This window comes from Streptosporangium sp. NPDC051022 (genome assembly GCF_040683035.1).
Classification (GTDB): domain Bacteria; phylum Actinomycetota; class Actinomycetes; order Streptosporangiales; family Streptosporangiaceae; genus Streptosporangium.
Genome location: NZ_JBFBCF010000001.1, coordinates 597,896 through 710,930 on the forward strand (window position 1 = coordinate 597,896; position 113,035 = coordinate 710,930).

Annotated in this window: 112 protein-coding genes (1 of these 112 only partly in view); 77 read left to right on the forward strand and 35 right to left on the reverse strand. The window is 69.9% G+C overall.

The annotated features are described in order from the left end of the window. Positions 1 to 268 precede the first annotated feature (268 nt). The 36 genes from rpsJ to AB0N02_RS02990 all read left to right on the forward strand — a co-directional run bounded on the left by rpsJ (position 269) and on the right by AB0N02_RS02990 (position 20,856). Positions 269 to 577, forward strand: a complete 309-nt coding sequence (gene rpsJ / locus AB0N02_RS02815) for a 30S ribosomal protein S10 (protein WP_012887830.1) — start codon at positions 269 to 271, stop codon at positions 575 to 577. A gap of 14 nt (positions 578 to 591) precedes the next feature. Beyond that, positions 592 to 1,245 (forward strand): 50S ribosomal protein L3, encoded by a 654-nt coding sequence (gene rplC, locus AB0N02_RS02820; RefSeq protein ID WP_363941867.1) that lies wholly within the window; start codon positions 592 to 594, stop codon positions 1,243 to 1,245. Further along, entirely contained in the window at positions 1,242 to 1,889 is a 648-nt protein-coding gene (gene rplD, locus AB0N02_RS02825; RefSeq protein WP_363941869.1) for a 50S ribosomal protein L4, read from the forward strand. Before rplC ends, rplD begins: the two co-directional genes overlap by 4 nt. After that, entirely contained in the window at positions 1,889 to 2,191 is a 303-nt protein-coding gene (gene rplW / locus AB0N02_RS02830; protein ID WP_363941871.1) for a 50S ribosomal protein L23, read from the forward strand. Before rplD ends, rplW begins: the two co-directional genes overlap by 1 nt. A gap of 92 nt (positions 2,192 to 2,283) precedes the next feature. Beyond that, a complete protein-coding gene (gene rplB, locus AB0N02_RS02835; RefSeq protein WP_363941873.1) occupies positions 2,284 to 3,120 on the forward strand; it encodes a 50S ribosomal protein L2 in 837 nt (278 codons plus the stop codon). Positions 3,121 to 3,131: 11 nt separating this feature from the next. After that, entirely contained in the window at positions 3,132 to 3,410 is a 279-nt protein-coding gene (gene rpsS / locus AB0N02_RS02840; RefSeq protein WP_055506384.1) for a 30S ribosomal protein S19, read from the forward strand. 87 nt (positions 3,411 to 3,497) lie between these two features. Continuing rightward, on the forward strand, positions 3,498 to 3,851 hold the full coding sequence (gene rplV, locus AB0N02_RS02845) for a 50S ribosomal protein L22 (RefSeq protein WP_012887836.1): 354 nt from the start codon (positions 3,498 to 3,500) through the stop codon (positions 3,849 to 3,851). Beyond that, positions 3,851 to 4,711 carry a 30S ribosomal protein S3 gene (rpsC, locus tag AB0N02_RS02850; protein ID WP_363941877.1) on the forward strand — a complete coding sequence of 287 codons (861 nt, stop codon included), beginning with the start codon at positions 3,851 to 3,853 and terminating at the stop codon, positions 4,709 to 4,711. Before rplV ends, rpsC begins: the two co-directional genes overlap by 1 nt. A gap of 2 nt (positions 4,712 to 4,713) precedes the next feature. Next, positions 4,714 to 5,133 carry a 50S ribosomal protein L16 gene (gene rplP, locus AB0N02_RS02855; protein WP_363941879.1) on the forward strand — a complete coding sequence of 140 codons (420 nt, stop codon included), beginning with the start codon at positions 4,714 to 4,716 and terminating at the stop codon, positions 5,131 to 5,133. Next, entirely contained in the window at positions 5,133 to 5,369 is a 237-nt protein-coding gene (gene rpmC, locus AB0N02_RS02860; protein WP_012887839.1) for a 50S ribosomal protein L29, read from the forward strand. Before rplP ends, rpmC begins: the two co-directional genes overlap by 1 nt. After that, entirely contained in the window at positions 5,362 to 5,643 is a 282-nt protein-coding gene (gene rpsQ, locus AB0N02_RS02865) for a 30S ribosomal protein S17 (protein ID WP_363941882.1), read from the forward strand. The genes rpmC and rpsQ overlap by 8 nt, the downstream gene beginning before the upstream one ends. 190 nt (positions 5,644 to 5,833) lie before the next feature. Further along, positions 5,834 to 6,202: a 50S ribosomal protein L14 gene (gene rplN / locus AB0N02_RS02870; protein WP_068896541.1), complete on the forward strand. Its 369-nt coding sequence runs from the start codon at positions 5,834 to 5,836 to the stop codon at positions 6,200 to 6,202. A gap of 8 nt (positions 6,203 to 6,210) precedes the next feature. Further along, the gene (gene rplX / locus AB0N02_RS02875; protein ID WP_363942502.1) at positions 6,211 to 6,507 is read left to right on the forward strand and encodes a 50S ribosomal protein L24; all 297 of its coding nucleotides are present in this window, start codon (positions 6,211 to 6,213) and stop codon (positions 6,505 to 6,507) included. Beyond that, positions 6,507 to 7,088 carry a 50S ribosomal protein L5 gene (gene rplE / locus AB0N02_RS02880; protein WP_363941885.1) on the forward strand — a complete coding sequence of 194 codons (582 nt, stop codon included), beginning with the start codon at positions 6,507 to 6,509 and terminating at the stop codon, positions 7,086 to 7,088. The genes rplX and rplE overlap by 1 nt, the downstream gene beginning before the upstream one ends. A 2-nt stretch (positions 7,089 to 7,090) precedes the next feature. Further along, entirely contained in the window at positions 7,091 to 7,276 is a 186-nt protein-coding gene (locus AB0N02_RS02885) for a type Z 30S ribosomal protein S14 (RefSeq protein ID WP_012887844.1), read from the forward strand. 154 nt (positions 7,277 to 7,430) lie between these two features. Next, a complete protein-coding gene (gene rpsH / locus AB0N02_RS02890; protein WP_355594192.1) occupies positions 7,431 to 7,829 on the forward strand; it encodes a 30S ribosomal protein S8 in 399 nt (132 codons plus the stop codon). Between the two features lie 17 nt (positions 7,830 to 7,846). Beyond that, entirely contained in the window at positions 7,847 to 8,389 is a 543-nt protein-coding gene (rplF, locus tag AB0N02_RS02895) for a 50S ribosomal protein L6 (RefSeq protein ID WP_363941888.1), read from the forward strand. A gap of 2 nt (positions 8,390 to 8,391) precedes the next feature. Then, a complete protein-coding gene (gene rplR / locus AB0N02_RS02900; protein WP_363941890.1) occupies positions 8,392 to 8,775 on the forward strand; it encodes a 50S ribosomal protein L18 in 384 nt (127 codons plus the stop codon). Positions 8,776 to 8,815: 40 nt separating this feature from the next. Further along, the gene (rpsE, locus tag AB0N02_RS02905; RefSeq protein WP_271220150.1) at positions 8,816 to 9,448 is read left to right on the forward strand and encodes a 30S ribosomal protein S5; all 633 of its coding nucleotides are present in this window, start codon (positions 8,816 to 8,818) and stop codon (positions 9,446 to 9,448) included. Between the two features lie 3 nt (positions 9,449 to 9,451). Then, on the forward strand, positions 9,452 to 9,634 hold the full coding sequence (rpmD, locus tag AB0N02_RS02910; protein WP_068896549.1) for a 50S ribosomal protein L30: 183 nt from the start codon (positions 9,452 to 9,454) through the stop codon (positions 9,632 to 9,634). Positions 9,635 to 9,636: 2 nt separating this feature from the next. Then, positions 9,637 to 10,092, forward strand: a complete 456-nt coding sequence (rplO, locus tag AB0N02_RS02915) for a 50S ribosomal protein L15 (RefSeq protein WP_363941894.1) — start codon at positions 9,637 to 9,639, stop codon at positions 10,090 to 10,092. Between the two features lie 190 nt (positions 10,093 to 10,282). After that, positions 10,283 to 11,599: a preprotein translocase subunit SecY gene (gene secY, locus AB0N02_RS02920; RefSeq protein ID WP_363941896.1), complete on the forward strand. Its 1,317-nt coding sequence runs from the start codon at positions 10,283 to 10,285 to the stop codon at positions 11,597 to 11,599. Beyond that, positions 11,599 to 12,249, forward strand: a complete 651-nt coding sequence (locus tag AB0N02_RS02925; protein WP_363941899.1) for an adenylate kinase — start codon at positions 11,599 to 11,601, stop codon at positions 12,247 to 12,249. Before secY ends, AB0N02_RS02925 begins: the two co-directional genes overlap by 1 nt. Positions 12,250 to 12,427: 178 nt before the next feature. Next, positions 12,428 to 13,243, forward strand: coding sequence for a type I methionyl aminopeptidase (gene map, locus AB0N02_RS02930; RefSeq protein WP_363941901.1), 816 nt, complete (start codon positions 12,428 to 12,430; stop codon positions 13,241 to 13,243). A gap of 36 nt (positions 13,244 to 13,279) precedes the next feature. Further along, positions 13,280 to 13,723 (forward strand): DUF1707 domain-containing protein, encoded by a 444-nt coding sequence (locus tag AB0N02_RS02935; RefSeq protein ID WP_363941904.1) that lies wholly within the window; start codon positions 13,280 to 13,282, stop codon positions 13,721 to 13,723. A gap of 104 nt (positions 13,724 to 13,827) precedes the next feature. Continuing rightward, positions 13,828 to 14,304, forward strand: a complete 477-nt coding sequence (locus AB0N02_RS02940; RefSeq protein WP_363941905.1) for a hypothetical protein — start codon at positions 13,828 to 13,830, stop codon at positions 14,302 to 14,304. Positions 14,305 to 14,533: 229 nt separating this feature from the next. Further along, positions 14,534 to 15,022 (forward strand): hypothetical protein, encoded by a 489-nt coding sequence (locus AB0N02_RS02945; protein ID WP_363941907.1) that lies wholly within the window; start codon positions 14,534 to 14,536, stop codon positions 15,020 to 15,022. 151 nt (positions 15,023 to 15,173) lie between these two features. Beyond that, a complete protein-coding gene (locus tag AB0N02_RS02950; protein ID WP_363941909.1) occupies positions 15,174 to 15,740 on the forward strand; it encodes a class F sortase in 567 nt (188 codons plus the stop codon). 185 nt (positions 15,741 to 15,925) lie between these two features. After that, the gene (gene infA / locus AB0N02_RS02955) at positions 15,926 to 16,147 is read left to right on the forward strand and encodes a translation initiation factor IF-1 (protein WP_012887858.1); all 222 of its coding nucleotides are present in this window, start codon (positions 15,926 to 15,928) and stop codon (positions 16,145 to 16,147) included. A 25-nt stretch (positions 16,148 to 16,172) separates the two neighbouring features. Then, on the forward strand, positions 16,173 to 16,286 hold the full coding sequence (rpmJ, locus tag AB0N02_RS02960; protein WP_003956441.1) for a 50S ribosomal protein L36: 114 nt from the start codon (positions 16,173 to 16,175) through the stop codon (positions 16,284 to 16,286). Positions 16,287 to 16,499: 213 nt separating this feature from the next. Further along, positions 16,500 to 16,880 (forward strand): 30S ribosomal protein S13, encoded by a 381-nt coding sequence (gene rpsM / locus AB0N02_RS02965; RefSeq protein ID WP_271220159.1) that lies wholly within the window; start codon positions 16,500 to 16,502, stop codon positions 16,878 to 16,880. A gap of 45 nt (positions 16,881 to 16,925) precedes the next feature. Continuing rightward, positions 16,926 to 17,330 carry a 30S ribosomal protein S11 gene (rpsK, locus tag AB0N02_RS02970; RefSeq protein ID WP_020542285.1) on the forward strand — a complete coding sequence of 135 codons (405 nt, stop codon included), beginning with the start codon at positions 16,926 to 16,928 and terminating at the stop codon, positions 17,328 to 17,330. Positions 17,331 to 17,350: 20 nt separating this feature from the next. Then, positions 17,351 to 17,977 carry a 30S ribosomal protein S4 gene (rpsD, locus tag AB0N02_RS02975; RefSeq protein WP_363941914.1) on the forward strand — a complete coding sequence of 209 codons (627 nt, stop codon included), beginning with the start codon at positions 17,351 to 17,353 and terminating at the stop codon, positions 17,975 to 17,977. Between the two features lie 99 nt (positions 17,978 to 18,076). Continuing rightward, positions 18,077 to 19,093 (forward strand): DNA-directed RNA polymerase subunit alpha, encoded by a 1,017-nt coding sequence (locus AB0N02_RS02980; protein ID WP_271220160.1) that lies wholly within the window; start codon positions 18,077 to 18,079, stop codon positions 19,091 to 19,093. 88 nt (positions 19,094 to 19,181) lie between these two features. After that, positions 19,182 to 19,691 (forward strand): 50S ribosomal protein L17, encoded by a 510-nt coding sequence (rplQ, locus tag AB0N02_RS02985; RefSeq protein WP_363941917.1) that lies wholly within the window; start codon positions 19,182 to 19,184, stop codon positions 19,689 to 19,691. A gap of 82 nt (positions 19,692 to 19,773) precedes the next feature. Beyond that, a complete protein-coding gene (locus AB0N02_RS02990; RefSeq protein WP_363941919.1) occupies positions 19,774 to 20,856 on the forward strand; it encodes a tRNA pseudouridine synthase A in 1,083 nt (360 codons plus the stop codon). Between the two features lie 262 nt (positions 20,857 to 21,118). Here AB0N02_RS02990 and AB0N02_RS02995 read toward each other — a convergent pair whose 3' ends face one another. Further along, positions 21,119 to 22,870: a hypothetical protein gene (locus AB0N02_RS02995; protein ID WP_363941921.1), complete on the reverse strand. Its 1,752-nt coding sequence runs from the start codon at positions 22,868 to 22,870 to the stop codon at positions 21,119 to 21,121. Here AB0N02_RS02995 and AB0N02_RS03000 point away from each other — a divergent pair. After that, positions 22,869 to 23,423 (forward strand): hypothetical protein, encoded by a 555-nt coding sequence (locus AB0N02_RS03000; RefSeq protein WP_363941923.1) that lies wholly within the window; start codon positions 22,869 to 22,871, stop codon positions 23,421 to 23,423. The two genes, AB0N02_RS02995 and AB0N02_RS03000, sit on opposite strands and share 2 nt — an antisense overlap. Before the next feature lie 1,129 nt (positions 23,424 to 24,552). Here the strand turns inward: AB0N02_RS03000 and AB0N02_RS03005 are convergent. Together AB0N02_RS03005 and AB0N02_RS03010 are read right to left on the reverse strand one after the other, a co-directional pair. Continuing rightward, the gene (locus AB0N02_RS03005; protein WP_363941925.1) at positions 24,553 to 25,563 is read right to left on the reverse strand and encodes a hypothetical protein; all 1,011 of its coding nucleotides are present in this window, start codon (positions 25,561 to 25,563) and stop codon (positions 24,553 to 24,555) included. 44 nt (positions 25,564 to 25,607) lie between these two features. Then, positions 25,608 to 26,399 carry a CAP domain-containing protein gene (locus AB0N02_RS03010; RefSeq protein WP_363941926.1) on the reverse strand — a complete coding sequence of 264 codons (792 nt, stop codon included), beginning with the start codon at positions 26,397 to 26,399 and terminating at the stop codon, positions 25,608 to 25,610. A gap of 507 nt (positions 26,400 to 26,906) precedes the next feature. On the opposite strand from AB0N02_RS03010, the gene rplM reads away from it, so the two are divergent. The 5 genes from rplM (at position 26,907) to AB0N02_RS03035 (ending at position 42,261) form a co-directional block, all read left to right on the forward strand. Beyond that, positions 26,907 to 27,350: a 50S ribosomal protein L13 gene (gene rplM, locus AB0N02_RS03015; protein ID WP_363941929.1), complete on the forward strand. Its 444-nt coding sequence runs from the start codon at positions 26,907 to 26,909 to the stop codon at positions 27,348 to 27,350. Positions 27,351 to 27,419: 69 nt separating this feature from the next. After that, on the forward strand, positions 27,420 to 27,941 hold the full coding sequence (gene rpsI / locus AB0N02_RS03020) for a 30S ribosomal protein S9 (RefSeq protein ID WP_363941932.1): 522 nt from the start codon (positions 27,420 to 27,422) through the stop codon (positions 27,939 to 27,941). A gap of 1 nt (position 27,942) precedes the next feature. Next, entirely contained in the window at positions 27,943 to 29,298 is a 1,356-nt protein-coding gene (gene glmM / locus AB0N02_RS03025; RefSeq protein ID WP_363941935.1) for a phosphoglucosamine mutase, read from the forward strand. Positions 29,299 to 29,673: 375 nt separating this feature from the next. Continuing rightward, positions 29,674 to 41,358: a putative Ig domain-containing protein gene (locus tag AB0N02_RS03030; RefSeq protein WP_363941938.1), complete on the forward strand. Its 11,685-nt coding sequence runs from the start codon at positions 29,674 to 29,676 to the stop codon at positions 41,356 to 41,358. A gap of 81 nt (positions 41,359 to 41,439) precedes the next feature. Then, positions 41,440 to 42,261, forward strand: coding sequence for a hypothetical protein (locus AB0N02_RS03035; RefSeq protein ID WP_363941940.1), 822 nt, complete (start codon positions 41,440 to 41,442; stop codon positions 42,259 to 42,261). Between the two features lie 176 nt (positions 42,262 to 42,437). On the opposite strand, the gene AB0N02_RS03040 is transcribed toward AB0N02_RS03035, so the two are convergent. From AB0N02_RS03040 to AB0N02_RS03070, 7 genes are all read right to left on the reverse strand, one after another. After that, the gene (locus AB0N02_RS03040) at positions 42,438 to 43,154 is read right to left on the reverse strand and encodes an ABC transporter permease subunit (RefSeq protein WP_363941942.1); all 717 of its coding nucleotides are present in this window, start codon (positions 43,152 to 43,154) and stop codon (positions 42,438 to 42,440) included. A 2-nt stretch (positions 43,155 to 43,156) separates the two neighbouring features. Further along, positions 43,157 to 44,071 carry an ABC transporter ATP-binding protein gene (locus AB0N02_RS03045; RefSeq protein WP_363941944.1) on the reverse strand — a complete coding sequence of 305 codons (915 nt, stop codon included), beginning with the start codon at positions 44,069 to 44,071 and terminating at the stop codon, positions 43,157 to 43,159. Next, on the reverse strand, positions 44,068 to 44,946 hold the full coding sequence (locus tag AB0N02_RS03050) for an ABC transporter permease (RefSeq protein WP_363941946.1): 879 nt from the start codon (positions 44,944 to 44,946) through the stop codon (positions 44,068 to 44,070). Before AB0N02_RS03050 ends, AB0N02_RS03045 begins: the two co-directional genes overlap by 4 nt. Next, positions 44,939 to 45,859, reverse strand: coding sequence for an ABC transporter ATP-binding protein (locus AB0N02_RS03055; RefSeq protein WP_363941948.1), 921 nt, complete (start codon positions 45,857 to 45,859; stop codon positions 44,939 to 44,941). Before AB0N02_RS03055 ends, AB0N02_RS03050 begins: the two co-directional genes overlap by 8 nt. 528 nt (positions 45,860 to 46,387) lie before the next feature. After that, a complete protein-coding gene (locus AB0N02_RS03060) occupies positions 46,388 to 46,882 on the reverse strand; it encodes a ricin-type beta-trefoil lectin domain protein (protein ID WP_363941950.1) in 495 nt (164 codons plus the stop codon). A gap of 275 nt (positions 46,883 to 47,157) precedes the next feature. Beyond that, the gene (locus AB0N02_RS03065; RefSeq protein WP_363941953.1) at positions 47,158 to 48,141 is read right to left on the reverse strand and encodes a helix-turn-helix domain-containing protein; all 984 of its coding nucleotides are present in this window, start codon (positions 48,139 to 48,141) and stop codon (positions 47,158 to 47,160) included. Positions 48,142 to 48,403: 262 nt separating this feature from the next. After that, on the reverse strand, positions 48,404 to 49,393 hold the full coding sequence (locus tag AB0N02_RS03070) for a DUF389 domain-containing protein (RefSeq protein WP_363941956.1): 990 nt from the start codon (positions 49,391 to 49,393) through the stop codon (positions 48,404 to 48,406). Between the two features lie 250 nt (positions 49,394 to 49,643). Here AB0N02_RS03070 and AB0N02_RS03075 point away from each other — a divergent pair, with 250 nt between their 5' ends. Beyond that, positions 49,644 to 50,552, forward strand: coding sequence for a MerR family transcriptional regulator (locus AB0N02_RS03075; RefSeq protein ID WP_363941959.1), 909 nt, complete (start codon positions 49,644 to 49,646; stop codon positions 50,550 to 50,552). A 60-nt stretch (positions 50,553 to 50,612) separates the two neighbouring features. On the opposite strand, the gene AB0N02_RS03080 is transcribed toward AB0N02_RS03075, so the two are convergent. The 7 genes from AB0N02_RS03080 to AB0N02_RS03110 form a co-directional block, all read right to left on the reverse strand. Continuing rightward, positions 50,613 to 51,347, reverse strand: a complete 735-nt coding sequence (locus tag AB0N02_RS03080) for a class I SAM-dependent methyltransferase (protein WP_363941962.1) — start codon at positions 51,345 to 51,347, stop codon at positions 50,613 to 50,615. Positions 51,348 to 51,518: 171 nt separating this feature from the next. Next, on the reverse strand, positions 51,519 to 52,697 hold the full coding sequence (tgmC, locus tag AB0N02_RS03085; RefSeq protein ID WP_363941963.1) for an ATP-grasp peptide maturase system methyltransferase: 1,179 nt from the start codon (positions 52,695 to 52,697) through the stop codon (positions 51,519 to 51,521). Next, positions 52,694 to 53,650 carry an ATP-grasp ribosomal peptide maturase gene (tgmB, locus tag AB0N02_RS03090; RefSeq protein WP_363941965.1) on the reverse strand — a complete coding sequence of 319 codons (957 nt, stop codon included), beginning with the start codon at positions 53,648 to 53,650 and terminating at the stop codon, positions 52,694 to 52,696. The genes tgmC and tgmB overlap by 4 nt, the downstream gene beginning before the upstream one ends. Continuing rightward, on the reverse strand, positions 53,650 to 54,111 hold the full coding sequence (tgmA, locus tag AB0N02_RS03095; protein ID WP_363941967.1) for a putative ATP-grasp-modified RiPP: 462 nt from the start codon (positions 54,109 to 54,111) through the stop codon (positions 53,650 to 53,652). The genes tgmB and tgmA overlap by 1 nt, the downstream gene beginning before the upstream one ends. A 192-nt stretch (positions 54,112 to 54,303) precedes the next feature. Further along, the gene (locus AB0N02_RS03100; protein WP_363941970.1) at positions 54,304 to 54,621 is read right to left on the reverse strand and encodes a hypothetical protein; all 318 of its coding nucleotides are present in this window, start codon (positions 54,619 to 54,621) and stop codon (positions 54,304 to 54,306) included. Continuing rightward, a complete protein-coding gene (locus AB0N02_RS03105; RefSeq protein WP_363941973.1) occupies positions 54,621 to 54,839 on the reverse strand; it encodes a hypothetical protein in 219 nt (72 codons plus the stop codon). Before AB0N02_RS03105 ends, AB0N02_RS03100 begins: the two co-directional genes overlap by 1 nt. Positions 54,840 to 54,966: 127 nt before the next feature. Next, positions 54,967 to 56,205, reverse strand: coding sequence for a helix-turn-helix transcriptional regulator (locus tag AB0N02_RS03110; RefSeq protein WP_363941975.1), 1,239 nt, complete (start codon positions 56,203 to 56,205; stop codon positions 54,967 to 54,969). Positions 56,206 to 56,392: 187 nt separating this feature from the next. Between AB0N02_RS03110 and AB0N02_RS03115 the strand changes: the two genes are divergently transcribed. Beyond that, positions 56,393 to 56,704: a hypothetical protein gene (locus AB0N02_RS03115; RefSeq protein WP_363941978.1), complete on the forward strand. Its 312-nt coding sequence runs from the start codon at positions 56,393 to 56,395 to the stop codon at positions 56,702 to 56,704. A gap of 156 nt (positions 56,705 to 56,860) precedes the next feature. Here AB0N02_RS03115 and AB0N02_RS03120 read toward each other — a convergent pair whose 3' ends face one another. Then, the gene (locus AB0N02_RS03120) at positions 56,861 to 57,775 is read right to left on the reverse strand and encodes a hypothetical protein (RefSeq protein ID WP_363941980.1); all 915 of its coding nucleotides are present in this window, start codon (positions 57,773 to 57,775) and stop codon (positions 56,861 to 56,863) included. Between the two features lie 273 nt (positions 57,776 to 58,048). Here AB0N02_RS03120 and AB0N02_RS03125 point away from each other — a divergent pair, with 273 nt between their 5' ends. Beyond that, positions 58,049 to 59,266, forward strand: coding sequence for a hypothetical protein (locus AB0N02_RS03125; RefSeq protein ID WP_363941982.1), 1,218 nt, complete (start codon positions 58,049 to 58,051; stop codon positions 59,264 to 59,266). Between the two features lie 151 nt (positions 59,267 to 59,417). Here the strand turns inward: AB0N02_RS03125 and AB0N02_RS03130 are convergent, their stop codons facing one another. Beyond that, the gene (locus AB0N02_RS03130) at positions 59,418 to 60,401 is read right to left on the reverse strand and encodes a DUF418 domain-containing protein (RefSeq protein ID WP_363941984.1); all 984 of its coding nucleotides are present in this window, start codon (positions 60,399 to 60,401) and stop codon (positions 59,418 to 59,420) included. A gap of 111 nt (positions 60,402 to 60,512) precedes the next feature. Between AB0N02_RS03130 and AB0N02_RS03135 the strand changes: the two genes are divergently transcribed. Both AB0N02_RS03135 and AB0N02_RS03140 read left to right on the forward strand, forming a co-directional pair. Then, positions 60,513 to 61,622 carry a histidine kinase gene (locus AB0N02_RS03135; RefSeq protein WP_363941987.1) on the forward strand — a complete coding sequence of 370 codons (1,110 nt, stop codon included), beginning with the start codon at positions 60,513 to 60,515 and terminating at the stop codon, positions 61,620 to 61,622. A 28-nt stretch (positions 61,623 to 61,650) separates the two neighbouring features. Further along, positions 61,651 to 62,301 carry a response regulator transcription factor gene (locus AB0N02_RS03140; RefSeq protein ID WP_363941988.1) on the forward strand — a complete coding sequence of 217 codons (651 nt, stop codon included), beginning with the start codon at positions 61,651 to 61,653 and terminating at the stop codon, positions 62,299 to 62,301. A 73-nt stretch (positions 62,302 to 62,374) separates the two neighbouring features. Here AB0N02_RS03140 and AB0N02_RS03145 read toward each other — a convergent pair whose 3' ends face one another. After that, positions 62,375 to 63,154: a L,D-transpeptidase gene (locus AB0N02_RS03145; protein WP_363941991.1), complete on the reverse strand. Its 780-nt coding sequence runs from the start codon at positions 63,152 to 63,154 to the stop codon at positions 62,375 to 62,377. 218 nt (positions 63,155 to 63,372) lie between these two features. Between AB0N02_RS03145 and AB0N02_RS03150 the strand changes: the two genes are divergently transcribed. Continuing rightward, on the forward strand, positions 63,373 to 64,176 hold the full coding sequence (locus AB0N02_RS03150; RefSeq protein ID WP_363941993.1) for a hypothetical protein: 804 nt from the start codon (positions 63,373 to 63,375) through the stop codon (positions 64,174 to 64,176). A 257-nt stretch (positions 64,177 to 64,433) separates the two neighbouring features. Here AB0N02_RS03150 and coaA read toward each other — a convergent pair whose 3' ends face one another. Then, positions 64,434 to 65,366 (reverse strand): type I pantothenate kinase, encoded by a 933-nt coding sequence (coaA, locus tag AB0N02_RS03155; protein WP_363941996.1) that lies wholly within the window; start codon positions 65,364 to 65,366, stop codon positions 64,434 to 64,436. A 140-nt stretch (positions 65,367 to 65,506) separates the two neighbouring features. Here coaA and glmS point away from each other — a divergent pair, with 140 nt between their 5' ends. Continuing rightward, on the forward strand, positions 65,507 to 67,351 hold the full coding sequence (gene glmS / locus AB0N02_RS03160) for a glutamine--fructose-6-phosphate transaminase (isomerizing) (RefSeq protein WP_363941998.1): 1,845 nt from the start codon (positions 65,507 to 65,509) through the stop codon (positions 67,349 to 67,351). Here glmS and AB0N02_RS03165 read toward each other — a convergent pair. Continuing rightward, positions 67,338 to 68,366 carry a hypothetical protein gene (locus AB0N02_RS03165; RefSeq protein WP_363942001.1) on the reverse strand — a complete coding sequence of 343 codons (1,029 nt, stop codon included), beginning with the start codon at positions 68,364 to 68,366 and terminating at the stop codon, positions 67,338 to 67,340. The two genes, glmS and AB0N02_RS03165, sit on opposite strands and share 14 nt — an antisense overlap. A gap of 370 nt (positions 68,367 to 68,736) precedes the next feature. Here AB0N02_RS03165 and AB0N02_RS03170 point away from each other — a divergent pair, with 370 nt between their 5' ends. The 10 genes from AB0N02_RS03170 to tsaD all read left to right on the forward strand — a co-directional run bounded on the left by AB0N02_RS03170 (position 68,737) and on the right by tsaD (position 78,679). Beyond that, the gene (locus AB0N02_RS03170; RefSeq protein WP_363942003.1) at positions 68,737 to 69,087 is read left to right on the forward strand and encodes a holo-ACP synthase; all 351 of its coding nucleotides are present in this window, start codon (positions 68,737 to 68,739) and stop codon (positions 69,085 to 69,087) included. Between the two features lie 681 nt (positions 69,088 to 69,768). Further along, on the forward strand, positions 69,769 to 71,475 hold the full coding sequence (locus AB0N02_RS03175; protein WP_363942006.1) for an NAD(P)H-hydrate dehydratase: 1,707 nt from the start codon (positions 69,769 to 69,771) through the stop codon (positions 71,473 to 71,475). Positions 71,476 to 72,160: 685 nt separating this feature from the next. Beyond that, complete coding sequence (alr, locus tag AB0N02_RS03180) at positions 72,161 to 73,276, forward strand: alanine racemase (RefSeq protein WP_363942009.1); 1,116 nt, start codon at positions 72,161 to 72,163, stop codon at positions 73,274 to 73,276. A 22-nt stretch (positions 73,277 to 73,298) separates the two neighbouring features. Continuing rightward, positions 73,299 to 74,384, forward strand: coding sequence for an alpha/beta hydrolase (locus AB0N02_RS03185; RefSeq protein ID WP_363942012.1), 1,086 nt, complete (start codon positions 73,299 to 73,301; stop codon positions 74,382 to 74,384). Positions 74,385 to 74,406: 22 nt separating this feature from the next. Then, positions 74,407 to 74,859, forward strand: coding sequence for a tRNA (adenosine(37)-N6)-threonylcarbamoyltransferase complex ATPase subunit type 1 TsaE (gene tsaE / locus AB0N02_RS03190; RefSeq protein WP_363942015.1), 453 nt, complete (start codon positions 74,407 to 74,409; stop codon positions 74,857 to 74,859). A 220-nt stretch (positions 74,860 to 75,079) separates the two neighbouring features. Continuing rightward, the gene (locus AB0N02_RS03195) at positions 75,080 to 75,706 is read left to right on the forward strand and encodes a hypothetical protein (protein WP_363942017.1); all 627 of its coding nucleotides are present in this window, start codon (positions 75,080 to 75,082) and stop codon (positions 75,704 to 75,706) included. A gap of 6 nt (positions 75,707 to 75,712) precedes the next feature. Beyond that, entirely contained in the window at positions 75,713 to 76,261 is a 549-nt protein-coding gene (locus AB0N02_RS03200) for a class F sortase (RefSeq protein ID WP_363942020.1), read from the forward strand. A gap of 234 nt (positions 76,262 to 76,495) precedes the next feature. Beyond that, positions 76,496 to 77,206: a tRNA (adenosine(37)-N6)-threonylcarbamoyltransferase complex dimerization subunit type 1 TsaB gene (gene tsaB / locus AB0N02_RS03205; RefSeq protein ID WP_363942504.1), complete on the forward strand. Its 711-nt coding sequence runs from the start codon at positions 76,496 to 76,498 to the stop codon at positions 77,204 to 77,206. Further along, positions 77,203 to 77,655: a ribosomal protein S18-alanine N-acetyltransferase gene (gene rimI / locus AB0N02_RS03210; RefSeq protein ID WP_363942023.1), complete on the forward strand. Its 453-nt coding sequence runs from the start codon at positions 77,203 to 77,205 to the stop codon at positions 77,653 to 77,655. The genes tsaB and rimI overlap by 4 nt, the downstream gene beginning before the upstream one ends. Then, positions 77,648 to 78,679: a tRNA (adenosine(37)-N6)-threonylcarbamoyltransferase complex transferase subunit TsaD gene (tsaD, locus tag AB0N02_RS03215; RefSeq protein ID WP_363942026.1), complete on the forward strand. Its 1,032-nt coding sequence runs from the start codon at positions 77,648 to 77,650 to the stop codon at positions 78,677 to 78,679. The genes rimI and tsaD overlap by 8 nt, the downstream gene beginning before the upstream one ends. 95 nt (positions 78,680 to 78,774) lie before the next feature. Here tsaD and AB0N02_RS03220 read toward each other — a convergent pair whose 3' ends face one another. Continuing rightward, positions 78,775 to 79,869, reverse strand: coding sequence for an alkene reductase (locus AB0N02_RS03220; RefSeq protein WP_363942028.1), 1,095 nt, complete (start codon positions 79,867 to 79,869; stop codon positions 78,775 to 78,777). Between the two features lie 129 nt (positions 79,870 to 79,998). On the opposite strand from AB0N02_RS03220, the gene AB0N02_RS03225 reads away from it, so the two are divergent. Then, positions 79,999 to 80,514: a MarR family winged helix-turn-helix transcriptional regulator gene (locus AB0N02_RS03225; protein ID WP_363942031.1), complete on the forward strand. Its 516-nt coding sequence runs from the start codon at positions 79,999 to 80,001 to the stop codon at positions 80,512 to 80,514. 12 nt (positions 80,515 to 80,526) lie between these two features. Here the strand turns inward: AB0N02_RS03225 and AB0N02_RS03230 are convergent, their stop codons facing one another. The 4 genes from AB0N02_RS03230 to AB0N02_RS03245 form a co-directional block, all read right to left on the reverse strand. Further along, positions 80,527 to 81,879 (reverse strand): hypothetical protein, encoded by a 1,353-nt coding sequence (locus tag AB0N02_RS03230; RefSeq protein ID WP_363942033.1) that lies wholly within the window; start codon positions 81,877 to 81,879, stop codon positions 80,527 to 80,529. Positions 81,880 to 82,068: 189 nt separating this feature from the next. Then, entirely contained in the window at positions 82,069 to 83,235 is a 1,167-nt protein-coding gene (locus AB0N02_RS03235; RefSeq protein WP_363942035.1) for a class I SAM-dependent methyltransferase, read from the reverse strand. Positions 83,236 to 83,348: 113 nt separating this feature from the next. Next, a complete protein-coding gene (locus tag AB0N02_RS03240; RefSeq protein ID WP_363942037.1) occupies positions 83,349 to 83,987 on the reverse strand; it encodes a Uma2 family endonuclease in 639 nt (212 codons plus the stop codon). A gap of 172 nt (positions 83,988 to 84,159) precedes the next feature. Next, positions 84,160 to 85,503, reverse strand: a complete 1,344-nt coding sequence (locus AB0N02_RS03245) for an NAD(P)/FAD-dependent oxidoreductase (protein WP_363942039.1) — start codon at positions 85,501 to 85,503, stop codon at positions 84,160 to 84,162. A 107-nt stretch (positions 85,504 to 85,610) separates the two neighbouring features. On the opposite strand from AB0N02_RS03245, the gene AB0N02_RS03250 reads away from it, so the two are divergent. The 5 genes from AB0N02_RS03250 to AB0N02_RS03270 all read left to right on the forward strand — a co-directional run bounded on the left by AB0N02_RS03250 (position 85,611) and on the right by AB0N02_RS03270 (position 89,557). Continuing rightward, entirely contained in the window at positions 85,611 to 86,138 is a 528-nt protein-coding gene (locus AB0N02_RS03250; protein ID WP_363942041.1) for a MarR family transcriptional regulator, read from the forward strand. 183 nt (positions 86,139 to 86,321) lie between these two features. Continuing rightward, a complete protein-coding gene (gene groES / locus AB0N02_RS03255; protein WP_184712660.1) occupies positions 86,322 to 86,633 on the forward strand; it encodes a co-chaperone GroES in 312 nt (103 codons plus the stop codon). A 90-nt stretch (positions 86,634 to 86,723) separates the two neighbouring features. After that, complete coding sequence (gene groL, locus AB0N02_RS03260) at positions 86,724 to 88,349, forward strand: chaperonin GroEL (protein WP_363942043.1); 1,626 nt, start codon at positions 86,724 to 86,726, stop codon at positions 88,347 to 88,349. A gap of 274 nt (positions 88,350 to 88,623) precedes the next feature. Beyond that, the gene (locus AB0N02_RS03265) at positions 88,624 to 89,262 is read left to right on the forward strand and encodes a sigma-70 family RNA polymerase sigma factor (protein WP_363942046.1); all 639 of its coding nucleotides are present in this window, start codon (positions 88,624 to 88,626) and stop codon (positions 89,260 to 89,262) included. Between the two features lie 151 nt (positions 89,263 to 89,413). After that, complete coding sequence (locus tag AB0N02_RS03270) at positions 89,414 to 89,557, forward strand: hypothetical protein (RefSeq protein ID WP_363942048.1); 144 nt, start codon at positions 89,414 to 89,416, stop codon at positions 89,555 to 89,557. On the opposite strand, the gene AB0N02_RS03275 is transcribed toward AB0N02_RS03270, so the two are convergent. Both AB0N02_RS03275 and AB0N02_RS03280 read right to left on the reverse strand, forming a co-directional pair. Then, the gene (locus tag AB0N02_RS03275; RefSeq protein WP_363942050.1) at positions 89,518 to 89,895 is read right to left on the reverse strand and encodes a DUF5319 family protein; all 378 of its coding nucleotides are present in this window, start codon (positions 89,893 to 89,895) and stop codon (positions 89,518 to 89,520) included. The two genes, AB0N02_RS03270 and AB0N02_RS03275, sit on opposite strands and share 40 nt — an antisense overlap. Before the next feature lie 228 nt (positions 89,896 to 90,123). Further along, positions 90,124 to 91,125, reverse strand: coding sequence for a helix-turn-helix transcriptional regulator (locus AB0N02_RS03280; RefSeq protein WP_363942052.1), 1,002 nt, complete (start codon positions 91,123 to 91,125; stop codon positions 90,124 to 90,126). Between the two features lie 394 nt (positions 91,126 to 91,519). Between AB0N02_RS03280 and guaB the strand changes: the two genes are divergently transcribed. The 3 genes from guaB to AB0N02_RS03295 all read left to right on the forward strand — a co-directional run bounded on the left by guaB (position 91,520) and on the right by AB0N02_RS03295 (position 96,044). Continuing rightward, on the forward strand, positions 91,520 to 93,001 hold the full coding sequence (guaB, locus tag AB0N02_RS03285) for an IMP dehydrogenase (RefSeq protein ID WP_363942055.1): 1,482 nt from the start codon (positions 91,520 to 91,522) through the stop codon (positions 92,999 to 93,001). 154 nt (positions 93,002 to 93,155) lie between these two features. After that, positions 93,156 to 94,274 (forward strand): GuaB3 family IMP dehydrogenase-related protein, encoded by a 1,119-nt coding sequence (locus tag AB0N02_RS03290; RefSeq protein ID WP_363942058.1) that lies wholly within the window; start codon positions 93,156 to 93,158, stop codon positions 94,272 to 94,274. Positions 94,275 to 95,108: 834 nt separating this feature from the next. Further along, positions 95,109 to 96,044, forward strand: coding sequence for a hypothetical protein (locus tag AB0N02_RS03295; RefSeq protein ID WP_363942061.1), 936 nt, complete (start codon positions 95,109 to 95,111; stop codon positions 96,042 to 96,044). Between the two features lie 22 nt (positions 96,045 to 96,066). Here AB0N02_RS03295 and AB0N02_RS03300 read toward each other — a convergent pair whose 3' ends face one another. Genes AB0N02_RS03300 through AB0N02_RS03315 form a run of 4 tightly spaced genes read right to left on the reverse strand, consistent with a single transcriptional unit; the run spans position 96,067 to position 100,302 of the window. After that, positions 96,067 to 96,891, reverse strand: coding sequence for a class II fructose-bisphosphate aldolase (locus AB0N02_RS03300; RefSeq protein WP_363942064.1), 825 nt, complete (start codon positions 96,889 to 96,891; stop codon positions 96,067 to 96,069). A gap of 47 nt (positions 96,892 to 96,938) precedes the next feature. Beyond that, positions 96,939 to 98,261, reverse strand: coding sequence for a PfkB family carbohydrate kinase (locus tag AB0N02_RS03305; RefSeq protein ID WP_363942066.1), 1,323 nt, complete (start codon positions 98,259 to 98,261; stop codon positions 96,939 to 96,941). Further along, a complete protein-coding gene (gene nagA / locus AB0N02_RS03310; protein WP_363942069.1) occupies positions 98,258 to 99,394 on the reverse strand; it encodes an N-acetylglucosamine-6-phosphate deacetylase in 1,137 nt (378 codons plus the stop codon). The genes AB0N02_RS03305 and nagA overlap by 4 nt, the downstream gene beginning before the upstream one ends. Positions 99,395 to 99,429: 35 nt before the next feature. Continuing rightward, positions 99,430 to 100,302, reverse strand: a complete 873-nt coding sequence (locus AB0N02_RS03315) for a sugar isomerase (protein WP_363942072.1) — start codon at positions 100,300 to 100,302, stop codon at positions 99,430 to 99,432. A 104-nt stretch (positions 100,303 to 100,406) separates the two neighbouring features. Between AB0N02_RS03315 and AB0N02_RS03320 the strand changes: the two genes are divergently transcribed. From AB0N02_RS03320 to AB0N02_RS03345, 6 genes are all read left to right on the forward strand, one after another. Next, entirely contained in the window at positions 100,407 to 101,177 is a 771-nt protein-coding gene (locus tag AB0N02_RS03320; protein ID WP_363942075.1) for a DeoR/GlpR family DNA-binding transcription regulator, read from the forward strand. Positions 101,178 to 101,514: 337 nt separating this feature from the next. Then, positions 101,515 to 101,952, forward strand: coding sequence for a DUF6294 family protein (locus AB0N02_RS03325; protein WP_363942078.1), 438 nt, complete (start codon positions 101,515 to 101,517; stop codon positions 101,950 to 101,952). Between the two features lie 288 nt (positions 101,953 to 102,240). After that, the gene (locus AB0N02_RS03330) at positions 102,241 to 102,852 is read left to right on the forward strand and encodes a MarR family winged helix-turn-helix transcriptional regulator (protein WP_363942081.1); all 612 of its coding nucleotides are present in this window, start codon (positions 102,241 to 102,243) and stop codon (positions 102,850 to 102,852) included. Positions 102,853 to 103,159: 307 nt separating this feature from the next. Continuing rightward, entirely contained in the window at positions 103,160 to 103,783 is a 624-nt protein-coding gene (locus tag AB0N02_RS03335) for a hypothetical protein (protein ID WP_363942084.1), read from the forward strand. A gap of 78 nt (positions 103,784 to 103,861) precedes the next feature. After that, entirely contained in the window at positions 103,862 to 104,779 is a 918-nt protein-coding gene (locus AB0N02_RS03340) for a hypothetical protein (protein WP_363942086.1), read from the forward strand. Between the two features lie 192 nt (positions 104,780 to 104,971). Further along, positions 104,972 to 105,577, forward strand: coding sequence for a GNAT family N-acetyltransferase (locus AB0N02_RS03345; RefSeq protein WP_363942088.1), 606 nt, complete (start codon positions 104,972 to 104,974; stop codon positions 105,575 to 105,577). Here AB0N02_RS03345 and AB0N02_RS03350 read toward each other — a convergent pair. Together AB0N02_RS03350 and AB0N02_RS03355 are read right to left on the reverse strand one after the other, a co-directional pair. After that, positions 105,574 to 108,435, reverse strand: a complete 2,862-nt coding sequence (locus AB0N02_RS03350) for a M48 family metalloprotease (RefSeq protein ID WP_363942090.1) — start codon at positions 108,433 to 108,435, stop codon at positions 105,574 to 105,576. The two genes, AB0N02_RS03345 and AB0N02_RS03350, sit on opposite strands and share 4 nt — an antisense overlap. Before the next feature lie 5 nt (positions 108,436 to 108,440). Further along, positions 108,441 to 108,911, reverse strand: a complete 471-nt coding sequence (locus AB0N02_RS03355) for a hypothetical protein (protein ID WP_363942093.1) — start codon at positions 108,909 to 108,911, stop codon at positions 108,441 to 108,443. A gap of 221 nt (positions 108,912 to 109,132) precedes the next feature. Here AB0N02_RS03355 and AB0N02_RS03360 point away from each other — a divergent pair, with 221 nt between their 5' ends. The 3 genes from AB0N02_RS03360 to AB0N02_RS03370 all read left to right on the forward strand — a co-directional run. After that, on the forward strand, positions 109,133 to 110,266 hold the full coding sequence (locus AB0N02_RS03360) for a hypothetical protein (protein WP_363942096.1): 1,134 nt from the start codon (positions 109,133 to 109,135) through the stop codon (positions 110,264 to 110,266). A gap of 237 nt (positions 110,267 to 110,503) precedes the next feature. Beyond that, entirely contained in the window at positions 110,504 to 111,562 is a 1,059-nt protein-coding gene (locus AB0N02_RS03365; protein WP_363942099.1) for a hypothetical protein, read from the forward strand. Positions 111,563 to 111,654: 92 nt separating this feature from the next. Further along, positions 111,655 to 113,035: the 5' portion of a glycerol-3-phosphate dehydrogenase/oxidase gene (locus tag AB0N02_RS03370; protein ID WP_363942102.1), read on the forward strand. 362 nt of this gene lie beyond the right edge of the window; the window shows 1,381 of its 1,743 coding nt (coding positions 1-1,381); its start codon is at positions 111,655 to 111,657; its stop codon lies off the right edge, out of view.

The following is a 113,035-nucleotide window of genomic DNA, read 5'->3' on the forward strand; positions in this document are numbered from 1 at the left end:
AAAACCTTTTCTACCCTCGGCGGCGGGGGGGCGGCCCCCCCGGGGGGGCCCCCCCGCCACGCCACGAGGGGGCGGGTGCCGTACGGCACGTGCCTCCCAGAGCCCACGAACCGTGATCTCGCAGTTGGTTCGGCCACATCGTGACCGAAGTAACTGCCAGATCACGGAAGAAAGGGCAGACCGATCGCGTCTGCTCCGTGGGACACCCATAGCGGCAACAGGCCGCACGTAACTTTTTCAGACGACAGCGAAGGACACCGAGGCCATTATGGCGGGACAGAAGATCCGCATCCGGCTCAAGGCCTATGACCACGAGGTCATCGACAGCTCGGCCAAGAAGATCGTTGAGACGGTCACGCGGACTGGTGCCAAGGTCGCGGGCCCGGTGCCGCTGCCGACCGAGAAGAACGTGTACTGCGTCATCCGCTCGCCGCACAAGTACAAGGACAGCCGCGAGCACTTTGAGATGCGTACGCACAAGCGGCTGATTGACATCATCGACCCGACGCCGAAGACGGTCGACTCGCTCATGCGACTCGACCTCCCCGCCGGCGTTGACATCTCGATCAAGCTCTGAGGGAACGCACTGACATGGCTAAGCAGATCAAGGGCGTCCTGGGCAAGAAGCTCGGCATGACCCAGGTCTTCGACGCGGACAACCGGATGGTCCCGGTGACCGTCGTCGAGGCCGGTCCGTGCGTCGTGACCCGCGTCCGCACCGCTGAGAAGGACGGCTACTCCGCCGTACAGCTCGGCTTCGGGCAGGTCGACCCGCGGAAGGTCAACAAGCCGCTCGGCGACTACCTGCGCAAGCACGACATCACTCCGCGCCGTTACTTCACGGAGATCCGTACCGACGACGCGAGCGACTACACCCTCGGCCAGGAAGTCCTGGCCGACACCTTCGAGGCCGGCCAGTTCGTCGACGTGACGGGCAAGAGCAAGGGCAAGGGCTTCGCCGGTGTCATGAAGCGTCACGGCTTCGGGGGTCTGGGCGCCTCGCACGGTACCCAGCGCAAGCACCGTTCGCCGGGTTCCATCGGTGGCTGCGCCACCCCGGGCCGCGTTTTCAAGGGCCTGCGCATGGCCGGTCGGATGGGTAACGTCCGTACCACCATCCAGAGCCTCAAGGTTCACGCCGTGGACGCCGAGAAGGGCCTCATCCTGATCAAGGGTGCGATCCCCGGCGCCAACGGCAGCCTGGTTCTCGTCCGCACCGCTGCCAAGAAGGGGGCTGCCCAGTGAGCACCATTGACGTCCTCGACGTGAGCGGCGCGAAGACCGGCACGGTCGACCTGCCCGGCGACATCTTCGGCGCCAAGGTCAACGTCCCGCTGATCCACCAGGTCGTCGTGGCCCAGCTCGCCGCTCGCCGGCAGGGCACCCACAAGGCCAAGACCCGCGGTGAGGTCAGCGGTGGCGGCAAGAAGCCGTACCGCCAGAAGGGCACCGGCCGCGCCCGCCAGGGTTCGACCCGCGCTCCGCAGTTCACCGGCGGTGGCACCGTCCACGGCCCGGTTCCGCGGGACTACTCGCAGCGGACCCCCAAGAAGATGAAGACCGCCGCGCTGCGCGGCGCCCTGTCCGACCGGGCGAACGGCGGCCGCGTTCACGTGGTCAGCGGCCTGGTCGAGGGGGAGACCCCCAAGACCAAGGCGGCCATCCAGTCGCTGCGGAAGATCACGCAGGCTCGTAGCGTCCTGGTCGTCGTCGACGAGGGTGACGAGCTCACCTGGCTGAGCCTGCGTAACGCTCCCGAGGTCCACCTGCTGGACGCCGGGCAGCTGAACACCTACGACGTGCTCTGCTACGACGACGTCGTTTTCACTCAGGAGGCCTACGACCAGGTCGTGGTGCGTCTGAGCAAGAGCGGGAAGGAAGACGCCTGATGGAGAAGATCGCCGACCCGCGCGACATCATCATCAAGCCGGTTGTCTCCGAGAAGAGCTACGGCCTGATCGACGAGCACAACAAGTACACGTTCCTGGTGCGGAAGACCGCCAACAAGACGCAGGTGAAGATCGCCATCGAGCAGATCTTCGGCGTCAAGGTGGCAAGCGTCAACACGATCAACCGCCAGGGCAAGCGCAAGCGGACCAAGTTCGGTTACGGCCAGCGCCCGGCGACCAAGCGCGCGATCGTGAGCCTGGTCGAGGGTGACCGGATCGACATTTTCGGCCAGGTTGGCTGACCCGCTCGCTGAAGTAAGTACAGGGAGAACGCCCCCCGCCGTCAGGTGGGGGGCATTCGACCGGATTAACCGACGAAGGATGAACGAAAAAGATGGGCATCCGTAAATTCAAGCCGACGACCCCGGGTCGCCGCGGCGCCAGTGTCTCGGACTTCGCCGAGATCACGCGCAGCACGCCCGAGAAGTCGCTGCTTGCCCCCTTGCACAGCAAGGGGGGACGCAACGTCCACGGCCGGGTCACCACCCGCCACCAGGGCGGCGGTCACAAGCGCGCCTACCGGATCATCGACTTCCGGCGCCACGACAAGGACGGGATCCCGGCCAAGGTCGCTCACATCGAGTACGACCCCAACCGCACGTCCCGCATCGCGCTGCTGCACTACGCCGACGGGGAGAAGCGCTACATCCTCTGCCCGACCGGCCTGAAGCAGGGCGACAAGATCGAGAACGGCCCCACGGCCGACATCAAGCCGGGTAACTGCCTCCCGCTGCGCAACATCCCGACCGGTACCTTCATCCACGCGGTGGAGCTCCGTCCGGGTGGTGGCGCCAAGCTGGGCCGCTCCGCCGGCGCGCAGATCCAGCTCCTGGCCAAGGAGGGCCAGTACGCCACGCTGCGTATGCCCTCCGGTGAAATGCGTCAGGTCGACATCCGTTGCCGGGCCTCCATCGGGCAGGTCGGCAACGCCGAGCAGGCCAACATCAACTGGGGCAAGGCCGGCCGTATGCGGTGGAAGGGCAAGCGCCCCACCGTCCGCGGTGTCGCGATGAACCCGGTCGACCACCCCCACGGTGGTGGTGAGGGTAAGACCTCCGGTGGTCGTCACCCCGTCAACCCGAAGGGCAAGCCCGAGGGTCGTACTCGTGCGGCGAACAAGGCCAGCGACCGGCTGATCATCCGTCGTCGGACCAAGCGGAAGAAGCGGTAGGAGCAGCCAAAATGCCACGTAGCCTTAAGAAGGGTCCCTTCGTGGACGACCACCTTCAGAAGAAGGTGGATGCCCAGAACGAGAAGGGCACCAAGAACGTCATCAAGACGTGGTCGCGGCGCTCCATGATCGTTCCCGACATGATCGGTCACACGATCGCCGTTCACGACGGCCGCAAGCACGTCCCGGTGTTCGTCACCGATTCGATGATCGGCCACAAGCTCGGTGAGTTCGCGCCCACGCGGACCTTCCGCAGCCACGTCAAGGAAGACCGCCGCAGCCGGCGGTAAGCGCCTTAGGGAGAGAACGTCACGTCCCGACTCGCGGGACGCGAGGGTCTCCACCCATACGAAGCAGAAGGTTAAGAGGAGTAAGCGATGGAAGCCAGGGCTCAGGTGCGGTTCGCGCGCCACACGCCCATGAAGGCCCGCCGTGTGGTGGACCTCATTCGCGGGCTGCCCGCTTCGGAGGCGCAGGCCGTGCTGCAGTTCGCTCCCCAGTCGGCGAGCGAGACCGTGTACAAGGTGCTGTCCAGCGCCATTGCCAACGCGGAGCACAACTTCAAGCTCGACCGCGACACGCTCTTCGTGAGCCGTGCCTGGGTCGACGAGGGCCCGACGCTGAAGCGGTTCCGTCCCCGCGCTCAGGGTCGTGCCTATCGGATCAACAAGCGGACGAGCCACATCACCGTGATCGTGGAGTCCCGCGAGCCGAAGGGGAGGACCCGCTAGTGGGTCAGAAGGTCAACCCGCACGGGTTCCGCCTCGGCATCACGACCGACTTCAAGAGCCGGTGGTACGCCGACAAGCTCTACAAGTCGTACGTCGCCGAGGACGTGGCGATCCGCCGCATGCTCAAGAAGGGCATGGAGCGGGCCGGCATCTCCAAAGTGGAGATCGAGCGGACCACCGACCGGGTTCAGGTCGACATTCACACCGCCCGTCCGGGCATCGTCATCGGCCGCCGCGGCGCCGAGGCCGACCGGATCCGGGGCGACCTCGAGAAGCTGACCAAGAAGCAGGTCCAGCTGAACATCCTCGAGGTCAAGAACCCCGAGATCGACGCGCAGCTCGTCGCCCAGGGCGTCGCCGAGCAGCTGTCCAGCCGTGTCTCGTTCCGCCGGGCCATGCGCAAGGCGATGCAGTCGGCGATGAAGAGCGGCGCCAAGGGCATCCGGGTGCAGTGCTCCGGCCGTCTGGGTGGCGCCGAGATGTCGCGCTCGGAGTTCTACCGCGAGGGCCGCGTGCCCCTGCACACGCTCCGCGCCGACATCGACTACGGCCTCTACGAGGCCCGCACCACCTTCGGCCGCATCGGCGTGAAGGTGTGGATCTACAAGGGTGAGGCTCCGACCAGCCGCGCCGAGCGCGAGGCGGCCGCCGCCGGTGCTCGTGCGGGCCAGCGTCGGGACCGCGACGACCGTCGTGGTGCGGGCGCCGGTGGCGACCGTCCCCGTCGTGGCGGCGCCGGTGGCGACCGCCCCCGTCGTGGCGGCGCCGGCCGTGGCGACCGCGCCCCCAGGAACGAGGCGGCCTCCCAGGCTGCCCCCGAGACCGGCCCGGCTGCGCAGCCGGGTGCTGAAGGGAGCTGACCATGCTGATCCCGCGCAGGGTCAAGCACCGCAAGCAGCACCGGCCCGACCGTCACGGCGCCGCCAAGGGTGGCACCAGGGTCGTGTTCGGCGAGTACGGCATCCAGGCTGTTGAGCACTCCTACGTGACCAACCGCCAGATCGAGTCGGCTCGTATCGCGATGACCCGTCACATCAAGCGTGGTGGCAAGGTCTGGATCAACATCTACCCGGACCGTCCCCTCACCAAGAAGCCCGCCGAGACCCGCATGGGTTCCGGTAAGGGTTCGCCTGAGTGGTGGATCGCCAACGTCAAGCCCGGTCGAATCATGTTCGAGCTGTCGGGTGTCGCGGAGCCGGTGGCCCGTGAGGCCCTGCGCCGTGCGATGCACAAGCTCCCGATGAAGTGCCGGTTCGTTAAGCGTGAAGTGGGTGAGGCGTGATGGCTAAGGGCCTGACCGCCGGTGAGCTGCGGGTGGAGGACCAGGACACCCTGGTCCAGAAGCTGAAGGAAGCCAAGGAGGAGCTGTTCAACCTCCGCTTCCAGGCCGCGACCGGTCAGTTGGAGAGCCACGGGCGGCTGCGCGCCGTCCGCCGCGAGATCGCCCGTATCTACACCGTGATGCGTGAGCGGGAGCTCGGCATTGTGACGGTTGAGAAGGAGTCGATCGATGGCTGAGGCAGCCGAGAGCACCAAGCAGGCGCGTAACTACCGCAAGACCCGTGAGGGTCTGGTGGTCAGCGACAAGATGGACAAGACTGTTGTCGTCGCTGTCGAGGACCGCGTCAAGCACCCCCTGTACGGCAAGGTCATCCGTCGGACGACCAAGTACAAGGCGCACGACGAGGCCAACTCGTGCGGCGTCGGCGACCGCGTTCTCCTGATGGAGACCCGGCCGTTGTCGGCCAGCAAGCGCTGGCGGGTCGTCGAGATCCTCGAGCGGGCCAAGTAAAGAACGCGCCTCGTGGGGGGTGACCCGGTCACTCCCCATGACGGTGTCCAAGGGGGCGGAGTTGATCTCCGCCCCGCCCGCGGTGGCGGTCGGTCAAGAGCTGTCACCGGGGGAAAAAGACCACATCAGGTTCCGCAAGGCTCATCCGAGAGTGATCGGCTGAGAACCGGCGAGACAAACAGGAGTACAAGTGATCCAGCAGGAGTCGCGACTCAAGGTCGCCGACAACACGGGTGCGAAGGAAGTCCTTTGCATTCGTGTGCTCGGTGGCTCGGGTCGGCGCTACGCGGGAATCGGCGACATCATCGTCGCCACGGTCAAGGACGCCATTCCTGGCGGCACCGTGAAGAAGGGCGACGTCGTCAAGGCGGTCGTCGTCCGCACTGTCAAGGAGCGCCGCCGGCCCGACGGCTCCTACATCCGCTTCGACGAGAACGCCGCCGTCATCATCAAGGACAGCGGTGACCCTCGTGGTACGCGTATCTTCGGCCCCGTCGGACGTGAGCTGCGCGACAAGAAGTTCATGCGCATCATCTCGCTCGCGCCGGAGGTGTTGTAATGCCGAAGCTGCATGTCAAGAAGGGCGACCTGGTCCTCGTCATCGCCGGCAAGGACAAGGGCGCCAAGGGTCGTGTCATCGCCGCTCTCCCGCGTGAGGACCGCGTGGTGGTCGAGGGCGTCAACATGATCAAGAAGCACTCCAAGGAGACCCACCAGGGTCCGCGCGGCGCCAAGACCGGCGGCGTGCAGACCATGGAGGCTCCCATCCACGTGAGCAACGTCAAGAAGCTCAAGGATGACGAGAAGCCTGCCAAGAAGGAGTCGGCCAAGGCCGCCTCTGACGAGTCGGGTGAGGACAACTGATGACCGCCAACACCACCGAGTCCGTCCAGACCCGGCCCCTGCCGCGCCTCAAGCAGCGTTACCGCGAAGAGATCACCGCGAAGCTGCAGGAGCAGTTCGGGTTCGAGAACGTCATGCTGATCCCCACGATCACCAAGATCAAGGTGAACATGGGTGTCGGCGAGGCCGCCCGCGACTCGAAGCTCATCGACGGCGCCGTCCGTGACCTCACCGCGATCACCGGTCAGAAGCCGGCGGTCGTCCGGGCCCGCAAGTCCATCGCCCAGTTCAAGCTGCGCGAGGGCATGCCGATCGGCGCCCACGTCACGCTGCGCGGCGACCGCATGTGGGAGTTCCTGGACCGGCTGCTGTCGCTGGCCCTGCCCCGCATCCGTGACTTCCGCGGCCTGTCGCCCAAGCAGTTCGACGGCAACGGCAACTACACCTTCGGTCTCACCGAGCAGGTCATGTTCCACGAGATCGACCAGGACAAGGTCGACCGCCAGCGTGGTATGGACATCACTGTCGTGACCACCGCTAAGACCGACGACCAGGGCCGGGCGCTGCTGAAGCTTCTCGGTTTCCCCTTCAAGGAGGCCTGATCATGGCGAAGACGTCGCTGAAGGTCAAGGCTGCTCGCAAGGCCAAGTTCGAGGTCCGGGCGTACACTCGGTGCTCGCGCTGTGGTCGTCCCCGCGCCGTCTACAGGAAGTTCGGCCTGTGCCGCATCTGCTTCCGTGAGATGGCGCACCGGGGCGAGCTGCCCGGCATCACCAAGTCGAGCTGGTAGTTCCCGCGCGGCCCGGCGAACACCCTGTGATCGCCGAGGGGCCGCGCGCGGTACCGGCTCATAGAGAAATTCGTATTCACCGGGCGCTGCCTCAAGCGCCCATGACCGCACCGAAGGTCCCCAGGGGAAACCGCGGTGAGGAAGGCCACCGGCCATGACGATGACCGACCCGATCGCAGACATGCTCACGCGTCTGCGAAACGCGAACTCGGCGTACCACGACACCGTGGCCATGCCGTACTCGAAGATCAAGGCGCACATCGCCGAGATCCTCCAGCAGGAGGGTTACATTCAGGCCTGGAGCGTCGAGGACGCCAAGGTCGGCAAGAACCTCGTGGTGGAGCTCAAGTTCGGGCCGAGCCGTGAGCGGTCGCTGTCGGGCCTGCGCCGGGTTTCCAAGCCCGGTCTGCGGGTCTATGCGAAGAAGGACAACCTGCCCCGAGTCCTGGGTGGACTGGGCGTCGCGATCATCTCGACGTCCGGCGGCCTCATGACCGACAAGCAGGCCGGCAAGCGTGGAGTGGGCGGGGAAGTCCTCGCCTTCGTTTGGTAGAAGGGAGAAATCACAGCATGTCGCGAATCGGACGGCTGCCCATCCCTGTACCGAACGGCGTGGACGTCGCCATCGACGGCCGGGATGTCACGGTCAAGGGCCCCAAGGGCACGCTCTCACACAAGGTCGCTGAGCCGATCGACGTCGCCAAGGGCGAGGACGGTGCTGTCACCGTCACGCGTCCCAACGACGAGAACAAGGTCCGCGCTCTGCACGGACTGTCCCGCACGCTGATCGCCAACATGGTGACCGGTGTGACCCAGGGTTACTCCAAGACCCTGGAGATCGTGGGTGTCGGTTACCGCGTGCAGGCCAAGAGCCCGACTCAGCTCGAGTTCGCTCTCGGCTTCAGCCACCCGGTGATCGTCGACGCCCCCGAGGGTGTCACCTTCCGCGTCGAGAAGCCGACCCTGTTCCACGTGGACGGCATCGACAAGCAGAAGGTCGGCGAGATCGCCGCGAACATCCGTAAGCTGCGCAAGCCCGACCCCTACAAGGGCAAGGGTGTGCGCTACCAGGGCGAGGTTATCCGCCGCAAGGTCGGAAAGGCTGGTAAGTAGGCATGGCTGGCAAGACTGCGTTCGGCAAGCACACGGCCGCCCGCGCTGTCTCGCGGGCCCGCCGTCACGGCCGCGTCCGCAAGAAGGTCGTCGGTACGGCCGCGCGTCCGCGCCTGGTCGTCAACCGTTCCACGCGACACCTGTTCGTGCAGATCGTCGACGACTCGCAGGGCCACACGCTGGTGAGCGCCTCCACCATGGACGCCTCCCTGCGCACGGCAGCGGGCGCCAAGACCGACAAGGCGAAGCAGGTCGGCGAGCTTCTCGCTCAGCGGGCCAAGGCTGCCGGGATCACCGCGGTCGTTTTCGACCGTGGCGGAAACCGCTACGCGGGCCGCCTGGCGGCTCTCGCGGACAGCGCCCGCGAAGGCGGGCTGGAGTTCTGATGGCCCGTCTTAACAAGAGCAACGAGAAGAGGAACCACTGATGGCTGGAGCTCCGCGTCGCGGTGGCGCCGCCGGTGGCGAGCGGCGTGACGGTCGTCGTGACGATCGCCGCGGTGGCAACGCTGACAAGGGCGTCTCGTACATCGAGCGCGTCGTGAAGATCAACCGAGTGGCCAAGGTCGTGAAGGGTGGTCGTCGCTTCAGCTTCACCGCCCTCGTCATCGTCGGTGACGGCAACGGCATGGTCGGCGTCGGCTACGGCAAGGCCAAGGAAGTCCCCGCGGCCATCGCCAAGGGCGTCGAAGAGGCCAAGAAGCACTTCTTCCGGGTGCCCCGCATCCAGGGCACCATCCCGCACATCGTGCAGGGTGAGGAGGCCGCGGGCGTGGTCTTCCTCCGTCCGGCCTCGCCCGGTACCGGTGTCATCGCCGGTGGTCCGGTGCGCGCCGTACTGGAGTGCGCCGGCATCCACGACGTGCTGTCCAAGTCGCTCGGCTCGGACAACCCGATCAACATCGTGCACGCCACCGTGGCCGCTCTGAAGGGCCTCAGCCGCCCCGAGGAGATCGCGGCCCGTCGTGGCCTGCCGATCGAGGACGTCGCCCCCAAGGCGATGCTCAAGGCTCGCGCCGAGGGTCTCGCCGAGGCCGCAGCGGCGAAGGCGGTGAGCTGACCGATGGCACGTCTGAAGATCACGCAGGTCCGCTCGAAGATCGGCGGCAAGCAGAACCAGCGTGACTCGCTGCGCTCGCTCGGTCTGAAGCGAATCGGCGACGTCGTCGTCAAGGAGGACCGCCCGGAGATCCGCGGCATGGTCTCCGTGGTGACGCACCTCGTCACCGTGGAAGAGGTCGACTAGACATGGCAGACAACACCCCGCTCCGTATCCACCACCTGCGTCCGGCCCCCGGCGCCAACAAGGCCAAGGTCCGCAAGGGTCGTGGCGAGGCGTCCAAGGGCAAGACCTCCGGTCGTGGCACCAAGGGCACGACGGCCAGGAACAAGGTTCCCCTCGGTTTCGAGGGTGGCCAGGTTCCGCTCCAGCGCCGCCTGCCCAAGATGAAGGGCTTCTCCAACGCCCTGTTCAAGACGACCTACCAGGTTGTGAACCTGGACAAGCTCGGCGAGCTGTTCCCCGAGGGTGGCGACGTCACCGTCGAGACGCTGGTCGCCAAGGGCGCGGTCCGCAAGAACCAGCTTGTGAAGGTCCTGGGAACCGGTGACCTCTCCGTGGCGTTGAACGTGCAGGTGCACGCCTTCTCCGCCAGCGCCAAGGAGAAGATCGCCGCTGCCGGGGGCTCCGTCTCCGAGCTGTAGGCATGAAGCTGTAGACAGAAAAACGCGGCGCGGGGGCTCATTATGGGCCCCCGCGCCCGTAGTGCGTTAGAGTTCGCTGGACAGTGGGACTCAACTCGTTTCAGTGAGCTCGCTGACATGAGATTGCAAAGATGGACCACCCCCGCACCATCGCTGACCGACCTCGCCTTTTAGGCGCGCAGGAGGGACCGTGCTGACCGCGTTTACCCGAGCGTTCCGTACGCCGGACCTGCGCAATAAGTTGCTCTTTACACTGGGCATCATCGCGCTGTTCCGATTGGGTTCCGTGCTCCCGACTCCGGGTGTGCATACAGAGAACATCAGCCGCTGTCTTAACCAGGCGCAGGCCGGAGACGCTGGCAACATCTATGGGATGGTGCAGCTGTTCAGCGGTGGAGCCCTGCTGAAGCTGTCGGTGTTCGCACTAGGCATCATGCCGTACATCACCGCGAGCATTATTCTTCAGCTCCTGGTCGTGGTGATCCCGCGCCTGGAGGCCCTCAAGAAGGAGGGTCAGGCGGGCCAGACCAAGATCACACAGTATACGCGTTACCTGACGGTCGGTCTGGCGGTTCTCCAGTCGACCGCTTTTGTCGCCCTCGCGCGCTCCGGGCAGCTGTTCCCGCAGTGCCGTGAGGAGATCCTGCTCGACAAGAACAACATCTTCATGATCATCACCATGGTGGTCATCATGACCGCGGGCACCGCCGTCATCATGTGGCTGGGCGAGCTCGTCACCGACCGCGGCGTCGGCAACGGCATGTCCATCCTGATCTTCACCCAGGTGATCGCGGTCTTCCCGGTCGAGCTGATGACCATCGCCCGCACCCGGGGCCTCTTCGTCTTCAGCGTCGTGATCATCACAGGAATCGCGATGATCGCACTGGTCGTCATGGTCGAGCAGGCCCAGCGCCGGATCCCGGTGCAGTACGCCAAGCGCATGGTCGGCCGCCGGATGTACGGCGGGACCTCGACCTACATCCCGCTGAAGGTGAACCAGGCCGGCATCATCCCGGTCATCTTCGCCTCCTCGCTCCTCTACCTCCCGCAGCTGGTCACGACGCTGTTCAGCAACGCGCAGGAGGAGCCGAGCGCGGTCGTCCAGTGGATCCAGCAGAACCTGGTCACGGGCGACACTCCGGTCTACATGATCACCTTCTTCCTCTTGATCGTCTTCTTCGCCTACTTCTACGTGTCCATTACCTTCAACCCCGTTGAAGTCGCCGACAACATGAAGAAGTACGGTGGGTTCATCCCGGGCATCCGCCCGGGCCGCCCGACGGCTGAGTACCTCAACTATGTGCTCACGCGACTCACCGCTCCTGGTGCGCTCTATCTGGGGCTCATCTCCATGGTGCCGATCGTCGCACTCGCCCTCGTCGGCGCGACCCAGAACTTCCCGTTCGGAGGGACGAGCATTCTGATCATGGTTGGTGTCGGTCTCGACACCGTGAAGCAGATCGAGAGCCAGCTCCAGCAGCGCAACTACGAAGGTTTCCTGAAGTAGTGCGTCTCGTCCTGGTCGGGCCCCCCGGAGCGGGTAAGGGGACACAGGCCCAGTTCATCGCATCGAACCTGTCCATCCCGAAGATTTCGACAGGTGACATCTTCCGCGCCAACGTCTCGGGCGGCACGGAACTCGGCAAACTTGCCAAGGAGTACATGGACCGTGGCGACCTCGTGCCCGACGAGGTCACCATCGCGATGGTCCGAGACCGCCTCTCCGAGAACGACGCGCAGGACGGTTTCCTGCTCGACGGCTTCCCCAGGAACGTGCCCCAGGCCGAGATCCTGAAGAAGATGCTCGAGGAGTTCGGCGCCGGCCTCGACATCGTCCTGGAGCTCGTCGTCGACGACGAGGAGGTCGTGCGCAGGCTCGCGGGCCGCCGGACCTGCAGCCAGTGCGGGCGCATCTGGCACGTCGACTTCGACGACAAGAAGGACGACATCTGCGATGCCTGCGGTGGACGGCTCTACCAGCGGGACGACGACCAGGAGGAGACCATCCGGCACCGGCTGGAGGTCTACCAGGAGCAGACCGCCCCGCTGGTGTCCTTCTACGCCCACGAGGGCATCCTGGTCGGGGTCGACGCGACCGGTCCCGTGGAAGAGGTAACCCAGCGCGCGATGGAGTCCCTGAGCCCCTTCGCGGACTAGATCCTGTCCCGCCGCGGCGGCGGCCCCCTCGGGGGGATCCGGGGCCGGAACGCAGAGACAGATATCTCCCCAGCACGCCACCCAGGGCATTCCCGCGGGTGGCGTGCTGTCGTTTAGGGCACAATCGGGGGAATTGGGGTCCCGAATTGCCCGTTGAATCACCCCAGGGGGTGCGCGCGTGTTCAAGAAGAAGCACGGAATCCAGATCAAGACGCCTGAGCAGCTGGAGAAGATGCGGGCGGCGGGCCTGGTGGTCGGCCGGACGCTGCAACTGCTCAAGGAGAGCGTGCGGCCGGGAATGACGCCGCTGGACCTCGACGGGATCGCCGAGAAGGCCATCCGGGCCGAGGGGGCCATCCCCTCCTTCAAGGGGTACCAGGGCTTTCCCGCGACGATCTGCGCGTCCGTGAACCACGAGGTGGTCCATGGCATTCCCAGCGACCGGCGCCCGCTGCAGGAGGGCGATGTCATCTCCATCGACTGCGGTGCGATCCTGGACGGCTGGCACGGAGACTCCGCCATCACGGTTCCCGTCGGCGAGGTGGCCCCCGAGCTGACCGAGCTGATGCGGGTCACCGAGGAGGCCATGTGGCGGGGCATCGCCGCGCTCACGGTGGGCCGCCACCTGTCCGACATCGGCCACGAGGTGGAGAGGTACGTCCGCTCCCAGGGGCGTTACGGCATCCCCCAGGAGTACGGCGGGCACGGCATCGGCACCGAGATGCACATGGACCCGTGGGTCGCCAACCACGGCAAGCCCGGCAAGGGGCCGCGTTTCGAGCCCGGCATGTGCTTCGCCGTCGAGCCGATGGTCAACCTCGGCACCGACCGGACCAAGGTGCTGGCCGACGACTGGACCGTGATCACCATCGACGGCAAGGCGTCCGCGCACTTCGAGCACAGCGTCGCGGTGACACATAATGGACCTTGGGTACTGACCGCACTTGACGGGGGTAAAGAGCGGCTTGCCGGACTGTTGGGAGATGCGGGTTAGTTCACCCTGCCCGCTGACGAGCGGATGTGGTAATCGATGGTTCCTGGTCCGGAGATGCGCGCCTCGGACGGTGACCGGGACAAGGTCGCGGGGGTGCTGAGGGAGCACTACGCCCAGGGCAGGCTCAGTGTCGAGGAGTTCGACGAGCGGCTCGAGCAGCTGTACGCCAGCAAGACCTACGGGGAACTGGCGCGGCTCACCTCCGACCTCCCCGACGTCGACATGCGCCGGCTGCCCGCCGCCCCGTCCGCGTCGCCGCAGCGGCGCACCGGGCGGCAGGCACGCAACAAGGGACTGGCGGCCGTGTGGGCGAGCTGGGCCATGGCCAGCGGTGTCAACTGGGCGATCTGGCTCATCATCGGCGTGACGGACGGCATGGACTTCCCCTATCCGTGGCCGCTGTGGGTGATGGGCCCGTGGGGCGTCGTGCTGCTGGTCGCCACCTTCTTCAACGGCCTGTCGGACAGGCCCGACCGGTAATAGTGCACTCTCGGCGCGAGTGTGCATTCCTCCACAGAAGGGGAAGCCGGATCTTCCTAACGTGAGCGGTGTCCGAAAACGGGACATCCTTACAGGAGGAAGACATGCGCGGGATCCGTACCCTTCTCGTCGGCGCCGCCCTCACCGGCTCGCTCACCGCGGGCCTGACCGCGGGCCTGACCGCGGCCCCCGCCCAGGCCTCGGCCGCGGGCGTGACGGCGGCCCGGTCGGCGCAGGGGGGCGGCAAGCACTTCTTCGGCCCCTACTACTCGGGCTTCGGCGGCGGTGAGGGCTCCGGTCGCCGCTCCTCGTTCAAGGGGTACTGGTACAGCGACCACGGCCGCTACTGGTTCTTCGGCGACCTGCTCGACCGGGACCACGACCGTGAGTACAGCTACGTGTGGTTCCGCTGGCACGACGCCTCCGGCAGCCACGTCAAGTACTACAAGACCTCCGGCAACCTGCACTTCGACAAGTTCGGCGGGTTCCGCGGGAGCGACGGCTTCGACGACTTCAAGATCCGCGTCTGCGAGGGCGACAGCCGCTTCGACGACTGCGGCGGCTGGGGAGACGCCTTCTGAGGGCGACCGCCCGTCCTCGTGGCGCTCAGGGCCTTCCACGGCCGTCGTGGCGCCGGGGCGGTCCCCGGCCGCCGCGCCGGGAGGCCCCGGCCGCTTTCAAACGGGGTTTTTCACGCTGTGCCAGATCTTTACCGTCAGGGGCCGTTGGGGCGGGTGGGGCAGGGTAGGTGATCGTTGTCGGGGCACGCCGTGAGGTGGGGGGTGGGCGATGGGCCTCGGGCGAAACCCTGTGGCATCGGCGAAAGTCCTGCTGGGCGCCATGACGGCGGTCCTGTTCACGGGTGGCGCCGCCGCCGGGGACGGCGGGGTGTGGATCACACCGAGGACGGTCCGTCCCGGACAGCTCGTGAGCATCTCCGCCGGCACCTGCGCGGCCCCGGCCACCGCCTACTCGGCGGCCTTCGGCTCCACCTCGGCACGACTGCGGGAGCAGGCCGACCTGATGCGGGGCGCCGTCCGGATCAGCCCCCACGCCGCGCCCGGGACCTACGCCGTCACGGTCCGCTGTGTCAGAGGCGGCCCCTACAACGGCACCTTCGTCGTGGACGACCTCCATCCGACGACCGCCCCCGACACCGGGGGAGGCGGCCTCGCGATGACGGTCTCCGGCGGCGCCACGCGTACGGCCTGGCTCTTCGGGGCGCTGGCCATGGTCGTCACGGTCCTGGGGACGGGGCTCGCGCTGACGCGCGGACGCGGCGGACGGAGCGATCACTAGACTTCCGTGCCCGCCCGGGGCTGCCGCGGATCATCGGCGGGACCGCGCTTCCGGCGGGCACGGATGCAGCAGCCTCCTCGGCGCGCTGGCCGCCCTCACGCTGGCGGCCGGCTGTGGCGGGGCGCCCGGGGGCGGTGGTCCCCGGCCCGTCGTGGCCGTCCGGGCGGACGCGTCACCCGGGACCGCGAGGTTCGGCGGCCCCGGCTGGCCGACGCCCGTCGCCCACGATCTGGGCCGTGCCGAGCCGACGCGCATCGTGATCCCGCGCATCGGGGTGAACGCCCCGCTCGTGGTGCTCGGCATCGAGGAGGACGGCGGGCTCGCCGTACCGCCGCTCGACCACGCCGACGCCGCGGGCTGGTACGGCCTGGGCCCGGCTCCCGGGGAGACGGGGTCGGCCGTCATCGTCGGCCACCTGGACACCAGGACGGGGCCCGCGGTGTTCGCCAGGCTCGCGGAGCTGGAGGCCGGTGACTCCATCGGGGTGACCAGGGCCGACGGCACCGTGGCGGTCTTCGCGGTCGAACGGCTGGAGCAGGCGCCGAAGGACCGCTTCCCCGCCGACCGGGTGTACGGCCCGACGGACGGCCGGCGGCTGCGGCTGGTCACCTGCGCCGGACGCTTCGACCAGGCGAGGCGGTCCTACAACGACAACGTGATCGTCCACGCGCTCTTCCGCGCCGGGTATCTCGCTTCGGATCTGCGGTATTCTGAGTAGCGGTTGTGTCAAGGTACCGGCCGTCTGTTTCGCATTTCCGCGCCCGGTGCCGTACACTCCTTCTTCGGTTCACTATGACCAATGCGCATCGGCGGTGTCGCAACCGTCGCTCTCATCGAAGCGCTGGGTCGCGGCTGCGTAGTGTTCCGAAGCCTCAGACGACCGATCAGTGAAACGCGAGGGACATGGCCAAGAAAGACGGCGCCATCGAGATCGAGGGCACTGTGGTTGAGTCGCTCCCGAACGCGATGTTCCGGGTGCAGCTCGACAACGGCCATAAGGTCCTGGCCCACATCAGCGGGCGGATGCGGATGCACTACATCCGAATCCTTCCTGACGACCGGGTTGTCGTCGAACTGAGCCCCTACGACCTCAGTCGTGGGCGGATCGTCTACCGATACAAATAAGCGTCTGAGGGACGAATAAAGGACTATGAAGGTCAAGCCGAGCGTCAAGAAGATCTGCGACAAGTGCAAGGTGATCCGCCGGCACGGTCGCGTCATGGTGATCTGCGACAACCTGCGCCACAAGCAGCGTCAGGGCTAGTCACAGCGAATCAGGTCCGCAAGGAGTCCGCTCATCGGTAGCGGACTCGACCCATGTCGGGCCACAAAGTAATCGCGCTTCACACCCGCGCAGGCGGCCTGACGGCCGTACCCCGCGGGAGACCCCCGGTCGGAGGCCGGGGCCCTCACCCCGGGCATGGGGAGGGGAAGTGAGGCGTAGGACCTCCGCCACAAAGAAGGAGAATGCCCGACCATGGCTCGCCTGGTTGGCGTCGACCTCCCCCGCGACAAGCGGCTGGAGATCGCTCTCACCTACATTTACGGAATCGGCCGCACCCGTGCGCTCGAGACCCTCAAGGCCACCGGCGTGAACGGCGACCTTCGCGTTCACCAGCTCACCGACGAAGAGCTGGTGCCGCTGCGCGACTACATCGAGGCCAACTTCAAGATCGAAGGTGACCTCCGCCGCGAGGTCCAGGCCGACATCCGTCGCAAGATCGAGATTCAGTGCTACCAGGGCATCCGGCACCGCCGCGGCCTTCCCGTGCACGGTCAGCGCACGCAGACCAACGCGCGCACCCGCAAGGGCAAGAAGAAGACCGTGGCCGGCAAGAAGAAGCCCGGTAAGAAGTAGTCCGCGTAGCCGCAGGACCGAAGACCTCAGGAGTGAAGGCAAGCAATGCCTCCTAAGAGCCGCCAGGGTGCCCCGAAGAAGGTGCGCCGCAAGGAAAAGAAGAACGTCGCTCACGGGCACGCCCACATCAAGAGCACGTTCAACAACACGATCGTTTCGATCACCGACCCGAACGGGAACGTGATCTCCTGGGCCAGCGCCGGCCACGTCGGGTTCAAGGGCTCCCGTAAGTCCACCCCGTTCGCCGCGCAGATGGCCGCGGAAAACGCCGCTCGCCGCGCCATGGAGCACGGCATGCGCAAGGTTGACGTCTTCGTCAAGGGCCCCGGCTCCGGCCGTGAGACCGCGATCCGTTCGCTGCAGGCGACCGGCCTCGAGGTCGGCTCCATTCAGGATGTCACCCCCGTTCCGCACAACGGCTGCCGTCCGCCCAAGCGCCGTCGCGTCTGACGCCCAGGAGAAGATAGAAAATGGCTCGTTACACGGGTGCGGACTGCAAGCTCTGCCGTCGGGAGAAGACCAAGCTCTTCCTCAAGGGCAAGAAGTGCGAGTCCGCGAAGTGCCCCATCGAGATCCGTCCTTACCCGCCGGGTGAGCACGGCCGTGGCCGGCCGAAGGAGTCTGAGTACCAGCTCCAGCTTCGTGAGAAGCAGAAGACCCGCCGCATCTACGGCGTCCTCGAGAAGCAGTTCCACAACTACTACGAGGAAGCCAACCGCAAGACCGGTAAGACCGGCGAGAACCTCCTCCAGATCCTGGAGAGCCGTCTCGACAACGTGATCTACCGTGCCGGTTTCGCCGAGTCCCGCGACGCCGCCCGCCAGCAGGTCCGTCACGGCCACATCCTGGTGAACGGCAAGAAGGTCGACATCCCGTCGTACCGCGTTCGCGAGCACGACATCGTCGAGGTCCGCGAGAAGTCGCGCAACCTTCTGCCCTACGAGGTCGCCCGTGCCACCGCGGGTGACAAGACGTACCCGGCCTGGCTGGGCGTCATCCCGGACAGCATGCGCGTCCTGGTTCACCAGCTCCCGGTCCGTCAGCAGATCGACACCCAGGTCCAGGAGCAGCTGATCGTCGAGCTCTACTCCAAGTAGTAGCTCCAGTGGGTGCCGTGCGGTTCGCCGTACGGCACCTATGCTGTTGTTTCGAGCGACGTCAAATAGCGGGCGTCGCCATGTAGGGGGAGTTTTCACATGCTGATCGCTCAGCGTCCCACCCTCCTCGAGGAGTCCATCGAGGAGACCCGGTCCAAGTTCATCATCGAGCCGCTGGAGCCGGGCTTCGGTTACACCATCGGCAACTCGCTGCGCCGCACGCTGCTGTCGTCCATCCCGGGCGCGGCCGTGACCAGCATCCGCATCGAGGGTGTGCTGCACGAGTTCTCCACCGTGCCGGGTGTCAAGGAGGATGTCACCGACATCATCCTGAACCTCAAGGAACTGGTCGTCTCCTCCGAGCACGACGAGCCGGTGGTCATGTACCTGCGCAAGCAGGGCCCCGGTGACGTCACCGCCGCTGACATCGCGCCCCCGGCCGGTGTCGAGGTGCACAACCCCGAGCTGCGCATCGCCACGCTGAACGGCAAGGCCAAGCTGGAGATGGAGCTGACCGTCGAGCGCGGTCGCGGCTACGTCTCCGCCGCGCAGAACAAGCAGCCGGGCCAGGAGATCGGCCGTATTCCGATCGACTCCATCTACTCGCCGGTCCTCAAGGTCACCTACAAGGTCGAGGCGACCCGTGTCGAGCAGCGCACCGACTTCGACCGTCTGATCCTGGACGTCGAGACCAAGCCGTGCATGAAGCCCCGCGACGCGGTGGCCTCCGCGGGCAAGACCCTGGTCGAGCTGTTCGGCCTCGCCAGGGAGCTCAACGTCGAGGCCGAGGGCATCGACATCGGCCCGTCGCCGACGGACGCGGCCCTGGCCGCCGACCTGGCGCTGCCGATCGAGGAGCTGAACCTCACCGTCCGCTCCTACAACTGCCTCAAGCGCGAGGGCATCCACACCGTGGGTGAGCTCGTGGCCCGCAGCGAGCAGGACCTCCTGGACATTCGCAACTTCGGTGCGAAGTCCATCGAGGAGGTCAAGCAGAAGCTGCACGAGATGACGCTCGCGCTCAAGGACTCCCCGCCCGGATTCGACCCGAGCGCGGTGGCCGGCGGCGGCTACGACGATGACGACAGCGCCTACGTCGAGACCGAGCAGTACTGATTTTTCGCTGTAACGGGGGCCGAACGGCCCCCGGCCTGACCGCGGTACCTCGTACGGCCGCGGCGGGTTAACTCTCAAGGAGAACGAAATGCCCAGGCCCACCAAGGGTGCCCGTCTCGGCGGCAGCGCGGCTCACGAGCGGCTGATCCTGGCGAACCTCGCCACCCAGCTGTTCCAGCACGGCCGGATCAGGACCACCGAGGCCAAGGCCAAGCGCCTGCGCCCGCTGGCGGAGAGGCTGATCACCAAGGCCAAGAAGGGCGACATGCACAACCGTCGCCAGGTGCTGACGGTCGTCCGTGACAAGGGCGTCGTCCACCACCTCTTCACCGAGATCGCGCCGACCTTCGCCGAGCGTCCCGGTGGCTACACCCGCATCACGAAGATCGGCCTCCGCAAGGGCGACGCCGCCCCCATGGCCGTCATCGAGCTGGTGTCCGAGCCGCTGAACAAGGTCACCACCCGCCAGGCCCCGGCCGCCGCTCCCGTCGTCGAGGAGCCGAAGGCCGAGGAGACCAAGGTGGAGGAGAGCTCCGCGGTCATCGAGGAGAGCGCCGCGGTCGTCGAGGAGACCGAGGCCAAGAAGGACAACGCCTGATCTCTCAGGCCCTGTGAGCGGGCCCGGCACCTCTTTCGCGGGAGGTGCCGGGCCCGCTCTCGTTTTCGGAAGGGACATCATCGTGGTACGGCTCCGCCTGGACCTCGCATACGACGGCACCGCTTTCTCCGGCTGGGCCAAACAGCCGGGCCGCCGGACGGTCCAGGGCGAGATCGAGGAGGCGCTCGGCAAGATCCTCAGGCTCCCCGAGCCGCCCGTGCTGACCGTGGCGGGACGGACCGACGCCGGGGTCCACGCCCGGGGCCAGGTGGCCCACGTGGACCTGGAGACCGGTGCGCTCGGCGTGCTGGAGAGCCGCCACCGCCGGGGCGGCTCCTCGGGCCGCGCCACCGCCGAGCCTGTGACCGCAGGGCCCGTGATCGCCGAGTCCGCGGCCGCCGGGTCCGTGACCGGGCTCACCACCGCCGAGCCCACGGTCACCGGGTCCGTGACCGTCGGCCTCACCGCCGCCGAGTCCATGAGTACCGGGTCCGTGACCGCCGGGCTCACCGCCGCCGAATCCGTGAGCACCGACTCCGTGAGCACCGGGCCCGAAACTCCGGAGGACGTCCAGGAGCGTCTTCCCCTTCTTCTCAAGCGGCTCGCCGGGATCCTGCCTCCCGACGTCAGGGTCCACCGCGTCACGACGGCCCCCGAGGGCTTCGACGCCCGTTTCTCCGCGATGTCCCGGCGATACGCCTACCGGGTCTGCGACGCGCCGGGCGGGGGCGATCCGCTCCGCCGCCACGAGGTCGTCTGGTATCCCCGCCCGCTCGACCTCGGCAGGCTCAACGCCGCCGCCGCCGCGCTGCTCGGCGAGCACGACTTCGCCGCCTTCTGTAAGAAGCGCGAGGGCGCGACGACGATCCGGGAGCTCCAGAGGCTCGACTGGGTCAGGGAGGGCGACGTCCTGGTCGCCACGGTGGTGGCCGACGCGTTCTGCCACTCGATGGTCAGGGCGCTCGTCGGGTCGCTGCTGCCGGTCGGAGAGGGCCGCCTGCCGGTGGAGTGGCCCGGTCAGGTGCTGACGCGGGCCGTACGGGACTCCGGGGTCCACGTCGCACCGGCGCACGGCCTCTGCCTTGAGGAGGTGCGCTATCCGGAGGCCGGGGAACTGGCCCGGCGCGCCGCGGAGACCCGCCGGGTGCGCACACTCGGCGCCTGAGGAGCCGCGCTGCGTCCGGAGCCATGTCTGCTCGGTGCTCGGGAGATTCGGCGCTCGGGAGGTTCTCGCACCTGGGGGTGCGTGCTCGGTGTCTCATGCCGTGGCCGGGAACGTTCGCCGGGCTGAGCGTCGTTCATCGGCGCCGATCCGCCCCGGTTTCACCGCTCGCCGTACCGGCGCCCCCTGAGGGGGCGTGGGCACGGGGAGATGCGGCGGCTGGGCGTGGCGGAGGGGCGCCGGGGGCGGGGTGCGGGGTGTTCGTTCAGCCCGTCACGCGACGCTCGATGACCTTGGTGGTCTCGTCCCTGAAGGCACCGCTGACCTTCCCGAGGTTCTTCTCCTTGGCCGTCGGGGTGTGGCCGTCGCTGAAGGTGGCGTAGCTGAACACGATGTAGCGGCCCCAGACCAGGCCCGCCGCGTAGCCGCCCGCGATGTGAACGCGTTCGGCCCCGCTGCCGGGCGTTCCCTGCAGACCCCGGAACCACAGGTTGCTGGCCAGGTTCTTGGTCCGGTCGACATCGACGGCCGCCTGAAGGCTGGGCATGACCGCGATTCCGGTGGTCACGGCGTACTTCTTCTTGCTGTCGACGTACGTCGCCCGCAGCACCCGGCGGCAGTCCTGGTCGGTCAGCGTGCTGGCGAATTTGCCCGCCGCCGCCTCGTCGCACTTCTGGGTGACGTCGGTCTTGACCCGGACGAACGTGCTCCCGGCCACGGTGATCTTCTTGGCGAAGGCGTCGGCCACGTCCATCTTGCCGGGATCGGTCCTCTCGGAGTTGAGGATCTCGGTTTTGACCGGGTCGGGTTCCGCCGGGCCCATCGGGTCCTCGGTGGGATCGACGGGCTCGGAGGTGGGAATCGGGTCGGTCGCGCTGGCCGACCGCTTGGCGGCGAACGACTGGTAGGCGAAGAAGGCACCGGTTCCTATGCCGCCGACCACGAGCGTCACCACCGCCGCGATCAGGATCGTGTTGCCCCGCCTGCGGGGCGGTGGAGCGGTGGGCGCGGGCGGGAGCTCGCGCACGACCGCGGACGGCGGGGTGAACGGGCCGCGCACCACCTCGCCGGTCAGGGGTGCGGCGGGATCGGGGGAAGCCGGGGGTTTCACCGGGGAGGGAGAGAACGAAGGCGAGATCACCGGTATGCCTCCGGGAGGGGTTGGCTGGTCGCCCGGCTCCGGAAGGGGCGGGGGAGCACCGGGCTCGACGGGCCGCGCGGTGAGGTCGTGCGCGGCGCCGGAGACCGGTCCCTGGGCGTGCGAGGCCGGATCGGGGGACTGGGCCTGCGGCTGAGGCACGGACTCCGGACGAGGTGCCGGACCCTGCGCGCCGGACATCGGGTCGGGCTGGGAGGCCGGGCCCTGCGCGCCGAGGGCGGGCTCCGTCCACGGCACCGGCTGCGGCACCGACTGCGGCACTGACTGGGGCACCGGCTGGGGCGGCAAACCGTACGCGGTGGGCACGGTCTCGGTGGGGGCGGCGCCGGGCTGCGGAGAGGGTCCCGGGCCCGGAACGTGACCCGCTCCGGCCTCCGCCGGGGCCGGTGATCCCGGTCCGGGAGAGGCGGCCGGGGTCGCGAGAGGCTCCGGTTCGAGCGGCGGCACCGGGCCGGGAACGGGCGTGCCCGGCTCGGAGGACGACGCCGCGTCGCCGGTCCGTGCCCCCGCGTCGGGCGGCGCGGCGGCCGCGTATCCGATGACCGGCCCCGCGGCGTGCGCTCCCGGGTCCGGCGTCCCGGCGGTGGCGGTCCGTTCGTGCTGACCCGGCCGCTCCTGACGGCCCGGTACGGCGAGCCCGGCCGCGCGGACGTCGTGGGTGTTCCCGTCGGGGTCGACGGAGGGGGTCGCGGACGGGATCGCGGACGGGATCGCGGACGGCGGCCAGACGGGGACGTCACCGGGCTCGGCGGGCCTGCCGGCCGTCTCCTCCGCGTCGGACCAGACCGGTTCCCCGGTGGCCGCGGGCCACTGGGGTGCGCCGTGCGCGTCCGGCCCGGAGGCGGGCCACACCTGCATGCCCGCCGCGGCGGCGGTGAAGGCCGGGGGCGGCTGCCAGGGCGGTGCCCCGGGAACGATCGGCGCCGTGTGCGACGGGCCGTCGAGCGGTGAAGGGTTCGGAGCCGGGCGTTCGGCGGCGGCGGGCGGGCCCGCCCACGGAGCGGGAGAACCCGCCGGAGCCCCGGGGACGGGCGGAACCCCCCACGGCGGCGTGCCGGGATGCTCCCCGGGAACGGGGGAGCCGGTCCGGGGCGGCGCGCCCGAGGGTGCACCGGCGGCGGCCGGGCCGTTCCACGGCGACGTGCCCGGCGGCTCACCGGGAGCGGCCGGGGCGTTCCACGGTGGCGGGCCCGAGGGGGTGCCGGTGGCGGCCGGGCCGCTCCACGGCGGCGCGGGCGTCCTGTCGCCCGAGGGGGACACCCAGGCGGGGGATCCGAAGGGGTCGCCGACGGCTCCGGAGGGCGCGCCGGGCGCTTGGTGGCCGGACCCCGAGGGGGTGGCGGACCACGGCGTGCCGGACGGGCCGGGAGGCGGCGGAGAGCCCGCCCACGGCGTGCCGGACGGTCCCTGAGGGGTCGGCGAACCCGTCCACGGCGGAGCTCCGGACGGCACGTTCGGAGCGGGCGGGGCGCCCCACGGCGGTCCGAACGGGTCGGTGGAAGCGGGAGAGCCGGGCTGCGTGGCCCCGGAAGGCCCGCCCGGAACGGGCGGGGCGCCCCACGGTGGCGCGGATGAGCCGGTGGAAGCGGGAGAGCCGGGCTGCGGAGCTCCGGACGGCCCGCCGGGAACGGGCGGGGCGTTCCAGGACGGCCCGGACGGGTCGGTGGGCGCGGAGGAGCCCGTTCGCGGCGCTCCGGACGACTCCGCGGGAACGGGAGAACCCGCCCACGGCGGCGCGGGCGGTTCCTCAGCGAGGGGAGCACCCGTCGAGGACCGGCCGGGGAGGGGAGGGGCGCCCCAGGAGGGCGGGACGGCCGGTCCACGCGCGGCCGAGGGGGCGGTCGGCGGCGAATCCGGTTCGCTCGGGGCGGGGCCGCCGGCCCACGGCGGGTTCTGCTCGCCGGGGGCGGGGGTGTCGGTCCAGGAGATGACGGCGGGGACCGGCTGGGGGAGATCCGGCCAGCCCGGTGCCTGCGGGCTCCCGGGCGCCGCCGAGCCGGGCGGTGAACCGGGTGGCGAGCCGGGCTGCGGTCCGTGCGGTGCCCCTGGCGGCCGCCCGTCCGGCGAGCCGTACGGTGACCCCTGCGGCTGCCCGTGCCGCGGTCCGGGCGGGTTCCCCTGCTGTGCCCCGGACTGCGGACCGTAACCGGGCGCGGGCCACGGGTCGTTCTCGGGATCGGGGGCCGGCCACGGGTCGTTCTCCGGGTCGGAGTACCAGTCGTAGGGGGCTCCGTCGTCGCCGGTGACCGTCCACGGCTGGGCCGTACCCGGTGTGGGTTCCGGCCATGCCGGAGGGTCGTAGAACCGGCTGCCACCTGTCAGATCGGCCCGCGGCACGTGCGGCGAAGGCTGACCGAAACTCGGCGGGGGCGTCGCCGGTGCGGCCGAACCGTCGGCTTCGCGTTTGTGCTCGGACCCGGATTCCTGGCCACGCATACGTGGAAGAGTAGCGACAGCCAGAGATCATCATGAGGGTATGGGTGTTCCTGGCCGGATCGCCCGCCAGTTTTATCCCAGGAAACCGCTGCCTGAACCTTTGGTCACGGCCGCTTCCCGGTCAGCGAACGTGAGTCCAGGGCGGGGGTGACGGTCGCGTCCGCGATCCCGAAGGCGGCCCGGTTCAGCTGCTTGACCTCGGTCTTCTTCGGCAGGTGCCCGTCCTTGAACTGGAACCAGACCATCACCGTGTAGTGCCCGTGGCGCCACCCGCCGGCGAAGGCCTCACCCTTGCCGAGAAATTTGGTGACCTTATCCTTACCGGGCAGTGATTTGAGGTATTCCTTCCGGGACTTGCCCGCCCCCGCGGCGACGACCTTCGCGGCCGCGGCCGACGTCTTGAGGTTGGCGACCCCCACCGTCCCGATGATCTTTCCCGTGGCGTCGCGGAAGCTGGCCCGCAGCAGCTGGGTGCACTTGCCGTCGGCGAGCGCCTTCTGGAGCTTGTCGCCCACGACCGCGTCCTTGCACTTCTTGTCGGTCCTGCGGACGGTCATCAGGTAGCTCTGGCCGTCGTGGGACACCTTCGTGCGCTTGAACAGCTCGTTCAGCGTGAGGGTGTGGGGATCGGTCGCGCGGGAGCCGGCGTAGCCGAACCTGCCGCCCGGGCCGTTGGGGGCGACCGGGGCGTTGGAGGCCTGTGCCGGGGCGCTGGCCGTACCGGAGGGCGATGAGCCGTCGGAGTTCACGAGCATGGCCAGGCCGACGCCTCCGGCGACGAGAACGCCGAGCGCGCCCGCCGCGATGTAGAGCGGACGCCTGGAGCGGGGCCCCTCGTCATAGGGGCTCCACATCGCCTGCTGCGGCTGCTGGGGCGGCGCCGACGGCGAGGCCGGCGTGGCAGGAGCGGCCGGCGCGGGGGTGGCCCACGGGTTCTCGGGCGTGCGCTCCGAGGGTGCCGAGGCCGGGAACGGGGAGTCGGCGAAGTGCCCCTGCGGTTCGGGGGCGCGGCCGGGTGGTGAGGACTCGAACCAGCGCTCGCCCTGTGCGGGCGGCACCTGTCCTTCGGGCTGGACGTACGGCTGGCGGCGAGGCGGCTCCCCCGGAAAACCCATGCGCAGAGACTAACCTCCCGGAGCCGCCGGTTGATTCAGTTGATTCAGGAGTAACCGAAGTCCTGTGTCCACCAGGGGCCCTCGGCGCCGCCCATCACGCCGACGCCGGTCGCGGTCAGCGTGCAGTTGAGGATGTTTCCCCGGTAGCTCTTGCTCGCCAGCCAGCCGCGCACCGCCTCGGAGGCCGAGGTGAAGCCGCGGCCGATGTTCTCCCCGCCTCCGTTGCGGTAGCCCACGGCCTCCATCCGGCGCCAGGGCGACGTCCCGTCGGGGGAGGCGTGGGAGAAGACGCCACTGGCCGCCATCTCGGCGGAGTGGGCCCTGGCCGACTGGACCAGCCGCCTGTCGATCCGGAACGGCGCGCATCCGGCCCGCTTGCGCTCGATGTTGACGAGCCGGACGAACTCGCTTTCGAGTGCGCTCAGCGGGGAGGAGGAGGCGATGATGTTGCGCGGGTCGTCGTTGCCGGTGTTCTCGTCGCCTCCCTTGATGACGTAGCGGGGGCCCTCGCCGGTGTCGGGGTCGTCGAGCGTGCCGTGCGGGTAGCGGGTGACGCTCGGGCTGGGGTACTGCCGCGGCGTCACGGGGGCGTCGGTCGGGCGGACGACCCGGCCGAGCGGGGTCCGCAGGTCGGAACGCCCGTGTCCGGCCATGGCCGTCGGCGTGGGTTTCGCGGGACCCGCGTTGTTCAGATAGATCTGGTTGGGAGTCTCCGTGTCACGGCTTCCCCGCCCGATGAGATATCCCAGCAGCAGCACCGCCATCAGGCACGCGAACAGCCCCATACGGCGCAGGCTGGTCCGCTGGGTCTCACGTAGGTAAGGGGGTTGCCACATTCCGCTGCCAAAGATAGAGATGTTTGTGGTGGGGAAGAAGAGAATGTCGAGAACGTAGTGGAACCGTTCTGTGAAGCCTCCGTGGAGGAATCGGACGGACGATCTCCGTGGATCTCCGTGGATCTCCCGAGTCTCCCGGACCTGTCCGCCGCCCGTTCCGCCGGGTCGGGCAAAGGCCTCTTTCCTGATGGTTCCCGGCGGCCGCCCGACGATCTCCGGCCGCTCTCCCGGCGGGCCGTCTCCCGGTGGTCCCCGACATGGGTAGACTGCTCGGGGACACCGGTGGGGAGCCGCGTCTTTTTGACCCGCGTTCAGCCGTACCGGTATCCTGCTAGTTCGTTGTGTGCGAATTGGTCTCCTCTAGTGGACCGATACGCGGCGCGTCCGGCGTCATCTCCTAAAAGTGTGGGAGACGGAAGGTCCGGGCTGTCGTGTGCCCGCACCTACCGACCACGTTGCTGTCACTTCCGACAGCGCCGAAGACGCGAGCAAAGAAGGCATACGACCGTGCGCACGTACACACCCAAGCCTGCCGAAGTCGAGCGTCAGTGGCACATCATCGACGCCACCGACATCGTGCTTGGCCGGCTGGCCAGCCACGTCGCGATCCTGCTTCGCGGTAAGCACAAGCCGATCTTCGCCAACCACGTCGACACCGGTGACTTCGTCATCGTCATCAACGCCGACAAGGTCGCGCTGACCGGCAACAAGCTTGAGCAGAAGAAGGCGTACCGTCACTCGGGCTACCCCGGTGGTCTGCGTTCGGTGACCTATGGCGAGCTCATGGACAAGCGTCCCGACCGTGCCGTCGAGAAGGCCGTCAAGGGCATGCTGCCGAAGAACGCCCTCGGCCGGAAGATGATCAAGAAGCTCAAGGTCTACGCGGGCTCCGAGCACCCGCACCAGGCCCAGCAGCCGACGCCCTTCCAGCTCACCCAGATCGCCCAGTAGCCACCAGCTGCTCATCGCCAGCAGCGTTGGCCGACGGCCGACGCCGAGTAGGAAAGTAAGAGGAGAACCGTGGCTGAGCCCACCGGTGTCGAGACGCCCATCGAGGGCGAGCAGGAAACGTACTCCGCGGAGGAGTTCCCCTCCGAGTACACCTCCGAGTCCACTGCCAGCGGCGAGGCCGCCGTCCGTAAGCCCGTCACCACGGGCAACTCCTACGGCACGGGCCGCCGCAAGGAGGCCGTCGCCCGCGTGCGCATCGTGCCGGGCACCGGCAAGTGGACGATCAACGGCCGTCCGCTGGACGTCTACTTCCCCAACAAGGTCCACCAGCAGATCGTCAACGAGCCCTTCGTGACGCTCGGCGCCGAGGACCAGTTCGACGTCATCGCCCGCATCGACGGCGGCGGCGTGACCGGCCAGGCCGGTGCCCTGCGCATGGGCCTCGCCCGCGCGCTGGCCATCCTGGACGTCGAGGTCAACCGCGCCCCGCTGAAGAAGGCCGGCTTCCTGACCCGTGACGCCCGCGCCACCGAGCGCAAGAAGTACGGCCTCAAGAAGGCCCGCAAGGCTCCGCAGTACAGCAAGCGTTAAGTTGGGGCGCCTTTTCGGCACCGACGGGGTACGTGGGGTCGCGGGACGCGACCTCACGGCCGAGCTCGCCATGGACCTGTCCGTGGCCGCGGCTCATGTCCTCGGCGATGCCGGGGCGTTCAACGCCAGCGTCGGGCGGCGAGGCCGCCCTGTCGCCGTCGTAGGCCGGGACCCGCGGGCTTCAGGAGAATTCCTGGAGGCCGCCGTGGTCGCCGGCCTTGCGTCGTCTGGCGTGGACGTTCTCCGGCTCGGCGTGCTGCCCACCCCGGCGGTCGCATACCTCACCATGGCTCTTGGAGCCGACATGGGCGTGATGATCTCCGCCTCCCACAACCCCGCCCCGGACAACGGGATCAAGTTCCTCACCCGCGGGGGCCACAAGCTGCCCGACGCGGTGGAGGCCGAGATCGAGCAGCGGCTCGGCGAGAAGTGGGACCGCCCTGTCGGAGCCTCGGTCGGCCGCGTACGCGAGGCGTACGGCGAGGCCGACCGTTATGTGTCCCACGTGCTGTCCACCGCCCCCGGGCGCCTGGACGGCCTCAACATCGTCGTCGACTGCGCGCACGGAGCCGCCCACATGGTGGCCCCCGAGGCGCTGACGAGGGCCGGAGCCACCGTCGAGACCATCGGGGCCCGCCCCGACGGGCTCAACATCAACGCCGGGTGCGGCTCCACCCACCTGGACAAACTCCAGCAGATCGTGATCTCTCGGGGCGCGGACGCCGGAATCGCCTACGACGGGGACGCCGACCGCTGCCTGGCGGTCTCGCACACCGGAGAGGTGGTCGACGGCGACCAGATCATGGCGGTGCTCGCCACCGCCATGCACGCCGAGGGGAAGCTCGCCGGTGACACCGTGGTCGCCACGGTCATGTCCAACCTGGGCTTCAAGATCGCGATGAGGAACGCCGGCATCGACGTGGTCGAGACCGCCGTCGGCGACCGTTACGTGCTGGAGGCCATGAAGTCCGGAGGCTACAACCTCGGCGGGGAACAGTCGGGCCACGTCCTGCTGCTCGACCACGCCACCACCGGGGACGGCCTGCTGACCTCGCTCCACCTGCTGTCGGTCATGGCCCGCGAGGGCAAGTCGCTGGCCGAACTCGCCTCGGTGATGACCCGGCTGCCGCAGATCCTGATCAACGTCAAGGATGTGGACCGCGCCAAAGCCTCGGTGCCGGAGCTGTCGGAGGCGGTCGCCGCCGCGGAGTCGGAGCTGGGGGAGACGGGGCGGGTGCTGATCCGCCCGAGCGGCACCGAGCCCATGATCCGTGTCATGGTCGAGGCCTCCTCCGCGGAGCAGGCCGAGCTGATGGCCGGTCGGCTGGCCGAGGTGGTCCGTACGGCCTGCGTCTGAGGGTGTTCGCGACCTTTCGCCCGGTGTGCTCGGCACACCGGGCGATTCGCTTTTCCCTGCCCTGAACGACTCCGGCCACGACGATCGCGGCCCTGAACGACTCCGGCCGCGGCGGTCACGGCCGTGACGCTTTCCGGTGGCGGTGACCGCGGATCGTGACGGCCCCGGCCCCGGCCGCCGCGCCCGTGACGGCCGTGCTCGCGCCGTACGGCGGGCTTCGCCCCGTGGAGCGGTCCAGTGCGGCGAGTACCCCGATCTGCGCCACGCCGAACCTTCGCATTCGTTGACACTCCAGGTAGTTGATCAGAAACTCTCAGTGGTTGACGTGAGGCTTCCTCCTGGCAGGGACGCCACCGGCGAGTGAATGAGGAACGGATGGTTGTGGCGTCCAGGATGAACGGCGGGCCGGTCGCCCGGCTGCTCGTCCTGACCCTGGCGGCCTCCACGCTGATCGGGAACACGGGCACGCCGACGCTCACCTCCGCCTCCGCGGCCGGGACCACCCTGCTCAGCCAGCCCTTCCACAACAACACCGCCGACGGCACCGGCTCCCTGGTGCTGCCCGCGCTGCCGAGCAACCAGAGCGGCTCGAACACCGCGTGCCTGACCGCGTCCGGCAACACCAGCACCGGCGTGCTGAAGAGCTGCAGCAGCTCGAACGACACGGTGGGCTCCGGCAAGCTGCGCCTGACGAACACGACGACCAGCAAGCTCGGCGGCGTCTTCGGCGCGACCAGCGTGCCGACCGCGCAAGGCCTGGACGTGACGTTCAACACCTACCAGTACGGCGGGACCGGGGCGGACGGCATCGCCTTCGTGCTGGCGGCGGTCGACCCGACCAACCCGCTCTCCCCGGCCAACATCGGCCAGCCCGGCGGCGCGCTCGGCTACTCCGCGGTCGGTTCCAGCAGCTACAGCGGCCTGGCCTACGGCTACCTCGGCATCGGCCTCGACGTGTACGGCAACTTCAGCAACAGCACCTACCAGGGCACCGGCTGCACCAACCCCGCCTACATCAGCACGACCGGCACGGTGCCGGGCCAGGTCGTCGTCAGGGGACCGGGGCAGGGCCTCGTCGGCTACTGCGCGATCAACAGCACCGCGACCTCGACGTCCTCCTCCGCCCTGTCGCTGCGGGCGAGCACCCGCAAGGCGGTGCCGGTCGAGGTCGCCATCAACCCGACCAGCGTGACCGTCACCACCACCTCGGGCCTGTCGGTCCCCGCCAAGAGCTACATGGTGTCGGTTGCCCCCCTCAGCGGTTCGGCCAAGACCCTGCAGGGCTCGCTGCCCTCGGTGACGTCGGGGTTGTTCCCGTCGAGCTGGCTCGACTCCTCCGGGGTCCCCAAGCAGCTCGCGTTCGGCTGGGTGGCCTCGACCGGAGGATCGACCGACTTCCACGAGATCGACAGCGCCACCGTGACCACGCTCAGCACGGTTCCCGTGCTGAACGTCACGCAGACCAGCTACAACAACGCCACGACGCTGGCGGCCGGTGCCCCGGTGACCTACAGCGTCGTCGCGAGCGTCGGCAGCGCGGTCAGCGAGACCTCGCCGATCTCGATCACCGAGACCCTGCCGACCGGCGTGGTGCCCGTCGGCGCCTACGGCACCGGATGGGTCTGCGCCGCCCCCTCCGGACAGTCGATCACCTGTACCAACGGCAACACCCCCTTCGCGGCGGGATCATCGCTGTCACCCGTCACCGTGGTCGGCATCGTCACCGGGAGCGGCGTCACGCCGACGACGATCAGCACCTCCTCGGTCGCCACGGCGTCGGCCGGCGACGCCAACCCCGGCTACTCGTCGTCGACGACGGTGGGCACGCTGCCGACCGCGCCCGGCGGCATCACGCTGAGCTCGACCACGGGCTCGATCTCCGGGGGCAACGCCGTCACCGTGAGCGGGTCGAACATCGGCAACGCCACCGCGATCGAGATCGGCACGACCGCCGAGCAGGCAGCGGGCACCCCGGTGGTCCTGCTGCCCTGCGCCACCGGGGTCACCACCGGCTGCTTCACGATCAACGCCAACGGCACGCTCACCATCCCCTCCATGCCGTCCCGCGCGAGCAACGCGGCGGTGAACGTCACCGTCGTCACCCAGGGACTCGCCGCCGCCGCCTCCTACACCTACGCGAGCTCGCCCGCCACCCCTGCCGCCCCGACGGCGACGGCCGGGGTGACCAGTGCCACGGTGACCTGGACCGCGCCGGCCAACAACGGCAGCGCCATCACGAGCTACGTCGTCACGCCCTACCTCGGCGGCGTCGCCCAGACGCCGATCACCTACGACGCCACCGCCACCACCCGGACGCTGACCGGGTTGACCGCGGGCTCCTCCTACACCTTCACCGTGGCCGCGGTGAACGCCTTCGGCACCGGTACGGCCGGTCCCGCCTCGAACGCGGTCGTCCCCTACAACGTGCCGGGCAAGCCGGTCATCGGCACGGTCACCGTGGGCGACGCCACCGCCACGGTGACCTGGACCGCGCCGGGAAACAACGGCAGCGCCATCACCGGCTACGTCGTCACGCCCTACCTCGGCGGCGTCGCGCAGACCCCCCAGACGTTCAGCGGCACGGCGACCACCCAGACCCTCACCGGCCTCACCCCCGGCGCCACCTACACCCTCACCGTCGCCGCCCAGAACGCCGCGGGCACCGGTCCCGCCTCCGACCCGTCCGCCTCGGTCGTCCCCAACGCGCTGCCGAGCCTGAACTTCCCCGCCCCGGCGGGAGGGGAGGTCGGGGTGGCCTACAGCGTCGCGCTGGCCGTCACCGGGGGCACCTCGCCGTACACCTGGTCGATCAGCAGTGGCACGCTTCCCGCCGGGCTGTCCCTCAACGCCTCGACGGGGGTGCTGTCGGGTACGCCGACGGCCTCGGGCACCTCCTCCTTCACCGTGAAGGTGACCGACGCCGCCGGACAGAGCGCCACCCAGGCGGTGACCCTCACCATCGTGCCGCAGCCGTCGTTCTCCTTCTCCGCCCCGGCGGCCGGGGAGGTGGGGGTCGCCTACAGCGTTCCGCTGACCGTGACCGGCGGTACGACGCCGTACACCTGGTCGGTGTCGGCGGGCGGTCTGCCGGCGGGCCTGACGCTGAACGCCTCGACGGGGGTGCTGTCGGGTACGCCGACGGCCTCGGGCACCTCCTCCTTCACCGTGAAGGTGACCGACGCCCTGAACCAGACGGCCACCAGGACGGTCACCCTGACGATCGTGCCGCAGCCGTCGTTCTCCTTCTCCGCCCCGGCGGCGGCCCAGGTGGGGGTCGCCTACAGCGTCCCGCTGACCGTGACCGGCGGCACGACGCCGTACACCTGGTCGGTGTCGGCGGGCAGCCTGCCGGCGGGCCTGACGCTGAACGCCTCGACCGGGGTGCTGTCCGGCACGCCGACCACGACCGGCGGTTACCCGTTCACGGCCCAGGTGGTCGACGCCAACGGCCAGATCGCCACCCGGTCGGTGACGCTCACCGTCACGGCGGGCCCGCTGGTCATCGTCAAGACAGCCGACGTCTCGGCCACGGCGCCGGGAGGTACGGTCAACTACACGATCACCGTCGGCAACACCGGGTCGAGCGCGTTCACCGGCGTGACGCTGACCGACCCGCTGACCGGGGTGCTGGACGACGCCGTCTACAACGCCGACGCGGCCGCGACCTCGGGCGCCGTCTCCTTCACCAGCCCGAACCTGACCTGGACGGGCAACGTGGCGGCGGGGGCGACCGTGACCATCACCTACTCCGTCAAGGTGGCCAGCCCCGACACCGGCAACAAGGTGCTGGCCAACACGGTGACCTCCTCGACGCTCGGCAGCACCTGCCCCTCCGGCGGCGCCGACAGCCGGTGCACGGCCACGGTGACCGTCTCCGGGCTGTCCATCGTCAAGACCGCCGGGGTCTCGACCACGACACCGGGCTCGACGGCCACCTTCACCGTCACGGTCACCAACAACGGCCAGACGGCCTACACCGGGGCGACGTTCACCGACGCGCTGGCCGGGGTGCTGGACGACGCCGTCTACAACGCCGACGCCACAGCGACGACCGGCAGCGTCTCGCTCAGCGGCTCGAACCTCACCTGGATCGGTGACCTCGCGGTCGGTGCGACCGCGACCGTCACCTACTCGGTCACGGTGAAGGATCCCGACACCGGTGACAGGAGCCTGACCGGCACCATCTCCTCGACCACCCAGGGAAACACCTGCCCGGCCGGAAACCCCGGCGCCCAGTGCACCGCGACGATCACCGTCCTCGTCCCCGCCCTGACGATCACCACCGGCGCGGACGCGGCCACCACGACACCCGGCTCGACCGTGCACTACACGGTCACCGCCGCCAACACCGGTCAGACGCCCTACACCGGCACGAGCTTCACCGTGCCCCTCGCGGGAATCGTGGACGACGCCGTCTACAACGGCGACGCCGCCACGTCGGCCGGCAGCGTGTCGCTCAGCGGCTCCACCCTGACCTGGACGGGCAACCTCGCGATCGGCGCGAGCACGACCGTCACCTTCTCGGCCACGGTGAGATCGCCCGACCCCGGTGACAAGGTGCTGGCGGCCACCGTCACCTCCGCCGCCGCGGGAGGCAACTGCAAGGCCACGAGTACGGCCGCCGCCTGCTCGACCACGGTCCCGGTCCTCATCCCCGCGCTGACGATCACCAAGACGGCCAACACCCCGACCACCACACCCGGCTCGACCGTGCGCTACACGGTCACGGCCACCAACACGGGGCAGACGCCCTACACCGGGGCGGTCTTCACCGACGCGCTGGCCGGGGTGCTGGACGACGCCGTCTACAACGCCGACGCCACAGCGACGACCGGCAGCGTCTCGCTCAGCGGCTCCAACCTCAACTGGATCGGCGACCTCGCGGTCGGCGCGACCGCGACCGTCACCTACTCGGTCACGGTGAACAACCCCGACGCCGGTGACAAGACGATGACGAGCGCCGTCTCCTCGGCCACCACCGGAAGCACCTGCCCGACCGGCGGCACGAACCCGGCGTGCGCGACCACCGTGACCGTGCTGATCCCACGGCTGACCATCACCAACGTCGCGGGCGTGAGCACGACGACCCCCGGCGGGATCGTGCCGTACACGATCACGCTGACCAACACCGGGCAGGTCGACTACACCGGCGCCACCTTCACGCTCGCCGGAGACGGCGTCAACGACGACGCGGTCTACAACGGCAACCTCGTGGCCGGCTCGGGAAGCATCGGCCTGAACAACCTGGGGCAGGCCGTGTGGACCGGCGACCTGCCGATCGGCGCGACGGTGACCGTGACGGGATCGGTCCGGGTGAACGACCCCGACACCGGCGACAGGGTGCTGACGACCTCCGTCACCTCCACCACCCCGGGCAGCACCTGCCCGCCCGCCGGACCGGCCCCCGCCTGCAACACCCTGGTCACCGTACTGGTCCCCGCCCTGACCGTCACCAAGACCGCGGACACGCAGACGCTCACCCCGGGCGACACCGTCCACTACACGATCACGGCCGCCAACACGGGGCAGACGCCCTACACGGGGATCCTCCTCACCGACGCGCTGGCCGGGGTGCTGGACGACGCCGTCTACAACGGGGACGCCGCCGCGACCGGCGGCGCGGTGGCCTTCTCCGGATCGAACCTGACGTGGACCGGGGACCTGGCCGTCGGCGCGACCGCCACGGTCACCTACTCGGTGACGGTGCGCGACCCCGACCCCGGCGACAGGGTGATGGTCGACACGGTGGTGTCGAACGTCTCCGGCAGCACCTGCCCGGCCGGAAGCACCAACGGCGGATGCACCACGGTGGTGACCGTCCTGGTGCCCGCCCTGACCGTCGTCAAGACCGCCGACGCCTCCACGACGACGCCCGGAGCGACCGTCCACTACACGGTCACGGTCACCAACTCGGGGCAGACGCCGTACACGGGGGCGTCCTTCACCGACGCGCTGGCCGGTGTCCTCGACGACGCGGCCTACAACGGCGACGCGACCGCGACCGGCGGCGCGGTGACCCTCTCCGGATCGACCCTGACGTGGACCGGGGACCTGGCGCCCGGCGCGACCGCCACGGTCACCTACTCGGTCACGGTGAGCGCCCCCGACCCCGGGGACGCCCTGCTCACCGGTGCCGTCGTCTCGGCCGCGCGGGGAAGCACCTGCCCGGCCGGAAGCACGGACGTCAGGTGCTCGGTCACCGTCGCGGTCGCCCGGCTGGTCCTGTCGCAGGGCTACACCGCCTCCACCGCGATCCCGGGCTCGGTCATCCGCCTCAACGCCACCTTCACCAACACCGGGCAGGTCCCCCTCACGGGGATCCGGATCCTCAGCGCGACGGCGGGCACCGTCGACGACGCCATCCCCAACGGCGACCAGGCCGCCTCCTCGGGAACCCTCGTCCTCGACTCCAGCAAGATCACATGGACCGGGAACATCCCGGTCGGAGGCGTCGTCACGGTCACCGGCACCCTGACCGTGAAGAGTCCCGCCACCGGCGACAGGTCCGTCACCGGCACCCTGGTCTCCGACGCCCCCGGCAACAACTGCCCGGCCGGCGGCGGCGACCCCCGCTGTACGGCCCTGCTCACCGTCCTCGTCCCCGGCCTGACGATCACCAAGACCGCCGACAGCAGCGTCACCGTCCCGGGGAACACGGTCGGCTACACGGTCACGGTCACCAACTCGGGGCAGACGCCGTACACGGGGGCGACGTTCGCCGACGCGCTGGCCGGTGTGCTCGACGACGCGGTCTACAACGGGGACGCGGTCGCGAGCGCCGGCGCGGTGAGCCTCTCCGGGTCGACCCTGACGTGGACCGGGGACCTGGCGGTCGGTGCGACCGCCACGGTCACCTACTCGGTGACGGTGCGCGACCCCGACCCCGGCGACAAATCGCTCGTCGACACCGTCACCTCGACCAGCACCGGGAACAACTGCGCCGCGGCGAGCGGCGACCCGCGCTGTTCCGTGAGCGTCGGCGTGCTGACCCCGGCCCTGACGATCAGGAAGACGGCCGGCTCCGTGACGGCGGTCCCCGGCGCCACGGTCACCTACACGATCACGGCCACCAACACCGGGCAGACCGCCTACACGGGGGCGACGTTCACCGACGCGCTGGCCGACGTGCTCGACGACGCGACCTACAACGGGGACGCGGCCGCGAGCACCGGCGCGGTCTCCGTCACGGGCTCGGCCCTGACCTGGACGGGAAACCTGGCCGTCGGCGCGAGCGTCACCGTCACCTACTCGGTCACCGTCAACAACCCCGAGACCGGGAACCTGACGCTGACCGGCGCCGTCTCCTCGGCCACGAGGGGCAGCACCTGCCCGGCGGGCAGCACGGACACCCGTTGCACGGCCACCGTCAGGGTCGTCGAGGCGGCCACGCTGACGTTCGCCACGTCGGCGAGCGTGAACTCGGCGGTGCAGGGGGAGAGGGTCACCTACACGGTCACGGTCACCAACTCGGGGCTCACGCCGTACGTCGGCGCGACGTTCACCGAGGCGCTGGCCGGTGTGCTCGACGACGCGACCTACAACGGGGACGCGGCCGCGAGCACCGGCGCGGTCTCCCTCTCGGGCTCGAACCTGACCTGGACCGGTACCGTTCCGGCGAGCGGATCGGCCACCGTCACCTACTCGGTGACGGTGAACACCCCGGACACCGGCGACGGGATCCTCAGCGGCTCCCTGACGTCCACCTCGGTGGGCGGCAACTGTCCGGTGGGCGGCACCGACCCCCGCTGCGCCACCACGGTGACGGTCTCCAGGCTGAGGATCGTCAACTCCGCCGACACGGCGTCCGTCAAGCCGGGCGGCGTGGTCCGCCTCACCAGTGTGATCACCAACACCGGGACGACCCCGTACTACGGGATCGCCGTCGCCTTCGCGGGGGCCGACGTCGGCGACGACGCCCTCGGCAACGGGGACCAGACCGCCACCTCGGGATCCCTGTCCGTGGGGGCCACCGGGGTGGTGTGGACGGGAGACGTCCCCGTGGGCGGCAGCGTCACGGTGACCGGCACCGTCACCGTGCTGAACCCCGATCCGGGCAACCGGGTGCTGACCCTCTCCAGCACCTCCTCGGCGCCGGGGAACAACTGCCCCACGGGCGGCACCGACCCCGCCTGCGTGGCCACCGTCACGGTCGTGATCCCGCAGCTGACGATCACCAAGACCGCCGACCGGGTCGCGACGGTCCCGGGAGGGACGGTGAACTACACGGTCACGGCCACCAACAGCGGGCAGACCTCCTACACCGGTGCGACCGTCACCGACTCCCTGGCGGGAGTCCTGGACGACGCCGCCTACGCGGGGAACGCGACCGCCACCTCCGGCGCCGTCACCTACACGAACCCGGCACTGACCTGGACCGGAAACCTGGCCGTCGGCGCGAGCGTCACCATCACCTACTCGGTCACCGTGAACGACCCCGACACCGGGGACAAGCTGCTCGTCGACTCGGTCGTGTCGACCGCCGAGGGCAGCACCTGCCCGCCCGCCAGCGGCAACGCGGCGTGCACCGCGCAGACCGTCGTCCTCACCCGCGCGCTGACGATCGCGAAGACCGCGAACGTCGCGTCCGTCACGCCGGGCGGAACGGCCACCTACACGGTCACGGTCACCAACTCGGGACAGGTTCCCTACGCCGCGGCGACGTTCACCGACGCGCTGGCGGGAGTGCTGGACGACGCGGCCTACAACGGTGACGCGACCGCGAGCAGTGGCACGGTCACGTTCGCCGGAACCGGCCTGACCTGGACCGGTGGCCTCAACCCCGGCGGAACGGCCACCATCACCTACAGCGTCACCGCCGACACCCCCGGCACCGGAGACGGCAGGCTGACCGGCGTCATCACCTCGGCCACCCCCGGCAGCACCTGCCCGGCGGGCGGGAGCGATCCGCGCTGCACGGCGACGGTCCTGCTGTCGAGGCTGACGATCGCGCACTTCGCCGACGTGTCCACCACCACGCCGGGCGGGGTGGTGAACTACACGACCACGATGACCAACACCGGGCAGACCGACTACAAGGGCGCCGGCTTCGCGCTCGTCGGAGAGGGGACGAACGACGACGCGACGTACGAGGGCAACCTCGTCGCCACCTCGGGGAACATCGGCCTGAACGATCTGGGGCAGGGGGTGTGGACCGGCGACCTGGCGGTCGGCGCGACGGTGACCCTGGTGGGCTCGGTCAGGGTGAACGACCCCGACACCGGCGACAAGCTGCTGACCATCTCCGTCATCTCCTCCACCCCGGGCACCAACTGCCCGGTCGGCGGTACGGGCTCCGCCTGCTCCAGCCTGGTCACCGTGCTGACCCCGGCGCTGACCGTCGCCGTGGCCGCGAACACCGTCACGACCACGCCCGGCGGCACGGTCGGCTACACCGTCACCGTCACCAACACGGGCCAGACGCCGTACACCGGGGCCACGGTCACCGACGACTTGACACAGGTATTCAACGACGCCGTCTACAACGGTGACGCGACCGCGAGTGGCGGCACGGTCTCCGTCACCGGCTCGGCACTGACGTGGACCGGTGACCTGGCGGTCGGCGCGACCGTGACCATCGCCTACACCGTGACCGTCCGCGACCCCGACCTCGGGGACAAGGTGATGACCAACATGGTTCTGTCAGCGGTGCAGGGCAGTACCTGCCCGGCGGGCGGCGGCAACCCGGCGTGCACCACGGTGGTCACCGTGCTCGTCCCCGCACTGTCGATCGCCAAGGCCGCGAGCACCACCACGGCCACGCCCGGCGGCACGGTCGGCTACACGATCACGATCCAGAACACCGGGCAGACGGTCTACACCGGGGCGAACGTCACCGACGCGCTGGCCGGGGTGCTGGACGACGCGGTCTACAACGGGGACGCGGCCGCGACCGGCGGCACGGTCGCCTTCGACGGCGCGAACCTGACCTGGACCGGCGACCTCGCGATCGGCGCGACCGCGACCGTCACCTACACGGTGACCGTGCGCGACCCCGACCCCGGAGACAGGAGCCTCACCGCCGCCGTCACCTCCGGCGCCCAGGGCAGCACCTGCCCCGTGGGCGGCTCCAACCCCGCCTGCGCCTCCACGATCGCCGTCCTGATCCCCGCGCTGGCCGTCTCCACCGTCGCGGACCGGGCGACCGCCACCCCCGGCGACACCGTACGGTTCACGGTCACGATCGCCAACACGGGGCAGACGCCGTACACCGGGACGAGCGTCACCGACTCGCTGGCGCAGGTCCTGGACGACGCGACCTACGGCGGGAACGCCTCCGCCGACTCGGGCAGCGTGGCGCTCACCGGCTCCGACCTGACCTGGACCGGTGACCTGGCGGTCGGCGCGACCGTGACCGTCACCTACACGGTGACCGTGCGCGACCCCGACCCCGGAGACAAGACGATCAGGAGCGTCGTCACCTCGGCCGCCCCGGGCAGCACCTGCCCGGCGGGGAACACCAGCCCGCTCTGCGCCGCGGCCGTCACCGTCCTGATCCCCGCCCTGACCATCGCCAAGAGCGCCGGGGTGAGCACCACGACACCCGGCGGCACGGTCGGCCACACGATCACGGTCACCAACACCGGGCAGACGCCGTACACCGCGGCGACGTTCACCGACCTGCTGGCCGGAGCGCTCGACGACGCCGTCTACGGCGGCGACGCCGTCGCGAGCACCGGCACGGTCGCCTTCGACGGCGCCAACCTGACCTGGACCGGCGACCTCGCGGTCGGCGCGACCGCGACCGTCACCTACTCCGTCACGGTGAAGAACCCCGACACCGGAGACAAGGCCGTCTCCGGCACCGTGGTCTCGGCCACCCCGGGCAACACCTGCCCGGCGGGCGGCGGCGACCCGGCGTGCGCGACGCTCGTGCGCGTCCTGGTCCCGCAGCTGACGATCACCAAGGCCGCCGACACCGGCACCGTCGCCGCGGGCGGCACCGTCCACTACACGGTGACGCTCGTCAACACCGGTGAGACCCCCTACAGCGGCGCCACGTTCACCGACCCGCTGGCCGGGGTGCTGGACGACGCCGCCTACGACGGCGACGCCGTCGCGACCACCGGAACCGTCACCTACGCCGACGGCGCGCTGACCTGGGTCGGCGACCTCGCCCTCGGCGCCACCGCGACCGTCACCTACTCGGTCACCGCCTCCTACCCGGCCCTGGGCGACAGGCTCCTGACCGGCGCCGTGGTCTCGCCCTCCCCGGGCAGCACCTGCCCCGCGGGCGGGACCGACCCCCGCTGCGGCGTGACCGTCACCCTCCTCGTGCCCGCCCTCACCGTCACCCTGGCCGCGGACAACAGCGGGAACATCGTCGCCGGCGGTCGCGTCCAGTACACGATCACGGCGGTGAACACCGGTGAGGTGCCCTACGCCGCGGCCACGGTCACCGACCTGCTCGCCGGGGTGCTGGACGACGCCGACTACGACGGCGACGCGACCGCGACGAGCGGCGGCGTCTCCTTCGCCGGCTCCGACCTGACCTGGACCGGAGACCTGGCGGTCGGCGCGACCGTGGTCATCACCTTCACCGTCACCGTCAAGGACAGTGCCCCGGGCGGGGACGGGCTCCTCGACAACCGGGTCACCTCGGCGGCGCTCGGCGGTACCTGCCCGTCCGGAGGCACCGATCCCCGCTGCTCCGTCTCGACGTCCGTCACGGCGGTGAGCATCACCCTCACCGACCTGAGCGCCGACTTCACCCTGTCCGGGAGCCCGGACACGACCGTACGGCGCGACGAGGCGGTGACGATGACGGTCACCACGAACAGCCCGGACGGCTACTCCGTCACCGTGAAGGCGAGGTCCCCCGAACTCACCGCGACGCTCTCCGGGGAGAGGTTCGCCATCCCGATCGGCAACCTGCGGGTGCGCGAACACGGCGCGGCGGCCTTCTCGCCGCTCTCGCACAGCGCCTCGGTGCTCGTCCACGGCCAGTCCGGCCCGTCGGCGGCCGGAGGGGACGCCATCAGCAACGACTACGAGGCCGACATCCCGTTCGTCCCGGCGACGACCTACTCGGCGACGCTCGACTACGTCGCGACGACCAACTGACCCGCCACCGCCCGGGACGGCACCGCGCGCCCGTCCGCCACCCGTCCGGCACACCGAAACGGACAACGTGAAGGAGAAGCCATGGTAGGAACACCACCGGCCGGAACGCTCGGCGGCCCTTCCACCGGAACGTTCACCGGCACCCTCCCCAGGGTTCGCACCGGGACCGCGAGACGCGCCGTCGCGCTCTACGGGATCGGTGCGGCCATGACCGTGGCGCTCGCCACCCCCTCGGCGGCGGTGGCGGCGATGCCGGACCGGTCGTATCCGGCGGTGAAGCCGCACCCGGAGAGCGACGACGCCAAGCAGTCCGGTACCGGGCATGCCGGTACCGCCGACGCCGGGAACGGCGCCAAGAAGGCCGGCACGGTGGAGGCGGCGGGCCCCGTCCCCAAGCTCAGCATCGGCATCGACAACGGGCGGACGGCGGCCAGGGAGGGAGACCGGCTGACCTACACCGTCACCGTCCACAACATCGGCACGACCGACGCCCGCAGGCTCCGCCTCGCCCAGACCATGCCCCCGGGCCTGAAGTTCGTCTCGGCCGACGGCCACGGCACGGTCAGGAAGGGAGAGGTCGCCTGGACGGTGGACCTGCCCGCGGGTGAGGACGCCACCTTCCACACCACGGCACAGGTGCTGGCCACCCCGGAGGACCTGCTGCGCCTGGCGACCATCGCCTGCGCGAGCACCGGCGAGAACACCCGGCCCATCGTCTGCGCCGCCCACTCCGACCAACTGCCCGCGGGCGCGGCGGCGGCCGCCGCCCAGGAGGCCTCCCCGGCGTCGGGACGCCCCTGGTACCTCCCAGCGGGAGCGGCACTGCTGACCGCGGTGGCGTTCGGCGCCTGGGCCCTCGTACGCCGGGGGAAGCGGCCGTTCGGTCCGCGACAGCCGTCCTGACGGCCCCGCGAGGGACGTGCCGCCAGCCCCGCGAGGGACGTGCCGCGCCTCACTCATGAACGGGATCGGACGGCGTAGGCGCCCAGGGGACTCGGCGATCTCGGCGATGACGGGGACGGGCTCGGTAAGGCGTGCGCGCCCCTCTCAGCGAGGGGCGCACACGTCTCCGGTGGGGGTCACTCGTCGCCGGTGAGGGAGAAGCTCCGTAGGCGCTGGCCCGCCCAGACGACGGCGCCTACCGTGACGACCAGCAGGGCGGTGACGGCGAAGCCGATCGTGAGCTCGCTGGACAGGAACGGCGAGGAGGACACCTGGTCGGCGACCGTCTGGGCCCACTGCTGGATGGAGAACCTGCGGGCGCCGGGGACGAAGTTGCCGACCACCCCCTCCCAGATGAGGGCGTAGGCGATGCCGATCGTCACCGCGTGCCGGGTCAGCACGCCCAGCAGCATGAACAGCGCCGCGTAGGCGATGCCGCCGGCGAGGGCGCCGACGGCGAAGCCGTACGCGATCCCGGACTCCAGATTGATCAGCAGGTAGGCCGCGACGAAGGTCGGCACGGCGGCGAACAGGGCGAGCATCGAGGCGGCGACCAGGAACTTGGTCCGCGCGATGACCGGGCGGGAGATCGGCTTGGCCAGCAGGTGGACGACCGTGCCGTCGTCGATCTCGGGGGCGATCACGCCGGTTCCCGCGATCAGGCCGAGCAGGGGCAGTACGGCGCCGAGGGCGAACTTCTCCAGGAACTGGATCGTGAGCCGTTCGCTCACGCCGCTGAAGACGCGTATCAGTACGGCCATGCCGATCAGCAACACCGGCAGCAGGACCAGCAGCCAGATCCTTCTGCGGCCGAGCAGCGCGCGGTAGGAGATTCCGGCGATGACAGCGTTCATGGTCAGCTGCTCCTGTTGATCAGGTAGGAGAAGACGCTCTCCAGGTCTTCGTCGGCCGGGGAGATCTGCCAGACCCGCACGTCCGCGTCCCTGGCGACCCTGGGCAGCAGCCAGGTGAACCGCCGGAAGTCGACGGCCTGCACCTCAAGGCCCGTCTCCGTGAGCGAGACCGAACTGGAGGAGCCGTCGGCGATCAGTGCCGACGCCAGGCGCCGGTCGTCGCTGGAGCGGACCCGGAACACGTGGGGCCGGTCGGTCATCCTGCGGCGGATCTCGCGGAAGTCACCCGAGGCGGCGTGGCGCCCCGCGACCAGGACCTCGATGTGCTGGGCGACCCGCTCGACCTCCTCCAGGATGTGCGAGCTGAACAGGATGGTCTTGCCCGAGGCGCCCATGGTGCGGACCAGGTCCATCAGGTGCATGCGCTGGCGCGGGTCCATGCCGTTGAACGGCTCGTCGAGCAGGAGCACCTGCGGGTCGTGGACGAGCGCCGCGGCGACCTTGATCCGCTGACGCATGCCCTTGGAGTAGGTCTCGATCCTGCGCTCCCCGGCGGCCTCCATCTCGACCGTGGCGATCGCCTTGCGCGCCGAGTCCTCGGGGTCGGGCAGGTGGTGGAGCCTGGCGCTGGACAGCACGAACTGCCAGCCGGTGAGGAAGCCGTAGGCGGCCTCCCGCTCGGGGACCAGGCCGATCGAGCGGTAGATCTCGTGGTTGCGCCAGATCTTCACGCCGTCGAGGGTGACCGTGCCGCCCGAGGGGGCCAGGAAACCGGCCATCATGTGCAGCAGCGTGGACTTGCCGGCGCCGTTCGGCCCGAGCAGGCCGGTGACGCCGGGGCCGATGGTCATGGTGACGTCGTTGACGGCCACCACGTTGCCGTACCAGCGCGAGACCTGCGCCAGTTCGATGTTCATCGTGCGGCCGCCTTCCGGTAGCGCAGGATCAGGGCGGTCACGGACAGGGCGATCAGCGCGACCACGATCAGGTTCGCCACCACGACGCCCATCCCGCCGGGGTAGACGACGGGCGCGGAGGGGACGGCGCCGAAGAGCCCGACCTGCACCGCGGCTTCGACCAGGAAGAAGGGGTTGATCATCAGGGCCCACGCCGCGGCGGTCTCGTTGTTCACCGACTCCATCGTCGCCGCGACGACGGTCGAGACGGCCGAGGTGAGCAGGTAGAACGCGATGACCGAGGCCACTCCGAGGCCGCGCCTCGGGGTGAAGGAGGCGATCGCGACGCCGATGGAGGCCAGCAGCAGAGCGTAGACGACCGCCCCGGCCATGGCGGTCAGGTAGTCGCCGGTGTGGGCCGGGCCCGGCAGGTCGACGACCACCTCGCCGATGTAGAGCACGGTGAGCGGTACGGCCAGCAGCAGGAACATCGCCACGACCATCGCCGCGAGCTTCGCGCCGACGTAGTCCCACAGCGACACCGGGCGCGACAGGTAGAGCGGCAGCACCCGGAAACGCAGGTCGGGCGCCACGGTGTACGGCGACTGCGCGGCCAGGAAGATCGCCAGCACGGCCTGCATGGTGACGCCGTACTGGGTGTAGGTCATCACCTCCTGCTTGAGCAGGGCCATGACCGCGATGGAGACGACCGCGGGCAGCATCATGACGCCCACGAGCAGGAACGGGGCGATCTTCGCCCTGGCGGTGCGGCCGAGGCCGAACACCCCGCGAAGGCTGTGCACGACCAGCGCGGCGACGGCGTGGCCGCGGCCGAGCCGGGCCCCGTCGTAGTGGCGGTATCCGATGTCGTGGATGACACCTGTGGGCTCAGACATCGGCGGGCTCCCTGTCGGCGGGCACTCTGAAGACGTCCTCGATGCGCTGGCGCCCCTGCTCCATGCGGACCAGGCAGAGGTCGAGGTCGCAGACGGCGTCGCGGAGCGTGTCGAAGGTCTCCGGGCCGCGGACGTTGACCAGGAGCATCCGGCCGTGGTGGGTGACGTTCTCGCCCAGCTCGGTCAGGCGGGCGGCCAGCGTCTCCTGGCCCTCCTCCACCTCGACGGTGACGGTCTGGGTGGTCTGGGTGAAGTCGGCGATCGACGAGGAACGCAGCAGCTTGCCGCCGTCGATCACGATGACGTGGTCGCAGATCCGCTCCAGCTCTCCCAGCAGGTGGGAGGTGACCAGCACGCTGATGCCGAACTCGGTGCCGATCCTGCGGATCAGCGCCAGCATCTCGTCGCGGCCCTGGGGGTCCAGGCCGTTGGTCGGCTCGTCGAGGAAGACCAGGCGCGGGTCGTGCACCAGGGCCTGGGCGAGTTTGACCCGCTGTTTCATGCCGGTGGAGTAGCCGCCCATCACGCGGTAGCGCTCCTCGTAGAGGCCCACGTGACGCAGTACGTCGGCGGCGCGCTCCCTGGCGGCGGTGCGGGGCAGACCGGACATCTGTCCCATGTGCACGGTGAACTCGGTGGCGGACACGTCGGGGGGCAGGCAGTCGTGCTCGGGCATGTATCCCACGGTGCGGCGGATCTCGGCGCCCTGGGTCGTCACGTCCATGCCGAGCACCTGGGCGCTTCCGGCCGAAGGGGCGAGCAGGCCCAGCAGGATCTTGATGAGAGTGGACTTGCCCGCGCCGTTGGCGCCGACCAGGCCGGTGACGCCTGGACCGACGGTCACGGTGAGCTGGTCGAGTGCCGTTACCCGAGGAAAGCGTCTGGTTAGTCCCTCGGTGGCGAGGATAGTCATGCTCGGACCCTACCTACCGGGTGGTGGGAATTCCTCCACCACGCGAAGGAGGCGTGCATCGTCCGAAAGTCCGGTCTACCCGGGGGACGCCCCGCCGCCTCTGTGCTCTGGTTCGTGGTTTTCGGGTGGCGCCGGTACGGCGAGCGGTGGCGCGAACCTGTCCTGCCGGGAGCGCGCCGAACAACCGGCGGGTCATCCCGGCCGGTTGGACGGTTCGGCCGGGATGGGCCGGCTCGCCCGATTTTCGGAGAGCACTTCAGAGGCCCATCCCGTACGACAGTGAGCATCAACCCGGACCTTCCCGTCTTCACCGAATTCGGAAGACGGCAGGTTTCAAGAATCCCGGTTCGGTGGCAGATGCCGAACCGGCGCAGATCCATGGAGAAGGCCCGGGTATGAGGAATACAGCGAACTCCGCGGTTTTCGCTTATCGGCGGGTCATGGCGATATCGTGCACGATTTCGGAGAACCGGATGGCCTCCGGCCTTCGACCCGCGGATTCGCGCCCGGCGTCACGAAGGGGCGTGACTAGTACTTCGGGCTCCAGTTCTGATTACCTCCCCCGTTCGCCGCAAGGGTGTAAACGGCGCCGGCCCGGTTGCTGTCCAGCATCAGGCCTGTCGCCTTGTTCTTGAGTCTCCAGACGTGCCCGGGATTCTGTGAGGTGTACCAGGACTGATAGGGCCCCCCGTTGCACGGTAGGGTGTAAACCTTTCCAGCTCCGTTGCTGTCGAGGCAGCGCCCCGTGGCGGCGTCCTTGATGATGTCGGTCGTGGCCCAGAAGTCGTTTTTGAAGTTCCAGACCTGGTACTGTCCCCCGTTGCAGCCGATGGCGTAGACCTCTCCGGCGTGATTGCTGTCGAGGCACAGCCCGGTCTCCCAGTTGCGCAGGATCACCGTGTCGTCCGCGTGGGCCGGCGTGGCCATGAGGAGCGCGGACGTGGCCAGCGCGCCCGCGATTAACACGCGGCGGGCCTTCTGCTTCATCCCGCCTTGACGGGGCGCGTTTTCCGTGTTGAGCACGGTTTCTCCTCTGTGGTGTCGAGTTCGTTTCGCGAGACCAGTACGCCTGATACCGATCGGCTCGGCGGGGCAGATCTGTGAATCCGTTTTTCCTTACGGACCTCTGTTTTCCCGCACCGAACTTGAAACCAGTGTGTTGGTTTATGGCTGGGATGTCATTGACGGTTTCCGCAATGATTGTTGATGGTTTCTGCGCCGCCTCTTGGCAGGTGTGGAACGTGGGCGCCTTCGGGGGCGGGACCTGTCGTTCGCGTGCCCGCTGTGCGGTCGGTCGGTCATGACTTCACCGGGGCCCGCTCGCACGTCGCGCGGTAGTCGGCCGGGGAGATGCCGTAGGCGGCGCGGAAGGTGCGGCTGAAGTGGGCGTTGCTGGCGAAGCCCCAGCGGGCGGCGATGACGTGGATCGGGTGGGGGCGCAGGGCGGGGTCGGCCAGGTCGTGGCGGCAGCGTTCCAGACGGTGCCGGCGGATCCAGGAGGCCACGGTCAGGCCCTGGTCCTGGAAGAGCTGGTACAGGCGCCGGGCGGAGATCTGGTGGGCGGCGGCGATGGTCTCGGGGCCCAGCGCCGGATCGCCGAGGTTGTGCTGGATGAAGGCGTGGATGCGCCTTTGCAGCACCTGCTGGTGGGTCTCGGGTGGCAGGGCGGCGGCGTCGAGGTGGTGGGCGCACACGGCGGTGAACAGATCCACGGTGATGGCCGACAGGCGGGTGGCGTCGGCGGCGGTATAGCTGGAGGCGTGCCGCAGCAGTTCCTCCAGGTGACGGCGGAACAGGGCGCCGACGCCGTCGTGGGCGGGCAGGCGGGTGGAGGTGAGAGAGGCGAGTTTGCCGTCCGGCAGCGGCAGTGCGGCCTTGGGGATCTGCAGGACGATGCCGTCGAAGCTGCCGGTGCCGTCGGCGGTGATCTGGCCCTGAAAGGGGTGCGAACTATCGTAGAAAACCATTTCCCGAGGGCCCGCGGTGGTTTGCCTGCCGAACTGGGTGATCTGTTTGGCGCCGCGCAGGGAAAGCGACAGGCAGTACGTCTCGGGGGTGAAATACTGGAGCAGTGTGGAAATATGGCGCGACCGCAGGGACGGGGATCTCATCGAGTACACCTGCGTCGGGCCGAGGTCGAGCATGCGCAGGGTGGTGCGGAAGTCGCTCTCGTCATCACTGCACAGCAGGGTGGGTGTCAGGGGCGGGGGCGCCGTCTCCTGGCGCCAGGCGAACCGGTCGGGTGTGAGCGGCTCCTCGCCGCGGAAAACGGCCTCGATCATCGCCGGTTTCCCGCGACGCGTTCCGTACCTGCTGGAAAAGATGTTATCGGTCTCCCGTATTCGCTAATGCCCACGAAACAATCCTTTCGCGTCTTAGGGGGTGCGGGTTTTCCGTCACTGCTTAGACACGGATAGATGGTGGATTGTTCGGAGAGTCGGGTGGCGAAAACGAGCCCACCGCGGCCCGGCGTGCGTTCCAATGGCACTGGAAAGTCCGGTCGGTCCCGAGGAAAGGGGCCGGAGGAAAGGCCGGGGCGGTCGTTCAGGTGAGGCGGTCGTTCCGGTGCCCGCGAGATCCGAGGCGGCCGTTCCCGCGGGGTGGCAGCGGGAGCCGTACGCCGAATCTCGACCAGTAGGCCCGCTGGAGGAAGAGCGTCAGAGTTCCGGCGATGATCATGCCCGCGATGTTCACCGCGAGCTGGGCGACCGAGGCCGCCATGTCGCCCCAGCGGGCCAGGGACGCGGCGACCGCGAAGTATCCGGCGGCGGGAACGGTGGTGACCGAGATGAAGACGCCCACCAGGGCCGACGACTTGCCCGCGGTGACCGACAGCACCCCGGCCGCGCCCGCGAGCAGCGCCACGATGAACGACCACCTGTCGGGCTTGACGATGAACTCGATCTCCTCGTGCCCCGACAGGCTGGCCGGGGTGACCCAGCCGAGTCCCCTGGAGACCAGCGCGCAGGCGAAGGTGATCGCGATGGCGAGGGAGAAGCCGACGGCCAGGGCGCGCAGGGCCTGGCCGATCAGCCGCCCGTTGCGGCGCAGCAGGCCGAAGCAGATGGCCGCCACGGCGCCGAACTCCGGTCCGAGCACCATCGCGCCGACGATGAGGATCGGCGAGTCGACGATCACACCGATCGCCGCGATCTGCGTGGCGATCGCCAGGAACGTCAGGAACGCCCAGGTCAACCGGCAGTCGGCGGCGACGCGTCTGGCGAACTCCGCCCAGATCACGGCGTCCTCGCCCTCGCCCGGTGCCTCCTGCTCGGCGCGGTCGGCCGCGTCCGAGACGGACAGGTCGACCTGCTCGGCGGCGATGGAGCCCTCCGTGCGCAGCCCGAGGTGCTGGAGGTGCTCGATCACCTCGTTGGCGGCCTCCCGCGCGACGTCGAACTGGATCAGGTCGCCCTGGGGAGAGCGGGCCACGCCGGGCAGTACGACGAGATTGGTCACCCCGACGGCCTCGTCGAGCAACCGCAGCACGTCTTCGGTGCGTCCCGGCGGGCTGATCACGCGTAGATGCAGCACGGGCCAACCCTAGTGCGGTGGCCGCGTACCTTCTCAGCGTGGTCCGCCCCTCGACAGGGGGCGGTCACATCGACCTCGACGGAGGCAGGCCAGGGAGGGCGGGCCGTTCGGCGGGGGATGGAGCGGGCCGCAGTTCGTGCTCACCCACACCGCCCCCGGCACGCGGCGCCGGGCGTCCGGCCGCTCCGCGCCGAGAATTTCGGGACGGATCGCTTGAGGTCGCAGTAGGTGGAAGGTGCAGGGTCGAATCATGAACGACGCGACGGACCTTTACACGATCGGGCAACTGGCCCGGCGCACGGGACTCCAGACGCGCACGATCCGCTTCTGGTCCGACATCGGCGTCGTCCCGCCGGCTCTGAGGTCGAACGGGGGATATCGGCTCTACGACGCGGAGGCGATCGCACGGCTGAACCTCGTCCGGACCCTTCGCGATCTCGGGCTCGGTCTCGACGCCGTCCAGCGGATCCTGGAGAGGCGGGCCACGCTGAGCGAGGTGGCGGAAACACACGTCAAAGCGCTCGACGCCGAGATCCGCACCTTGAAGATACGCCGGTCCGTCCTGCTCCTCCTCGTCAAACGTGGCAGCACCGCCAAGGAGATCACATTGATGAACGCACTGGCCCGACTGTCGGCGCGGGAACGTCAGCAGATCATCGACGATTTCATCGGTCGCGCGTTCGCCGACGTCGTCGACGAGGACGCCGCGCTCGTCGCGGAATGGATGCGCGACATCCCGTCCGATCTCCCGGAAGACCCGACCTCCGAACAGGTCGACGCGTGGGTGGAACTGGCCGAGCTGGTCGCCGACGAGAGTTTCCAGCAGACGGTCCGGCGGATGGTCCTGAGCGGCGAGAAGGACAACCGCCTCGAATACGGCCTTGATCTCCGGCCCCTGGTCCTGGAGCACGCGGGCGGCGCACTGGCGCGCGCGATCGCGCCGGAGTCGGCGGAGGCGAGCGTGATTCTGGACCGGATCATTCCCTCCGGCCTTCCCGCGGAGGAGACCGCCTCCCTGATCACCTGGCTGGAGACGGTCGCGGAGCCCCGGGTGGAGCGGTACTGGCAGCTCTTGAGCATCCTCAAGGACCAGAAGCCGGCTCCGCCGGCGGTCCCGGCCTTCGAATGGCTGCTCACCGCACTGCGCGCACACCGCTGATCACGTCCCGCGCCTCTTTCGCACCCTCCACCTCAAGGCCGGACGCACTCGTCCATGAGATCAGAGGCGCTCGTACACGGATACGTGCCGGCGGCTCGCCGCGGTGAACGGGGTACGGTCCCAGTCGTCGTAGCGCTCCCGCAGCCGCATCCCGGCCAGCCGCGCCATCAGGTCCAGCTCGCTCGGCCAGCAGTACCGCAGCAGCAGCGGCCGCAACGTCGTACCCCGCGCGTCGAACGTGACCCGCTGGTAGGTGACGGTCTGCCCGACCGGATCGTGCAGCTGGAACTCCATGTCCACCGAGTTCTCGGCCAGGGCGCGGGTCGCGACCAACTGGTGGCGGTCGAACTCGGTCAGATCCTGGATGAAGCACTCGATGACGAACAGCCCGCCCGGTTCGAGGATCTTCGCGACGTTGCGGAAGCAGTCGATCTGGCGTTCCTGGCTCGTCAGGTTGAACAGCGTGTTGTACACCAGGTAGGCCAGCCGGAACGGGCCCGTCACCTCGACGTCGGCCATGTCGCCGACGACGGCGGGAATCGCCTCGCCGCCGGGCTTCGCGCGCATCCGCCCGACCATCGCGGCCGACCCCTCGATCCCCTCCACCGCGACCCCGCGCCGGGCGAGCGGCACCGCGACCCGGCCGGTGCCGATGGCCAGCTCCAGCACCCGCCCGCCGTCCGGGACGAGCCCGGCCAGGAACTCGACGGCGGGTGCCGGATCCAGAGGATGTCGCTCGTCGTATTCGTGCGCGTAACACTCGCCGAAGAACGCCGGATCACCGAATCCGCTCATGCCGCCCACCCAACCAACCCACCCCCGGTCCCCGCCACCGAATTTCCCCCGTACGGCCCCGCCCTGCCCATCCGGATCTTTTCGAGCCTTCAAGGCGAGAAGGAAGGTGCTTCCGAAGCGTGGAGAAATGGCGGAAAGGATAGGGAGACGTTGGTGGTTGGCGCAGTGACTTCAGTCCCGTCGCAGTGTCCATGTCATGGGGGTACCGGGCGTGGACACCCGTACAGTCTGCACACCAGGGCTCACGGAGACGGTGAACTCGTGCTGGGCGGGTTCACCGGCGTCGTGCCAGGCAAGGAGGGTCCGCTCGATCAGGTCCCAGAGCCGTACGGGGCCGTTCTGGATGACGGTCCAGTTGTCGCCTGCCGCACTCAGCCAGGCGTAGGAGCCCGTGGCATGATCGAACAGCAGCTCAGCGGATGGCTCGTTGCCGTCGGTGACCCGCATGTGACGGCTGGCGGTGGGGGCGGCGAGCTGGGCCAGGAACGCGCCCATCCAGTCGTTGAGGATGTCGGGACCGTACCGTGCCGGTTGTCGTTCACCGTCGCGGGCGGGCAGACCGCCGAGTGACGGGGCGGCGTGGGCGCGAGCGGGCATGAAGGAAACGGCTCCGGGCAGGAACCGGCCGTGGGCGTCGCCCTCTCCGCCGACCTCCAAGGTGACCATGCCGGACCCGTACAGCCAGCCAGACAGGGTGACCAGAATCCGGCCGCCCGCTCTGGTCTGGGCGAGCCAGGCGGCCGGAACTGCGCGAACCGAGCAGGTCGCGATGATCCGGTCATAGGGGGCACGTGCCGGACAGCCGTTCAGTCCGTCACCGATGACCAGGACGGGAGCGTATCCGACCGAGGTAAGCGCCTCGGCGGCCCGTGCTGCGACGGTTGGGTCGACCTCGACGGAGGTGACCAGGTCCGAGCCGAGGCGCTGGCACAGCAGGGCGGTGGAGTAGCCGGTTCCGGTGCCGACCTCCAGCACCCGGTCGCAGTCTTCGACCTCCAGATCTTCCAGCATCCTCACGACCAGGCCGGGCAGGGTGGAGGAGGAGGTCGGAGCCCCCTGCACCGGCTCGACGTCGTCGTGGTAGCGGCCGTCGAGCTGGGTCACCCAGGTCGTGTCCTCGTACGCCAGCTCCAGCCATCGCCGTCCGTCTCCGGCAGGTGTGATCGGCTCCCACAGGGTCCCGCCGGGATCGTCTCTGCGCCGGTAGACGCGGCCCCCCAGGAAGGGCTCCCGAGGAACCTGTTCCAGGGCGTGCCGCCACGGCGTGCTGCGCAGGCTCCCGTCCTCCCACAGGCGGTCGGCCAGGCGACGGCGCAGAGCAGCCGCAGCGGCGTCCATGTCGGTGTTCACGTGGCCGTCTCCAGCAGGTCCGCCAGGGCCGCCGTCATCGGCAGGCCCGTCTCCTCCTCCAGCCAGAGCCACTGGCCGGCGCTGTTGCACTCATAGAAATCGAGCGATCCATCGCCTTTAAGACCGAAGTCGAAGGCGCCGAACAACAACCCGAACTCTGCCAGATAGGCGCGGCAGGCATCGGCGATCCGGTCGGGAAGTTCGAAGACCGAATAGGTTACCTGGGCATAGTTTCGGCGGAAGTCGAGATTTGGGGAGTCAATGCGGACGGCGAAGCACGTGGTACCGATCACCGTGACACGTACGTCGGCTACTTTTTCCACGGTGGCGCTCTGGAACATGTGCGCGGTGACTGTGATTCGTTCGTCCAATTCGTCGGGATGCACGAGCTGAACCCACAGGGTCATCGCATTGCCGTCTTGGTGGTGAAAAGGGGTGATCCGCAATGGTTTGTAGACCACGGGACCGTGGTCGGCGGCGAATGCGCGTGCTTCGACGAGGCTGTTGGTCACGATTGTCGGTGGAACCTGAAAGCCAAGCCGTGCGGCGGCGGCCAGCTGTGCGGGCTTGTGATCGTGGCGCATGATCCGCCACGGATGGTTCACATATCGGCAGCCGGGCAGTGAGGCGAGTACGGTGCCCAAGCCGTACTGCGCCTGGGCCAGTGCGAAACGGCCGTCCTGCTCGTCCAGGCCAGGGGGCGGAGCGTGGCCGGAGGGGCGTCGGTAGTACACAGATCGGACTCGGTCCAGATCGAGGGTGCGTGATCCGGTCGACAGGGTGCCCGACAGTTCGCCTGGACCGTAGTGAGCGGCCAACTCGATTCCGCCGGTCAGGAAATCGCCCGGATCCAGGCGCATCACCCTGATGCCCCGGCGTCCCAGTTCGGCGATGACGGCGTCCGAGGTCGGGTCGTCCAGGCGGGTCAGGACCAGTACGGGCCGGTCGGTCATCAGTCGGGCACGTACTCGGTGACGGTGACGTCGTCGGGCGGTGTCGGCTCTGAGCCGTCGCCGCTGCCGGTCGCCTTGGAAGAGGACACCGCCCTGTTGGTACCGTGCTTACCCATTTTGACGGGTTGCCCGGCCTGGTCGAAGTAGCGGGTGATCTGGGTTTCGGGGTCCAGTTCCCGGATGGTGTAGCCGATCTCGACTAGTTCCTCGATCGGGGTCATACGGGAGAGGCCCCATGGACGCATCGGACTTATAGGACCGCTCATGATCGATTCCTTTCGTCGTGCGGGACGAGTTTCTTGTTGATCAACGCGGTAATGGTTCTTGTGGGTCTTTGTTGAGGAGTCGCCGCGACTTTCATCGTGTGCCCCAAGAGGGAAAATCGAAAGTCGCAGATTTTCGGTGTGGGCACGACTTCCTCTGTTTAATGTTTGTCCGGTTTTTGGGGTGTGCTGTGTCATTGTGAATGATGGACTATTTGGTCAATCGGGTGTATTTGGGGTGACGCGGGCGGGTCGGGTAACGACTCCGCCCGCCCGCGTCGCCGCACGGGTCCGTGCACCCCTCCTGTGTCCGGGCCCGTGCGGGTACGGCGGCGCGGCGGCGCCTGTGGGGAAGTACGGCCGCCGCGCCCGTTCATGGGGAGGCCGCCCTCAGGGGAGGCGGGGATCGCCCTGGGCAGGCACGAACGTCTCGCGCTGGGTGATCATGGCCGTCTCCGCCTCTCGCATCTGGGCTTCCAGGCCCTCCGGGGTGCGGTCGGAGACGATCAGCGGTTCGGGGACGGGCCAGGCGGCGATGGCGTGGAAGCGGCGGGTGCCGGTGCCGTACAGGACGGTCCACCTTGACCAGGCGAGGTCCAGTCGCTCGGCCTTGGCGCGGGCCTGGGCGTCCCACGGATGGCGGGGGACGGCGACGCGGGGCCGGTCGCCACGGTGCCGTCCCCGGGGCCGGGCGGAACGCCGCCGCATCACGGCGTCTCCTCTCCGGCAGCCGTCTCCTGCCGGTCTACCTCGGCCCGGAGGTCGTCGAAGGTGTCGGCGTCCACGGTTCTGAAGGGCGGATCTCCCCAGGCGGTGTCGTTGGGGAAGGGGCGCTCGCGACTGGCCCAGTAACGCCCGGCGTCGCTGCGAATCACCCGCCAGCCGGGAATCGCCGAGGCCGGTGCGGCGGATCTACGCTGTTCCACGGGTCAGGACCTCGTTTCCTGCTCAGGGGTCCGCCGCCGATGTTCGGTGCGGTGGGCCCGGTTTCAGGTCCTGAACCTATGTCGCCGTAAGTCGCCGAACGGATACGTTCTGTGTCTCCTGTGTCGGTCAGACCAGCAGCGCTATCTTGTCCGCGAGATCGCGCGCCCGGGTGCGCAATGACGCCGGACCCGATTCGACGAGTTCCAGCGTCATTCTGCGGGCGTGCCCGTTGTACCTGATCGTCTCGGACGCCGTTCGCTCGGCGAGCTCCAGCGTGCCGAGCACGGCGGTGTGGTCCCGTCGGATGTGGTGGGCGCGGGCCACCTCGATCAGGTGGCGGCCCCGGCGGGGCAGGGACGGGATCGGCGTGGACACCGCTCGGTCGGCCTGCCGCGCCGACTCGCCCCCCTGGCGCAACTCGACGGCGACCGTCACGGCGTGGGCCGCCATGATGACCTTCGAGAACGATGTCCACGGCTGGTAGTAGCCGTCAGGGAGACGATCGGCGATCCGGCCCGCTTCCTCCCAGCGATGCCACGCCTCTCCGATGTCGCCGGTACGGGCGGCGGTGAACGCCAGCTCGAAGTTCAGCGCTCCCCACATGGCCCGCAGATCCGCGCCCGCGTCGTCGGCGCGGGTGGCGATCAGGGGCATCACCTGCTCGTTGATCGCGCGAGCGGCCTCGAAGTCGCCGGTCTCGCGATGCGCCTGGACGAGGAACCACACGGCGCAGGACAGCGCGAGGGGGTCCTCCGACTCCCGGGCCGCCGTCAGCGCCCGGTCGGCGACCCTCCACACCAGGTCGGCCGCCGGTTGGTAGGCCAGGAACATCTGTGTCAGGCCGTACGTCTCGGCGAGCAGGGCGTTCGCGCGTCGCCGGGCGTCACCCCGGTACATCGCCGCCGCCAACCGGACGTCCTGGATCAGGTCCGGCAGAAGTCGGCCAAGCATGGTGCGGTGGTCGGGGGAGGAATGACGTGCGCGCCAGGCCGCGTCCAGCCGTCCGCGCAGGTGACCGAGCGGTTGCACGGTGCCGGTCGGCTGGAGGAGCGTGGCGTTGACGGCCTGCCGTACGGCGGTGAGCGCCGGATGGCCTGGACCGGTGAACATGCGCACGGGCATGGACTGGTCGCCGGTCAGCTCGGACAGGTCGCGCACCTGGAGCGCCTCGGCGAGTTGCAGCAGGATCGGCAGGCGTGGACTCTGCTGGAGGCGACCGCTCTCGACGGCTTTGAGCCACGACGTGGACTTGCCGACGAGTCCGGCGAGCACCTCGCGCGTCATGCCCCGGCGCTCGCGTAAATGTCTGACACGCTGCCCGACCGTCGGCGTCGGCTCGGTGGACTCGTTGACGTTCTCGCTCACGGGCCCCGCCTTTCTTGGCGATGTTGTGATTTCAGGTTATGGCGGAGGGCCTATCTTGTGCAGGGAGTCGATGACGAACGGCCGGAACTCCTGTACTACGGCGTTATTTGTGGTTTCCGATGAAAAGGGGATTTTGGCAATGTCGAATGAGGTGGGGCGGGGTTTTCGGGAGGCGTGGATCGCAGGGGTGAGAAAGCACTATCCGGGGGAGCCGAAACCCGGTTATGTCACCCCCTGGGAGGACACGCCCGACTGGGAGCGGCAGGCCGCTGCCGCCGTGTACGGGCAGGTGCGTGACTTCGTCGCGGTGAGCGGCGGCGGTACGGCAAAGCTCAGCCGCGAGCAGAAGGGCCGGTTCGTGGCGCTGTGCTGGATCGCGCAGATATACCGGCACTTTCCGGACCCGAAGCCGAGCTATGTCGCCGACTGGGACGAGCTGCCGGAGTGGCAGCGGCAGACGGACGCCGACATCTTCGAACGCATCGAGCGGGAGGCGTAGTCACCTGATTCGGCATGCCGGAAGCGCCTTTCCCATTCCCCCGGGGAAGGCGCTTCACTCTGTCGGCCCTGTCGGAGTACCCGGAGAAGATACCGAGGAGTCGGCGGACCCTTCGCCGGAGACGAAGCCGTCCGGTCGTACGGCGCAGCCGGACGGTCAGCGGGAAGCGGAGTGCTCCTTGAGCAGGGAATCCCTGTCCTCTGGCCGGAAGCCGTGGACGGTGAAGTCCGGTGCGGGGCCACCGGCCTTCACCACCTGGTCAGCCGGAGGGGGAACGACACCGGCGGTGCCCCAGCCGGTCAGGCGGACGTCGGTGACGGTGGAGATGTAGTAGTCGATCTGCTTGACGAACGGCTCGGTCCACGAACTCCATGCCCTGCGGACAAGATGGTCCTCGCCGATCCAGAGCCGCCACGAAACCACGATCTCCAGGTCTTTCGCGGTGGGTTTCTCGCCGAAGACGAGGCGGAATCCGGGATAGGCCCCGCGCAGCTCAGCGAAGGTGATCTTTCCCTCGTACAGCGTGGTGCGGGTGCCGTCGTAGACGCCCCCGGGACGCCTCACCGAGGTGGTGGCGAGCACGGCCCGCAGCGTGGCGGGATCGGTCAGTCTGATCCGTCCCGTGTCCACCTCGGGTTTGCTCTCTTCGTCCTCGAAGAGGACCCATTCCTTCCCGGCGGGCAGAGGCGGCACCAGCCACCCCGACATGTAGCTGCGGCCGGGGAAAGAGATGAAGCGCAGGAATTCGCCAGGCCCGGAGTAGCTGTCCCGGCTGGTCACATCGCTGGCCGTGACCTTCCCTCCGCCGAACTCAGCGGCACCCTTCCTGCGGAAGGTCCCCTTCGTCTTGTCTCTGGTCATCCCTGAAGGAATGTTGCTCAGATCCTCGACCGTGTTGACGATGACGTTCGAGAACCTCACTCCGCCGTGTCCGGCCATCTGGCGCCTGAGCGCGTTCACCGGGTCCGCCGGAGCGGTCTGAGCGGTCTGGGCGTTCGCGCCGCCGTCGAACCCGGCGACCAGGGCCGACGCGGTCAAGGCTACGGCCAGCGCGGCGATCGGCCATCTCATCGGGGGTCTCCTGTGCTTCTGCCGTACCCGGGGACTGCCGGGATGCTCGCAGACCAAGATCTCGGGCTTGTCACGGGGTGCCACGCCGCGTCCGTGGACGCGGCGCGGGAGTTTTCCAATCGGGCGGCCTGTCGGCCAGGGGATGTATGGACAGGACCGCTACGCTCCACACCCTTCCAGGAATCCAGAAGGATCTTCGCGGGCTGATCTTTCGGGAAATCCGTGAACTAGCGTCCAAGGCGTAGGTCATCCACACCGTGGAAAGGTCTGAACGTGCGTAAGTCACGCATCGCTCCACTGGTGGTCGTCGCCGTCACGTTGGCCGCCACCGGCCTGGCCGTGACGGTGCCCGTGCTCCCGGCCTCGGCCGCGCGCGTGGACGCCACCTGTGGCGACAACGCCGACGACGCGAGGGTCATTCAGGCGGCGATCGACTCCTCCAAGGAGGGGGACGAGGTCGTCTTCAAGGGACCCTGCCTGATCAACGCGACCATCACCCTGCGCGACCGCCGTACCTATCGAGGCGACTCGAAGGCCGGCGCCCTGATCAAACAGGCGGACGGTGCCAACCTGCCCGCCATGCTCGCCTCCGAGACCTGGGTCGACGACAAGCCGTACAGCTCCGACACCGTCCGCATCGAGCGCCTCACCCTGGACGGCAACCGGGACAACAACACCGGGACCGTCGGGCTCATGTTGCGGTCGTGGAACAGCCGGATCTACGACGTGGACATCTTCGGCGCCCCCTCGGACGGCATCCGCCTCAGCAACCCGTCCAAGAACGGCACCCTGCTGCAGAACACCATGGTGAACAGCGTCATCAGCGACATCTACATCGAGGCGTCCGGTGGTGCGGGCATCAAGGTGGTCGATCCGGGCAACTCCATCACCGACTGGACGCTGCAGCGCTCCTGGATCGCCTTCAGCGGTACGAGCGCCATCGAGTCGGACAACGCCGCGGGCTGGGTGATGAGCGAGCTTCACCTGTACGGGGTGCCCAAGCACGCGATCGACGCCCATCGGTGCTTCGGCACGTCCATACAGAACAACTACATCGAGGACTTCGGCGGCGAGGGGGCGGCGGGCCAGACCTATTTCGGCATCCGCTGCGACCTCCAGGGCGAGGCCAGCAGCACGATAACCGGCAACCGGATCCACAACTTCGCCCCTCCGGCAGCGGAGAAGGCAGGTGCGCGCAGGTCGCGGCAGCTCGGCACCGCGCCGCTGGAACGGCACCGCTCGTTCACCACGGCGCTGCCCGCAGGCGGCAAGTACGTCTACCTCGCCCTCGACGGCGTGAACTACGGGACCGGCCACGCCTCGGTCACCGGCAACACCGTGCTCGGCCGCGGCACCAAGCAGGAGACGGGCCTTCTTTACAGCAAGGCGGACGGCGAATCGATGTCCATCGCCTCGACCGGCAACCTGGTCGACAACGTCGGAACGCCGCGAGCCACCGGCCGCGGCGTCAAGATCACCAAGGGCTACTGACCTCGGGCCCACCGGTGGCGACGACGCGGGCGGGCCGGGCGACGACTCCGCCCGTCCGCGTCGCCGTACGGGCCCGTGCATTCCTCTCTCCGGCGGAGGCGCCTGACGGGGCCGGTCCGGCTGGAAACGTTCACCGGTCGTGAGGCCCGGGTCATGAGGCGCGCAAGGTGGGGCGGCGGGCCCAGGTGATCCATCGCCACAGCCACTCGATCGGTCCCTGGCGGTAGCGGTTGAGCCAGAGCGTGGACCACGTCCACTGGACGGCGAGGATGATGCCCGCGATCGTCAGGACCGTGGCCGTGGACCACTCATGCGGGACCCCGCCCACCAGCCGGGCGGCGGCCAGGACGAGCACGGTGGCGGTCAGGTAGTTGGTCAGCGCCATCCGCCCCAGCGGCGCGAAGACGGTCTCCAGTACGGGCCGCAGCGGCGTCCTGAGCAGCACGAGCATCCCGCAGACGTACGCGCCCGCGATCAGCAGACCCGCCAGTGTCAGAGTGAGGGTGAGCCGCACCTCCCCGACCTGCAGCCACACCACGGGTACCGCGAGTACGGCGAGGAGGAGGCCGAGCGTCGCGGGAACCCGGGTGGAGCGCTCGATCCGGTCGGTCACCCCGTACCGGGTCAGCGCGGAGCCCAGCAGGAAAAGCCCCGGCACCAGCGAGAACGGCCCGGCGGCCAGGGCAAGCGCCCCGGCGAGGAGCACGACCGCGAGCCCCGCCACCGCCCACCGGGGCAACCAGGTCGAGGGCAGCAGCACCACCAGCCCGACGAGGGCGTAGACGGCCAGGATGTCGCCCTCCCAGAGCAGCAGATGGTGCGCCAGCCCCATCGCGAGCAGGGCCAGCAGCCTGCGCGTCAGCAGGAGCCGAGGCCGGGCGGTTCGCTCCCCGGCCGAGTTCAGCAACAGCGAGAACCCGACGCCGAACAGCAGCGAGAAGATCGGATAGAAGCGCTGGTCGACGAACAGGCCTGGCCAGGCGTCCGCGGGACTCGCCTGCCCTTCCAAGACGACCGTCCTGCCCGCGTTGGCGATCGGCTGGACGTTGGCCAGCAGGATCCCGCACAGCGCGAACCCGCGGATCACGTCCAGCGCCGCGATCCGCGGGCGTCGTTGACGAAGTTCGTGTGACATGGGGCCCCATCCTGCGAGCGCGACCCGCTCGTCACATCGGCGGAAAGCAGGGGCGGAACAGTACTTTCGGCCGGTACCGGCCATGCGGTACCCCTCCTAGCCTGGGACACCGTGCAGGCTCCCGATCGGCTCAAGGCGCCGGCCGACGTCGGGCTCGGCATCGTGTTCGCGGCGGCCGTCGCCTTCCAGGCGTACCGGATCGCCGACAGCTGGGGCGCGGGTCATTGGCCGTTCGGCGCGCTCGCCGGCGCGTCGGTGTGCGCGTTCGCCCTGCTCCGCCGCCGCGACCCGTTCTGGACCACCGTCGCGGGCCTGACCGTGGCGGCGCTCGCCGTTCTCACCGCCCGGCTCGTCCAGCTGCCCGCCGAACCCGGCCCCGCCGCGTCCCTTGGTCTGGCGGTGCTCGCCGGCTCCGCGGCCAGGACACTCCCCGCCCGTACGGCCTGCGGCCTCGCCGTCGCGGGACTGGCCGTGGTGGCGGGCGGTCTGCTGGCCCACCCCGGCTCGGCCGTACCGGTGCTGGGCGGCCTGGCCTGGCTCGCCGCCCTGGCGATCGGGCTGACCTCCCGGCTGTTCGCCGCCCGCCACCGCGCCGTCGCCCGGCGGGTACGGCGTGCCGAACGGCTTGAGCTGGCCAGGGAACTGCACGACGTCGCCGCCCACCACATCACCAGCATCGTGCTCCAGGCCCAGGCCGCCCGGCTCGTCACCCGTAAGCACCCGGAGCGGACGGCGGGCTCCCTCGCCGGCATCGAGGCTGCGGGCTCCGAGGTCCTGGCCGCCACCCGCCGCGTGGTCGGTCTCCTGCGTGACGGCGCTCCCGTCCCCGCCGGTCACGAACGGCTCGATGAGCTGGTCGAGGGCTTCGAGAGCCATGTGGGGCGGATACGCCTCCGGCTGGAGGCCGAGCCGTCCGGCTGGCCGCCCGAGGTGAGCGGCACTGTGTACCGGGTCGTACGGGAGTCGCTGACCAACGTCGCCCGGCACGCCCGGCACGCCGGCGCGGTCACCGTCGACATCACCCAGGACGAGCGGGCCGTCACGGTCGAGGTCGCGGACGACGCCCCACGGGTGCCCGCCCGCCGTCGTCGTCGCGCCGGGTACGGCCTCACCGGGATGCGCGAGCGCCTCGAAGCCCTCGGCGGCACCCTGACCGCCGGTCCCCGCCCCGGATCCGGCTGGTCCGTCCGTGCCACCGTTCCCACCGGCGAACGCCGATGACGCCGCCCGCGCTCTCACGGAGGCGCCGATGACCATCCGGGTGCTGCTGGCCGACGACCAGGCGATGGTCCGGGCCAGTCTGCGGATCATCCTCGAGGACCAGCCCGGCATCACCGTGGTCGCCGAGGCGCGCGACGGTGTCGAGGCGATTGAGCAGGCCCGCAGGACACGCCCGGACGTGTGCCTCGTGGACATCCAGATGCCCCGCCTCGACGGGATCGAGGTGGCCCGCGCGCTGGCCGAGGCCCCGCCCAGGGTGGTCATGGTCACCACGTTCGACCTGGACGAGTACGTCTACGGCGCGTTGCGCTGCGGCGCGGCGGGGTTCGTGCTGAAGGACGCCGGTCCGTCCCTGCTGGTCGAGGCGGTGCGGGCCGCGTACGCGGGGGACGCGCTCGTCTCACCGTCGATCACACTGCGGCTGCTGCGTCACCTCGCCGCCCACGGAACCCGGGCCACGACCCGTGTACCCTCCGCGCGTTCCCTGACCGCGCGGGAGATCGAGGTCGTCCAGGCGATCGCCAGGGGGCACACCAACCAGGAGATCGCCGACGAGCTGTTCATCACGCTGAGCACGGTCAAGGGGCACGTGTCGGGGATCCAGGCCAAGCTCGGCGTACGCAACCGGGTAGGGATCTTGGCCTGGGCCTGGGAGAACCACATGATGGACCCGGAATGACGTTCTCCGGTGTCAGAGGCGACTACCGGAAACGTGGTGCGCGGCAAGGACCCGTCGGCCGCCGCCCTCATCCTCAGGGAGCGATCAGAACCGGAGTCCCCAGAGGCATTCCCGCCAGCACCTTGAGAGCGCGAGCAGGCACCCTGACGCAGCCGTGCGTGACCGCCTTGCCGAACACCTTCCGGTCCGGCCAGCCGTGGAAGGCGACCGTTCCGGGACCGCCGCCGAAGGTGTCGAGCGTCGGCGAGTGCGTGCCGAGCGGCAGGATCAACGGGCTGTAGGTCTTCTCCTTCGGCGACATCAGGGCCAGCAGGAAGGTCCTGCCCGTCGGGGTGGGCGTCTCAGGGCCGCCGACGGCCACCGTCCAGGTGCCGAGCTTCTTGCTCGCGTTCATCACGGTCAGCTGCTTGGCGCCCAGCTTCACGATGGCGCGGTAGCGGCTGCGCGCCTTCTTCAGGCCCTTGGCCTTGATCCAGCCGGTCACGTGGTTGGGCTTGCTGGGCAGGAGCACGCGGTACCAGCCCTTGCGCGTCTCCACTACCGGTACCCAGGTCTGGCTGCCGAGCTGCTTCGCCGGGAGGGTGGCCGCGGGCTTGCCGCCGGGCAGGGCGTAGACGGCCACCGTGCGTGCGGGGTGGACCACTACGCCGCTCAGCTTGCCGTACGTGTCGGTGTCCTGCGGGAGGCCGCTCAACTCCGTGAACGTGGTGGCCTCGGGGAGCGCGGTCGCCGTGACCGAGGCGCCGGCGGCGAGGGTGACGGGCGACGCGGCGACGCCGGCGGGGGTCGAGGCGACGAGGCTCATGGCGACGAGCGCGGTGCCGATGAGTCGGCGGGGGGCGTCAAGCGGCACGATCGGCTCCTGAGGTTCTATGACACATGCGACACGAACGCGTAACCATCTGGCCCCGCTGGATAACGGTTTGGAACGTTTGAAGGCCTCTGGCCAGCGAATGTGACATTTTTACACAAATGAGCCTAGTGAGGCTCAAGCTCTCTCATACACCTCGAGGTGCGGTCGTGACACCCCCCAGACTCCCTTCAATCCGTCGCTGGGCAGCGGCGATGCTCATGCTCGCGGTGGCAGCGCTCGCGGTGCTCACCATCTCCAATACGGCCTCGGCTGGAGCGGTCCAGAGGAAGGCGCCCGGCGACAACGGTGACGTCAAGGTCCACAAGTGGACGACGCCGGAGGACGACCAGCGCAACGAGCCGAAGGTCTGCGTGTTCTATCTGGTCGGGTTCAACTTCGACGCGGTCGAGAAGGTGAGCTGGGAGATCAAGTCCTGGCCGCCCACGGGCGACAAGACCACGGTGAAGAGCGGCGCCCTCGTGCTCGATGGGAACGGGCATGGCCGTACCGTCGACATGACCCTGCCGAACGGGCACTACAAGCTGTTCTGGACCTTCGCGGGGGAGCACGGCGCGGCCAAGCAGAAGGTGTTCTGGGTCGAGTGTGAGCCCACCCCGACCCCGACCCCGAGCAGCACCCCGACTTCGACGCCCACGCCGACGCCGAGTAACACCCCGACTTCGACGCCGACCTCCACTCCCACTCCCACGCCGACTTCGACGCCCACGCCGACGCCGAGCAGCACCCCGACTTCGACCCCGACTTCGACGCCGACGGTGACCCCCACTCCCACGCGGACGCCCACCTCGAAGCCGACGCGGACGCCCACTTCGAAGCCGACGCCGACCCCCACGCCGACCCCCACGGTGACCCCCACCCACCCCGGTAAGGATGATCACGGGTCGGTGATCCACGACTGGACCAAGTGGGACGAGAACATCACGCAGACGCAGGGCGAGCCCACGCCCAAGCCCGCCCCCACCCCGACGCCGGTGAAGACCAACGTCCCGGTCACCGGCTGACAAGCGACACCGAACAACGGAGGGCCCGGATCAGCGCGATCCGGGCCCTCCGTCTTCTTCTCGGCTCCAGGCGAGATGCGCGGCGGATCCACGAGCATCCCCCCACGTCGCGAAGGAACAACGAACCGAGCTCGCCGCCGATGATCCGGTGATCGAAGGACGGTGCCGGTGTGGTCACCTTCCATGACGCGCCGGCTGTCCTTGCGCCTTCGGGGGTCACATCGGTGAGAGAGACCGGTCTACCGGGCTCCCCGGTGTCAGATGCGGCGGAGCCGTACGCGGCGGACGGAGTGGTTGGCGCCCTTGTGCAGCACCAGGCCGGCGCGGCCCCGGGTGGGGGCGATGTTCTCCAGCAGGTTGCGCTCGTTGATGTCGCGCCAGACGTCCTTGGCGAACGCGGTCGCCTCCTCGTAGGACATCTCGGCGAGGTGCCTGAAGTAGGACTTGGGGTCCTCGAAGGCCGTACGGCGCAGCTTGTGGAAACGGTCGATGTACCAGTCACGGATGTGCTCGACCTTGGCGTCCACGTAGATGGAGAAGTCGAAGTAGTCGTTGACCGCGAGGGCGGTCGGCGGGGCGGGTTGCAGGACGTTGAGGCCCTCGACGATGAGGATGTCGGGCCGGTGCACGGTCTGGGCCGCGCCGGGCACGATGTCGTATTCGAGGTGGCTGTAGACCGGGGCGCTGACCTCGGGCAGACCGGCTTTGACGTCGGCGACGAACCTCACCAGGGCCCGCCGGTCGTAGCTCTCCGGGAAGCCCTTCCTGTGCATGATGTCCCGCTCGGCGAGGACCGCGTTCGGGTACAGGAAGCTGTCGGTGGTGATGAGCTCGACACTGGGGTGCTCGGGCCACCGGGCCAGCAGGGTGTGCAGGAGCCTGGCGGTGGTCGACTTGCCGACCGCGACGCTTCCGGCGATGCCCAGGATGTACGGCGAGGGCCGCTGCCCCGCGCCGAGGAAGGTGTTGACGGCCGCGCCGCGCTGCCTGGCCCCGGTGAAGTGCAGGTTGAGCAGCCGGGTGAGCGGCAGGTAGATGTCCGTGACCTCGGCCAGGTCGATCGGATCGTCGACGCCGCGCAACTCCTCCAGCTCGTCCTCGGTGAGCGTCAGTGGCGTGTTCTTACGGAGTTCGCCCCACTGCGCCCGGCTCAGCTCGACGTACGGCGTCGCGTCCCAACCGTTGGCCATAGTCCCGAAGCCTACTGATCGGTCAAAAGTGCCTCTCGGTGGGGACGGCTTTGTCCGATGCCCGGCAGGATCCCTGAGCGTCAGGGCAGGTTCTCCCTAGGCTCGTTGCTCGGTTTTTCCCATGGACAAGAGGGGGTTCCATGTGCGGCATCGTGGGATATGTCGGCAGACGGCAGGCCGTCGACGTGGTCGTCGAGGGGCTGGGGCGGCTGGAGTACCGGGGCTATGACTCCTCGGGGATCGCGCTCGTCGGGACCGACGGGGAGCTCACCGTGGAGAAGCGGGCGGGCAAGCTGGTCAACCTGCGTTCCATGCTGGCCGAACGGCCCGCGCCCCCCGCGACGACCGGGATCGGGCACACCCGGTGGGCCACCCACGGCGCGCCGACCGATCGCAACGCCCATCCGCACACCGACTGCTACGACCGGATCGCGGTCATCCACAACGGCATCATCGAGAACTTCGCCGAGTTGCGGGCCGAACTGGAGAACAACGGGCACAAGATCGACTCGGACACCGACACCGAGGTGGTGGCGCACCTGCTGGAGGAGTCGGCGGAGCTGGGACTGGCCGAGGCGATGCGCCGGACGTGCAGGCGTCTGCAGGGGGCGTTCACGCTGCTGGCCGTCTCGGTGGACGAGCCGGACACGGTGGTCGGCGCCCGGCGCAACTCGCCGCTGGTGGTCGGGCGGGGAGAGGGGGAGAACTTCCTCGGCTCCGATGTGGCGGCCTTCATCGCCTACACGCGGGAGGCGATCGAGCTCGGCCAGGACCAGGTGGTCAGGCTACGGGCGTCGGAGATCACGATCACCGACTTCGACGGCGCTCCCGCCCCGACGCGTAACTACCACGTGAACTGGGACGCCTCGGCGGCGGAGAAGGGCGGCTACGACCACTTCATGCTCAAGGAGATCGCCGAGCAGCCGCGCGCGGTCGCGGACACGCTGCTCGGCAGGGTCGGGGCCGATGGGCTGCTGACGCTGGACGAGATGCGGCTGTCCGACCAGGAACTGCGGGATATCAATAAGATCATCGTGGTCGCGTGCGGTACCTCCTATCACGCTGGACTCATCGCGAAATATGCCATCGAGCATTGGGCGGGTATCCCGTGCGAGGTCGAGCTGGCCAGTGAGTTCCGCTATCGGGACCCGATCCTCACCCTCGACACGCTGATCGTCGTGATCAGCCAGTCCGGTGAGACGATGGACACGCTGATGGCCGTACGGCACGCCCGCGAGCAACGCTCCCGGGTGCTGGCCATCTGCAACGTGAACGGCTCCACGATCCCGCGCGAATCCGACGCCGTCCTCTACACCCACGCGGGGCCGGAGATCGCCGTCGCCTCGACGAAGGCGTTCCTCACCCAGCTGGTGGCCTGCTATCTCGTGGCGCTCTATCTCGCCCAGGTCAGGGGGACCAAGTTCGGCGACGAGATCTCCCAGATCATCGCCGGGCTGTGGGAGATGCCGTCGCGGATCGAGGAGGTGCTCCAGACGATGGAGCCCGTCCGTGAGCTGGCCCGCTCGCTGGCCGGTGAGCGCTGCGTGCTCTTCCTCGGCCGCCACGTGGGCTTCCCCGTCGCGCTCGAAGGGGCGCTGAAGCTCAAGGAGCTGGCCTACATGCACGCCGAGGGGTTCGCGGCCGGGGAGCTCAAACACGGTCCGATCGCTCTGATCGAGACGGGACTCCCCGTCGTGGTCGTGGTGCCGTCGCCCACGGGCCAGCGGGTGACCCACGAGAAGATCGTCTCCAACATCCAGGAGATCCGGGCGAGGGGGGCCAAGACCGTCGTCGTCGCCGAGGAGGGCGACACCGCGGTCGAGCGTTACGCCGACACGCTGATTCGCGTTCCCGCGGTGCCGACCCTGCTCCAGCCGCTGGTCGCCACGGTGCCGCTGCAGGTGTTCGCCTGTGAGCTGGCAACGGCCAAGGGGCACGACGTCGACCAGCCGCGCAACCTGGCCAAGTCGGTCACGGTGGAGTAGGGAGCGTCTCGTCGGAGGAGGGGGACGAGGGAGAGGACGTGGTGGGAGCGGGGACGGTGCCGGGAACGGAAACGGGGGCGGGGTCTTGGGCGGGACCGGGGCCTTGGGTGTGTCCGGGATCCTGGGTGTGTCCGGGATCCTGGGCGTGTTCGGGGTCCTCGGTGGGGGCGGAGCCGGGATCGGGGCCGGGATCGGAGGTGGAGGCTTGACCGGGGGAAGCCGGGGGAGAGGGAGTGCCCACGGTGATCGCCCACGCTCTGGTGCCCACGATGAAAGCCCCGATCCACAGGACCGGGGTCAGGACGTAAAGCGCCAGATCCACCCCTTCCGGCACGGGACCCATGGTCCACCAGTAGCAGTTGTAGGCGGAGACCAGACTGCCGGTGGCCAGCACGTGGGCGGATCGGGACCTGGTGGCGAGCACCGCCGCGACGGCGTCCGCGGGGACGGCGGGAATGGGCCGCGAGCGGAGCGAACGGATCAGCAACAGTGAGCCGATCGACACCGCGACGCTCAGGATGGTCGAGGAGACGTCCACGAACACCTCGCCGGGTACGCCCCGGGACAGGACGCCGCCGAGCTTGGCCATCAGGCTCAGTACGCTCAGCGCGACCCCGGCGTACAGGAATCGGGTGGCGAGCGGGGACAGGAGCCGTGGCCGCGAACCGGTCCGCGCGCCGGGGCCGGTCGGATGGCGGGCGCCGAGCACCAGTTCGGCGCCCAGCACGCCCAGGAACCAGCCGGTGAACGGGTCGAGCAGGGCGTACACCAGCTGCGGCCCGGCTATCTCCGGGAAGTAGAAAAGGGCATAGGGGAAGGCGATCCCGGCCGCCAGTCCCGCCGACCGCCACATCCGGGTGAGCCGTAGGTAGTGCCGGACGAACGGCTCGCCCGCCGGAGTGATCGACAACGCCTGGCGCCGAGCGAACGGGGCGAGACGGTGCGGATGAACCTCGCCGGACCAGCACAGGGCCGCGACGACCGTCAGCACGACGGCGATGGCTAATGTGACCAAGTTCACATCCTGTGGCGGGGAGGGATCTTGGAGCCACCCTAGCTGCTCTGTTTCCCGCCGCGGGGCGCGATTCCACAGCCTGTGGATAACGTCTATGGATTGCCGGGGCATAAAAGAGGGAAGAGGGCCGACCGGTCAGATGGGGCGATCGGTCGCCGATGAGATGCGCCCTGCCGGGGCTGAGTGTATGGGCATCACGGGCGGCCGGACACGGTGCCATGGGCGGCCGATCACGGTGTCCTGGGCGGCCCGATCACGGTGTCCTGGGCGGCCCGGACACGGTGTCGTGGGCGGCCCGGACACGGCGGGGTCTGCGGCGCGCCGATGTTCCGCGGTGAAGAGGTGTGGTCATCGCAACTAACCTGAAGCCGTGATCGTGGGTATCGGGGTCGACGTTGTGGACGTGGCCCGGTTCGAGGCGACGCTGGAACGGACCCCCGCACTGCGGGCCCGGCTGTTCACCGAGGCTGAGCGTGGGCTGGCCGTACGGTCCCTGGCGGCGCGGTTCGCGGCGAAAGAGGCCGTCGCCAAGGCACTCGGCGCGCCTCCCGGGCTGGCCCATCTCGACGCCGAGGTGCGCACCGGCGAGTACGGCAGGCCCGAGCTGCACGTCAGCGGCCGGGTCGCCGAGGTCGCCGCGACACTTGGCGTGACCCGGTGGCACGTGTCGCTGACACACGACGGAGGCGTGGCCGTCGCCTACGTGATCGCCGAAAGCTGATCCCACAGCTGTGATCGCGAACCTCTGCTGTGAAGGGGCGTCCGTGCAGCGGTGATCGTGGGTGTTGGGCGTTTGGTGGGGTGGGTGCCGGTGGTTTTCGGGGTGCGCGCCGTTCGTGGGCGCCGATGAGGTCTGTGTCACCGCTCGCCGTACCGGCGCCGTGGAAGGACAGGCACGGGCGGTGGTGTGGGTGGTGGCGTTGAGGTTGCGGATCGGGCGGTGGTGTGTGCGGGGATCAGGAGGCGATGTCGGGGACGGGGGCGGGGAGTCGGGGTTTGGACGTGGGGGTGTGCGCAGGGATCGGGAGGCAGTGTCGGGGGTGGGGGTGGGGGTGGTGTCGGGGTGTCGGGTTGAGGGTCGGGTGGTGGTGTGTGTGGGGACGGGGAGGTGGTGTCGGGTTGAAGGTCGGGTGGTGGTGTGTGTGGGGACTGGGAGGCGGTGTCGGGGTTTGGACGTGGGGAGTGGTGTCGGGTTGAGGGTCGGGTGGTGGTGTGTGTGGATAGGGAGGCGGTGTCGGGGTTCGGGGGCGGGAGTGGTGTTGGGGTGTCGGGGTTTGGACGTGGGTTGAGGGGCGGGTGATGGTGTGTGCGGGGTGGAGGGGGTGGGGTTGGGGGTGGGAAGTGGTGGGGGTTCGGGGTGCCGGAGCGGGGGGTGATGATCGGCTCGGGATACCGTCGAACCATGTTGACCGCATACACCTCCGATCAGATCAGGGCGGCAGAGGCGACGCTGATGGCGAAGCTGCCCGAAGGCACTCTCATGGGCAGGGCCGCCACCGGACTCGCCGTGACCTGCGCCGCGATGCTCGACGGTGTGTACGGCTCGCGCGTGGTGCTGCTGGTCGGCGCGGGTGACAACGGGGGAGACGCGCTCTACGCCGGAGCGCGCCTGGCGGCCAGGGGCGCCCGGGTCGACGCGATCCTGGCCGGGTCCCGGGTGCACGGGGCCGGCCTGGCCGCGCTGCGGCGGGAGGGAGGCCGCGTGACGGACATTCGCGCCACGTCCGTGAGCGCCACCGCTGCGGCCCCCGTCTCCCGGGACGGAGAGGCCGCCTCCTTGAAGGTCGCGCGCGAGAACGGGGAGGCGGCGCGTTCGGGGAACGGAGCCGGTGGTGGGGAGGGAACCCACCCGGGGGACGGGGCAGGAAACGGGAAGAGCGCGCATCGGGGGAGTGTGCCCGGAGACGGGGAGACCGCTCGTCCGGGGGGCGTTCCACGGGCGAAGGACGGCTGGGGGGAGACGGTACGCGCGCTCGTCCGGGCGGCGGACCTCGTCGTGGACGGCCTGGTCGGCATCGGGGGGAAGGGGGCACTGCGCGAGCCGTACGCGACCCTGGCGGAACTGGCCGGCGAGACGTCCGGCGCGGTCGTCGCGGTGGACGTGCCGAGCGGGGTCGACGCCGCCGACGGGCAGGTGGACGGGCGCGCGGTCAGGGCGGATGTCACGGTCACCTTCGGCGCCTACAAGGCAGGGCTGCTCGTCACTCCGGGCGCGCAGCACGCGGGCCGGATCGAGTTCGTCGACATCGGGCTGGGGCCGTACCTTCCGGATCCCGCGCTGACCGCGCTGACCGGCACCGACGTGGCGTCGATGCTGCCCAGGCCCGACGCCCGCTCCGACAAGTACCGCAGGGGCGTGGTCGGCATCGCCGCGGGAAGCCACCGTTACACCGGCGCCGCGGTGCTGGCCGTCGGCGGGGCGATCAGGGCGGGGGCGGGCATGGTCCGCTATGCGGGGGTCGCCGAGCCGGTGGCGCAGGTGCGGGCCCGCTGGCCGGAGGCCGTGATCACGGAGCTGGAGCCGGGACAGGGGATCGAGGAGGTCGGCCGGGTGCAGGCGTGGGTGCTCGGGCCGGGACTCGGCACCGGCCCCGAAGCCCTGGCGCTCGCCCGTTCGGTGCTGGCCAGTGACGTCCCCGTGCTCGTCGACGCCGACGCGCTGACGCTGGCCGCCCAGGACGGGTCGCTGTTGCGCCGGGAGGCGCCGGTGCTGGTCACCCCGCACGCGGGGGAACTGTCGCGCCTGCTGGAGGTGCCCAGGGAGCGCATCGAGGCCCGCGGCGTCGAGCACGTACGGCGGGCCGCGTCCGAACTGGGGGTGACCGTGCTGCTCAAGGGGGCGACCACGCTGGTCGCCGAGGACGGGATGCCGGTCCGGGTCAACCTCACCGGCAGTTCATGGCTGGCCACCGCGGGCACCGGCGACGTGCTGGCCGGGCTCACCGGCGCGTTGCTGGCCGCGGGGCTCGGCACGTACGACGCCGCCTCGTGCGCGGCCCATCTGCACGGGCTCGCCGGGGCGGACGGCCCGCTGTCCGCGTGGGACGTCCTGGAAGCCGTCCCCGACGCCATGAGGTCGGTCGCGAGCCGTCCGCCGAGTCGCCACTGACGGGCCGCCACTGACGGGCCGTCGTGACGGAGCGCCGTGACGGGGTGCCGCCGACGGGGCCGGGGAACCGGCGGGACCGAGGAGAGGTACGGCGGGCGTCGCGGAGCGGAAGGGTGGGGTCGGCGAAGAGCACCGGGAGGGCACCGGAGGAAGCGGGCTGGTCCTTCCACCGGGTCCTTCCGCCGGGTGTCGAGGAGAGGCCGAGCGGTTCCGCAGGGAAGGTCAGGGGGAGGCCGGGCGGTTCCGCCGGGGGGTCAGGGGGAGGCCGGGCGGTTCCGCAGGAAGGTCGGGGAGAGGTCGCCGGGCGGTTCCATCGGAGGGCGTCGAAGGAGCGGGTGAGCCCTTCCGGGGTGTCGGAAGGAGACGGGCGGGTTCTTCCGGCGGGTGCCGGAGGGGAGGCAGGAGGGTTCTCCGGCGGAGGTCAAGGGAGCCGGGGAGGTTTTTCCGGCGGGTGTTGAGGGAAGCGGGAAAATTCTTCCGGGGGTGCCGGGAGGAGGCGGGGAGGCCCTTCCGGGGGTATCGGATGGGCTGGAAATGCCGTTTCGGCAAGTGTTTTCGGACGTCTCGCCGAGGCCGCGAAGTCCGATGCGCACGGGCCTGTTATCTTCCGCACCACTGCTCCACGAATGAGGCGTCTGCGTGGTTAAGAGCGCTGACCTGCGAGACTGGGGGGATGAGCTGCTCGATGAACCCTGCCGAGGCGCGGGTTGACCTCTCGGCGATCAGGGACAACGTCGCGTTGCTGAGGGAATATGCCCCTGGCGCGGAGACCATGGTCGTGGTCAAGGCTGACGGTTACGGACACGGTCTGGTCCCCACCGCCGCGGCCTGCCTGGAGGGCGGTGCCACCAGACTCGGCACGGCCTACATCCGCGAGGCGCTGCGCTTAAGGGCCGCGGGGATCACGGCTCCGCTGCTGTCGTGGATCATCCCGCCGGGCGAGCCGCTCGATGACGCGGTAGCCCAGGACGTGGAGCTGTCGGCGGGTGCCACGTGGCTGGTCGACGCCATCGCCGGGGCGGCGGGCCGTACGGGCAGGGTCGCCAGGGTGCACCTGAAGGCGGACACCGGTGGCAGCAGAGGCGGCGCGTCGGGCGCCGACTGGTCCGCCCTTGTGGACCGTGCCATGATGTGGCAGGCCGAGGGCGCGATCGAGGTCGCCGGGCTCTGGTCGCACTTCGCCTGCGCCGACATTCCCGGGCATCCGTCCATCGAGGCCCAGCTGAGCGTCTTCGACGAGGCGCTGGCCATCGCGGAGAAGGCGGGCGCGGCGGGATCCCACGTGATCCGGCACATGGCCAACTCGGCGGCGACGCTGACGCTGCCGCAGGCGCGTTACGACATGATCCGGCCGGGCATCGCGGTCTTCGGCCTGAGTCCGGTGCCCGAGCTCGGCGACTTCGGGCTCCGCCCCGCGATGACCCTGGTGGCCCGGGTCGCGATGGCCAAGCGGGTGCCCGCGGGGACCGGGGTGTCCTACGGGCACCTCTACGTCACCGAGCGCGAGACCACGCTCGGCCTGATCCCCCTCGGATACGCGGACGGCGTCCAGCGGCACGCGACCAACAGGGCCGAGGTGCTTGCGGGCGGGCGGAGGAGGCTGATCGCCGGGCGGGTCTGCATGGATCAGTTCGTGATCGACATGGGAGACGACCCGCTGGCGGAAGGTGACGAGGTGATCCTGTTCGGTGACGGTTCGCGAGGTGAGCCGACCCTGCAGGAGTGGGCGGATTCCCTTGGCACGATCACACATGAGATCGTGACCAGGATCGGTCCACGGGTTTCACGCGTTTACCTGTGAGAGAGGTATGGCTGGGGGTCGCATGAGCAACACCACACGGCGCAAGGTCGGCATAGCGGGAGCCGTTGTCGGTGCCGCGTCCGCCGGGGTGGCCGCGGCGGCCCTCGCCAAGCGGTACGCGGTCGGCCGCATCAGGCTCCGTCCGGACCTGGAGGTGAACGAGCCGCTGGGCGAGCTGCGCGGTAGGCAGACCACGGTCGGCACCTCCGACGGCGTGTCCCTCTACGCCGAGGTCGACGGCCCGGAGGACGCCCCGCTGACCGTGGTGTTCTGTCACGGCTACACGCTCAACCTCGACTCCTGGCACTACCAGCGGCGTGACCTGCGCGACTCCTACCGGCTCGTCCTGTGGGACCAGCGCGCCCACGGACGCTCGCCCCACGCCTCCGCCGGCGACTCCACGATCGACCGCCTGGGTGACGACCTGGCCGAGGTGATCGAGGCGCTGGTGCCCGGACCGTGCGTGCTGGTCGGTCACTCCATGGGCGGTATGACCGTCATGGCACTGGCTGACCGGCATCCGGGACTGTTCGGCGACAGGATCAAGGGCGTCGCGCTGATCTCCACCTCGGCGGGCAAGCTGGCCGAGGTCTCCCTGGGCCTGCCCGCGCTGCTGTCGAAGGCGGTGCACAAGGTCACGCCCGGCACGGTGTCCCTCCTGGGCCGCAATGGCACGCTGGTCGACAGGGGGCGCCAGGCGGGCAACGACGTCGCCTTCCTGATCCTGCGCCACCTGGGCTTCGGCGACCCCAGGAACGTCAGCCCCACGGTGGTCGACTTCGCCGAGTCGATGATCCGCTCCACGCCCTTCGAGGTGATCGCCGAGTTCTACCCCGCGCTGATGTCACACGACAAGCTCGGCGCACTGAGCGTCCTGGACGACGTTCCCACCTCTATCATCGTCGGCGACAAGGACTGGCTGACGCCGGTCGAACACAGCAGGGCCATGGCGGAGGCCCTGCCCCGTGCCCAGCTCACCGAGGTTCCCGGAACCTCGCACCTGATCCAGCTGGAGCGCCCGACCGTCGTCAACGACGCGCTGCGCGACCTGCTCAAGCGCGCGGCGACCGAGGGTGCGGGACCGTCGACGGAGGTGGCCGAGCAGTGAGAGCTACGGAGGTGACCGAGCGGTGAGAGTCGTGGCGACCGCGGAGAAGATGCGCGAGCTGGGTGTCGAGCTGGCCGGGTTGTTGCGCGCGGGAGACCTGGCGGTGCTGTCGGGACCGCTCGGCGCGGGCAAGACGACCCTGGTCCAGGGGATCGCCGACGGGCTGAAGGTGCGCGGGCCGATCACCTCCCCGACCTTCGTCATCGCCCGGGTGCACCCCTCGCTGGCGGGCGGCCCCCCGCTGGTGCACGTCGACGCCTACCGCCTCGGCGGGGACCTGGAGGTCGACGACCTCGATCTGGACGCCTCCCTGGAGGAGTCGGTCACGGTCGTGGAGTGGGGCGAGGGCCTGGTCGAGGGGCTCGCCGACGACCGCCTTGAGATCCTCATCGAGCGCGCGGAGTCCGCCGAACCCGGCGAGGAGCGGACGGTACGGCTGCGCGGAATCGGCGCCCGCTGGGAGGGTGTTGTCTGATTCACCCCCGTAGACACGGGATTCCTGGCACGCTGGCACTACGTCCCACTTGATATAGATCATCAAGCTCGAAGATCGACTCTTGCGGGTATGCCCATGTTTAATGGGAAACAGGCGGGAAGTTAGCCGGGCGAGGGTCGTCGGCCGGACTGCGAAGTGGAGTGCGACGGTGCCAAGGGTGAAACGTGTCGCGGTTCTTGGGGCTATCGCCCTTTTCGGAGTGGCCGGATGTACGGCCCAGGCCAGTTCGGGCACCACGGGGGAGAACGCGTCCCCCGTCGCCCAGCAGCCGGTGAGCAGCCGGCAGGACATCGAGGTTCAGCTCCAGCCGGCCCGCGCCAAGGCGGGGCAGAAGGTGTGGGTGCTGGCCAACTGCCCGATCCCCGAGGGCGGCCCCGAGCACCGGGGCACCGCCTCCTCCACCGCCTTCCAGGCGGCGGTCACGCTCGACCCCATTCTCGCGACTCCCAGCCCGTCGGCCTCGGCCGACAGCACCCCCACGGCGCGGCCCTGGGTCCGCGGCCAGGCCACGATCGCCGACGGCGTGGACGCCGGCGTCTACGACGTCAACACCAGATGTGAGGGGACCAACGACACCGGCAAGGCCAGCCTCAGGATCGTGGCCGGCTCCGACCCGTCCGCCAAGCCCACCGACAAGCCGAGCTCCCATCCCAAGCCGACTCGCACCGTCATCAGCACCCACGGTCCCGGCACGGGCGGCGGCGGCACCGCGGCGGGCGGCCCGCACGACGACTCCGGCATGCCGTTCGGCGTGACCGGGACCCTGCTGGTGGTCGCCGTCGCGGGCGGCGCCGGACTCGTGGTCATGCGCCGACGCCGTTCGTAGCACCCGATGGCAGGTTCCCCCCGCTGGTCACGGATCGTCGTGGCCGGACTCGTCACCGGCGCCGTCATGGTCGCCGTCAACAAGGGCGGCGAGGAGTCGTCGCCCTCCCGCAGGGCGGTCGTGCCCAGCCGTCTCGACATCCCGTCGCTGGGCATCAAGGCACCCCTGATGAAGCTCGGCGTGACGAACGGCGAGATCGACGTCCCGCCGTTCGACAAGCCGGACACGGCCGGATGGGTCAAGGAGAGCGCGGTCCCCGGCGACCCCGGTTCCGCGGTGATCCTCGGGCACGTCGACACCAAGACCGACCCCGCCGTCTTCTACCGGCTCAAGCAGATGCGGGAGGGGCAGGTCATCAAGGTCGCGCGCAGCGACGGCAAGGTCGCGCAGTACCGGGTCGACTCCATCGAGCAGGTGAGCAAGGACCGCTTCCCCGCCGACAAGGTCTATCTCCAGGACGGCCTGCGGCTCATCACCTGCGGCGGAAGCTTCGACTGGAACAAGCACGAGTATCGCGACAACGTCATCGTCTACGCGACCCTCGTCAAAACCTGACCCTCCGCGCCCCACCGTCCCCCGCCTGCTCCTCCGGGCACTCCGTCCCCCGCTTGACCCTCCGAAACCCTCCGCGCCCCTCCGGAACCCTCAGCGCCCCTCCGGGACCTGCCGTCCCACGCTCCCGGAGGGCGCCGGGCAGGCCGGGCGGAGCGCCGGATCCGGCCCGCCGGAGGGCGTCCGCTCTCCGGGACGGCCCGCCGCCCCTCGCGGGACGGACTAGGCTAATTGTTCGTGCTGGTCCTGGCCTTTGATACCGCGACCCCCGCCGTCACCGCAGCGTTGCACGACGGTGCGAGGGTCCTCGCCGAGTCGACGACGGTTGACGCGCGTCGTCACGGTGAGCTGCTCGTGCCCACGATCGAGACGGTCCTGCGGGAGGCAGGGGTCTCGCTCGCCGACGTCACGACCGTCGTCGCGGGCGCCGGCCCCGGTCCCTACACCGGGCTGAGAGTCGGCCTGGTGACCGCCCAGGCCCTGGCGGCCTCGCTGGGCGTCCCGGCCTACGGCGTCTGCACGCTCGACGCCGTCGCCTACGGCAGCGGGCTGACCGGGCCGTTCCTGGTGGCCACCGACGCGCGGCGCAAGGAGGTCTTCTGGGGCCACTACGAGGACCCGCGCACCCGGCTGTCCGGGCCCTCCGTCGACAAGCCCCACGACCTGCCCGCCGACCTTCCGGTCGTCGGCGCGGGCGCGCGGATGTACGCCGAGGTCCTGGGCGCCTCCCGGCTGGCGGACGCCCCGGAGTACCCCTTCGCGGGGGCGCTGGCGGCGCTGGCCGCCGAGCAACTCGGGCAGGCCGGGCAGGCCGGGCGGCCCGGCGAGCAGGACGTCAGGGAGGTCGTGGAGAGCGGCACGCACCCCGTGCTGAGCCTGCCCCGCCCGATATATCTGCGCCGCCCCGACGCCCAGGTCCCCTCGGCGCCGAAGAAGGTCTTCACATGACCTCGACGCTGCGCCGGATGACCCTGGACGACCTGTCCGCGGTGATGAAGATCGAGCAGGAGACCTTCCCGCTCGACGCCTGGAGCGAGGGCATGCTCCGCGGCGAGCTGGACGACCAGCCCAGGACCAGGCACTACGTGGTCGCCCTGGTCGACGGCGCGATCGTCGGCTACGCCGGTCTCTTCGCCGCCGGGGACCAGGCCGACGTGCAGACCATCGCCGTCCTGGAGGGCCACCGGCGCGCGGGGATCGGCGGCGCCCTGCTGACCGAGTTGCTGGAGGAGGCCGTACGGCGGGGCGCGCGGTCGATCTTCCTCGAGGTGCGTGCCGACAACCCCGGAGCCCAGGCGGTCTACGACAGGTTCGGATTCGGCCGGATCGGTGTGCGCCGCCGCTACTACGAGGACGGCACCGACGCGATCATGATGAAGAAGGATCTCCATGCGTGACGAACCCCTGGTGCTGGGCATCGAGACCTCCTGCGACGAGACCGGAGTCGGCATCGTCAGGGGGCACACCCTGCTGGCCAACACGATCGCCTCCAGCGTCGAGCAGCACGCCCGTTTCGGCGGCGTGGTGCCCGAGGTGGCCTCCCGGGCGCACCTGGAGGCCATGACCCCGACCGTCGAGCGGGCGCTGGAGCAGGCGGGCCTGCGCTTCACCGACATCGACGCGATCGCGGTGACCGCCGGACCCGGCCTGGCGGGCGCCCTGCTCGTCGGTGTGGCCGCCGCCAAGGCCTACTCGCTGGGACTTGGCGTGCCCCTGTACGGCGTGAACCACCTGGCCGCCCACGTCGCCGTGGATCAGCTCGAACACGGCGCCCTGCCCAAGCCCTGCATCGCGATGCTGGTCTCCGGCGGACACTCCTCCCTGCTGCTGGTGCCCGACGTCGCCAAGGAGGTCATCCCGCTGGGCTCGACCGTGGACGACGCGGCGGGTGAGGCGTTCGACAAGGTCGCCCGCGTGCTCGGCCTGCCCTTCCCCGGCGGCCCCCACATCGACCGGGTCGCCCGGGACGGCTCCGGCACGGCCATCGCCTTCCCGCGCGGCAAACACGACGACGGGACGCTCGACTTCTCCTTCTCCGGGCTGAAGACCGCCGTGGCCCGCTGGGTCGAGGCCAGGGAGCGGTCCGGCGAGTCGATCCACGTGCCCGACGTCGCCGCCTCCTTCCAGGAGGCCGTGGTCGACGTGCTGACCCGCAAGGCCCTGCAGGCGTGTCGCGACCACGGTGTGCGGGACCTGCTGATCGGTGGCGGCGTGGCGGCCAACTCCCGGTTGCGGGCCTTGGCCCAGGAGCGGTGCGACGCCGCCGGCGTACGGCTGCGCGTCCCCCGCCCCGGACTGTGCACCGACAACGGGGCCATGGTGGCCGCGCTGGGCTCCGACCTGGTGGCGGCCGGGGTCGCCCCCTCCTTCAAGGACATCCCCGCCGACTCCTCACTGCCGATCACCACGGTGTACGTGTGACCGGGTGTCTCCGCTGACCGGGTGTCTCCGCTGACCGGGTGTCTCCGCTGACCAGGCGCCTCCGCTGACCGGGGGCCCTCGCTGACCGGGGGCCTCTACGCCGGCTGGGGCTCCCGCGCCGGGGGGAGGGCGAGCGTCGGGGGGAGGGCGAGCGTCGGGTAGTCGGTGTAGCCGGTGTGGTCGCCGCCGAAGGCGGTGGCGAAGTCGGGCTCGTTGAGCGGCGCGCCCAGGCGCAGGCGCACCGGGAGGTCGGGGTTGGCCAGGAAGGACTTGCCCAGCGCGACCAGGTCGGCGCCCTGGTCCAGCCAGTGGGCGACGGTGGTCGCCGGGTCGCCCAGCGTGGAGTCGTTGACGATGAGCGCGTGCGGCCACAGGGAACGGATCCGCCCGTCGAGCTCCGGCACGCTGCCCGCCATGTAGTGCACGTAGGTCAGGCCGATCTCGGAGAGCTCGGCCAGCAGGGCCGGATAGACCTCGTGCGCGTCGTCATCGGCCAGGTCCTGGGCGCCGTTGCCGGGGGAGAGCCGGATGCCGACCCGGGAGGCGCCGATCGCCTCCGCGACCGCGCGGGAGGTCTCCACGGCGAAGCGGATCCGGCCCTCGACGGACCCGCCGAAGCGGTCGTCACGCAGGTTGGCGTTGCTCGACAGGAACTGGTGGATGAGATAGCCGTTCGCCCCGTGCAGCTCGACCCCGTCGAATCCGGCGTCGACGGCACGGCGGGCGGCGTCGGCGAAGTCGCCGACGGTCGCCTCGATCTCGGCGACGGTCAGCTCCGCGGGGACGGGAAGGTCCTGCATGCCGTTCGGGGTGAAGATCTGCCCTCCGGACTGCACCGCGGACGGCGCGACGGGCACCAGACCGGTGTTGTCGGGGTGGCCGACCCGGCCCGCGTGCATGAGCTGCGCGAAGATCCGGCCGCCCGCCGAGTGGACGGCGTCGGTGACCTCGCGCCACCCGGCCACCTGCGCGTCGGTGTGCAGGCCCGGGGTGTCCATGTATCCCTTGCCGGCCGGGCTGGGCTGCACGCCCTCGGAGACGATCAGGCCCGCCGAGGCCCGCTGGGCGTAGTACAGGGCGGTCAGCGAGGAGGGGATGCCGTCGACGTAGGCGCGTGAGCGGGTCATGGGCGCCATGACCAGACGGTTCGGCAGCTCGAGCCGGCCGAGCCTGAACGGTGAGAAGGGCATGGCGGATCCTTTCGAGATCAACTTGGTCGGCTAATTTGGGCGACCAACTTGGTCGGCCAATGACTAATTTCTACAACTTGGGCGGCCAACTTGCAAGCGGTAGGCTGGGTGGTGAACAGGAGGCTTGAAATGACCGTTCCGCGGCTGGATGAAGGATTGCGAGAGGTCGAGGCCTGCGGGGAGTCCGGTGACACCCTGAACTGTCTGATGGTCCAGGCAACCCGCGGCCACCGCACGTTGCTGGCCGCGCTGCTCGCGGAGGTCGAGCTGTACCCCGGTCAGGAGCGCGCGCTGGCCGTCCTCTGGTCGCGGGGCCCGCAGCCGCAGAACGTGCTGGCCAGGCTCATCGGCATCGACATGTCCACGATGACCAAGACCCTGCAGCGCCTCGAACGCAGCGGGTTCGTCAGCCGCACCCCCAGCCCGGCCAACCGGCGGATCAGCATCGTGAGCACCACCCCCAAGGGAGACCTGCTGCGCCCCGAGGTCGAGCGCGTTCTGGCGGAGGTCCACCGGCGGATGACCCAGGGGCTGACGGCGGAGCAGGCCGGTGAGCTGTCCGTGCTGCTGGGGGTGGTCCGGGGCAACCTGTGCCGCGAGATGCCGTGTGACGGAGGCCTGGAGCACGGCGACGGCCCCTGCTGAGCCGCCCGGGGGTCAGTCCTTGTCGTTGCGGGTGGGGCGCAGGAGGGCCTCCGCGAGGGCCAGCATGGTCTCCTCAAGGGCGCCCAGGCGGCGGGTGAGGTCGGCGTGGGCCGGCTCGACGATCCGGGTCAGGGCCTCGGTGAGCTGCTCACGGTCGGGCTGGGCGCGTAGCAGGTCGGCCAGCGGGTCCAGGGCCGAGCGTGTCTGGGCGACGTGCTCGTCCAGGGCGTCGAGGCGTTTGGTGTGGTCGTCGGCCGTGGTTCCGATGAGCGTGCCGACGCTCTTGTGGACGTCGCCGACGTCCAGGGTGGCCGACAGGCTGTCGAGACGCCCCTCAAGGGCGGCGACGCGCTCGTCCACGCTCTCCAGGCGTCCGGCGGCCCGCTCCACGTGGGCGTCCAGCGCGCACAGGCGGGAGTCGACGGAGTCGGCCCGGTTGGTGACCCGGCCCTCGATGTCGTCGAGGCGCTCGTCGAGGGTGTCGAAGCGTCCCCCGTGGCGGGCGGCGATTTCGCCCAGGCGGGTGTCCGCCGCGGCGACACGGGAGCCCGTGACGTCCGCCTGCTCGTGCAGGGCGGCCAGGCGGCCGTCGATCCCGCCCAGACGGTCCTCGACGCCGTCGGCCAGGTCGTCGAGCCCGGAGACGGCCAGGTCGGCCTTGACGTTCACCTGCTCGACGGCGGTGAGCAGGCGGCCGGTCGCGCCGTCGACGATCTCCCGGACGCCCGCCGCCAGCTCCGGCATCCCCGTCTCAAGACGCCCCACGCGCTGGGTCAGCTCGCCCATCGCCTTGTCGAGGCGGGTGAACCGGCCCGCGGCGGCCTCCATGCTCGCCTGGATCCGGCCGAGGTGCCCGGTGGCGTCGTCCATCCGGTCACCGGTGCCCTTGGCCTCGTCGGCGATCGACCGCAGCCGGCCGAGGGCCTCCTCGACGCTCTCTCCCACGGCGCTGACGTCGGCCCACAGGCTCGGCAGCTCGCCCAGGGGGATCACCCGCTCGCCCACCGACTCCACGCCCCGGCCGACGGAGCCGACGCGCTCGCCGACGACGTCGATGTGGTCGCGGGCGGCCTCGACGTGCTGAGCGAGGCTCTCGGCCCACGCGGGAGGCCGGGCCGAGATGTCGTCCAGGCGGACGGTGACGGACTCGAGCGCGCCGCTCAGCCCGCCCAGCTCGCGCTCCCTGACCTCCCGCAGCAGCCACTCCATGCCCTCGAGGCGCTGACGGATCTCGTCCAGCACCGCGCCCTGGGTGCGCTGCTCGTAAACGTGGTCCTGGGCGGCGCGGGCCAGCAACTCGCGCATCCGGTCGGAGATGGCGGTCTGGCTGCCTGCCTGGAGCAGGGTGTGGTCGGAGTGATCCACAGGAAGCTCCTTCGCTCGCCGACGGTCGGCCGCGTGGTCGGGGGGCACGGATTACTGGTGAACGCGGTCGAACCGCAGGCGGGGGAGAACTCCCGCCCGGAAACCCTAGCTCTGGATCAAGGGTTTTCCATGCCGAATTTAAAAGATCGTGATTGCCGGTGAATTGTCGTTTTTCGGGGTTTTTCTAGCTCAGGAAGGGGTGCATATCATGGCGAACGGCCTTTCCCCGATCCGGGTGAGAATGACGACCGCGGAGCCGTCACCGGAGAGCCTGAGGTCTTTTCGCAGGCGCTCGACGTCCACCGCCGAACCCCGCTTTTTGATCGTCGCGTTGCCCACCCCGCGCTCCCGCAGCGCCGCCCGCAGCCGCTTGAGGGAGAAGGGCAGCATCTCGTGGACCTCGTACCGCGAGGCCCACGGGGTCCGCGCCGCTGTGTCGCCGGTGATGTAGGCGATGTGCGGGTCGAGCAGGCGCCCGCCGACCGCCGCGGCCACCTCCGCGACGAGGTGGGCCCGGATCGCCGCGCCGTCCGGCTCGTAGACGTAGCGGCCGACGGGACCGTGCTCCGCCTGGCCCAGCGCGGGATCGGGTGTCATCGTCGCGCCGGACGGCAGCATCGTCGCCCTGCGCCCGGCCTCGCCCGCCAGCCCGCCGCACCAGATCACGGCCTCCTTGACGTCGCCCCGGTAGGAGACCCACTCGGCCTCGGCGTCGTGCGGGATGAACTCGTAGGCGATGCCCGGGGCGACCTTCAGGCAGGCCGCGGGGGCCTTCGCCGCCATCTCCAGCACCTCGGGCCAGGGGGGCGAGTAGGCCGCCGGGTCGAAGGTCCTGCCGCGTGCCGTACGGCGGGCCGGATCGGCGAACAGGACGTCGAAGGCGGAGGGGTCGACCGTGGCGGCGTCGGCCGCGCGGACGGAGACCCGGTCGCCGAACCCCAGGGCGTCGGCGTTGGCCCGGGCGACCGCGGCGGTGAGCGGGTCGGCGTCCACCGCCTCGACCACGCAACCGGCCCTGGCCAGCGCCAGGACGTCGCCGCCGATGCCGCAGCAGACGTCGGCGACCCGGGAACCGGCCGCGATGCGCCGGGCGCGGTGGTCGGCCACCTCGCGGCGGGTCGACTGCTCCAGGCCGTTCGGGGTGAAGTACATCAGCTCGGCGTCGGTGCCGAACTTCTCGGCCGCGCGCCGCCTGAGCGTGGCCTGAGTCAGCGCCGCCGAGGTCAGGTTCGCGTCGTAGGTCCTCCGCAGGCGCGTCACCGCCGCCACCGGGTCGTCTCCCACGAGCTCGGCCGCCGCCCTCAGGGCCTCCTGGCCGTGCGGGGTCAGCAGCTCCTGGAATGCGTCAAGGTCCACGCCACCCGACGCTACCGCCTCGGCGGGACGGCCGGTTCCCGGTGGTCGGATGCGAGAAAACTCCGCCCCGTCGCTGGTTCGACGAGGCGGTTTCACGAATCTTTCTGGATTTGTCAGTCGGGAAGCTCGGTGAGGTCGATGTCGATGGGGAACGGCTCGGTGAGCTTGAGGCGTCCGTGGTGTATGCCGGTGACGGCGTAGGAATGGTTGACCGGATCGAGTTCGTAGACGTAGACAACGGGCTCGTCGGCATTGTTCTCCACCAGCCAGAAGTGCGGAATGCCCGCTTTGGCGTAGCGTTTCGGCTTCACCTCGCGGTCACGGAACTCGGACTCGGGGGAGACGACCTCGATGACGAGGCGCACCTCTTCGGGGCGGTAGGCGGTGCGGGATCTGTCCTTCGCCACCTCGCCGTCGATGAGCAGGACGTCCGGGCAGGGCCGCTGCCTCGGGCCGAGCACGACGTCCATCTGCGTCACCGCCTTCAGGCGGTCGGGCGCCTGGGCGTTGAGGCTGGTCCGCAGGCCGTACAGGACGTACTCGTGGAAACGCTTCTGGGGGGACATGAAGATGAGGGCTCCATCGACGAGTTCGACGTGCTTGAAGAAGTCCGGCTCGCCGTGGGGGCCCTCCTGGGGAAGCCGGTCGAGGTCGTCGGCCGTCCACCCGCCGGGCGGAGGGTAGGGCCAGTTGGCGAGTGGGTCGCCGACCTCGCGCGTTGCGCTCGTCTCCTCGCTCAGCGTGCTGGTCACGTCGCTCACCGTAGCGTCTTTTCCGTTACCGTTCGTGGTCATCGGATTACATTCCCCTCGGTGCTCGCTCGTCGCCCTCGTATGTTCCCCGAAGCCGTATGTTCCCCGAACCGGGGCCCGATGTCGCAGGAAAACGCGGGAGTTCATCCGGAACCGCGACGCGTGGCAGGGGTCAGGCGTCCGCCGCGCGGTAGGCCGTGAGGTCGGCGAGGAACTTCCTGCGCAGCGCGGGGATGCGGTTCGTCGCGCGGAAGAACGTCCGGTTCGCCGCCAGGACCGCGCGGCCGACGAAGGGCCTGTGCAGGGGGTCGGCGCCGTTGGTGCCGTTCTGGGCGAGGGAGTCGGCGACGCGGGCGAAGCCGTACGGGATCATCTCCGCCTCGTAGGCGGCCACGGCGTCGAGCAGCGGCCTGGCGCCGTCGCGGACGTCGACGAGTCGCCTGCACAGGAGCATCGCGTCGCGCAGGGCGGTGTTGGCGCCGACGCCGTGGCCGGGCGTCATGGTGTGGATGGCGTCGCCGAGCAGGGTGACGTTGGTGCTCTTCCAGGGGGCGATCGGCACCGAGGTGCGGATGGCGATCGGGACGCAGCTTCCGGGGTCGGCGGCCTTGAACAGCTCCCGCATGTCCGGGTGCCAGGTGGGCGTCATGTCCAGGACGACCTGCTTGAGCTCCTCGCCGCGCAGGTCCATCACGTCGGGCGGGAACTTGTCGGCCGAGGCGGAGAAGCCCCAGTTGATGTAGTCGCGGGTGTTGTCGTACAGCAGGCCGGGCCACCGCCCGATCAGTTCGGCGTCGTTGCCGCCGATGCCGTGCTTGACCGTGCCGTCGCGGTCCCACTTGAACTCCATGACGTGCCAGATGCAGAACCGGCCCTTCGGTGCGAAGGTCAGGGAGATCCCGTTGAAGACCTCGTCGGGCAGCAGCGCCCTGGTCCTCGGGGTCACCTCGACCTTGGCGGAGACCGCGATCACCCCGGTGTCCTTGATCTCCGCGTGCGGCAGGTACTGCCTGCGAACCCTGGAGCCGGTGCCGTCCGCGGCGACGAGCAGGTCGCCGGTCGCCGAGGTGCCGTCGGCGAAGAAGGCGGTCACGGTGCCGTCGTCGTTGCGCTCGTAGTGGGTGAAGGCCTTGCCGAAGTGCACGACGTCCTCCATCCCGGTGAGCAGCACCTGGCGCAGGGTCATCCTGGAGACGGAGCGCTCACTGTCGACGGGGTCGTGGTTGTCGGGCAGCGGGAAGGACGCGATCGTCTTGCGCCTCTCCGTCAGCACGTTGAGGTGGGCGGGCGGCCTCGCGCAGGTGGCGGTGTAGGTGTCGAACAGCTCCCGTGGCAGGCACTCCCTCAGCGCGTGGTTGCCGGTCGGGTCGATGCCGACGCGGTAGCCGTACACACCGTCGGCGCGGGTGCGGTCGCGTTCGTAGACGGAGACCGGGATCCCGGCGCGCCGCAGGCCGTGGGCCAGGCACATCCCGCCGGTGCCGGCGCCGATGACGATCACGTGCGGAGAGGACATTGGAGGCTCCTGCCGGGAAGGGGTTCGCGGGTGTGCTGTACGGATTCCTCGAACGCCTTGTATCTTGATGTTCGAGACATATTTAGCTTGATTGTAGAGAGACTTGAATGTCAAGAGAAAATTCCGGTGACTTCTGGACGGCGCGGGACGGGGGCGGCGGTGAGGAAGATCTCAGAGGGGCGCTGGGGGAGGAGGTCCAGGCGGGACAGGCGGCGGTCGACGCCTTCGACGAGGCGGTCGCCGTCTGCCTCGGGGTGAACAGGACCGACCTGCGCTGCCTCGAGGTCCTGATCCGGCGCGAAACCGTCACGCCGAGCGTTCTCGGGGGCGAGCTGGGGCTCACCACGGGCAGCGTGACCGCGATGCTCGATCGCCTTGAGAGGGCGGGATATCTGACGCGCTCCCCCGACCCGGGGGACCGGCGCAAGGTGGTCGTGCGCGCCACGCGGGAGACCCGGGACAGGGTCGCGGAGCTGTACGGGCCCATCGTCGAGAGAGGGGGCCGCGTGGCCGCGAACTACACCGACGCCGAGTTGCGGATCGTATTGGACTTCCTGCGGCGCTCCAGGGGGCTGTACGAGAGCGAAGTGGAGCGCGTCAGGGGCCTGCCGGCCGCCGGGCGGCGGAGGGTTTGACGTTCGCGTACGGTGCATGAGGGCGCTTCGTGTTGACTGTCAAGGCCACCTTGCATACTGTTCCGTATTGGCACTCTCCCGGTGAGAGTGCCAGATACATGCGACGAGGCAGGTCTGACACCCGCGACGGCAGACCGCTGGTCGCCTCTTCTAGATCATTCAAATCTGAAGGGGAGGTCCGACGTGACGACCGCCACCAAGGTTCCCGTTAAGCCGCTCGGCGACCGCATCGTGGTCCAGCCGCTTGAGGCCGAGCAGACCACTGCTTCCGGCCTTGTGATCCCGGACACCGCCAAGGAGAAGCCGCAGGAGGGCAAAGTCCTCGCGGTGGGCCCCGGCAACTGGGACGAGGACGGCGACAAGCGCATCCCGCTCGACGTCAAGGAGGGCGACGTCGTCCTCTACAGCAAGTACGGCGGCACCGAGGTGAAGTACGGCGGCGAGGAGTACCTCGTGCTCTCCGCCCGCGACGTGCTCGCCATCATCGAGAAGTAATCCACGCTTCGCAGAGATGACGTATCGAGCCCCGGGTCGCGAGAGCGCCCGGGGCTTTGATGCGCCGACGTACTTTCAGAGAGGACCGTCATGCCCAAGATCCTGTCGTTCGAGGAGGACGCGCGCCGCGCTCTCGAGCGTGGTGTCAACGCTCTCGCCGACGCGGTCAAGGTGACCCTCGGCCCGCGTGGCCGCAACGTCGTCATCGACAAGAAGTTCGGTGCGCCGACCATCACCAACGACGGCGTCACCATCGCGCGTGAGGTCGAGCTGGAGAAGCCGTACGAGAACCTCGGCGCCCAGCTGGCCAAGGAGGTCGCCACCAAGACCAACGACATCGCCGGTGACGGCACGACCACCGCGACCGTCCTCGCCCAGGCGATGGTCCGCGAGGGTCTGCGCAACGTCGCCGCCGGTGCCCAGCCGCTGTCCCTCAAGCGCGGCATCGACCTCGCGGCCCGGGCCGTCAGCGACAGGCTGATCGAGTCCGCCAGGCCGGTCGAGGACAAGAAGGAGATCGCCCACGTGGCGACGATCTCCGCGCAGGACGCCAAGATCGGTGAGCTCATCGCCGAGGCGTTCGACAAGGTCGGCAAGGACGGTGTCATCACCGTCGAAGAGTCCAACACCATGGGCCTGGAGCTGGAGTTCACCGAGGGTCTCCAGTTCGACAAGGGCTACCTGTCGCCCTACATGGTCACCGACCAGGAGCGCATGGAGGCGGTCCTCGAGGACCCCTACATCCTGATCAACCAGAACAAGGTCTCCTCGGTCGCGGACTTCCTGCCGCTGCTGGAGAAGGTCGCCCAGACCAAGAAGGCGCTGCTGGTCATCGCCGAGGACGTCGAGGGCGAGGCCCTCGCGGTCCTGGTCACGAACAAGATCCGTGGCACCTTCACCTCGGTCGCGGTCAAGGCGCCCGGCTTCGGTGACCGCCGCAAGGCCATGCTGCAGGACATCGCCATCCTCACCGGTGGCGAGGTCGTCAGCGAGGAGGTCGGCCTCAAGCTGGAGCACGTCGGCCTGGAGGTCCTGGGCACGGCCCGCCGCGTCGTGATCACCAAGGACAGCACCACGGTCGTGGACGGCGCCGGTGACGCGCAGGCCATCGCCGACCGCGTCAAGGAGATCAAGCTCGCCATCGAGCAGTCCGACTCCGACTGGGACCGTGAGAAGCTCCAGGAGCGTCTGGCGAAGCTCTCCGGCGGTGTCTGCGTGCTGAAGGTCGGCGCGGCCACCGAGGTCGAGCTCAAGGAGAAGAAGCACCGTCTCGAGGACGCCATCTCCGCGACGCGCGCCGCGATCGAGGAGGGCATCGTCTCCGGCGGTGGCTCCGCGCTCATCCACGTCGCCAAGGTCCTCGACGACCTGGGCCTGTCCGGCGACGAGGCGACCGGTGTCGCCGTGGTCCGCAAGGCGCTCATCGAGCCGGCCCGCTGGATCGCCGAGAACGCCGGCCGCGAGGGCTACGTCGTGACGACCAAGGTCGCCGAGCTCCCCGTCGGCCAGGGCTTCAACGCCGCCACCGGTGAGTACGTCGACCTGGTCGCCCAGGGTGTCATCGACCCGGTCAAGGTCACCCGTTCGGCCGTCCAGAACGCGGCCTCCATCGCCGGCATGCTGCTGACGACCGAGGCTCTCGTGGTGGACAAGCCCGAGGAGGAGGCCCCGGCCGCCGCCGGAGGTCACGGCCACGGTCACGGCCACGGCCACTGATCCTCACCGATCCGTACGGCTCGCATCCCCGAGGGGATGCGAGCCGTTTACGTTTTCCGGTAAACCGAAACGCGTCCCAAAGCGTCATCTTCTGATGCCCTGAAGGAGTAAAGTTTCTTCTAACCAATAGCCGACATATTCGGCAATCCGATGAAATATTTCTTCATCGCCAAGGCCTTACTGTAGCCAGATGATTACGTCCCGTTATCTCCCTCTCAATGTGACCAATCCGTAGCCGTTCGCCATGACGACAGGTTCGAGTGGGGCGGGCATCATGCGTAACGTGACCGAGGGATGCGTCGCCGACGCCAAAACTGGGGTAAGGCTTGCGACGAGATCTGAAGGGGCCGCCCACAGGGATGATCTCAAAGATCTGACAAGCCTCGCCGTTCAGGGAGATCGCACCGCGATCGAAACTCTGATCGCGCAGCTACGACCAATGGTCGTCCGTTATTGCCGTGCCCGTCTTGGCCGCGTTTCCGGGCAATATCACATCGCGGATGACGTGGCTCAGGAAGTCTGCATCGCGGTGCTGTCCGCGCTGCCCCGCTACCGTGACATGGGGCGGCCGTTCGCGTCCTTCGTCTTCGGTATCGCCTCCCACAAGGTGGCCGACGCGCTGCGCAGCTCCGTGCGATCCGCCGTGCCCACCCAGGACCTTCCGGACGGGCCCGACGAGGGGCCGGGGCCGGAGGAGACCGTGGTGCGCTACATCGAGGCCGAGCACGCCCGCAGACTGCTGTCCAGGCTCCCGGACAACCAGCGTGAGCTGCTCATGCTCCGGGTCGTCTCAGGACTGTCCGCCGAGGAGACGGGTAATGTACTCGGCATGTCACCAGGTGCGGTACGCGTCGCCCAGCATCGGGCGCTGGCCCGGCTGCGGGCGATGGCGGAGCTGGAGTCGATAGCTTGACCGCGGAGCAGTCGGGCCGGATCACGCGGTGTCGGCGTGCGACACGGGAAGAGGTCCGCCGGACCGGCGAGACCGTGAGGCGGGCGAGCCCGTGACGGCGGTTCATCCTCGGCGTCCGGCCCGGAGATACGGGCCCGAGGAGGACCCCGCCGTGGCCGGGACCGACGCAGTCCTGGAGGCGCTCTCACACAGGGAGCCCGTCGTCTCCTCCGACGTCGCCGTGGGCCTGCTGGCCGCGCTGATCGACGACGTCGATCAGCGGTGTTCCTCGGTGTCGATCACGCCGTCGACGTAGCCCCTGGCGTACTCCCAGGTGACGTAATCCGTCGGATCGGGCCGGTAGGCGGGCTCGTGGACCTGGGGCCGTCCGTGCTCGATCATCTGGCGCAGGTTGCCCCGCAGGAGCTCCCAGTCGAAGTAGTGCTGTTCGCCGCATTCCGGGCAGTCGAGGACCAGGCCGAGCACACCCTGGGGCTCCAGCATGGAGCGGAAGACCTCCACGTCGGCAAGGTCGGTCATGGCCTCGTCGCGTTCGGCGGAGGTCAACGGCTGAGAGTCGTCAAGCTCACCCAGTGCCGTCGCCGGGTCGTCCGGATCATCCGCGAACGGGTCGCGAGGGACATCGTCGAGCACGATCCCACCTTATGGCCTCGATGTGGCCGACAGCCCCCGAACGCGACGAGCCGGTCGTGACGCCCACGCGCCGGGCGGCCGTGCCTACGGCGGGACCGGTCAGAGCGGGCCGGAGCCGCACCGAGGCCGGTGGAAGCGGGTGGGAGCCGTACCGGGACCGGTCAAGGCGGATAGGGCCGTACCGGGGCGCTGGAGGCGGGTGGGAGCCGTACCGGGGCCGGGTGGCACTCAGGCGAGCCAGCCGCGCCGGGCCGCCTCGACGCCGGCCTGGAACCGCGACTGCGCGCCCAGCTCGGCCATGGCGTCGGCGAACCGGGTCCGTACCGTCCGCACCGAGATCCCGAGCTGCTTGGCGATCACCGTGTCACAGACCCCCTGGGCCGCCAGCCGGATCACCTGGGCCACGCTGTCCCCCCGGTGCTGCTCCCAGGGCAGCGGCGCGGCCCTGGCCCACAGCTCCTCGAAGAGCGAGCGCAGCGCCGACACCACGACGGCCGCCCTGACCAGGTGGAAGTTGTAGGCGTTCTCCGCCAGGGAGTCACCCCAGCGGGCGGGGATGCCCGCGGCCTCCGCCCCGGCGACGAGGAACCAGCTCGGTACGGTGTCGAGGGTGCGGACCTGGGCCCCCGCCCGCCGGAACAGGTCCAGCTTCTCGCGCAGGCCGGGTATCTCCAGTGTGTGGACCGGGATGACGCTCCGGGAGGAGATCAGCTCGGCGCGCTGGGCCGCGATCCACCGGTCGGCGTACCGGGAGGCGAAGTCGTCCACCGTCCGCCTGTCGGGGATGACCGACAGCGTCTCCAGCGGCGGCGCCTGCACGGCCATGCCGATCACGCTCTCGTAGAGCTCGTCGGCCCCGCCGACCAGGTGCACGTCGAACTGGCCGGTCTGGTAGTCGCGGCCCGCGTCGTACTGGTGGATCAGGCCGCTGATCGACCCGACCACGCTGTCGATCCTGCGGCTCTCCGCGGCGAGCCGGTCGAGGCGGTCGGCGACCAGGTGGCCGAGGGCGGTGGCGGGGTGCCGGGCGAGGTACTCCCCGCCCTGCTCCTCCACCACGCCCAGCTTCACCAGCGTGGCCAGCTCGCGGCTCAGCGGTTCGGGCGAGCCGTCGACGGCCTCCGCGAGCTCGGCGCAGGTGGCGCGGTGCAGGCGCAGCACCACGTTGTACAGCGAGATCTGGGCCGAGGTGAAGCCCAGACTCTCAAGCGGCGGTGTGTCGGTACGCATCGGCGAGAGGCTCCTGAGATGACACGGCGTCCCGCGAGGATAACCCCGCGAATCACCTCTGTCCGGGCGTTGGCTCCTACCGGCCTGCTGAGGGTGCAACTTCGTGCAATTGCACGTAGGTACGTTGCGGATGAACGGACAGTAATCCAAGCTTGACACAGCGTCGGCGACGGCGCGGGACGGTTGCCGTTCGGACGCGGAGGGGGGTTCGGCGGTGCGCGGTGTCCCGTGCCGTCGCCGGTGACGGGGAGCCGGGCGGGTCACTGACCGCCCGGTTCCCCTTTTTCCGAAGTTTCCCCGGTGTCCTTCAAGTTTGGAGTCAGACTCTAAACTGTGATCCGGGGGCCGGCGCCTTTCCCCATCTCATGAGAGCGCCGCGGCAGGAGGGTTGCAGATGGCAAAATTCACCGAAACCGGACTCACGTTCGACGACGTACTCCTGGTTCCCGCGTATTCGGATCTGCAGCCGGGCGAGGCCGACACCGGCACCCGCCTCTCCCGGGGGATCACCCTGCGGATTCCGCTCATCTCCGCGGCGATGGACACGGTCACCGAGGCCCGGATGGCGGTGGCGATGGCCCGTCAGGGCGGCATCGGCATCCTGCACCGCAACCTGTCCATCGAGGACCAGGCCCAGCAGGCCGACCTGGTCAAGCGCTCCGAGGCCGGGATGGTCACCAACCCGGTCACCTGCTCGCCGGACGACACCCTCGCCGACGTCGAGCGCCTCTGCGCCACGTACCGCATCTCCGGCGTCCCGGTCACCGACGAGACCGGCGTGCTGGTCGGCATCGTCACCAACCGCGACATGCGCTTCGAGACCGACCACAGCCGCCTCGTGCGCGAGGTCATGACCCAGATGCCGCTGGTCACCGCGCCGGTCGGGGTCTCCAGGGACGACGCCTTCGCGCTGCTCGGGCAGAACAAGATCGAGAAGCTTCCGCTGGTCGACGCGGCCGGCCGGCTCCGCGGGCTCATCACCGTCAAGGACTTCACCAAGAGCGAGCAGTACCCCCTCTCCACCAAGGACGCCGACGGCAGGCTCGTCGTCGGCGCGGCCATCGGGGTCGGGGAGGACGCCGAGAAGCGGGCGGCGGCCCTGATCGAGGCCGGCGTCGACGTGATCGTGGTGGACGTCGCCCACGGCCACTCCAAGGGCCTCGCCGACATGATCTCCAAGATCAAGGCCAACAGCCGGGCCGAGGTCATCGGCGGCAACATCGCCACCCGCGCGGGCGCCCAGATGCTGGTCGACGCCGGGGCCGACGCGGTCAAGGTCGGTGTCGGGCCGGGCTCCATCTGCACCACCCGCGTGGTCGCGGGCGTCGGCGCCCCGCAGGTGACGGCCATCCACGAGGCCTCGCTCGCCGCGGGTCCCGCCGGGATCCCGGTGATCGGCGACGGCGGCCTGCAGTACTCCGGAGACATCGTCAAGGCCATCGCGGCGGGCGCCGACACGGTCATGCTCGGCTCGCTGCTGGCGGGCTGCGAGGAGTCCCCCGGAGAGCTGATCTTCATCAACGGCAAGCAGTTCAAGTCCTACCGGGGGATGGGGTCGCTCGGCGCGGTCCGCAACCGCGAGCGCGGCGGCGCCTCCTTCAGCAAGGACCGCTACGCCCAGGCGGACGTCGGCGGCGAGGACAAGTACATCCCCGAGGGCATCGAGGGGCAGGTGCCCTACCGCGGCCCGGTCGCCGCGGTCGCCCACCAGCTCGTCGGCGGCCTGCGCCAGGGCATGTGGTACGCCGGGTGCCGCACCATCAAGGAGATGCACACCAGCAGCGAGCTCATGCCGATCACCGCGGCGGGCCTCAAGGAGAGCCACCCCCACGACATCCAGATGACCGTCGAGGCTCCGAACTACCACCGTCGATAGAGTCCTGTGGCGGGCACCGAGGGCGAACGCCGCGGGACCCGCGACAGGCTCGGCGCGGGGCGGGTCACTCGGCCCGCACCGGCCGCACCGGCACGGTACGGCTCGCGTCCGCTGGATGCGTGCCGTACACGCATGAAATGGGAAAATCAGACATATGACTCAGGTGGAGATCGGCCGCGGCAAGAACGGCCGCCGTGCCTACGCGCTCGACGAGATCGGCATCGTCCCGTCCCGTCGCACCCGCGACCCGGAGGAGGTCTCGATCGCCTGGCAGATCGACGCCTACCGGTTCGAACTTCCCGTCGTGGTGAGCCCGATGGACAGTGTGGTCTCGCCGAAGACCGCGATCGAGGTCGGCAGGCTCGGCGGTCTGGCGGTGCTGGACCTCGAAGGTCTGTGGACCCGTTACGACGACCCGACGTCTCTGCTGGCCGAGGTGGCCGAGCTCAAGGGTGAGGCCGCGACACGGCGACTCCAGGAGATCTACAACGCGCCGATCAGGGAAGAGCTGATCGGGCGCCGCATCGAGGAGATCCGCGCGGCCGGGGTCACCACGGCCGTGCGCCTGTCCCCGCAGCGCACGGTCCAGTACCACAAGGCCGTCATCGACGCGGGCGTGGACATCTTCGTGATCCGCGGCACCACGGTCTCCGCCGAGCACGTCTCGGGCCGGGCCGAGCCGCTGAACCTCAAGCAGTTCATCTACGAGCTCGACGTCCCGGTGATCGTCGGCGGCTGCGCCACCTACACCGCGGCGCTGCACCTGATGCGGACCGGCGCGGCCGGCGTCCTCGTCGGCTTCGGCGGTGGCGCCTCGCACACCACCCGCACGGTGCTGGGCGTCGCGGTGCCGATGGCCACCGCGATCTCCGACGTGGCCGCGGCCCGCCGCGACTACATGGACGAGTCGGGCGGCCGCTACGTCCACGTCATCGCCGACGGCGGCATGGGCACCTCCGGCGACATCGCCAAGGCCATCGCCTGCGGCGCCGACGCGGTCATGGTCGGCTCGCCGCTGGCCAGGGCCGCCGAGGCCCCCGGGCGCGGCTTCCACTGGGGCTCGGAGGCCCAGCACCCCGAGCTTCCCCGGGGCAAGCGGGTCCAGTTCGGCACGATCGGCACCCTGGAGCAGATCCTGCACGGCCCGTCCTCGGTCGCCGACGGTTCGATGAACCTGATGGGCGCGCTGAAGCGGACGATGGCGACCGCGGGATACTCCGACCTGAAGGAGTTCCAGCGGGTCGAGGTGGTCGTCGCCCCGCAGAACGGCTGACCTTTTCTCAGCTGTGCCACCGAGTGGCCGTCGAAGGGACGCCCGCGCTCCACGAGCCGGGCGTCCTTTTTGATGGTCGTTGTATGGGAGGTGTCCCCTCGTGTCCCCTCCGTGCCGTGGCCGGAGGCGGGGGCGTTTTCCGGCGCGATCCCGTTGTCCGGCGCCTCGCCCGCCCGCCTGTACGCCGTCGCCCGCCCGTACGTCGCCGCCCGCCCCGGTGCTGTCGCCCGCCCCGGTGCCGTTGTCCGCTCCCGTGCCGTTGTCCGCTCCCATGCCGTTGTCCGGTCTCGTGCCGCCGCCGGGTTCCACGTTGTCGTCCACGGGACGGATCTCCCCCTTCGAGTCGCTTGAGAGTCAACCCCGCACCCGTGGTCGGTGCCTGTGGGGTCCGAGAGAGGCTCAGGGGCTTTTAAAAGGGCATTAAGTGCCTTTAAGGTTCCTTTGAGGTCGGGAAGCGTCCCGCGGTGGCAGAGGAGGCTTGGCGGGCGCGCGGGAGGCGACGCCCGCACGCCGTCGTGACCGGGAGGGTCCCAGGTCGCGTACGGCCTGTTCGGCGCCGGTCAGGACCGCGTCATCGCTCGTCGGGCCGTCGTCGGGCCGTCGCCGCGGGAGACCCGAACGTGCCGGTGACGAGGGTGGGGGGTGGCCATGGCAGGGTCGGGCGGAGAAGACCGGAGCCGGGGTGTGAGAGAGGCGACTGTGCGTTCCGCGCCAGGCTATGGCCGGAGATGTCGCTGTCAGGTGCGTTGGCCCAGTCTGCTGGCGGGTCACAAAATTGACACCGTATGCGTTGGTAAAAGTGACGTGTGGGGAAAAATCTGTGAACATGCCCATGTGTCGGTTGATCGTGAGCTGCGGGTCGCTCTTCGGGAGGGCCCGTTCCACGTCGCTCTCCGTGCCGCGGTCGAGGCGCGTGGCCTGACCCTGGACCGGCTCCGCCATCGCCTGGAAGAGCGTGGGCTGCGGGTCGGGATGACGAGTCTGAGCTACTGGCAGCAGGGGCTGCGGCGCCCGGAGCGGCCCGAGTCGCTGCGGGCCGTACGCGCCCTGGAGGAGATCCTCATCCTCCCGCCGCGCTCGCTGATGGGACTGCTCGGCCCGCCCCGCCCCAGGGGCAGGGGACAGGGCAACGGGGCGTCGCCGGGGGCGATGCCCTACTCCTCGCTCCTGGAGCCCTCCCGCGCGCTCTCCGCCCTGCTCCACGACCTCGACGGGGTGGCGGACGGCAAGCGGCTGCAGATCACCGGGATGTACGAGACGCTGCAGATCGGATCGGACCGCAGCGTCGTCCGCCGTGAGACGCTCCAGGTGGTGCGGGCGCAGGAGGACGCCACCGACCGCCACGTCATCGTCTACCGGGGCGATCTGGGGTGCGACGTGGAGCGGGTGCGGATCCGGGCGCTGGAGGACTGCCGGGTCGGCAGGGTCCGGCGGGACGGGCCCACCGCGCTCGTGGCGGCCGAGCTGCTGTTCGACCGCGCGCTGCGGGTCGGGGAGACCCAGGTGATCCGCTACGAGCTGGCCGACCCGAGCGGGGTGGAGACCACCGAGTACGAACGGGGTTTCCGCTCCCCGGTGGGGCAGTACACCCTCCGGGTGAGCTTCGCCCCCTCCGCACCGCCGATCAACATCCGCCGTTTCGCCCATCACGAGCACAGCGCCGACGAGCACGACCAGGTCGCGCTGACCCTCAACGCCCACCACGCGGTCCACCTGGTCGCCGACTCGCTCCAGCCCGGCCTGATCGGGATCCGCTGGGACTGGCCTTGAGATCCGCCGGGACCGGCCGTGATCAGGCTCCCAGGACCCCGAGGAGGCGGGTGACCTCGGTGGCGACGGCCGTACGGGCCGCTCCGAGATACTTGCGGGAGTCCACGACCTTCCCGTCGGCCGCCAGATAGTCGCGGACGGCGCCGGTGAAGGTCTTGTTGAGGTGCGTGGCGATGTTGATCTTCTTCATGCCACGCCGTACGGCGGCGCGCAGGGTCTCGTCCGGCACGCCCGAGGAGCCGTGGAGCACCAGCGGGACCGGTACGGCGGCGCGCAGGGCGGCGATCAGCTCCAGGTCGAGCACGGCGTCCCTGGTCGTCATGGCGTGGGAACTGCCCACGGCGACGGCCAGCGCGTCGACGCCCGTTCTCGCCACGTAGTCCACGGCCTCGTGCGGCCGGGTCCGAGCCCCGGGCGCGTGCACCCCGTCCTTGCCGCCGACCTCGCCGAGTTCGGCCTCGACCCACAGGCCGCGGGCGTGGCACAGGGCGGCGACCTCGGCGGTGAGCGCCACGTTCTCCTCGTCGGGCAGCGCGGAGGCGTCGAACATCACCGAGCCGATCCCCAGCTCGACGGCCTCCTCGACGAGCGCGCGGTCGGTGGCGTGGTCGAGGTGGACGGCCACGGGCACCGCCGCGGCCCTGGCCACCGCCAGCGTCGCGGCCGCGACCGGCGCGAGCGCGCCGTGGAAGCGGACGCAGTTCTCGCTGATCTGCAGTACCACGGGCGCGCCCGCCGCCTCCGCTCCGGCGACGATCGCCTCGGCGTGTTCCAACTGGACGACGTTGAACGCGCCGACACCCGCCTGGGCGTCGCGGACGATGTCGCCGATGCCGACGAGGGGCATGGATGGCCTCCGTTCTTGGTGGGATCTCCGGTCTGGCTCGCGGGGGCCTACGCCCGCGCGGGCTCCACCCGGATCTTGGGGTGGATGTCCCGCAGGACGTTCGCGTCGAAGTCGCCCGCGACCGGGGCGGCGACCGCGGCGGCGCCCAGGGCGGCGGCCCTGCGCAGCCGTTCCGGCCAGGGCGTCCGCTCGACCAGGCCCAGCGCCAGCCCCGCGACCAGCGCGTCACCCGCGCCGGTCGGGTTGCCCTCGACCCGGTACGGCATCGCGGCCCGCCAGGAGCCCTCCGGGGTCACCGCCAGCAGCCCGTCGGCGCCGAGCGAGACCACGACCGCCCGGGCCCCCGAGCGGCGGAGCGCCTCGGCCCCGCGCAGGGCCTCGCCGATCCCGCCGATCCCGCCGATCCCGCCGATCCCGCCGATCCCGCCGATCCCGTCGATGTGGCCGATGTCGCCGATGTCGCCGATCCCGCCGGTTCCGCCGGAACCGTCGGAGCCTTCGGAGTGGCGGGCCTTCCCGTCCGGGGAACCGGGGCCGGGGGAGGGAACGTTCCAGGAACCGTCCCGGGAGGGGAAGGGCTCCCTGTGGGAGAGGGCGCGGGCGAGTTCCTCGGCGTTGGGCTTGACGATCTCGGGGCGGCCGGAGGGAGCGTGCCGGAGCGGCTCGCCGTCGGCGTCCACGATCGCGGGGACGCCGCGCTCGCGGGCGCGGGCGGCGAGGTCGGCGTAGAGGGTGACGGGCACCCCGGCGGGGAGGCTGCCGGAGATGACGACCGCCGCGGCCCGCCCGAGCCGCGTGTCGTAATCACGCAGGAAGCTTTCGAGCTCCGCCTCGGTGACGAGGGGGCCGGGTTCGTTGAAGAGCGCGGTGCGCGGCCGTACGGCCCGCCCGGCGCCGTCGGCGGAGAAGCCGAACGAACCGGACGAACCGAATGAACCGGACGGGCCGGAGAAGCCGGATGAGCCGGGGGAGCCTGTGGATCCGTCGTGGACAGGAGGGACGGCGCCGCCGGCGGGGGCCGTACCGGAGGGGGGCGGACCGGGGAGAGCCGGGCCGAGGTCGTGGACGGCCAGGGTGGCGCGTGATCCGGCGGCGATCGGGGTGAGGGCGGCGGGCAGGCCCGCGGCGGCGAGGTCGGCCTCGGCGGCCTCGCCGTTCGATCCGCCCGCCAGGCCGGTGACGAGGACGTCGTGGCCGAGGGCGGCGAGCACCCTGGCCACGTTGACACCCTTGCCGCCCGCCCTGCGGTGCACGGCCCGCACCCGGTTGACGCCGTCCCAGTCGACGCCACCGGTCGTGTAGGTGACGTCGAGCGCCAGGTTCAGCGTGACGGTGAGGATCGTGCCCCGGGGGGCGGGCGGTGGGGTCATCGGGGTTCCGTGATCCAGTTTCCGTGCCGCATGACGCCGGAGACCTCCAGGTCGTCGGTGAGCACCACCAGGTCGGCCTGCTTGCCGACGGAGACGGAGCCGAGGCGGTCGGCCAGGCCGAGCACCCGGGCGGGGGTGAGCGAGGTGACCTCGGCCGCCTCGCTGAGGGACAGGCCGACCTGCCGTACGGCGCGCCTGAACGCCACGTCCATGGTGAGGGTGCTGCCCGCGATCGTGCCGCCCCCGGCCAGCCTGGCGGCGCCGCCGACGACCTCGACCTGCATCGGTCCGAGCCCGTAGACGCCGTCGCCCATGCCGGCGGCGGCCATCGCGTCGGTGATCAGCGCGGTCCGGCCGGGGCCCGCGACGTCGTAGGCCAGGCGCATCATCGCCGGGTGCACGTGCACGCCGTCGTTGACCAGCTCGATCGTGACGCGCTCGTCCTCCAGCAGCGCGGCGACGGGCCCGGGGTCGCGGTGGTGCAGCGACGGCATCGCGTTGTAGAGGTGGGTGGCGACGCTGCCGCCCGCCTCGATGCCCTGGCGGGTCTGCTCGTAGGTGGCGTCGCTGTGGCCGAGGGCGGCGATCACGTTGTGCGCGACCGCCTCCCTGATGGTGTCCAGCGCGCCGGGCAGTTCGGCGGCGATGGTGAGCATCCGCACGTGGCCGCGCCCCGCCTTGAGCAGTTCGGTGAACTCCTGCGTGGAGGGGTCCCGCAGGAAGGCCGGGTTGTGCGCGCCGCAGCGCGCCTTGGAGATGTAGGGACCCTCGAAGTGGATCCCGGCCAGCACGCCGTCGTCGCACAGGTCGGCCAGGGCGGAGGCGGCCCTGGACAGGTCGCCCGGAGAGGCGGTGACCAGGCTGGCGACGATCGTGGTCGTGCCGTGCCGGGCGTGCAGGTCGACGGCCCGGAGCGCCTCGTCCGGGTCGCCGGTGGGGAAGGAACCGCCGGCTCCGCCGTGGGTGTGCATGTCCACGAAGCCCGGTACCACGTAACGGCCCGCGAGGCCGAGACCGGGGCCCGGCGCCGACCCCTGGCCGACGTGGGTGATGCGGCCGTCTTCGATGGTGAGCCAGCCCTCGTGAACACCGTCGGGGGTCACGATACGGGCGTCGGCGAGTGTGATGCTCATGTCCCCATCCTTCCCGGTCCCCACGCGATCAATGATCAGGAGGGGAGGATGACGGACCTGGTGAGGTGGAGGGGCTCGTCGGGGTTGAGTCCCCGGGCGTGCGCCCGCGCCACGGCCACCCGCTGGACCTTGATCAGCTCGGCCATCGGGTCGAGGGGGCTCTCCAGGAACGATCCACCGGCGGCCTCGACCTCGTCGCGCAGTCCCCCCGGGCTCTCGCCCAGCATCCAGGTGATCCGGTTCGGGCCCGCGATGCTGATCGGGCCGTGGCGGTACTCCATCGCGGGGTAGGACTCGGTCCACGCCCGGCAGGCCTCGCGCATCTTCAGGGCGGCCTCCAGGGCCAGGCCGTACGACCAGTCCCGGCCGAGGAAGGTGAACTGCTCGGCGGCCAGCAGCTCGGCGGGCAGGGGGGCGGCGAGCGCGCGCTCCGCGTCGGCGATCGCGGCGGTCAGGTCCTCGCCGAGGTGGGCGCGGAGCAGGGCGAGCTGCGTGGTGGCGAACCGGGTCTGCACGACGGATCGCTCGTCGGCGAAGTCGAGCAGGACGACCTCGTCGGCGGCCGTCATGACGGGGGTGTCCGGGGAGGCGGTGACGGCGGTCGTCCTGGTGCCCGCGTTCCCCAGCACCTCCAGCACCTCGGTGGTGGTGCCCGACCTGGTCAGCGCGAGGATCCGGTCGTAGGAGCGTCCGGCGGGGAACTCGGAGGCGGCGAAGGCGTCGGTCTCGCCGTGCCCGGCCCGCTCGCGGAGCACCGCGTAGGACTGGGCGACGAACCAGGAGGTACCGCAGCCGACGACGGCGACCCGCTCGCCTCGCCGGGGAAGCGCGTCGGCCGGCACCTCGGTGACGGCTCGACGCCAGCTGTCGGGCTGGGACGCGATCTCGGCTTCGGTATGCGTGGTCACGGCATGCCTCCCCAACTAGCTTCGTTTATGATTGATTTATAGCAGAAATGAGCAACTTTGTGCAGAGGTGGGTTTTGATCGCCTCCTGTGCAAGGCTGTGGACCGTGAGCCGATATGAGCGCTGGAACTCGATCCTCGAACTGCTCTCGCAGGAGGGACGCCTGTCGGTGGAGCAGGCAGCCGAGGCGTTGACGGTCTCCACCGCCACGATCCGCCGCGACTTCGACCAGCTGGCCCAGCAGCAAATGCTCATGCGCACGCGCGGCGGCGCCGTCGCCCAGAGTGTGAGCTACGACCTGCCGTTGCGCTACAAGACCGCGCGTCACGCCGACGAGAAGCAGCGGATCGCCGAGGCCGCGGCCGAGTTGGTCGTGCCGGGCGCGATCGTCGGGCTGAACGGCGGCACGACCACCTCGGAGGTGGCGCGGGCCCTGGCCGTCCGGGCCGATCCCGAGGTGGGCTTCACCATCGTCACCAACGCGCTGAACATCGCCGCCGAGCTGACGGTGCGCCAGCACGTGAAGATCGTGCTGACGGGCGGGGTGGCGAGGCCGCAGTCCTACGAGCTGATCGGCCCGCTGGCGTCGGGGGTGCTGGAGCAGGTCGCACTCGACATCGCGTTCCTGGGCGTGGACGCGCTCGACGCCGAGACGGGCGCGTCCGCCCACCACGAGGGCGAGGCGAGCGTCAACAACCTGCTGATCAGCCGGGCCGCCCAGGTGGTCGTGGTCGCCGACGCCTCCAAGATCGGCCGCCGGGCCTTCGCCAGGATCTGCCCGATCGGCGCGATCGGCACCCTCATCACCGACGAGGGACTCTCGGACGAGGACGCGGCCCGCTTCACCGACGCGGGCGTGAAGGTCGTCCGCGCGTAGGACTGCGGGACCCGCACGGGCGCGTAGGACTGCGGGACCCGCACGGGCGCGTAGGACTGCGGGACCCGCACAGGACCGTAGAACTCCGACGGGATCCCGCACAGGGCCGTGGACTGACTCCACAGGGGATTCCGCACAGGACCCTGGGACCCCGGGCGGGCTCGCATGGGACCCCGCGGGGGAAACCCCTTCACGCCGACGTATGGCTCGCCTTTGCGTGCTAGCACCGATGCGGCTCCCACCCTCCCTCCGCGACAGTCTTTACAGGCTCGGCCGAAAGGTTCGGAGGGGAGAAGGACGCTCCCCCTTGCGAAGCCTCGGCGAAAGGGGAAGTCTCATGCGCGGAATCCGCAGGATGGCGAGTGCGGCCGTGGCCACACTGGCTCTGACCGTCGGGCTGACGGCCCCGGCGACGGGTACGGCCCAGGCGCTGTCCTCCAGGTCCTTCACCTGGAACACGTCGACGGCGGGCGACTGCACGATGTTCCAGGGCGCGCGGTGGACGCTGTTCTCGGACGGCACGGCGACCTTCGACGGGGTCGTCACCAGCAGCGACGACAACGACGCCTGGCTGATGTGGGCGACCATCAAGGACGTCAACGGCGCCGTGCTGGGCAGGCTCACCAACGCCCGCATCCAGGACGGCGGCGACCCGCAGAAGTTCGTCAAGAACCTGCCCAACCACACCCAGCGGTACCGGTGGTTCGCCTCCGGCCGCTTCGACTACCGCAAGTACGACCTCATCAAGCGCATGTCGCTGGCCAAGCACTGCTGAGTCCGGGCGGCACCGGGCCCTCCTCCACCACGGGTGCGGAGGAGGGCTCTCCGGCATTCTTCCCGATGTGCCGATCACGGCGCGCCTCTCGTTTCCGGCGGTCAGGGGTTTCGGACGATCAGGGGTTTCGGGCGGCCGGAGACGGCGGACATGCGCATTGTCGTCGATCGGCCAGGGCACGGTCGGAATCGGGCGCCGCCCCATGACCTCCGGACTCGCCCCCGTTCGGGGTCCATTCATCGTCTAGGATCGACAGGGCCTGAACGATCAGGATATCTCCGCCGCCGGGTGCCGGAAATCGGCCGCGCGGAGAAATGCCGGAACGGTCCGACCCCCGAGGAGCTGTTTGTGAGCGGCGCGCATACCCTGCGGCAGACCGAGGAAGCCGTCACGGGGAAGCTTGAGGGCCTGGAGCTGGATTTCCGGGCGATGACCGCGATATCAAACCTCTATCGGGTCGCCTCGTCCGTCCGGAATCATTTCGAGCAGACGGTGCTGAAGGAAGCGGATCTCACCTGGACCGCTTTCGTGGTGCTGTGGGTCGTGTGGATCTGGGAGTCGATAGAGAATCGGCACGTCGCCGCCGAGGCGGGCATCACCAAGGGCACATTGACCGGAGTGGCGCAAACGCTCGAAAACCGCGGGCTGATCGTTCGGGACATCCCGGCCAGCGACCGCAGGCGCACCGTGTTCTCCCTCACCCCGGAGGGGGAGAAACTCATGACCACGCTGTTCCCCGAGTTCAACAGGGAGGAGCAGTTCGTGCTCTCCGGACTCGGCGAGCGGCGCCTGACCGAGCTGGGGAACACGCTGCGGCACGTTCTGAAGCACCTGGAGAAAGAAGGCCCGGAGCGGAGGGCCTCCCGGAGTTCGGACCGTGCCTCCGAGGGCGGAAGATAACGCCTTCCCCGGTTCCCGGGTCTGCTCGACGGCGGTTCCCGCGTCTCACATGTGCCCGGGACGGATCTCCGTACCGCCCGGCGGCGGTTCCACCGGCGGCGGCGGTTTCACCGGAGGGGGCGGTCCCCGCCCCCTCACCGCCTTTCTCCGCCGTCGGCGTCCATTGATGCACGAAATCTTCACGGCCCCTCCCGGGAAATACCACATGTCTCTGCTTTGCTGATCTCCCGACCGGGGAGATCGGCTCGACGTCTTTCTACGCGGTCTCGTGCCCAGAGAATTCATGAGCCGTGAAGGACGATTTTCGATGGCTGGTTCCGGTGTGGACGACGGGCTTTCCCTCCGGGCGAGAAAGGTACGGCGCCGCGGAAGGCGGGCGGCCGCGGTCAGCGCCGTCGCGCTCGTGATCGTGTGCGTCGTCACGGCCGTGGTCGTGGCGGAATTCCTGAGATCGCTGCTCCTGGGAAGTCCGCGTCTGCCGCTGACCCTGATCTGGCAGCGGACCGGCCTGGCGTGCATGACCGATCCGACCGGCGAATGGGCGGCGAGGGCCGGGAAGGAGGGGGTCCTCCGCGATACTCCTCCCGGAGCGGTGAAAATCAGCGAGAGCGTCACCAGGGCATGCGAGAACGAGCGGAACATCGGATCCGTCGGGCTGCGGTACCGGTTTTCGGGTTCGACGGGCACGACGATGGCGTATTACCGGAAACGCGCTCTCGCCGACGGATGGCGCCTGCTCCGGGAGGACGGTGATTCCGCTCCTCCCGCGAAAGAGCAGCTGTGTCTCTCCAAGAACCTTGGAGAATTCACCGGATATCTCGACCTCACCGTGCTCAGGCTCAAGGACTACGCCACCGAGGAGGAGCGGAGGACGGGCGACTACGACCTTCGGATCTCGTTCTCACCCGGCGGATTCGGATGGTGCGGATAGGGCGCCGATCTCCTCCACGTCACGCGAGCGGGCCGGGCGAAAATGAACCGGACGGGACGCCGTACCCGTCTTATGGGCATGAGCAGACGCATGGCACGCGTGGTCGTCCCGTGTCTCACGATCTCCCTGGCGGGCGCGGCCTGCGGGACCTCCACGTCTCCCGGCGAGGCGCCCGCCAAGGTGACGCCCTCCAAGACGGCGGCTCCCACGGCGCAGGGGGCCACCGCCCTCCGTTACACGGGAGCGGGGACCGTACTGGAGAACAGTCACCACGGGCCGCAGCTGTGCACGACCGTCGCCGCCTCGTACCCGCCGCAGTGCGCCGGGATCGACATCGTCGGCTGGGACTGGAAGGCCGTCGAGTCCGAGGGGGCGGGGGACGTCCGGTGGGGGCGGTACCGCGTGGTCGGCACCTGGGACGGCAGGCGCCTGACCCTCACCGAGACACCCCGGCCGCCCGCCGCGGACACGCCCCCTCCCTCAGGCGGAGACCACGACACGAGGTTCGCCAGCCCGTGCCCGCCGCCGCGGGGAGGATGGCGGCCGGTCGATCCGGCGAAGGCCACCGAGGAGGCGGCGCAGGAGACCATGGACCTGGCACGGAAGGTGCCGGAGTTCGCCGGCGGATGGATCGACCAGGCCTACCTGGACGGCCTGCCCAGCCCCCAGGCGTCGACGGCGGCGAACGACCCGGCCCGATACGTGCTCAACATCAGGTTCACCGGCGACCTCGCGGGCCGGGAACGGTGGATCCGCCAGGTGTGGGGCGGCGCGCTGTGCGTGAGCGGCGCGAAACACTCCGAAGCGGAGCTCCGCCGCGTCCAGCGGAGAATCCACGAGGAGCTGGCGGGGATCCAGAGTTCGAGTGTCTCCACCCTGGACAACCGCGTCGAGGCGCTGGTCCCGGTGGTCACCGACGAGCTGCGGCGCTCGCTCGACGACCGGTACGGGGCCGGTGTGGTGAACCTGGAGGGGATCCTGCGACCGGCCGGGTGAGCGGTCGCCCTGGCTGGTCGGGTGAACGGCCGCCGCACCCCGGCGCCGGGAGGGAAGACGCAGGGGGGAACCAGGAGGGAAGGACGTAGGGAGGGGAACCGGGAGGCGGGAGGGAAGAAGGAATAAGACGCGGGGAGGGAAGACGCCGGGAAACCGGTTGGAGGGCCGCGCCGCCGCCGGGAGGATCGGGACATGGAGATCCTCCTGACGACCGCCCGGCTGACGCTCCGCCGGTTCACCGAGACCGAGGCGAACGTGGACCGCCTGCTGGAACTGCACAACGATCCCGAGGTCATGCGCTTCCTCAACGGAGGCGTCCCGACCTCCCGGGACACGGTCCGCGACGAGGTCCTGCCCCGCTTCCTCCGCCGCTACGACCGTTTCGCGGACCCCGGTTTCTGGGCCGCGGAGGAGAGGGACGGCGGTGAGTTCGTCGGCTGGTTCGAGTTCCGGCCCCTGGACGGCGAAGGTCCCGGGGAGGTCGAGCTCGGATACCGGCTGCACAGGCGCTTCTGGGGACGGGGCTACGCCACCGAGGGGGCACGCGCCCTGATCCACAGGGGGTTCACCGAACTCGGCGTGCGGCGCGTCATGGCGCAGACGATGGCGGTCAACACCGCCTCCCGCCGGGTGATGGAGAAGTCGGGCCTGAGCCATGTCCGCACCTTCCACGAGGACTGGCCGCATCCCATCGAGGGGTCGGAGCACGGCGAGGTCGAGTACGAGCTGACCGAGCTCGACCGGCGGTCGGGTGAAGACGGGCCCGGACATGGAGCCGACGGGGCGCCACCCGCCTAATGCGGCACGCCCTTGGTGGCCTCGGACGCGGTCGTCATCATCCGCCTGAAGAACGTCTCCAGCCGGTCCATGGTCGCCGTGAACCGGTGGAACGCCTCTCCGAGGGCCTTCGGATCCCCTTGCTCCAGAGCGTCCGCGCACGCGGTCGCGTCCCGTTTCACGTTCGCCAGCAACTCGGTCCAGAGTCGGTGTTCCCGCGCGCCGGGGACGGTGAAGTAGTGTCCGGCCCGCTCGACGCCTCCCAGGATGGACCTCAGGTGCGGGGTTGCGCGGTCGGGGATCTCCTTCCAGAACCGGTCGTCAGGGACTGTGCCCTTCTCCGCGAGCAACCTTCCCAGGGCGGAGAAGTCCTTGAAGATCTGGAGTGTCAGCTCGCCGCCGCCACGTATGAGCCACGCGGCCAGCTGCAGGCTCCGAACCACGGGAGAGGAGGGGGGACGTATGGATCGCACCGTGGCGTCCTTGAACTTCTGGAGAGAGGAGGCGCTCTGCGTCGGGGAGGACTCCGGCAGGGTACGGAACGGCAGGACGGTCACGGCCACGGCCGCCGAGACGATCGCGGCCACCGCGAAGCGGGAGCCCCGGCCCCCGCCGCTCCGTGCCGTCCACCGTCCGGCGGCATGCGGGCGGTTCCCCCAGGGGCCGACGAGCAGGACCGTCAGGGCCGCGACCGGCGTGATCAGGCCGAGCAGGTACGGCACGGCCACCGAACCGACGAACATCGCCGACGGTCCCGGCTTCCAGACGCAGACGTACGAGAGCGCGTTCAGCGGCCCCAGACATCCGTCGAAGGACCCGATGAGCCAGACGCCGCCCAGCGAGAGCAGAGACGCGATGCCCGCGGCGATCAGCGCCATGGACATCCGGTGGCGACGCGCGGTCGAAGCGACCAGGGCCGCGGCCGCGGCGCTTCCCACGGTCACCGCGGCGAGCATCAGAATCCACAGGACGGTCGCCGTGCCCGTCTGTGGGGGGGAGGCGGACGGCCGCCACGAGTGGATGTAGGCCATGGCGGCGAGCTCCGCGACCCAGCAGAGCGCGGCTCCCACGATCGCCGCTCCCGTGAGCCGTCGCAGAGAGGGACGCTCCTCGGCCGGTTCGGGGCGCCAGGCCAGGGCCAGGAGGGGGTAGAGCCACAGCAGTCCACCGGCGACCAGCCAGAGCGGGAAGTCGTCGACGCCGACGGTATGGAGCATCAGGATGTTGATCGCGAGGAGCGGTGCCCTGCCCGGTGCGGCCGTCCCGACGATGGACTGCAACAGGTCCACCGAGACGTCGAGCGAGGGTTGCGCGTCACTGATCAGTAGCTGACCGTTGCTTTCCCACCAGGTCAGCCAGAGAGCCAGGACGATCCAGGTCGCAGCCGTCCCGGCCAGCAGCACGGGCCGGAGCGGGCGGCCACGACGGGTCCTGATCCACAGCTCGGCGCACTCGGCGGTCCACCAGCAGACGACGGCCGCCACGACCGGCAGGACGAGCAGCCCGGCGGGTTTCGTGGGCAGCCACATGTGCCCGTCGATCCGCTCGGGCAGGAGAGCGGCGGCGAGCAGCCCGGCCCCGAGTGCCAGTCCGGCGTACAGCCCGGAGGGCACCGGCCGCCCGGTGGCCACGGCGTGGGCCGTCGGAGGGGCCAGCGCCGTCGTGACGATGCCCGCGACGAATCCAGCGACGCACAGGACGCTCACCGGCTCCGCCGCCGCGCCCGGCAGGCCGAGCACGATCAGCAGTGTGGGCAGCATGGTCAGGGTCAGGAGGGCGGCGATCCCCGTCAGCAGCATCACCAGGACCGGTGAGCCGAACAGCGAGGAGGGGTCGTCCAGCGAGCTCAGGCGCCGCGCCCAGCGCGGGTGCGTCCGCCACAGGTCGCCGATCGCCCGCCGGGAACCGCGCGCCCGGTCGTTCTCGACGGGCCTGGCCCACACGGACGGGGACGCCCCCCACCGCACCGCCGCCAGGTCGGCGTGGAACTCCCGGTTCCTCAGCAAGTCGGCGCGGGCGAGAGTGATCAGGGCCGTCAGGACGAGCGACAGGACGAGTTCCCGTGACAGGACCGGCACCGACCCAGCGAAGAACATCGTGTCCGGGTGGAAGACGGCTCCGGTGAACAGTCTCTGGATCTTGAAAACGGCGTAGGGCAGCAGCACGGCCACGAAGAAGACGCGCCACAGCGCGGTCGTCGCGTACGCGAGGCGGACGTCACCGCTGCGCACGTGCGCCAGCTCGTGCAGGACCACGGCCTCGAACCCGTCGGGGTCGGAGTGCCTGCGCGCCACCAGCCCGCCATGCAACCGCACGGTGTAGTGGCCGGGGCGGCCGAAGGCCACCGCACTGGCCGTCGCGGCGGCGGGGTCCATCGAGAACCGGACGTTCCTCACACCCGCGCGTCCGGCCAGCTCCCGCAGCAGGCGGCTGAGCTCCTCGTCCCCGGCGACCTCGTCGATCGGTACGGCCCGGCCCCTGCGTGACTTCCAGACGGGCAGGAGGAAGTACAGCACCGCGGCGGACACCACCACCGCGGCGGCCATGACCACGAGAGGCCACTCCGTTTTCCTCCCGAACCGGTCCGCACAGGCCTTCAGGGCCTCCTCGTTCAGGTTCATGGCCCCGATGTTGCTCAGCGACGACCCTTCGGGGTCGACTCCGGCGGCCAGCATGCACACCGGCTCGTAGCCCCTGCCGCCCCCCGTGATGGGCAGGAGGGTGTCCCCGGCCATCCAGGCGGTGCCGGCCAGCAGGAGCAGGACCAGCAGAATGAAACGGAGTGTGGTTCCGGAAGGAATGGAGGCGTCCCCCGGGGGAGTGGGGGCGTCGCCGTGAGGGGTGGTGCCGGTGCCGGTCTCGCGATCGTCTCCGGTCACCGGCGTCACCCTTCCGGACTCTGGAGAGGGGGGAGCTCTCGCGGGGAGTCGAGGGCGAGCCGGGCGACGAGGCTGTCGGCGACCTGAACGGCGCGCTCGGTCGGCAATCCCGCCTCTGTGGAGAGTCTGTGCGCGTGCGCGTGCACCGCGTTCAGCTGCTCCCTGGTCAGCGCCGGGACCACGGGGTCGGGGTCGGGTCTGCGCAGCAGGGTCCGCAGGCGGCGCGCGGCCCGCCGTCCCGCCCTGTCGACCGCGGCGCCGACCGCGCCGCCCACGGCCTCGTCGAGGACGAGCCAGAGCACCGTCGTGACGAGCGCGCCGGCCTCCTCCAGCCCGAAGCCCAGTGGCTCTCTACGGGATCTCCTGCGTCTGAGGCGGCGCACCACCGTATGGTGCCCGACCAAGCTCAGCGCCCTGACCAGGGGGAGCTCCTCGGGGGCCACTTCGGCCACGACGTCGCGGACGACTTCCCGCACGACGGGCCGGTTCCCTGAGTCTCGCGGTGCGTACGAGGCCACGCCAGCCGCCTGCCTTCCTGCACACGGGATACCAATACTAATTCGCCTTCGATCACTTGGGGAGGGAGTGCGGGCACGGAGGGTAATGGTCGTGATCCCGCGACGGGGATGACGGGATCGAGGGGGAGGAAGGGGGAAATCCGGTGCGGTGGCGCTTCGCGGTACGCCACGATGGGGCGATGAGTGATACGTCCGGGCTCGACACGGGCCGGCCCGAGCTTGACGTGGACCTGTCCGGGCCAGGCGAGGGGCGCCCCGGGAGCGGCGCGGGTCGTTCCCGGGACGGTGTGGGGCGTTCCCCGGACGGTGTGGACGGCTTCGTGACCGGCGCGGAACGGGCCGGGGACGAGGTGTCCGACCCCTGGCTCGGCCGGATCCTGCGGGAGGGCGCCACGCCGGGGCTGCTGGACGCGCTGGCCGAACGGCTCTCCCCGGCCGACCTGCAGACGCTGCTGCTGGCCGTCTACCGCCGCCGCGTGTCGGCCGTCACGCCCGGCGGCCTGCTCCGGCAGTACGAACGCGACCGTTTCACCGCGCTTTCGCCGGTGGACGCGGGGGTTCTGGTGCGTCTGGACGTCCTGATGCACGACCAGCTGACCCGGCACGGGTTCGCCGCCGTCGAGCTGTCGCCCGTCTGCCCGCTCGGCACCAACTCGGCCGTGGCGACCGTGGACCAGAACAAGGTGCTGACGACGATCCGCAACACCGAGGTCGTCGCGGACGCGACCAACGTCATGGCCCTCGAATGCGCCGTCCGCCGCCGGGAGCTGCTGCGGGCCGACCCCCGTTCACGGCAGCGGGTACGGCTCGGCACCACGCACCGCGTCCTGCGCGCGCAGGTCTTCGGCCCCGGCATGATGGCGCACTTCAAGCTGCTGGGGCTGTGCACCGCCGGTCGCGACGAGGGTTCGTTCGATTTCGAGACGGAGGCCCTCGCCGAGCACGTCGGCCTCCACCTCGACGTCGTCGAGAAGGCCCGCGCGCTCGGCCCCCACGCCTCGTCGGTGCGCGTGGCCGTCACCGACCTGACCGGCGGACGGCACCGCCAGGTGCTGCGCGAACGCGTCCTGGACCACCTCGCCCCCAGGCATCCCGGCGTCATCTTCGCCTTCGACGACGGACGCGAGAGAGGCCGCGGCTACTACACCGGCGCCTGCTTCGAGATCAACGCCATCACCCCGGAGGGGGAGACCGTCAACCTCGGCGACGGCGGGTTCACCACCTGGACCGCCGACCTCCTCAGCAACGCCAAGGAGCGCCTGCTCGTCAGCGGGCTGGGGGTCGAACGCCTGTGGGGGCTCTCCGTCCCGTGAGCGGACGCGCGGCTCGCCCCTGAGCGGGCCGAGCGGCCCGAACCTCCGTGAGGCGTCCCTCAACGTCCCTGGACATCCCTCGACGTCCCTGAACGGCCTGAGCGTTCTTGAGCGGCCGTGCCCGGCGTCCGGTGCAACTTTCGGTGTGTCCGCGCTCCGCCCAGGGGCGGATACCCCCCGTCCGGATCACTCTCGCGGGTGAGGTTCCCGGCCGCCCGCGTGACTATGGTCCTGGACATGCGTGCTCTCGGATGGACTCTGGCGGTGGCGGGGCTGGCCCTGGCGGGCTGCGGCGGTGCGGGCGACCCGGGGAAGGCGGGTACGGCGGAGGCGGGCGGACTGCGCCAGGTGATGGCGAGCCTGGACGCCGCCGGTCCGGCGGCCGGTTACCTCGAATACGGTGACATGGCGCACTGGCGGAGCCTCGGGGTGGTCACCGAGGGTGGTCCCGGCAAGGATCGGCGCTGGCTGTCCGTCGTCACGGCGGGCTTCGGCGACCTCGGCGTCAACGCGAGCAGGCTCACCGGGCCGACCGGCGTCAACGTGTTCGCCGCCGACCGGGGCGCCGTCTTCGGTGTTCCGCCCAAGACGGCCATCCGCGTCGAGGGCAGCCTGGACTCCGCGGACATCCGCGCCAAACTGACCGCGCTGGGCGCCAAGCCCCGGGAGATCGGCGGGCAGGAGGGGCTCTCCCTGGGCGAGGACAACAAGATCGACATGACCGGCCCGCAGGCCGGACTGGGACTGATGAACCAGCTCAACCAGGTGGTGGTGACGGACTCCGCGCTGGTGGCGGGATCCGCGGCGGAGCCCGTCGCGGCGGGGCTGGGCGCCGGGTCCTCCCTCGCCGACAGTCCGGACCACGCCGCGGTCGCCGACTGCCTCGGCGACGTCGTCGCCGCCGTCGTCACGGCTCCCGCGCAGCCGGGCGGGGTGATCCTGTACGGCGTCGGCCTGCGCAGGCCCGCGAGCACGGCGGACAAGGCGGTCGACGTGGTGTGCGTGCTGCCGCGTGTCGCGGAGGTGGGCAAGACGTTCACCGAGCGGTTCACCACGGCCGCGAAGGTCGGCGGCAGGCCGCTGGGGGAGCTGGCCGAGACGATCACACACGACGAGGTGCGCTCGGGCGACCGTACGGTGTACCGCGCCGTCCTGACCGTCAAGCCCGACGGCCCGGTCATGCTGGCCCAGCAGCTCCTGGTGCGCAACGAGCTGGCCTCGCTGGCCGACCCCGCCGCGCCCGCGAACCCGCTCGACGTCCTGAACCGCAGTTCCCCGCCGGGAACACCCGGCTGACGGAGCCCATGGCTACCCGCCAGTAGTAACGGTCGGGCTGAAGGGGTACATATCTGGTGCAAGCCGGTGACCCGTACCCCAGGGGGTTGCACATGACGGCGCGAATGGGCGCGGCGCGGCTCGGCCCTGCCGAGCGGGCCGCCGCACTGACGCAGATGGCCGATCAGGAGCTCGACGTGGTGGTGATCGGAGGTGGTGTCGTCGGCTCCGGGGTGGCGCTCGACGCGGCGACACGGGGGCTGAGCGTCGGGCTGCTGGAGGCCCGCGACTTCGCCTCGGGAACCTCGTCGAGATCGTCCAAGCTGATCCACGGCGGGCTGCGCTATCTGGAGCAGCTCAACTTCGACCTCGTCAGGGAGGCACTCCAGGAGCGGTCCCTGCTGCTGCAGCGGGTGGCCCCGCACCTGGTCAGGCCGGTGCCCTTCCTGTTCCCGCTGACCCATCTCGGCTGGGAGCGGCCATACGTCGGCGCGGGCCTGGTGATGTACGACTCGCTGGGCTTCTCCTTCGGGTTCACCCGGGGTGTGCCGGGGCACCGGCATCTGTCGCGCAGGAGGGCGTTACGGCTCGTGCCCGCGCTGCGCCGTACCGCGTTCTCCGGGGCGGTGCAGTACTGGGACGCCCAGGTGGACGACGCGCGCTACGTGATGACCATGCTGCGGACCGCCTCGACCTACGGGGCGTACGTCGCGTCACGGGCCCAGGTGGTCGGCTTCCTGCGGGAGGGGGAGCGGGTCACCGGGGTCAGGGTGCGCGACCTGGAGAGCGGGACCGAGCTGGACGTGCGGGCCCGGCAGGTCGTCAACGCCACCGGGGTGTGGACCGACGACATCCAGGAACTGGTCGGAGGACGCGGGCAGATCCACGTCCGCGCCTCGAAGGGGGTCCACCTGGTCGTCCCACGGGACAGGATCCACTCGCTCACCGGGATCATCCTGCGGACCGAGAAGTCGGTGCTCTTCGTGATCCCCTGGGGGCGCCACTGGATCATCGGTACCACCGACACCCGCTGGGACCTGGACAGGGCCCACCCCGCCGCCTCCCGTTCGGACATCGACTACGTGCTCGAACACGTCAACGAGGTGTTGTCGGTCCCGCTGTCCCACGACGACGTCGAGGGCGTCTACGCCGGGCTGCGGCCGCTGCTGTCCGGGGAGTCGGAGGAGACCTCCAAGCTCTCCCGCGAGCACGTGGTCGCCCATCCGGTGCCGGGGCTGGTCATGGTGGCCGGGGGGAAGTACACGACGTACCGCGTCATGGCGCGGGACGCGGTGGACGCGGTGGCCCACGGGCTCGACCAGCGGGTTCCGCCGTCGTGCACCGACAGGATCCCGCTGGCGGGGGCGGAGGGCTACCAGGCGCTGTGGAACTCCCGGCAGCGGCTGGCCCAGTCGTCGGGGCTGCACGTGGCGCGGATCGAGCACCTGCTGCAGAGGTACGGCTCGCTGATCGACGAGGTCATCTCGCTGATCG

Excerpts from the sequence above, each read along its gene's own strand:
- rpsJ (WP_012887830.1), top strand. The coding sequence starts at position 269 with ATGGCGGGACAGAAGATCCGCATCCGGCTCAAGGCCTATGACCACGAG.
- rplC (WP_363941867.1), top strand. The coding sequence starts at position 592 with ATGGCTAAGCAGATCAAGGGCGTCCTGGGCAAGAAGCTCGGCATGACC.
- rplW (WP_363941871.1), top strand. The coding sequence starts at position 1,889 with ATGGAGAAGATCGCCGACCCGCGCGACATCATCATCAAGCCGGTTGTC.
- rplB (WP_363941873.1), top strand. The coding sequence starts at position 2,284 with ATGGGCATCCGTAAATTCAAGCCGACGACCCCGGGTCGCCGCGGCGCC.
- rpsS (WP_055506384.1), top strand. The coding sequence starts at position 3,132 with ATGCCACGTAGCCTTAAGAAGGGTCCCTTCGTGGACGACCACCTTCAG.
- rplV (WP_012887836.1), top strand. The coding sequence starts at position 3,498 with ATGGAAGCCAGGGCTCAGGTGCGGTTCGCGCGCCACACGCCCATGAAG.
- rplP (WP_363941879.1), top strand. The coding sequence starts at position 4,714 with ATGCTGATCCCGCGCAGGGTCAAGCACCGCAAGCAGCACCGGCCCGAC.
- rpmC (WP_012887839.1), top strand. The coding sequence starts at position 5,133 with ATGGCTAAGGGCCTGACCGCCGGTGAGCTGCGGGTGGAGGACCAGGAC.
- rpsQ (WP_363941882.1), top strand. The coding sequence starts at position 5,362 with ATGGCTGAGGCAGCCGAGAGCACCAAGCAGGCGCGTAACTACCGCAAG.
- rplE (WP_363941885.1), top strand. The coding sequence starts at position 6,507 with ATGACCGCCAACACCACCGAGTCCGTCCAGACCCGGCCCCTGCCGCGC.
- AB0N02_RS02885 (WP_012887844.1), top strand. The coding sequence starts at position 7,091 with ATGGCGAAGACGTCGCTGAAGGTCAAGGCTGCTCGCAAGGCCAAGTTC.
- rpsH (WP_355594192.1), top strand. The coding sequence starts at position 7,431 with ATGACGATGACCGACCCGATCGCAGACATGCTCACGCGTCTGCGAAAC.
- rplF (WP_363941888.1), top strand. The coding sequence starts at position 7,847 with ATGTCGCGAATCGGACGGCTGCCCATCCCTGTACCGAACGGCGTGGAC.
- rplR (WP_363941890.1), top strand. The coding sequence starts at position 8,392 with ATGGCTGGCAAGACTGCGTTCGGCAAGCACACGGCCGCCCGCGCTGTC.
- rpsE (WP_271220150.1), top strand. The coding sequence starts at position 8,816 with ATGGCTGGAGCTCCGCGTCGCGGTGGCGCCGCCGGTGGCGAGCGGCGT.
- rpmD (WP_068896549.1), top strand. The coding sequence starts at position 9,452 with ATGGCACGTCTGAAGATCACGCAGGTCCGCTCGAAGATCGGCGGCAAG.
- rplO (WP_363941894.1), top strand. The coding sequence starts at position 9,637 with ATGGCAGACAACACCCCGCTCCGTATCCACCACCTGCGTCCGGCCCCC.
- AB0N02_RS02935 (WP_363941904.1), top strand. The coding sequence starts at position 13,280 with ATGGTTCCTGGTCCGGAGATGCGCGCCTCGGACGGTGACCGGGACAAG.
- AB0N02_RS02940 (WP_363941905.1), top strand. The coding sequence starts at position 13,828 with ATGCGCGGGATCCGTACCCTTCTCGTCGGCGCCGCCCTCACCGGCTCG.
- infA (WP_012887858.1), top strand. The coding sequence starts at position 15,926 with ATGGCCAAGAAAGACGGCGCCATCGAGATCGAGGGCACTGTGGTTGAG.
- rpmJ (WP_003956441.1), top strand. The coding sequence starts at position 16,173 with ATGAAGGTCAAGCCGAGCGTCAAGAAGATCTGCGACAAGTGCAAGGTG.
- rpsM (WP_271220159.1), top strand. The coding sequence starts at position 16,500 with ATGGCTCGCCTGGTTGGCGTCGACCTCCCCCGCGACAAGCGGCTGGAG.
- rpsK (WP_020542285.1), top strand. The coding sequence starts at position 16,926 with ATGCCTCCTAAGAGCCGCCAGGGTGCCCCGAAGAAGGTGCGCCGCAAG.
- rpsD (WP_363941914.1), top strand. The coding sequence starts at position 17,351 with ATGGCTCGTTACACGGGTGCGGACTGCAAGCTCTGCCGTCGGGAGAAG.
- AB0N02_RS02980 (WP_271220160.1), top strand. The coding sequence starts at position 18,077 with ATGCTGATCGCTCAGCGTCCCACCCTCCTCGAGGAGTCCATCGAGGAG.
- rplQ (WP_363941917.1), top strand. The coding sequence starts at position 19,182 with ATGCCCAGGCCCACCAAGGGTGCCCGTCTCGGCGGCAGCGCGGCTCAC.
- AB0N02_RS03000 (WP_363941923.1), top strand. The coding sequence starts at position 22,869 with ATGCCCGCCGCGGCGGCGGTGAAGGCCGGGGGCGGCTGCCAGGGCGGT.
- AB0N02_RS02995 (WP_363941921.1), bottom strand. The coding sequence starts at position 22,870 with ATGCAGGTGTGGCCCGCCTCCGGGCCGGACGCGCACGGCGCACCCCAG.
- AB0N02_RS03005 (WP_363941925.1), bottom strand. The coding sequence starts at position 25,563 with ATGGGTTTTCCGGGGGAGCCGCCTCGCCGCCAGCCGTACGTCCAGCCC.
- AB0N02_RS03010 (WP_363941926.1), bottom strand. The coding sequence starts at position 26,399 with ATGTGGCAACCCCCTTACCTACGTGAGACCCAGCGGACCAGCCTGCGC.
- AB0N02_RS03030 (WP_363941938.1), top strand. The coding sequence starts at position 29,674 with ATGGTTGTGGCGTCCAGGATGAACGGCGGGCCGGTCGCCCGGCTGCTC.
- AB0N02_RS03035 (WP_363941940.1), top strand. The coding sequence starts at position 41,440 with ATGGTAGGAACACCACCGGCCGGAACGCTCGGCGGCCCTTCCACCGGA.
- AB0N02_RS03040 (WP_363941942.1), bottom strand. The coding sequence starts at position 43,154 with ATGAACGCTGTCATCGCCGGAATCTCCTACCGCGCGCTGCTCGGCCGC.
- AB0N02_RS03045 (WP_363941944.1), bottom strand. The coding sequence starts at position 44,071 with ATGAACATCGAACTGGCGCAGGTCTCGCGCTGGTACGGCAACGTGGTG.
- AB0N02_RS03050 (WP_363941946.1), bottom strand. The coding sequence starts at position 44,946 with ATGTCTGAGCCCACAGGTGTCATCCACGACATCGGATACCGCCACTAC.
- AB0N02_RS03055 (WP_363941948.1), bottom strand. The coding sequence starts at position 45,859 with ATGACTATCCTCGCCACCGAGGGACTAACCAGACGCTTTCCTCGGGTA.
- AB0N02_RS03065 (WP_363941953.1), bottom strand. The coding sequence starts at position 48,141 with ATGATCGAGGCCGTTTTCCGCGGCGAGGAGCCGCTCACACCCGACCGG.
- AB0N02_RS03075 (WP_363941959.1), top strand. The coding sequence starts at position 49,644 with ATGAACGACGCGACGGACCTTTACACGATCGGGCAACTGGCCCGGCGC.
- AB0N02_RS03080 (WP_363941962.1), bottom strand. The coding sequence starts at position 51,347 with ATGAGCGGATTCGGTGATCCGGCGTTCTTCGGCGAGTGTTACGCGCAC.
- tgmB (WP_363941965.1), bottom strand. The coding sequence starts at position 53,650 with ATGACCGACCGGCCCGTACTGGTCCTGACCCGCCTGGACGACCCGACC.
- tgmA (WP_363941967.1), bottom strand. The coding sequence starts at position 54,111 with ATGACACAGCACACCCCAAAAACCGGACAAACATTAAACAGAGGAAGT.
- AB0N02_RS03100 (WP_363941970.1), bottom strand. The coding sequence starts at position 54,621 with ATGCGGCGGCGTTCCGCCCGGCCCCGGGGACGGCACCGTGGCGACCGG.
- AB0N02_RS03120 (WP_363941980.1), bottom strand. The coding sequence starts at position 57,775 with ATGAGATGGCCGATCGCCGCGCTGGCCGTAGCCTTGACCGCGTCGGCC.
- AB0N02_RS03130 (WP_363941984.1), bottom strand. The coding sequence starts at position 60,401 with ATGTCACACGAACTTCGTCAACGACGCCCGCGGATCGCGGCGCTGGAC.
- AB0N02_RS03140 (WP_363941988.1), top strand. The coding sequence starts at position 61,651 with ATGACCATCCGGGTGCTGCTGGCCGACGACCAGGCGATGGTCCGGGCC.
- AB0N02_RS03150 (WP_363941993.1), top strand. The coding sequence starts at position 63,373 with ATGCTCGCGGTGGCAGCGCTCGCGGTGCTCACCATCTCCAATACGGCC.
- coaA (WP_363941996.1), bottom strand. The coding sequence starts at position 65,366 with ATGGCCAACGGTTGGGACGCGACGCCGTACGTCGAGCTGAGCCGGGCG.
- glmS (WP_363941998.1), top strand. The coding sequence starts at position 65,507 with ATGTGCGGCATCGTGGGATATGTCGGCAGACGGCAGGCCGTCGACGTG.
- AB0N02_RS03175 (WP_363942006.1), top strand. The coding sequence starts at position 69,769 with ATGTTGACCGCATACACCTCCGATCAGATCAGGGCGGCAGAGGCGACG.
- alr (WP_363942009.1), top strand. The coding sequence starts at position 72,161 with ATGAACCCTGCCGAGGCGCGGGTTGACCTCTCGGCGATCAGGGACAAC.
- AB0N02_RS03185 (WP_363942012.1), top strand. The coding sequence starts at position 73,299 with ATGAGCAACACCACACGGCGCAAGGTCGGCATAGCGGGAGCCGTTGTC.
- AB0N02_RS03200 (WP_363942020.1), top strand. The coding sequence starts at position 75,713 with ATGGCAGGTTCCCCCCGCTGGTCACGGATCGTCGTGGCCGGACTCGTC.
- rimI (WP_363942023.1), top strand. The coding sequence starts at position 77,203 with ATGACCTCGACGCTGCGCCGGATGACCCTGGACGACCTGTCCGCGGTG.
- tsaD (WP_363942026.1), top strand. The coding sequence starts at position 77,648 with ATGCGTGACGAACCCCTGGTGCTGGGCATCGAGACCTCCTGCGACGAG.
- AB0N02_RS03220 (WP_363942028.1), bottom strand. The coding sequence starts at position 79,869 with ATGCCCTTCTCACCGTTCAGGCTCGGCCGGCTCGAGCTGCCGAACCGT.
- AB0N02_RS03225 (WP_363942031.1), top strand. The coding sequence starts at position 79,999 with ATGACCGTTCCGCGGCTGGATGAAGGATTGCGAGAGGTCGAGGCCTGC.
- AB0N02_RS03245 (WP_363942039.1), bottom strand. The coding sequence starts at position 85,503 with ATGTCCTCTCCGCACGTGATCGTCATCGGCGCCGGCACCGGCGGGATG.
- AB0N02_RS03250 (WP_363942041.1), top strand. The coding sequence starts at position 85,611 with ATGTCAAGAGAAAATTCCGGTGACTTCTGGACGGCGCGGGACGGGGGC.
- groL (WP_363942043.1), top strand. The coding sequence starts at position 86,724 with ATGCCCAAGATCCTGTCGTTCGAGGAGGACGCGCGCCGCGCTCTCGAG.
- AB0N02_RS03265 (WP_363942046.1), top strand. The coding sequence starts at position 88,624 with ATGCGTAACGTGACCGAGGGATGCGTCGCCGACGCCAAAACTGGGGTA.
- AB0N02_RS03280 (WP_363942052.1), bottom strand. The coding sequence starts at position 91,125 with ATGCGTACCGACACACCGCCGCTTGAGAGTCTGGGCTTCACCTCGGCC.
- guaB (WP_363942055.1), top strand. The coding sequence starts at position 91,520 with ATGGCAAAATTCACCGAAACCGGACTCACGTTCGACGACGTACTCCTG.
- AB0N02_RS03290 (WP_363942058.1), top strand. The coding sequence starts at position 93,156 with ATGACTCAGGTGGAGATCGGCCGCGGCAAGAACGGCCGCCGTGCCTAC.
- AB0N02_RS03300 (WP_363942064.1), bottom strand. The coding sequence starts at position 96,891 with ATGCCCCTCGTCGGCATCGGCGACATCGTCCGCGACGCCCAGGCGGGT.
- AB0N02_RS03305 (WP_363942066.1), bottom strand. The coding sequence starts at position 98,261 with ATGACCCCACCGCCCGCCCCCCGGGGCACGATCCTCACCGTCACGCTG.
- nagA (WP_363942069.1), bottom strand. The coding sequence starts at position 99,394 with ATGAGCATCACACTCGCCGACGCCCGTATCGTGACCCCCGACGGTGTT.
- AB0N02_RS03325 (WP_363942078.1), top strand. The coding sequence starts at position 101,515 with ATGCGCGGAATCCGCAGGATGGCGAGTGCGGCCGTGGCCACACTGGCT.
- AB0N02_RS03335 (WP_363942084.1), top strand. The coding sequence starts at position 103,160 with ATGGCTGGTTCCGGTGTGGACGACGGGCTTTCCCTCCGGGCGAGAAAG.
- AB0N02_RS03340 (WP_363942086.1), top strand. The coding sequence starts at position 103,862 with ATGAGCAGACGCATGGCACGCGTGGTCGTCCCGTGTCTCACGATCTCC.
- AB0N02_RS03345 (WP_363942088.1), top strand. The coding sequence starts at position 104,972 with ATGGAGATCCTCCTGACGACCGCCCGGCTGACGCTCCGCCGGTTCACC.
- AB0N02_RS03360 (WP_363942096.1), top strand. The coding sequence starts at position 109,133 with ATGAGTGATACGTCCGGGCTCGACACGGGCCGGCCCGAGCTTGACGTG.
- AB0N02_RS03365 (WP_363942099.1), top strand. The coding sequence starts at position 110,504 with ATGCGTGCTCTCGGATGGACTCTGGCGGTGGCGGGGCTGGCCCTGGCG.